The 109,113-nt window shown below is 69.7% G+C and carries 109 protein-coding genes and 1 pseudogene (2 of these 110 running past the window's edge); 61 read left to right on the top strand and 49 right to left on the bottom strand.

Going from position 1 to position 109,113, the window contains the following annotated elements; translation table 11 throughout:
* Positions 1–3 carry the 3' portion of an L-malyl-CoA/beta-methylmalyl-CoA lyase gene (locus tag LV780_RS11350; protein ID WP_101340178.1) on the top strand. 954 nt of this gene lie to the left of the window's left edge, so 3 of the gene's 957 nt are visible here — the last part of the coding sequence; the start codon falls outside the window, past its left edge; its stop codon occupies positions 1–3.
* A gap of 90 nt (positions 4–93) precedes the next feature.
* Here LV780_RS11350 and LV780_RS11345 read toward each other — a convergent pair whose 3' ends face one another.
* Positions 94–558 (bottom strand): AraC family transcriptional regulator, encoded by a 465-nt coding sequence (locus LV780_RS11345; protein WP_101340177.1) that lies wholly within the window; start codon positions 556–558, stop codon positions 94–96.
* A gap of 220 nt (positions 559–778) precedes the next feature.
* Between LV780_RS11345 and LV780_RS11340 the strand changes: the two genes are divergently transcribed.
* The 4 genes from LV780_RS11340 (at position 779) to LV780_RS11325 (ending at position 4,012) form a co-directional block, all read left to right on the top strand.
* Positions 779–1,738 carry an acetyl-CoA carboxylase carboxyltransferase subunit alpha gene (locus LV780_RS11340; protein ID WP_011909437.1) on the top strand — a complete coding sequence of 320 codons (960 nt, stop codon included), beginning with the start codon at positions 779–781 and terminating at the stop codon, positions 1,736–1,738.
* The gene (locus LV780_RS11335) at positions 1,735–2,049 is read left to right on the top strand and encodes a DMT family transporter (RefSeq protein ID WP_117345023.1); all 315 of its coding nucleotides are present in this window, start codon (positions 1,735–1,737) and stop codon (positions 2,047–2,049) included. Before LV780_RS11340 ends, LV780_RS11335 begins: the two co-directional genes overlap by 4 nt.
* 102 nt (positions 2,050–2,151) lie before the next feature.
* Positions 2,152–2,724, top strand: a complete 573-nt coding sequence (locus LV780_RS11330) for a Hint domain-containing protein (protein WP_108220970.1) — start codon at positions 2,152–2,154, stop codon at positions 2,722–2,724.
* Positions 2,725–2,827: 103 nt separating this feature from the next.
* Positions 2,828–4,012 carry a PQQ-dependent sugar dehydrogenase gene (locus tag LV780_RS11325; protein ID WP_108220971.1) on the top strand — a complete coding sequence of 395 codons (1,185 nt, stop codon included), beginning with the start codon at positions 2,828–2,830 and terminating at the stop codon, positions 4,010–4,012.
* Positions 4,013–4,016: 4 nt separating this feature from the next.
* Here the strand turns inward: LV780_RS11325 and LV780_RS11320 are convergent, their stop codons facing one another.
* Entirely contained in the window at positions 4,017–4,967 is a 951-nt protein-coding gene (locus tag LV780_RS11320; protein WP_108220972.1) for a hypothetical protein, read from the bottom strand.
* Between the two features lie 10 nt (positions 4,968–4,977).
* A complete protein-coding gene (gene greA, locus LV780_RS11315; RefSeq protein WP_011909432.1) occupies positions 4,978–5,448 on the bottom strand; it encodes a transcription elongation factor GreA in 471 nt (156 codons plus the stop codon).
* 288 nt (positions 5,449–5,736) lie between these two features.
* Here greA and LV780_RS11310 point away from each other — a divergent pair, with 288 nt between their 5' ends.
* The 3 genes from LV780_RS11310 (at position 5,737) to LV780_RS11300 (ending at position 10,021) form a co-directional block, all read left to right on the top strand.
* Entirely contained in the window at positions 5,737–7,392 is a 1,656-nt protein-coding gene (locus tag LV780_RS11310) for an electron transfer flavoprotein-ubiquinone oxidoreductase (protein ID WP_108220973.1), read from the top strand.
* 99 nt (positions 7,393–7,491) lie between these two features.
* On the top strand, positions 7,492–9,192 hold the full coding sequence (locus tag LV780_RS11305; RefSeq protein WP_108220974.1) for a tetratricopeptide repeat protein: 1,701 nt from the start codon (positions 7,492–7,494) through the stop codon (positions 9,190–9,192).
* Positions 9,185–10,021, top strand: coding sequence for a 4-(cytidine 5'-diphospho)-2-C-methyl-D-erythritol kinase (locus tag LV780_RS11300; protein WP_011909429.1), 837 nt, complete (start codon positions 9,185–9,187; stop codon positions 10,019–10,021). The genes LV780_RS11305 and LV780_RS11300 overlap by 8 nt, the downstream gene beginning before the upstream one ends.
* Before the next feature lie 50 nt (positions 10,022–10,071).
* On the opposite strand, the gene LV780_RS11295 is transcribed toward LV780_RS11300, so the two are convergent.
* The gene (locus LV780_RS11295) at positions 10,072–11,073 is read right to left on the bottom strand and encodes a polyprenyl synthetase family protein (RefSeq protein ID WP_011909428.1); all 1,002 of its coding nucleotides are present in this window, start codon (positions 11,071–11,073) and stop codon (positions 10,072–10,074) included.
* A 54-nt stretch (positions 11,074–11,127) separates the two neighbouring features.
* On the opposite strand from LV780_RS11295, the gene LV780_RS11290 reads away from it, so the two are divergent.
* The 3 genes from LV780_RS11290 to LV780_RS11280 all read left to right on the top strand — a co-directional run bounded on the left by LV780_RS11290 (position 11,128) and on the right by LV780_RS11280 (position 12,373).
* Complete coding sequence (locus LV780_RS11290; protein WP_044248270.1) at positions 11,128–11,343, top strand: putative signal transducing protein; 216 nt, start codon at positions 11,128–11,130, stop codon at positions 11,341–11,343.
* The gene (locus LV780_RS11285; protein ID WP_108220975.1) at positions 11,343–12,104 is read left to right on the top strand and encodes a tRNA1(Val) (adenine(37)-N6)-methyltransferase; all 762 of its coding nucleotides are present in this window, start codon (positions 11,343–11,345) and stop codon (positions 12,102–12,104) included. Before LV780_RS11290 ends, LV780_RS11285 begins: the two co-directional genes overlap by 1 nt.
* A 98-nt stretch (positions 12,105–12,202) precedes the next feature.
* Positions 12,203–12,373 carry a YdcH family protein gene (locus tag LV780_RS11280; protein WP_080517441.1) on the top strand — a complete coding sequence of 57 codons (171 nt, stop codon included), beginning with the start codon at positions 12,203–12,205 and terminating at the stop codon, positions 12,371–12,373.
* A gap of 138 nt (positions 12,374–12,511) precedes the next feature.
* Here the strand turns inward: LV780_RS11280 and phbB are convergent, their stop codons facing one another.
* From phbB to LV780_RS11265, 3 genes are all read right to left on the bottom strand, one after another.
* Complete coding sequence (gene phbB / locus LV780_RS11275) at positions 12,512–13,237, bottom strand: beta-ketoacyl-ACP reductase (RefSeq protein ID WP_011909425.1); 726 nt, start codon at positions 13,235–13,237, stop codon at positions 12,512–12,514.
* Between the two features lie 98 nt (positions 13,238–13,335).
* On the bottom strand, positions 13,336–14,511 hold the full coding sequence (locus tag LV780_RS11270; protein WP_011909424.1) for an acetyl-CoA C-acetyltransferase: 1,176 nt from the start codon (positions 14,509–14,511) through the stop codon (positions 13,336–13,338).
* A gap of 136 nt (positions 14,512–14,647) precedes the next feature.
* Positions 14,648–15,475 (bottom strand): EAL domain-containing protein, encoded by an 828-nt coding sequence (locus LV780_RS11265; RefSeq protein WP_108220976.1) that lies wholly within the window; start codon positions 15,473–15,475, stop codon positions 14,648–14,650.
* Positions 15,476–15,565: 90 nt separating this feature from the next.
* On the opposite strand from LV780_RS11265, the gene LV780_RS11260 reads away from it, so the two are divergent.
* The gene (locus LV780_RS11260) at positions 15,566–16,144 is read left to right on the top strand and encodes a DNA-3-methyladenine glycosylase I (RefSeq protein WP_108220977.1); all 579 of its coding nucleotides are present in this window, start codon (positions 15,566–15,568) and stop codon (positions 16,142–16,144) included.
* A 6-nt stretch (positions 16,145–16,150) separates the two neighbouring features.
* On the opposite strand, the gene LV780_RS11255 is transcribed toward LV780_RS11260, so the two are convergent.
* Entirely contained in the window at positions 16,151–17,089 is a 939-nt protein-coding gene (locus LV780_RS11255; RefSeq protein ID WP_108220978.1) for an L-threonylcarbamoyladenylate synthase, read from the bottom strand.
* A gap of 108 nt (positions 17,090–17,197) precedes the next feature.
* Between LV780_RS11255 and LV780_RS11250 the strand changes: the two genes are divergently transcribed.
* The 4 genes from LV780_RS11250 to LV780_RS11235 are packed head-to-tail and all read left to right on the top strand — an operon-like array spanning position 17,198 to position 20,808.
* Complete coding sequence (locus LV780_RS11250; protein ID WP_108220979.1) at positions 17,198–18,886, top strand: acyl-CoA dehydrogenase; 1,689 nt, start codon at positions 17,198–17,200, stop codon at positions 18,884–18,886.
* Complete coding sequence (locus tag LV780_RS11245; protein WP_108220980.1) at positions 18,883–19,917, top strand: MBL fold metallo-hydrolase; 1,035 nt, start codon at positions 18,883–18,885, stop codon at positions 19,915–19,917. Before LV780_RS11250 ends, LV780_RS11245 begins: the two co-directional genes overlap by 4 nt.
* Before the next feature lie 60 nt (positions 19,918–19,977).
* Positions 19,978–20,163 carry an aa3-type cytochrome c oxidase subunit IV gene (locus LV780_RS11240; protein ID WP_011909418.1) on the top strand — a complete coding sequence of 62 codons (186 nt, stop codon included), beginning with the start codon at positions 19,978–19,980 and terminating at the stop codon, positions 20,161–20,163.
* Between the two features lie 33 nt (positions 20,164–20,196).
* Positions 20,197–20,808, top strand: a complete 612-nt coding sequence (locus LV780_RS11235) for a hypothetical protein (protein WP_011909417.1) — start codon at positions 20,197–20,199, stop codon at positions 20,806–20,808.
* Positions 20,809–20,817: 9 nt separating this feature from the next.
* Here the strand turns inward: LV780_RS11235 and LV780_RS11230 are convergent, their stop codons facing one another.
* Together LV780_RS11230 and LV780_RS11225 are read right to left on the bottom strand one after the other, a co-directional pair.
* Positions 20,818–21,150, bottom strand: coding sequence for an AzlD domain-containing protein (locus LV780_RS11230; protein WP_108220981.1), 333 nt, complete (start codon positions 21,148–21,150; stop codon positions 20,818–20,820).
* A complete protein-coding gene (locus LV780_RS11225; protein ID WP_101340165.1) occupies positions 21,147–21,854 on the bottom strand; it encodes an AzlC family ABC transporter permease in 708 nt (235 codons plus the stop codon). Before LV780_RS11225 ends, LV780_RS11230 begins: the two co-directional genes overlap by 4 nt.
* Positions 21,855–21,930: 76 nt before the next feature.
* Between LV780_RS11225 and mobA the strand changes: the two genes are divergently transcribed.
* From mobA to LV780_RS11210, 3 genes are read left to right on the top strand one after another with little or no spacing between them, the layout of a single operon-like run.
* Positions 21,931–22,512: a molybdenum cofactor guanylyltransferase MobA gene (gene mobA / locus LV780_RS11220; protein WP_108220982.1), complete on the top strand. Its 582-nt coding sequence runs from the start codon at positions 21,931–21,933 to the stop codon at positions 22,510–22,512.
* Entirely contained in the window at positions 22,509–23,867 is a 1,359-nt protein-coding gene (gene mobB / locus LV780_RS11215) for a molybdopterin-guanine dinucleotide biosynthesis protein B (RefSeq protein ID WP_108220983.1), read from the top strand. The genes mobA and mobB overlap by 4 nt, the downstream gene beginning before the upstream one ends.
* Complete coding sequence (locus LV780_RS11210) at positions 23,864–24,454, top strand: GNAT family N-acetyltransferase (RefSeq protein ID WP_011909412.1); 591 nt, start codon at positions 23,864–23,866, stop codon at positions 24,452–24,454. The genes mobB and LV780_RS11210 overlap by 4 nt, the downstream gene beginning before the upstream one ends.
* A 14-nt stretch (positions 24,455–24,468) precedes the next feature.
* Here LV780_RS11210 and LV780_RS11205 read toward each other — a convergent pair whose 3' ends face one another.
* Genes LV780_RS11205 through LV780_RS11195 form a run of 3 tightly spaced genes read right to left on the bottom strand, consistent with a single transcriptional unit; the run spans position 24,469 to position 26,764 of the window.
* Positions 24,469–25,194 (bottom strand): lysophospholipid acyltransferase family protein, encoded by a 726-nt coding sequence (locus tag LV780_RS11205; RefSeq protein ID WP_108220984.1) that lies wholly within the window; start codon positions 25,192–25,194, stop codon positions 24,469–24,471.
* Positions 25,194–26,096, bottom strand: coding sequence for a cell division protein FtsX (locus LV780_RS11200; protein ID WP_011909410.1), 903 nt, complete (start codon positions 26,094–26,096; stop codon positions 25,194–25,196). The genes LV780_RS11205 and LV780_RS11200 overlap by 1 nt, the downstream gene beginning before the upstream one ends.
* Positions 26,093–26,764 carry a cell division ATP-binding protein FtsE gene (locus tag LV780_RS11195; protein ID WP_011909409.1) on the bottom strand — a complete coding sequence of 224 codons (672 nt, stop codon included), beginning with the start codon at positions 26,762–26,764 and terminating at the stop codon, positions 26,093–26,095. The genes LV780_RS11200 and LV780_RS11195 overlap by 4 nt, the downstream gene beginning before the upstream one ends.
* A 162-nt stretch (positions 26,765–26,926) precedes the next feature.
* Here LV780_RS11195 and LV780_RS11190 point away from each other — a divergent pair, with 162 nt between their 5' ends.
* Positions 26,927–27,697 (top strand): zinc-ribbon domain-containing protein, encoded by a 771-nt coding sequence (locus tag LV780_RS11190; protein ID WP_108220985.1) that lies wholly within the window; start codon positions 26,927–26,929, stop codon positions 27,695–27,697.
* A 68-nt stretch (positions 27,698–27,765) separates the two neighbouring features.
* Here LV780_RS11190 and LV780_RS11185 read toward each other — a convergent pair whose 3' ends face one another.
* The 6 genes from LV780_RS11185 to argH are packed head-to-tail and all read right to left on the bottom strand — an operon-like array spanning position 27,766 to position 33,693.
* Complete coding sequence (locus LV780_RS11185; protein ID WP_108220986.1) at positions 27,766–30,258, bottom strand: TIGR02302 family protein; 2,493 nt, start codon at positions 30,256–30,258, stop codon at positions 27,766–27,768.
* Between the two features lie 28 nt (positions 30,259–30,286).
* Positions 30,287–31,552 (bottom strand): diaminopimelate decarboxylase, encoded by a 1,266-nt coding sequence (gene lysA, locus LV780_RS11180; RefSeq protein ID WP_108220987.1) that lies wholly within the window; start codon positions 31,550–31,552, stop codon positions 30,287–30,289.
* Between the two features lie 36 nt (positions 31,553–31,588).
* Positions 31,589–31,906, bottom strand: coding sequence for a DUF2834 domain-containing protein (locus LV780_RS11175; protein ID WP_108220988.1), 318 nt, complete (start codon positions 31,904–31,906; stop codon positions 31,589–31,591).
* A 1-nt stretch (position 31,907) separates the two neighbouring features.
* Positions 31,908–32,126 (bottom strand): hypothetical protein, encoded by a 219-nt coding sequence (locus tag LV780_RS11170; RefSeq protein ID WP_011909404.1) that lies wholly within the window; start codon positions 32,124–32,126, stop codon positions 31,908–31,910.
* A 5-nt stretch (positions 32,127–32,131) separates the two neighbouring features.
* Positions 32,132–32,281 (bottom strand): hypothetical protein, encoded by a 150-nt coding sequence (locus LV780_RS11165; protein ID WP_044248263.1) that lies wholly within the window; start codon positions 32,279–32,281, stop codon positions 32,132–32,134.
* Positions 32,278–33,693 (bottom strand): argininosuccinate lyase, encoded by a 1,416-nt coding sequence (argH, locus tag LV780_RS11160; RefSeq protein ID WP_101340157.1) that lies wholly within the window; start codon positions 33,691–33,693, stop codon positions 32,278–32,280. The genes LV780_RS11165 and argH overlap by 4 nt, the downstream gene beginning before the upstream one ends.
* A gap of 21 nt (positions 33,694–33,714) precedes the next feature.
* Between argH and LV780_RS11155 the strand changes: the two genes are divergently transcribed.
* Both LV780_RS11155 and mscL read left to right on the top strand, forming a co-directional pair.
* Positions 33,715–34,266: a TlpA family protein disulfide reductase gene (locus tag LV780_RS11155; protein WP_011909402.1), complete on the top strand. Its 552-nt coding sequence runs from the start codon at positions 33,715–33,717 to the stop codon at positions 34,264–34,266.
* A gap of 101 nt (positions 34,267–34,367) precedes the next feature.
* Positions 34,368–34,808 (top strand): large conductance mechanosensitive channel protein MscL, encoded by a 441-nt coding sequence (gene mscL / locus LV780_RS11150; protein WP_108220989.1) that lies wholly within the window; start codon positions 34,368–34,370, stop codon positions 34,806–34,808.
* A gap of 33 nt (positions 34,809–34,841) precedes the next feature.
* On the opposite strand, the gene ald is transcribed toward mscL, so the two are convergent.
* On the bottom strand, positions 34,842–35,960 hold the full coding sequence (ald, locus tag LV780_RS11145) for an alanine dehydrogenase (RefSeq protein ID WP_011909400.1): 1,119 nt from the start codon (positions 35,958–35,960) through the stop codon (positions 34,842–34,844).
* A gap of 139 nt (positions 35,961–36,099) precedes the next feature.
* Here ald and LV780_RS11140 point away from each other — a divergent pair, with 139 nt between their 5' ends.
* Positions 36,100–36,558, top strand: a complete 459-nt coding sequence (locus tag LV780_RS11140; protein ID WP_011909399.1) for an Lrp/AsnC family transcriptional regulator — start codon at positions 36,100–36,102, stop codon at positions 36,556–36,558.
* Between the two features lie 54 nt (positions 36,559–36,612).
* Here LV780_RS11140 and LV780_RS11135 read toward each other — a convergent pair whose 3' ends face one another.
* From LV780_RS11135 to rpsU, 4 genes are all read right to left on the bottom strand, one after another.
* Positions 36,613–37,227 carry a class I SAM-dependent methyltransferase gene (locus LV780_RS11135; RefSeq protein ID WP_011909398.1) on the bottom strand — a complete coding sequence of 205 codons (615 nt, stop codon included), beginning with the start codon at positions 37,225–37,227 and terminating at the stop codon, positions 36,613–36,615.
* A 24-nt stretch (positions 37,228–37,251) separates the two neighbouring features.
* Positions 37,252–37,992 (bottom strand): CDP-diacylglycerol--serine O-phosphatidyltransferase, encoded by a 741-nt coding sequence (gene pssA / locus LV780_RS11130; RefSeq protein ID WP_011909397.1) that lies wholly within the window; start codon positions 37,990–37,992, stop codon positions 37,252–37,254.
* A 3-nt stretch (positions 37,993–37,995) separates the two neighbouring features.
* Positions 37,996–38,694, bottom strand: coding sequence for a phosphatidylserine decarboxylase (locus LV780_RS11125; RefSeq protein ID WP_011909396.1), 699 nt, complete (start codon positions 38,692–38,694; stop codon positions 37,996–37,998).
* Positions 38,695–38,929: 235 nt separating this feature from the next.
* Positions 38,930–39,136, bottom strand: a complete 207-nt coding sequence (gene rpsU, locus LV780_RS11120) for a 30S ribosomal protein S21 (protein ID WP_002720900.1) — start codon at positions 39,134–39,136, stop codon at positions 38,930–38,932.
* Between the two features lie 196 nt (positions 39,137–39,332).
* Here rpsU and LV780_RS11115 point away from each other — a divergent pair, with 196 nt between their 5' ends.
* Both LV780_RS11115 and LV780_RS11110 read left to right on the top strand, forming a co-directional pair.
* Entirely contained in the window at positions 39,333–40,025 is a 693-nt protein-coding gene (locus LV780_RS11115; protein ID WP_108220990.1) for a COQ9 family protein, read from the top strand.
* 67 nt (positions 40,026–40,092) lie between these two features.
* The gene (locus tag LV780_RS11110) at positions 40,093–41,079 is read left to right on the top strand and encodes an NAD(P)H-quinone oxidoreductase (RefSeq protein WP_108221028.1); all 987 of its coding nucleotides are present in this window, start codon (positions 40,093–40,095) and stop codon (positions 41,077–41,079) included.
* 286 nt (positions 41,080–41,365) lie between these two features.
* On the opposite strand, the gene ku is transcribed toward LV780_RS11110, so the two are convergent.
* The 3 genes from ku to LV780_RS11095 are packed head-to-tail and all read right to left on the bottom strand — an operon-like array spanning position 41,366 to position 44,181.
* The gene (gene ku, locus LV780_RS11105; protein ID WP_108220991.1) at positions 41,366–42,160 is read right to left on the bottom strand and encodes a non-homologous end joining protein Ku; all 795 of its coding nucleotides are present in this window, start codon (positions 42,158–42,160) and stop codon (positions 41,366–41,368) included.
* A 6-nt stretch (positions 42,161–42,166) separates the two neighbouring features.
* The gene (locus tag LV780_RS11100) at positions 42,167–43,192 is read right to left on the bottom strand and encodes a Gfo/Idh/MocA family protein (protein ID WP_108220992.1); all 1,026 of its coding nucleotides are present in this window, start codon (positions 43,190–43,192) and stop codon (positions 42,167–42,169) included.
* Positions 43,183–44,181 (bottom strand): MDR/zinc-dependent alcohol dehydrogenase-like family protein, encoded by a 999-nt coding sequence (locus tag LV780_RS11095; protein WP_101341779.1) that lies wholly within the window; start codon positions 44,179–44,181, stop codon positions 43,183–43,185. The genes LV780_RS11100 and LV780_RS11095 overlap by 10 nt, the downstream gene beginning before the upstream one ends.
* Positions 44,182–44,407: 226 nt before the next feature.
* On the opposite strand from LV780_RS11095, the gene LV780_RS11090 reads away from it, so the two are divergent.
* The 8 genes from LV780_RS11090 (at position 44,408) to LV780_RS11055 (ending at position 54,574) form a co-directional block, all read left to right on the top strand.
* Positions 44,408–45,514: an NAD-dependent epimerase/dehydratase family protein gene (locus LV780_RS11090; RefSeq protein WP_108220993.1), complete on the top strand. Its 1,107-nt coding sequence runs from the start codon at positions 44,408–44,410 to the stop codon at positions 45,512–45,514.
* Positions 45,511–47,520 carry an NAD-dependent epimerase/dehydratase family protein gene (locus tag LV780_RS11085; protein WP_101341727.1) on the top strand — a complete coding sequence of 670 codons (2,010 nt, stop codon included), beginning with the start codon at positions 45,511–45,513 and terminating at the stop codon, positions 47,518–47,520. Before LV780_RS11090 ends, LV780_RS11085 begins: the two co-directional genes overlap by 4 nt.
* On the top strand, positions 47,517–48,617 hold the full coding sequence (locus LV780_RS11080) for a glycosyltransferase family 4 protein (RefSeq protein WP_101341728.1): 1,101 nt from the start codon (positions 47,517–47,519) through the stop codon (positions 48,615–48,617). Before LV780_RS11085 ends, LV780_RS11080 begins: the two co-directional genes overlap by 4 nt.
* 1 nt (position 48,618) lies before the next feature.
* Positions 48,619–49,728, top strand: a complete 1,110-nt coding sequence (locus LV780_RS11075) for a CgeB family protein (RefSeq protein WP_108220994.1) — start codon at positions 48,619–48,621, stop codon at positions 49,726–49,728.
* Positions 49,728–50,819 (top strand): CgeB family protein, encoded by a 1,092-nt coding sequence (locus LV780_RS11070; protein WP_108220995.1) that lies wholly within the window; start codon positions 49,728–49,730, stop codon positions 50,817–50,819. The genes LV780_RS11075 and LV780_RS11070 overlap by 1 nt, the downstream gene beginning before the upstream one ends.
* Positions 50,816–51,892, top strand: coding sequence for a CgeB family protein (locus LV780_RS11065; protein ID WP_108220996.1), 1,077 nt, complete (start codon positions 50,816–50,818; stop codon positions 51,890–51,892). Before LV780_RS11070 ends, LV780_RS11065 begins: the two co-directional genes overlap by 4 nt.
* 65 nt (positions 51,893–51,957) lie before the next feature.
* On the top strand, positions 51,958–52,971 hold the full coding sequence (locus LV780_RS11060) for a UDP-glucuronic acid decarboxylase family protein (RefSeq protein ID WP_011909384.1): 1,014 nt from the start codon (positions 51,958–51,960) through the stop codon (positions 52,969–52,971).
* A gap of 172 nt (positions 52,972–53,143) precedes the next feature.
* On the top strand, positions 53,144–54,574 hold the full coding sequence (locus LV780_RS11055) for a family 16 glycosylhydrolase (protein WP_108220997.1): 1,431 nt from the start codon (positions 53,144–53,146) through the stop codon (positions 54,572–54,574).
* On the opposite strand, the gene LV780_RS11050 is transcribed toward LV780_RS11055, so the two are convergent.
* From LV780_RS11050 to LV780_RS11020, 7 genes are all read right to left on the bottom strand, one after another.
* Entirely contained in the window at positions 54,571–56,583 is a 2,013-nt protein-coding gene (locus tag LV780_RS11050; RefSeq protein ID WP_108220998.1) for a PAS domain-containing hybrid sensor histidine kinase/response regulator, read from the bottom strand. The two genes, LV780_RS11055 and LV780_RS11050, sit on opposite strands and share 4 nt — an antisense overlap.
* 226 nt (positions 56,584–56,809) lie before the next feature.
* A complete protein-coding gene (locus LV780_RS11045; protein ID WP_108220999.1) occupies positions 56,810–57,400 on the bottom strand; it encodes a response regulator transcription factor in 591 nt (196 codons plus the stop codon).
* Between the two features lie 26 nt (positions 57,401–57,426).
* A complete protein-coding gene (locus LV780_RS11040) occupies positions 57,427–57,825 on the bottom strand; it encodes a rhodanese-like domain-containing protein (RefSeq protein ID WP_011909380.1) in 399 nt (132 codons plus the stop codon).
* Positions 57,826–57,935: 110 nt separating this feature from the next.
* Complete coding sequence (locus LV780_RS11035) at positions 57,936–60,338, bottom strand: DNA/RNA non-specific endonuclease (protein ID WP_108221000.1); 2,403 nt, start codon at positions 60,336–60,338, stop codon at positions 57,936–57,938.
* Positions 60,335–61,630, bottom strand: coding sequence for a hypothetical protein (locus LV780_RS11030; RefSeq protein WP_108221001.1), 1,296 nt, complete (start codon positions 61,628–61,630; stop codon positions 60,335–60,337). The genes LV780_RS11035 and LV780_RS11030 overlap by 4 nt, the downstream gene beginning before the upstream one ends.
* A 3-nt stretch (positions 61,631–61,633) precedes the next feature.
* On the bottom strand, positions 61,634–62,725 hold the full coding sequence (locus tag LV780_RS11025; protein ID WP_108221002.1) for a trypsin-like serine peptidase: 1,092 nt from the start codon (positions 62,723–62,725) through the stop codon (positions 61,634–61,636).
* Complete coding sequence (locus LV780_RS11020; RefSeq protein ID WP_181318490.1) at positions 62,725–63,939, bottom strand: trypsin-like serine peptidase; 1,215 nt, start codon at positions 63,937–63,939, stop codon at positions 62,725–62,727. Before LV780_RS11020 ends, LV780_RS11025 begins: the two co-directional genes overlap by 1 nt.
* Before the next feature lie 375 nt (positions 63,940–64,314).
* Between LV780_RS11020 and LV780_RS11015 the strand changes: the two genes are divergently transcribed.
* The gene (locus tag LV780_RS11015) at positions 64,315–66,213 is read left to right on the top strand and encodes a lysozyme family protein (RefSeq protein ID WP_146172297.1); all 1,899 of its coding nucleotides are present in this window, start codon (positions 64,315–64,317) and stop codon (positions 66,211–66,213) included.
* The gene (locus LV780_RS11010; RefSeq protein WP_011909374.1) at positions 66,213–67,637 is read left to right on the top strand and encodes a hypothetical protein; all 1,425 of its coding nucleotides are present in this window, start codon (positions 66,213–66,215) and stop codon (positions 67,635–67,637) included. Before LV780_RS11015 ends, LV780_RS11010 begins: the two co-directional genes overlap by 1 nt.
* Before the next feature lie 12 nt (positions 67,638–67,649).
* On the opposite strand, the gene LV780_RS11005 is transcribed toward LV780_RS11010, so the two are convergent.
* Both LV780_RS11005 and LV780_RS11000 read right to left on the bottom strand, forming a co-directional pair.
* Entirely contained in the window at positions 67,650–68,558 is a 909-nt protein-coding gene (locus LV780_RS11005) for a sugar kinase (protein ID WP_180325210.1), read from the bottom strand.
* Positions 68,540–69,256 (bottom strand): GntR family transcriptional regulator, encoded by a 717-nt coding sequence (locus tag LV780_RS11000; protein WP_108221005.1) that lies wholly within the window; start codon positions 69,254–69,256, stop codon positions 68,540–68,542. The genes LV780_RS11005 and LV780_RS11000 overlap by 19 nt, the downstream gene beginning before the upstream one ends.
* A gap of 103 nt (positions 69,257–69,359) precedes the next feature.
* On the opposite strand from LV780_RS11000, the gene uxaC reads away from it, so the two are divergent.
* Genes uxaC through LV780_RS10960 form a run of 8 tightly spaced genes read left to right on the top strand, consistent with a single transcriptional unit; the run spans position 69,360 to position 76,894 of the window.
* On the top strand, positions 69,360–70,766 hold the full coding sequence (gene uxaC / locus LV780_RS10995) for a glucuronate isomerase (protein WP_108221006.1): 1,407 nt from the start codon (positions 69,360–69,362) through the stop codon (positions 70,764–70,766).
* 25 nt (positions 70,767–70,791) lie between these two features.
* Positions 70,792–71,769, top strand: a complete 978-nt coding sequence (locus LV780_RS10990; RefSeq protein ID WP_108221007.1) for a TRAP transporter substrate-binding protein — start codon at positions 70,792–70,794, stop codon at positions 71,767–71,769.
* Between the two features lie 58 nt (positions 71,770–71,827).
* A complete protein-coding gene (locus LV780_RS10985; RefSeq protein ID WP_108221008.1) occupies positions 71,828–72,373 on the top strand; it encodes a TRAP transporter small permease in 546 nt (181 codons plus the stop codon).
* Between the two features lie 2 nt (positions 72,374–72,375).
* Entirely contained in the window at positions 72,376–73,656 is a 1,281-nt protein-coding gene (locus LV780_RS10980) for a TRAP transporter large permease (RefSeq protein ID WP_108221009.1), read from the top strand.
* An 8-nt stretch (positions 73,657–73,664) separates the two neighbouring features.
* Entirely contained in the window at positions 73,665–73,967 is a 303-nt protein-coding gene (locus LV780_RS10975) for a cupin domain-containing protein (RefSeq protein ID WP_011909367.1), read from the top strand.
* Positions 73,968–73,978: 11 nt separating this feature from the next.
* On the top strand, positions 73,979–74,803 hold the full coding sequence (gene kduI, locus LV780_RS10970; protein WP_108221010.1) for a 5-dehydro-4-deoxy-D-glucuronate isomerase: 825 nt from the start codon (positions 73,979–73,981) through the stop codon (positions 74,801–74,803).
* The gene (gene kduD / locus LV780_RS10965; protein ID WP_108221011.1) at positions 74,800–75,525 is read left to right on the top strand and encodes a 2-dehydro-3-deoxy-D-gluconate 5-dehydrogenase KduD; all 726 of its coding nucleotides are present in this window, start codon (positions 74,800–74,802) and stop codon (positions 75,523–75,525) included. The genes kduI and kduD overlap by 4 nt, the downstream gene beginning before the upstream one ends.
* The gene (locus LV780_RS10960) at positions 75,503–76,894 is read left to right on the top strand and encodes a mannitol dehydrogenase family protein (RefSeq protein WP_108221012.1); all 1,392 of its coding nucleotides are present in this window, start codon (positions 75,503–75,505) and stop codon (positions 76,892–76,894) included. The genes kduD and LV780_RS10960 overlap by 23 nt, the downstream gene beginning before the upstream one ends.
* A gap of 70 nt (positions 76,895–76,964) precedes the next feature.
* On the opposite strand, the gene efp is transcribed toward LV780_RS10960, so the two are convergent.
* Complete coding sequence (gene efp / locus LV780_RS10955; RefSeq protein ID WP_011909363.1) at positions 76,965–77,531, bottom strand: elongation factor P; 567 nt, start codon at positions 77,529–77,531, stop codon at positions 76,965–76,967.
* Positions 77,532–77,632: 101 nt separating this feature from the next.
* On the opposite strand from efp, the gene epmA reads away from it, so the two are divergent.
* Complete coding sequence (gene epmA / locus LV780_RS10950) at positions 77,633–78,685, top strand: EF-P lysine aminoacylase EpmA (RefSeq protein WP_101341754.1); 1,053 nt, start codon at positions 77,633–77,635, stop codon at positions 78,683–78,685.
* A 29-nt stretch (positions 78,686–78,714) separates the two neighbouring features.
* Positions 78,715–78,927 (top strand): annotated as a pseudogene (tnpB, locus tag LV780_RS10945) (IS66 family insertion sequence element accessory protein TnpB); the annotation flags it as partial.
* 720 nt (positions 78,928–79,647) lie between these two features.
* Here tnpB and LV780_RS10935 read toward each other — a convergent pair.
* Entirely contained in the window at positions 79,648–81,144 is a 1,497-nt protein-coding gene (locus LV780_RS10935) for an alpha/beta hydrolase (RefSeq protein ID WP_108221015.1), read from the bottom strand.
* A 56-nt stretch (positions 81,145–81,200) separates the two neighbouring features.
* Positions 81,201–81,875 carry an iron-sulfur cluster repair protein YtfE gene (ytfE, locus tag LV780_RS10930; RefSeq protein ID WP_011909359.1) on the bottom strand — a complete coding sequence of 225 codons (675 nt, stop codon included), beginning with the start codon at positions 81,873–81,875 and terminating at the stop codon, positions 81,201–81,203.
* A 156-nt stretch (positions 81,876–82,031) separates the two neighbouring features.
* Between ytfE and LV780_RS10925 the strand changes: the two genes are divergently transcribed.
* Positions 82,032–82,676: a class II aldolase/adducin family protein gene (locus LV780_RS10925; protein ID WP_108221016.1), complete on the top strand. Its 645-nt coding sequence runs from the start codon at positions 82,032–82,034 to the stop codon at positions 82,674–82,676.
* A 58-nt stretch (positions 82,677–82,734) separates the two neighbouring features.
* On the opposite strand, the gene LV780_RS10920 is transcribed toward LV780_RS10925, so the two are convergent.
* The 5 genes from LV780_RS10920 to LV780_RS10900 form a co-directional block, all read right to left on the bottom strand.
* Entirely contained in the window at positions 82,735–83,331 is a 597-nt protein-coding gene (locus tag LV780_RS10920) for a cytochrome b/b6 domain-containing protein (RefSeq protein ID WP_011909357.1), read from the bottom strand.
* A gap of 3 nt (positions 83,332–83,334) precedes the next feature.
* Positions 83,335–83,784, bottom strand: coding sequence for a c-type cytochrome (locus LV780_RS10915; protein ID WP_108221017.1), 450 nt, complete (start codon positions 83,782–83,784; stop codon positions 83,335–83,337).
* A gap of 220 nt (positions 83,785–84,004) precedes the next feature.
* Complete coding sequence (locus LV780_RS10910; RefSeq protein ID WP_011909355.1) at positions 84,005–85,555, bottom strand: phospholipase D-like domain-containing protein; 1,551 nt, start codon at positions 85,553–85,555, stop codon at positions 84,005–84,007.
* Entirely contained in the window at positions 85,552–86,274 is a 723-nt protein-coding gene (locus LV780_RS10905) for an endonuclease/exonuclease/phosphatase family protein (protein ID WP_011909354.1), read from the bottom strand. The genes LV780_RS10910 and LV780_RS10905 overlap by 4 nt, the downstream gene beginning before the upstream one ends.
* Positions 86,275–86,395: 121 nt before the next feature.
* Entirely contained in the window at positions 86,396–86,728 is a 333-nt protein-coding gene (locus LV780_RS10900) for a phasin family protein (protein ID WP_011909353.1), read from the bottom strand.
* Positions 86,729–86,875: 147 nt separating this feature from the next.
* Here LV780_RS10900 and LV780_RS10895 point away from each other — a divergent pair, with 147 nt between their 5' ends.
* The 3 genes from LV780_RS10895 (at position 86,876) to lhgO (ending at position 90,759) form a co-directional block, all read left to right on the top strand.
* Positions 86,876–88,393 (top strand): bifunctional aminoglycoside phosphotransferase/ATP-binding protein, encoded by a 1,518-nt coding sequence (locus LV780_RS10895; protein WP_108221018.1) that lies wholly within the window; start codon positions 86,876–86,878, stop codon positions 88,391–88,393.
* A gap of 129 nt (positions 88,394–88,522) precedes the next feature.
* Positions 88,523–89,497 (top strand): SLAC1 anion channel family protein, encoded by a 975-nt coding sequence (locus LV780_RS10890; protein WP_108221019.1) that lies wholly within the window; start codon positions 88,523–88,525, stop codon positions 89,495–89,497.
* A gap of 71 nt (positions 89,498–89,568) precedes the next feature.
* Positions 89,569–90,759, top strand: a complete 1,191-nt coding sequence (gene lhgO, locus LV780_RS10885; RefSeq protein ID WP_011909350.1) for an L-2-hydroxyglutarate oxidase — start codon at positions 89,569–89,571, stop codon at positions 90,757–90,759.
* A gap of 18 nt (positions 90,760–90,777) precedes the next feature.
* Here lhgO and LV780_RS10880 read toward each other — a convergent pair whose 3' ends face one another.
* Together LV780_RS10880 and LV780_RS10875 are read right to left on the bottom strand one after the other, a co-directional pair.
* Positions 90,778–91,332 carry a UbiX family flavin prenyltransferase gene (locus LV780_RS10880; RefSeq protein WP_101341765.1) on the bottom strand — a complete coding sequence of 185 codons (555 nt, stop codon included), beginning with the start codon at positions 91,330–91,332 and terminating at the stop codon, positions 90,778–90,780.
* Positions 91,329–92,822: a UbiD family decarboxylase gene (locus tag LV780_RS10875; protein WP_108221020.1), complete on the bottom strand. Its 1,494-nt coding sequence runs from the start codon at positions 92,820–92,822 to the stop codon at positions 91,329–91,331. Before LV780_RS10875 ends, LV780_RS10880 begins: the two co-directional genes overlap by 4 nt.
* Before the next feature lie 124 nt (positions 92,823–92,946).
* Between LV780_RS10875 and ubiT the strand changes: the two genes are divergently transcribed.
* From ubiT to LV780_RS10840, 7 genes are all read left to right on the top strand, one after another.
* Positions 92,947–93,471, top strand: coding sequence for a ubiquinone anaerobic biosynthesis accessory factor UbiT (gene ubiT / locus LV780_RS10870; RefSeq protein ID WP_011909347.1), 525 nt, complete (start codon positions 92,947–92,949; stop codon positions 93,469–93,471).
* Complete coding sequence (ubiU, locus tag LV780_RS10865) at positions 93,471–94,451, top strand: ubiquinone anaerobic biosynthesis protein UbiU (protein WP_011909346.1); 981 nt, start codon at positions 93,471–93,473, stop codon at positions 94,449–94,451. The genes ubiT and ubiU overlap by 1 nt, the downstream gene beginning before the upstream one ends.
* Before the next feature lie 4 nt (positions 94,452–94,455).
* Positions 94,456–95,352, top strand: a complete 897-nt coding sequence (gene ubiV, locus LV780_RS10860; protein ID WP_101341768.1) for a ubiquinone anaerobic biosynthesis protein UbiV — start codon at positions 94,456–94,458, stop codon at positions 95,350–95,352.
* A 129-nt stretch (positions 95,353–95,481) separates the two neighbouring features.
* A complete protein-coding gene (locus LV780_RS10855) occupies positions 95,482–96,369 on the top strand; it encodes a cation diffusion facilitator family transporter (protein ID WP_108221021.1) in 888 nt (295 codons plus the stop codon).
* Between the two features lie 124 nt (positions 96,370–96,493).
* Positions 96,494–97,459 carry an efflux RND transporter periplasmic adaptor subunit gene (locus LV780_RS10850; RefSeq protein WP_108221029.1) on the top strand — a complete coding sequence of 322 codons (966 nt, stop codon included), beginning with the start codon at positions 96,494–96,496 and terminating at the stop codon, positions 97,457–97,459.
* Positions 97,452–100,637 (top strand): efflux RND transporter permease subunit, encoded by a 3,186-nt coding sequence (locus LV780_RS10845; protein WP_108221022.1) that lies wholly within the window; start codon positions 97,452–97,454, stop codon positions 100,635–100,637. Before LV780_RS10850 ends, LV780_RS10845 begins: the two co-directional genes overlap by 8 nt.
* Before the next feature lie 122 nt (positions 100,638–100,759).
* The gene (locus tag LV780_RS10840) at positions 100,760–100,921 is read left to right on the top strand and encodes a hypothetical protein (RefSeq protein WP_085996619.1); all 162 of its coding nucleotides are present in this window, start codon (positions 100,760–100,762) and stop codon (positions 100,919–100,921) included.
* A gap of 57 nt (positions 100,922–100,978) precedes the next feature.
* Here LV780_RS10840 and LV780_RS10835 read toward each other — a convergent pair whose 3' ends face one another.
* A complete protein-coding gene (locus LV780_RS10835; RefSeq protein ID WP_101341770.1) occupies positions 100,979–102,064 on the bottom strand; it encodes a DUF475 domain-containing protein in 1,086 nt (361 codons plus the stop codon).
* A 297-nt stretch (positions 102,065–102,361) separates the two neighbouring features.
* On the opposite strand from LV780_RS10835, the gene LV780_RS10830 reads away from it, so the two are divergent.
* Positions 102,362–102,778, top strand: a complete 417-nt coding sequence (locus LV780_RS10830; protein ID WP_101341771.1) for an antitoxin Xre/MbcA/ParS toxin-binding domain-containing protein — start codon at positions 102,362–102,364, stop codon at positions 102,776–102,778.
* Between the two features lies 1 nt (position 102,779).
* Positions 102,780–103,463: an RES family NAD+ phosphorylase gene (locus LV780_RS10825; protein WP_108221023.1), complete on the top strand. Its 684-nt coding sequence runs from the start codon at positions 102,780–102,782 to the stop codon at positions 103,461–103,463.
* Between the two features lie 9 nt (positions 103,464–103,472).
* Here LV780_RS10825 and LV780_RS10820 read toward each other — a convergent pair whose 3' ends face one another.
* Positions 103,473–104,234, bottom strand: coding sequence for a DeoR/GlpR family DNA-binding transcription regulator (locus tag LV780_RS10820; protein ID WP_108221030.1), 762 nt, complete (start codon positions 104,232–104,234; stop codon positions 103,473–103,475).
* An 89-nt stretch (positions 104,235–104,323) separates the two neighbouring features.
* Between LV780_RS10820 and LV780_RS10815 the strand changes: the two genes are divergently transcribed.
* Together LV780_RS10815 and LV780_RS10810 are read left to right on the top strand one after the other, a co-directional pair.
* Positions 104,324–105,487, top strand: a complete 1,164-nt coding sequence (locus LV780_RS10815) for an RsmB/NOP family class I SAM-dependent RNA methyltransferase (RefSeq protein ID WP_101341773.1) — start codon at positions 104,324–104,326, stop codon at positions 105,485–105,487.
* Positions 105,488–105,554: 67 nt separating this feature from the next.
* The gene (locus LV780_RS10810) at positions 105,555–107,891 is read left to right on the top strand and encodes a hybrid sensor histidine kinase/response regulator (protein ID WP_407647896.1); all 2,337 of its coding nucleotides are present in this window, start codon (positions 105,555–105,557) and stop codon (positions 107,889–107,891) included.
* 3 nt (positions 107,892–107,894) lie between these two features.
* Here the strand turns inward: LV780_RS10810 and LV780_RS10805 are convergent, their stop codons facing one another.
* Entirely contained in the window at positions 107,895–108,485 is a 591-nt protein-coding gene (locus LV780_RS10805; RefSeq protein ID WP_011909334.1) for a hypothetical protein, read from the bottom strand.
* Between the two features lie 197 nt (positions 108,486–108,682).
* On the opposite strand from LV780_RS10805, the gene recA reads away from it, so the two are divergent.
* Positions 108,683–109,113, top strand: partial view of a recombinase RecA gene (gene recA, locus LV780_RS10800; RefSeq protein ID WP_011909333.1) — the start only. Its footprint extends 643 nt past the window's final position; 431 of the gene's 1,074 nt are visible here — the first part of the coding sequence; the start codon lies at positions 108,683–108,685; its stop codon lies beyond the right edge, outside the window.

Here is a 109,113-nt window from a genome sequence, read left to right as displayed (position 1 = left end):
TGAGCCATACCGGAGCTGCGGTGAGTTGGGAGGCAAGCCGCAGCAAATCGGGAGGACGCACGCCCCGGACCCCGGTCCGGGGCGTCGCTGTCTTCAGAGCAGCGGCACGCAGATTTCGGTCACCAGCTCGTTCGACGGCGTCTCCATCGCCGCGTTGCGGTAGATCTCGATCACCGGCCCCTCGGCCTGCACCTCGCCGGCGGCGGGCAGCCAGTCGTTGAAGATGTAACGGTAGGCATCGGCAAGACCCGAGTAGGGCCCGGTGTAGCGCAGGACGGCATGGCGCCCGCCGGCCAGACGCAGCTCCTCGAGCGGGGCGGCGATGGGCATCGTCTCGGGCGCCTGGATCGCCGCATGGCTGTGCAGCGCGCCCGGAGGGGTGAGGACGGGATTGTCCCAGTAGATGCCGATCATGCAGCCGGCCTGCGACAGCAGGCCCCGCTCCTCGAGGATCTGGCAGGTCTGGCCGAAGGTGCAGCCGATCTCCTCGAACGCGCCGGCATGGCGCAGGGCAGCGAGGCGGCGAGGGGTCTCTTCGCGGATATGCACGGGGTACATGGCCTTGGCTCCTCAACTCGACACGGACACCGGACCATGTTGGCCCATTTCGTGCCCCTGTCTCGTGTGGCATCTTGACCGGGGGCGGGCGCGGACGGCGTTCCTGCGGCGCTTTTGCATCGGCCGGTGCGGCCGCCTGCGTCGCAGCGTCCCGGTCCTCATGTTGCATTTGCCCCCGCCCGGCTGCATATACCGGGCCGGTCCGCACGGAGTGTCCGCGATGAACTATCTCGAATTCGAAAAGCCTCTCTCCGAGATCGAGGGCAAGGCCGAGGAGCTGCGCGCGCTCGCGCGGGGCAACAAGGAGATGGACGTCGAGAAGGAGGCGGCGGCGCTCGACCGCAAGGCCGAGGCGCTGCTGAAGGACCTCTACAAGGATCTGACGCCCTGGCGGAAGTGCCAGGTCGCGCGCCACCCCGACCGTCCGCACTGCAAGGACTATATCGAGGGGCTCTTCACCGAATACATGCCGCTCGCCGGGGATCGGAACTTTGCCGACGATCATGCGATCATGGGCGGGCTCGCACGGTTCAACGACAACCCGGTGGTGGTGATCGGGCAGGAGAAGGGCCACGACACCAAGACCCGGATCGAGCGCAACTTCGGCATGGCGCGGCCCGAGGGCTACCGCAAGGCGATCCGCCTGATGGATCTCGCGCACCGCTTCCGGCTGCCGGTCGTCACGCTGGTCGACACGCCCGGCGCCTATCCCGGCAAGGGCGCGGAAGAGCGCGGCCAGGCCGAGGCCATCGCGCGCGCCACGCAGAAATGCCTGGAGCTGGGCGTGCCGCTGGTGACGGTGGTGATCGGCGAGGGCGGCTCGGGCGGGGCGGTGGCGCTGGCCACGGCGAACCGGATCGCGATGCTGGAACATTCCGTCTATTCCGTGATCTCGCCCGAGGGCTGCGCCTCGATCCTGTGGAAGGACGCCGAGAAGATGCGCGAGGCGGCCGAGGCGCTGCGCCTGACCGCGCAGGACCTGCACAAGCTGGGCGTCATCGACCGCATCATCAAGGAGCCGCTGGGCGGCGCGCAGCGCGGCCGGCGCGAGACGGTCGAGGCCGTGGGCAAGGCCATCGAGATGATGCTGAAGGAGCTGGTGGGCCGCAAGCCTGACTGGCTGATCAAGGACCGTCGCAACAAGTTCCTCGACATGGGGTCAAAGGGCCTCGCGGCGTGAGTGCCTGGCTTCTGGTGCTGGTCGCGGGCCTGCTCGAGACCGGCTGGGCGCTGGGTCTGAAATATTCGGATGGCTTCACCCGCCCGGTGCCGAGCGTGCTGACGGTCGTCGGGGCGCTGGCGAGCTTCTGGGTCCTGAGCCTGGCCATGAAGAGCCTGCCGGTCGGCACGGCCTACGCGGTCTGGGTGGGCATCGGCGTCGTGGGAACGGCGCTTCTCGCCATGGCGCTGTTCGGTGAGCCCGCCTCTCCGCTCCGGCTCGGGGGGATCGCGCTCATCGTGGCGGGGGTCGTGGCGCTCAAGTTCGCCTGAGGCGGCGGCCGGTTTCCGACAATTCGACGCACTGAGGGCCGGGGCGGCAACCTTCCCGAAACGTCCCCCTGCGAGCTTTCGCTGCTGAAGCGGAGGCTGGAAATGTTCACGAAGGTCTGGAACGGGCGCAGATTCACCGTCCGGTGGCTCCCGGAAGAGGATGAGGCCGCCGCGCAGGCCGAGGGGCTCTTTCCCGATGAGGCGCGCGTTCTGACCGACCGGGGTCTTCGCGCTGTCGGCGCGCTTTGTCCGGGGGATCTGCTGTGGTGCCGTGGGGGGCATTACCTGCCGCTCAAGGCGGTGGAGCGTCGGGCCCTGCAACCCGAACTTCTCGGCGACCCGCGCCTCTGGCCGGTTCGGATCGCGGCCGGCGCGCTGGGCCCGGATGGGCCGTCGGCCGCCCTGCTGGTTCTGCCGGATCAACGTCTTGTCCTCCCCGATCGGCGGCAACAGGACGCGCTCGTTCCCGCGGTGGCGCTGGTCAACGGCCGCGGCGTCACGCAACGCCAGCCCGAGAGGCCCGTGGCGGCCACGCGCCTCGTGCTCGATGACGGGGCGGCGCTGCTGGTCGAGAATCTGCTCTGCGCCTCGGCGCGCCGTCGCATCCTCTTCGGCTGCGAGCCGCTGTTCCGCGGCAGGCCTTCGGTGGAACGTCAGGGAGTGCCCGGTGGGTGATCGACCTGCGGCAGGCGTCGATTCCTGTCACGAGCGGGTGAGTCGCTGGAACCGGGCCGGATGCGGCCCGTTGCCGGGGCGGAACCGACAGGGAGACGTCACGATGAAGCGCCTGATGCCACTTGCCCTTCTGCTCGCCCCCGCGACCGCTCTCGCGCAGCCGGTGGAGCAGGGGCCCGCCAACACCGACTTCGAACCGGCGTTCGAGAACCAGACCCGCGCCCCGGCCCTGCCCGACACCGAGGTGGAGGCCCGGAGCTTCGTCGGCGGGCTGGAGCATCCCTGGGGCATTGCCACGCTGCCCGAGGGCGGTTGGTTGGTGACCGAGCGACCGGGGCGGCTCAGGGTGGTCTCGGAAGACGGCGACCTGTCCGATCCGATCGCTGGCCTGCCCGAGGTCGATGCGCGGCGGCAGGGCGGGCTGCTGGACGTGGCCGTGGGGCCCGACTTCGCCAATGATCGGAGGATCTACTGGACCTACGCCAAGTCGGTCGAGGGCGGCACCGTGACGGCCGCCGCCCGCGGCATCCTCTCGGACGATCTGACCGAAGTGACCGAGGTCGAGGACATCTTCGTGCAGGAGCCCCCTTCGGCGGCCGCCATGCATTACGGCTCGCGCATCGTCTTTGACGGCCAGGGTCATGCCTTCATCACCACGGGCGAACATTCGATCGAAGCCGAGCGGGATCGCGCGCAGGATCTGGGCACAAGCTACGGCAAGGTGATCCGCGTTGCGCTGGACGGCTCGGTGCCCGAGGGCAATCCGTTCGCCGAGGGCGAGGGGCTCGAAACGATCTGGACCTACGGGCACCGCAACATCCAGAGCGCCGATTTCGCTCCCGACGGGCGGCTCTGGATCATCGAGCACGGCCCCAAGGGCGGGGACGAACTCAACCTGATCGAGGCGGGCGCCAACTACGGCTGGCCGGAGGTGAGCTATGGCGTGAACTATGACGGCACCCCCATCGGCACGGGCGAGCCGCGGGGCGAGGGCTTCACCGAGCCCGCCTATTACTGGGATCCCGTGATCGCGCCTGCGGGCATGGTCTTCTACCAGGGCGCGGCGTTCGAGGGGTGGCAGGGCAACCTGCTGGTCAGCTCGCTCAGCCCCGGCGGGCTCGTGCGGCTCGAGATCGACGGAGACCGGGTGGCCGGAGAGGAGCACCTTCTGCGTGAGGTGGGCCGTGTGCGCGACGTGGAGGAGACCGCCGAGGGCGAGCTTCTGCTGCTGATCGATGCTCCGGACGGCGAAATCCTCCGCGTGACGCCCGCCACGCCGGAGGGCTGAGGCCTCAGTCGAAGGTGCCCGAGGCGCGGCTGATCAGCATGAAGGCGCGGGTGGTGCGGGTCTCGGCCATCTCGGCGATCTCGCCGTCATTGGCCGTGGCGGCGAACTGCGACACCGTCCGGTCAAAGGCGCGCAGGAAATGGTGGGCCGCGTCGCGGAAGACGGGATCCTCGCGCATCTTCGCCGTGACCGAGGCCAGCGCATCCTTGTCATGGATCCCGCCCAGATCCGAGATGGCCCGCCCCCGCTCTCCTTCGGCAAAGCGGCGCCAGATCTCGGGGCGGGCCCGATCGGGCTGGAGATCCTCCATGAAGAGGCCGATCTGGCTCAGGAGTGTCAGGACATCCTGCGCCGCGCGGATGAGCTTGGACGAGGCCGGATCCTCGAGGGCACGGCGGAGGGCGCGGAATCCCGCCCGGTCCTCGGCGCTCTCGGGGAAGTTCATCGCCCGCACCAGATCGGCCATGGTCAGCGGCGCGCGCTTGCGCGGCCCACCCAACTCCAGCGCGGGCTGATGCTCGGCCGGCGCCGGGGTCGGCTCCTCGGGTGGAAAGAGCGCGGCCAGTTGCAGGTCGAGGTGGTGCTGCGCCACGGCCAGTTCCTCGACCCGCTTCTCGAGGGCCACGCGGGCGGCTCCGCCCTGCTGGCTCACGAGATGGGCCTTGCGCATTGCATCGACCGCACTTGCCATCCGCTCGTTCTCGGCGCGCAACTGGCGGATGATGCGCAGGAACTGCACCATCGCCACGGTCAGCACCAGTGGCAGCACCACGGCGAGGATGGCGAGAACATGGGCGAAGACGCTCTCCCCGCCCCGGAAGATCAGGTGAAGCGCGACCGAGAAGGTCCAGAGCAGGCCCGCGCCCGCCACGCCCGCCTCGAGCGGCGAGAGCGCGGCCAGCCGCTCGCGGGCGTAGAACCCCAGATCGACGGGCTTGTCCTGCGGCTCGGCCATGGCACCCTCGTCAGACGAACCGGACCGAGACCACCTCGTACCCGCGTTCCCCGCCGGGCGTCTTGACCTCGATCGAGTCGCCCTCGTCCTTGCCGATCAGCGCGCGGGCAAGCGGCGACTTGATGTTGAGCAGACCGTTCTCGATGTCGGCCTCGGCCTCGCCGACGATCTGGTAGGTCTTCTCCTCCTCGGTCTCCTCGTCGAGGATCGTCACCGTCGCGCCGAACTTGATCGAGCCCGACAGCCTGGCCGGATCAATCACCTCGGCCAGCGACAGGAGCGCTTCCAGCTCCTTGATGCGGCCTTCGATGAAGCTCTGCTTTTCACGGGCGGCGTGATATTCGGCATTCTCCGAAAGGTCGCCATGTTCGCGCGCCTCGGCGATCGCGCGGATGACGGCGGGGCGCTCCACGGTCTTCAGCAGCTTGAGTTCGTCGTCGAGCGCGGCGAAGCCTGCGCGGGTCATCGGGATCTTTTCCATCTGCCTTCACCAGAAAAACAGAAAGCCACGGCCCGGGCGGGGCCATGACCTTGCGCTTGCGTTCCCCTCACCTGATCCGATGGGGGCGGCGATTGCAAGGGGGTCAATGCCCCGAGGGCGGGGCACCGCGCGTTCGCAGCTTTTGTCGCGGTGCGGCGGCGGGCGGATCGCCGCGTCACGATTGACCTTGCGCCATCCATGTTGCAGGAACGACGGACGTCTTGACAGCCGCTGCCATCCCAACAGCCTTTTCCAGCCGGACCGCAAGGCCCGCCAGAGGATCGCCTGATGACCGAACAGACCCCCCGCGAGCAGATGGAATATGATGTCGTCATCGTGGGGGGCGGTCCTGCCGGTCTGTCGGCGGCCATCCGTCTGAAACAGCTCGACCCGGATCTGTCGGTCGTCCTGCTCGAGAAAGGGTCCGAGGTGGGCGCGCACATCCTCTCGGGCGCGGTGCTCGATCCGGTGGGGCTGAACGCGCTCATTCCCGACTGGAAGGAGAAGGGCGCGCCGCTGAACACGCCGGTGACCGAGGATCATTTCTTCGTCCTCACCCCTGCGGGCCAGACCATGCTGCCCTCCTGGCCGGTGCCCAAGCTGATGGACAACCACGGCAACTACGTCGTGTCGATGGGCAACGTCTGCCGCTGGCTGGCCACGCAGGCCGAGGAGATGGGGGTGGAGATCTTCCCCGGCATGGCCTGCTCGGAACTGGTCTATGGCGAGACCGGCGAGGTTCGCGGCGTCGTGGCGGGCGAGTTCGGCAGGAACGCCGACGGCACGCCCGGCCCGAACTACGAGCCGGGGATGGAGCTTCTGGGCAAGTATGTGCTGCTGGCCGAAGGCGTGCGCGGCTCGCTCTCGAAGCAGGTGATGGCGAAGTTCGACCTGCGCAATGGCTATGGGCCGCAGAAATACGGCCTCGGCATGAAGGAGATCTGGGAGATCGACCCGGCCAAGCACAAGCCGGGCCGGATCTGGCACACGATGGGCTGGCCGCTGGGCAAGAATGCGGGCGGCGGTTCGTTCATCTATCACGCCGAGAACAATCAGGTCTTCATCGGCCTCGTCGTTCACCTGAACTACGAGAACCCCCACCTCTACCCCTATCAGGAGTTCCAGCGGTTCAAGCACCATCCGATGGTGGCCGAGCTGCTGAAGGGCGGCAAGCGGGTGGCCTACGGCGCGCGCGCGATCTCGGAGGGCGGCTTCCAGTCGCTGCCGAAGATGGTCTTCCCGGGCGGCGCGCTCCTGGGATGCTCGGCAGGCATGGTCAACGTGCCGCGCATCAAGGGCAACCACAATGCGATGCTGTCGGGCAAGGCCGCGGCCGAGGCCGCCCATGCCGCGATCAAGGCCGGCCGGCAGGGCGACGAACTGTCGGACTACGAGCAGGAGGTCCGCACCGGCCCGATCGGCAAGGATCTCTGGAAGGTCCGCAACGTCAAGCCGATCTGGTCGCATCTCGGGCTCTATGCCTCGATGGCGCTGGGCGGGCTCGACATGTGGACGAACAGCCTGTTCAACTTCTCGTTCTTCGGCACGATGAAGCACCACAAGAGCGATGCGGCCGACACCGGGCTGGCCAAGGACTTCGCGCCGATCGACTATCCCAAGCCCGACGGCGTCCTGTCCTTCGACCGGCTGACGAACGTGGCCTTCTCCTTCACCAACCATGAGGAAAGCCAGCCCGCGCATCTCAGGCTCCGCGATCCGTCGGTGCCGATCGTGGTCAACCTGCCGAAGTTCGCGGAGCCCGCGCAACGCTATTGCCCCGCGGGCGTCTATGAGGTGGTGAGCGAGGCCGGACGCGATCCGCGCTTCGTGATCAACTTCCAGAACTGCGTGCACTGCAAGACCTGCGACATCAAGGATCCCAGCCAGAACATCGACTGGGCGACGCCGCAGGGCGGGGATGGCCCGAACTATCCCAACATGTGAGCGTCTGACATTTGCGAGAGCAGCGCGGTTCCGCCCCTGCCTGCATTGCCTTGCCCCCGCGGCAAGACTAGCGTTGCCGGAAAGCGGAGGCGAGTGACGATGGCGAACATCCTGATGCGGCCGGTTCTGGCTCTGGCGCTGGCGGCGCTTCTGCCGGTGACGGCGCAGGGACAGCAACAGGATGCGGGGGCCTATCTCGCCGCCCGCGTCGCCGCGGCCAGCAGCGACTACCGCGCCGCCTCCAACTGGTTCACGCGCGCCCTTGTGGCCGATCCCAACAACCAGAGCCTGATCGAAGGTGCGCTGATCTCGGACTTTTCGCTGGGCGAGCTGGGCAAGGCCGTGCCGCTTGCCACGCGCCTCACCGAGGCGGGGGCAGGGTCGCAGGCGGCGGCCCTCGTGCTGCTTGCGGACCGCGCGGGCCGCGGGGACTATCAGGCGATCCTCACGGCGGATGCGACGGGGCTCGGTCCGCTCGTGGATCGGCTGGCTCTTGCCTGGGCGGCCTTCGGCGCGGGACGCATGTCCGAGGCGCTCGAAGCCTTCGACCAGCTTGCGACGGCGCAGGGGCTTCAGGCCTTCGGCCTCTATCACAAGGCGCTTGCGCTGGCCGCGGCGGGCGACTTCGAGGGCGCGGACGAGATCCTCTCGGGGCGCGACGGCAATGCGCTGCGGGTCATGCGCCGGGGCTCGATCGCCCACGCGCAGATCCTGAGCCAGCTCGACCGCAACGACGACGCGGTGGCCATGCTGAAACAGAGCTTCGGGACCGACGCCGACGCCGGCATCGACGCGCTCGAGGCGCGCCTCCTGGCCGGTGAGACCCTGCCTTACGACGTGGCGCGCAACGCCACCGAAGGGATGGCCGAGATCTTCTTCACCCTTGCGGGCGCCCTCAGCGGCGAGGTGGATGACGGCTCGACCCTGCTCTATGCCCGCACGGCGACCTTCCTGCGGCCCGACCATACCGAGGCCCTGCTGCTCTCGGCGCAGATCCTCGACAATCAGGGCCAGCACCAGCTCGCTTCCGAGACCTACGCGCGCATCCCCACCTCGGACCCGATGTTCTTCGTGGCCGAGATCGGCCGTGCCGAGGCGCTTCGGGCCGATGGCAAGACCGAGGCCTCGCTCGAGGTGCTGCAGGCGGTCGCGCGCAGCCGGTCGGATCTGATGCAGGTCCATCTCGCGCTTGGCGATGCGCTGCGCCGCGAGGAACGCTACGCCGATGCGGTGGCGGCCTATGACGCCGCCATCGCCCGCGTCGCCGCGCCCGAGCGGCAGCACTGGCCGCTCTTTTACAGCCGCGGCATCTGCCACGAGCGGCTCTCGCACTGGACCGAGGCCGAGGCCGACTTCCGCAAGGCCCTCGCGCTCAACCCGGACGAGCCGCAGGTGCTGAACTACCTCGGCTATTCCTTCGTGGATCGGGGCGAGAACCTCGAGGAGGCGCTCTCGATGATCGAGCGCGCCGTCGCCGCGCGCCCCGAGAGCGGCTACATCATCGACAGCCTCGCCTGGGCCTATTTCCGTCTTGGCCGCTATCAGGATGCGGTCGAGCCGATGGAGAAGGCCTCGGTCCTGGAGCCGGTCGATCCGATCGTGACCGACCACCTCGGCGATGTCTATTGGGCCGTCGGGCGCAAGCTCGAGGCCCGTTTCCAGTGGCGCCGCGCGCTCTCCTTCGACCCGGAGGAACAGGAGGCGCAACGCATCCGCCGCAAGCTCGAGGTCGGCCTCGATGCGCTGCTGGCGGAGGAAGGCGCAAAACCCTTGTCCGTAGCCGTAAGAGCGAATGACTGAAGCCTTTGCCCGCGCCAAGATCAACCTGACCCTGCATGTCACCGGCCAGCGGCCGGACGGCTACCATCTCCTTGATTCGCTTGTGGTCTTCGCCGACGTGGGCGACCGGGTGCGGACCGAGCCGGCCGAGGCGCTCAGCCTGGCCATCACGGGTCCACAGGCCGTGAACCTGCCGGTCTCGGACGACAATCTCGTGCTGCGTGCCGCGCGCGCGATGGGCGGGCAGGGCGCGCGGATCACGCTCGAAAAGCACCTGCCGGTGGCCTCGGGGATTGGCGGAGGGTCGGCCGATGCCGCCGCGACGCTGAAGGCGCTGGCCGAGCTTTGGCAACGGCCGCTGCCCGAGGCCGCTGCGGTGCTCCGGCTCGGGGCGGATGTGCCCGTCTGCCTCGAGGGGCGGGCCGTGCGCATGGCCGGCGTGGGCGAGATCCTTGAGCCGCTCGCGGGGCCGCTTCCGCCGGCCTGGCTGGTGCTCGCCAATCCCGGCGTTTCGGTGCCGACGCCGCCCGTCTTCAAGGCCCTGGCCCGCCGTGACAACCCACCGATGCCCGAGCGACTTCCCGACTGGGGCTCGGCCGACGAGCTTGCGGCCTTCCTCGCCGCCATGCGCAACGACCTTGAGGCGCCCGCCATCGCGCTGGCGCCCGAGGTCGCCGAGACCCGTGCCGCGCTGGCGGCCGAGCCCGGCTGCCTCATCGCGCGCATGTCCGGGTCCGGCGCCACCTGCTTTGGCCTCTTTGCCGAGGAGCGCCCGGCCCGCGCGGCGGCCGAGGCGCTGCGGGCCGCGCATCCGGGCTGGTGGATCGAGCCCGCGCGCATGGCGGGCTGAAAAAAGGCGCCCCGAGGGGCGCCTTTCCGGTCTGCGGCCCACGCCTTCGGTCAGGCGATGCGCTCGACCACGAAATCCGCAAGGTCATGCAGCATGTCGCGCAGCGGATGCTCGGGCAGCTGCGTGAGCGACTCGCGCGCCACGGCGACCCAATGCAGCGCGTCCTGCCGCGCGGCCTCCATCGCGCCGTGCCGCGCCATGATCGCATGGGCCTGCGCAAGATCGCCCTCGCGCTGGTCGCCCTTCTCGATCACGCGCTGCCAGAAGGCGCGCTCTTCGGCATCGGCCTTGGCCACCGCCTTGATGACGGGCAGGGTCAGCTTGCGCTCGCGGAAGTCGTCGCCGGTGTTCTTGCCGATCTGGGCATCCGCGCCGCCGTAGTCGAGCAGGTCATCGACGATCTGGAAGGCGATCCCCAGCGCGTCGCCATAGGCGTGAAGCGCCGCAACCTGCGCCTCGGGCACGCCCGCGACCACGCCGCCGACCTCGGTCGCCGCGGCGAACAGCGCCGCCGTCTTGCCACGCACCACCTGCAGGTAGATGTCCTCGGTCGTGCGCAGGTCCTGCGCCGCAGTCAGCTGCAGCACCTCGCCTTCCGAGATCGTGGCCGAGGCGTTGGCGAGGATGTCCATCACGCGCAGCGAGCCGGTCTCGACCATCAGCTGGAAGCTGCGGGCGAAGAGATAGTCGCCGACCAGCACCGAGGACTTGTTGTCCCACAGAAGGTTGGCCGTGGGCTTGCCCCGGCGGCGGTGGCTTTCGTCCACCACATCGTCATGCAGCAGGGTCGCGGTGTGGATGAATTCGACCGTGGCGGCGAGGTGGATGTGATAGGGCCCCTCGTAGCCGCAGAGCCGCGCGGCGGCCAGCGTCAGCAGCGGCCGCAGCCGCTTGCCGCCGGCCTCCACCAGATGCGCCGTCACCTCGGGGATGCGGGGCGCGTGCTTCGAGGCCATCCGCTCGCGGATCAGCCCGTTGACGGCGGCCATGTCCCCGGCCAGCCACGCTGCGAGCCGTTCATGCGGCTTTTGCGAAACCTCGTCCAATCCCATCCCGATCCTGCAACCTGCTCGACAAAGTGAAGCAATGCCGACAATGTCCCCGACATGAAGGAACTGTTGCGCACGACCGACCCGACGATCATCGCCTTCGCCACCGCGCTCCTTCAGGGCGAGGATATAGACGCCTTTCCGGTGGACGTCCACATGAGCGTCCTCGAAGGCTCGATCGGCATATTGCCGCGGCGGCTGTTTGTCCCGGAGGAGGATTGGGCCCGGGCCTGCCGCGTGATGGCCGACAACGGCATTCCCACGACCCCCTGATGTTCGCGCCGGACGAATTGACCGACGACGGATTCCTCGGCGGGCGGCTGAGGGTGCTGCAGCCCGGGCGCGGCTATCGGGCGGCGACCGATCCGGTGTTCCTGGCCGCCGCGGTGCCGGCCCGGCCGGGTCAGAGCGTGCTGGAGCTTGGCTGCGGGGCAGGGGTGGCAAGCCTCTGTCTTGCCGCCCGTGTTCCCGGCCTGCGCCTTGCGGGGCTGGAGGTGCAGCCCGCCTATGCCGAGCTGGCGCGCGTGAACGCCGCGCGCAATGGCGTGAGCCTCGAGGTGGTCGAGGGCGATCTGGCGGCGATGCCGCCCGTCCTGCGCCGGAGCTTCGACCATGTGATCGCGAACCCGCCCTACTACCCCGCGGGCGGCGGCACCGGGGCCACCGACCCCGGCCGCGAGCGGGCGATGCGGGAAGACACGCCCCTCGGGCTCTGGATCGAGGCCGCGGTGCGCCGGCTCGCGCCCCGCGGCATTCTGTCGCTCATCTTCGGGGCTGATCGCCTGCCGGATGCGCTCTCTGCCCTCGATGCGCGCATGGGCTCGATTGCCGTGCTGCCGTTGCAGGCACGCGAGGGACGCGCGGCGAAACGAGTGATCCTTCAATCGCGCAAGGGCGGCCGGGCCCCGTTTCGCCTGTTGCCCCCCTTCCTGCTGCACGAAGGTGCCTGCCATGAGGGCGATGGCGAGAGCTTTACCCCCCCGGCCGCCCACATCCTGCGCAACGGAGGCGATTTCCCGTTCAGGTTGATCTGAGCGGTTGCAAGGATCCGCCAAGAGGCCCGACTTCGCGTGACACGACTCGTCCTTTGTGATGAACTCATGACACTCGGATCATGCACAGGAGGACGAGAATGACTGTCGCTTCGCATCTGCAGGAACTGCGCCGCAGGCACGAGACTCTGTCGGAAAGCGTGGAGAAAGCCCAGCGAAACCCCGCCATCGACGCCCTGAAGATCTCCGAGATGAAGAAACGGAAGCTGAAGCTGAAAGAGGAAATCTCCCGTCTGTCGCAGGCGTGCTGAGTGCGTGGCGCCGGTCTTCGGGTCCGGTGCCCCTTTCCCGTCCGGCGCGGGATGCTTCATCCGCCGGTTGATCCCGACCTGAGGAAATGAAAAGCCGCGCAGGAGGACCTGCGCGGCTTGCTCCGTTCTGCGGCAGGCTCAGGTGAAATACTGGCCGCCGTTGGCCGTGATGGTCGAGCCGGTGATGAAGCCCGCATCGTCCGAGGCGAGGAAGACCACGCAGCGGGCGATCTCCTCGGGCTCGCCCAGGCGGCCGACCGGGATCTGCGGGATGATGCGCTCGTTCAGCACCTTCTCGTCGATGGCGCGAACCATCTCGGTCCCGATGTAGCCCGGGCAGATCGCGTTGACGGTGATCCCGGCCCGCGCGCCTTCCTGCGCCAGCGCCTTTGTGAAGCCGAGGTCGCCGGCCTTGGCGGCCGAATAGTTGGCCTGACCGGCCTGACCCTTCTGCCCGTTGATCGACGAGATGTTGATGATCCGGCCGAACTTGCGGTCGCGCATGCCGGACCAGACCGGATGGGTCATGTTGAAGAGGCCCGAGAGGTTGGTGTCGATCACCTCTTTCCACTGCTCGCGCGTCATCTTGTGGAACATCGAGTCGCGCGTGATCCCGGCGTTGTTCACCAGAACCGCAACGGGTCCGAGCTCGGCCTCGACCCGGGCGATGCCCTCGGCGCAGGCGTCATAATCGGCCACCGACCACTTGTAGGTCTTGATGCCGGTTTCGGCGGTGAACTTCTGCGCGGCCTCGTCATTGCCCGCGTAGTTCGCGGCGACGGTGTAGCCCGCGTTCTTCAGAGCGAGCGAGATGGCGGCGCCAATCCCCCGCGAACCTCCGGTAACCAGAGCGACTTTCGACATGATTCCTCCTCAGCAGATCTGCCTGTGAAAGACTGTTATCGTTCGAAGCTCGGGGGCGCAATTAAATTGCGCCCCCGTTTTCTGCATCTGCGAAAGGATCAGGGGCGTTCGAGGCACATGGCGACGCCCATGCCGCCACCGATGCAGAGCGTGGCGAGGCCGCGCTTCGCGTCGCGCCGCTTCATCTCGAACAGGAGCGTGTTGAGCACGCGCGCGCCCGAGGCGCCGATCGGGTGACCGATGGCGATGGCGCCGCCGTTCACGTTCACGATGGACGGATCCCAGCCCATGTCCTTGTTCACAGCGCAGGCCTGCGCGGCAAAGGCCTCGTTGGCCTCGACCAGATCGAGGTCTCCGACCTTCCAGCCGGCCTTCTCCAGCGCCTTGCGGCTGGCGTGGATCGGACCCACGCCCATGATCGACGGATCAAGCCCCGCGGTGGCGTAGGAGGCGATGCGGGCCAGCGGCGTCAGGCCCCGCTTCTCGGCCTCGTCGGCGCTCATCACCAGCACGGCGGCCGCGCCGTCGTTGATGCCCGAGGCATTGGCCGCGGTCACGGTGCCGTCCTTGATGAAGGCGGGGCGCAGCTTGGTCATCCCGTCGATCGTCGCGCCGTGGCGGATGTATTCGTCGGCGTCCACCGTCACGTCGCCCTTGCGGGTCTTGATGGTGAAGGCCACGATCTCGTCGGCGAACTTGCCCGCCTTCTGGGCGGCCTCGGCCTTGTTCTGGCTGGCCAGCGCGAACTCGTCCTGCATGTCGCGGCTGATCTGCCATTTCGCGGCGACGTTCTCGGCGGTCTGGCCCATATGATAGCCGTTGAAGGCGTCCCACAGCCCGTCCTTGATCATCGAGTCGATGAAGTTCAGGTCACCCATCTTCTGCCCGGCCCGCAGATGCGCGACATGGGGCGAGAGGCTCATGTTCTCCTGCCCGCCCGCCACGACGATCGAGGCGTCGCCAAGCTGCACATGCTGGGCGGCCAGCGCCACCGCGCGCAGACCCGAACCGCAGACCTGGTTGATGCTCCAGGCGGCGCTCTCTTGCGGCAGGCCGGCCTTGATGTGGGCCTGACGCGCCGGGTTCTGCCCCTGGCCCGCCGTCAGCACCTGCCCGAGGATCGTCTCGCTCACGTCGGACTTGTCGATACCGGCGCGGGCGACCACGGCCTCGATCACGGCGGCGCCGAGATCATGGGCCGGCGTGTTGGCGAAGGCTCCGTTGAAGCTGCCGACGGCCGTGCGCGCCGCCGACACGATTACCACGTTGGTCATGTCCTATCCTCTCCCTTGAGCCGGTGCCGGCAGAGGGCATTCTCCGCCGCTGTGCAGAAAACGGGTAAGCACCGGAGGGCCATTGCGCAAGATGTTTGCGCTGCCAGGCGCCGACCGGCGCGGGGGAGGGCAGGGGTCAGGCGATCAGGCGCGTGCCCGTGGCCTGCCAGGCCGGCTGGGTGCAGGGTCTGCCAAAGAGGTAGCCCTGCAGGCAATCCACCCCGGCCGCACAAAGCCACTCGGCCTCCTCGGCGGTCTCGACGGTTTCGGCCACCGTGAGCATGTCGAAGTGCCGGCCAACCGACAGCATGGCCTGCGTCAGCACCTGGTTGTCGGGGTCGCGGTGGATGTTGCGGATGAACTGGCCGTCGATCTTGATGATGTCGAAGAAGAAGTCCTTGAGATAGCGGAAGGCGGTGAAGCCTGCGCCGAAATCGTCGAGGGCGAAGGAGATGCCTGCGCGCTGCAACGCGTCCATGAAGGGCAGGACAAGCTCTGGCACCTCCATGGCCGAGCTTTCCGTGATCTCCAGGATCAGCCGTGGCCCGAGATCCGGATCGGCGCGCAGGGCGCCCTGCAGGATCTGCATCCAGCGGCTGTGGCCGATCGAGCGCGCCGACATGTTGATCGAGAGCCTGAGCCCCGGATGGCGCGCAAGAGTGGCCAGACCCTTCTCGAGCGAGACGCAGTCGATGAGCCGACCGAGGTCCTGCGTCTCGACGGCCGACATGAAGTCGCGGGCGGGAATGATGCGGCCCGTCTCGTCCAGAACCCGGATCAGCCCTTCGTGGAAGACGGTCCGCGCCGCCTCGGACGCCACCACGACGGGCTGCCAGGCCAGCATCAGCCGGTCGGCCCGGAGGGCCTGTTCCACCATCCGCAGGGTTTGCCTCTCGATCCCGTCCGCTGCGAAATCGTGAGGGTCTCCCGGCGAAGCCGCATCCAGTTTGCGTTTCTGTGTCATACCGGCACCCAACCCCATGCAAAATCCGATGACAGATTGCCGCCACAACCGTAAAGGAAACGTTCAGACATCCATTTCTATCATTCGGATATGAACCCCATACGCTGCCCCTGGTGCGGACAGGATCCGCTCTACACCGACTACCATGACACGGAATGGGGCGTTCCCGAGTGGAACTCCCGTGCCCTCTGGGAGAAACTCATCCTCGACGGCTTTCAGGCGGGCCTGGCGTGGATTACCATCCTGAGAAAACGTGAGGCGTTCCGCGCGGCCTTCGAAGGGTTCGAACCGCTCGTGATCGCCTCCTGGGGTGAGGCCGAGGTGGCGCGGTTGCTGGCCGATGCGGGCATCGTGCGCCATCGCGGCAAGATCGAGGCCACCATCGGCAATGCCCGGGCCTTCCTTGCGGTCGAGGAAAAGACGGCGTTCTCGGACTTCCTCTGGAAGCATGTGGACGGGCGGCCGGTGCAGAACCGTTTCGCCAGCATGGCCGAGGTTCCGACCGAGACGGCCGCCGCGCGGGCCCTGTCGAAGGAGCTGAGGGCGAACGGCTTCCGGTTCTGCGGGCCGACCATCACCTATGCCTTCATGCAGGCCACCGGCATGGTGAACGACCATCTGGTGAGCTGTGCGGCGCATGACCGCTGCGCCCGGCTGGCCGAGACCTGAAGGGCGTCAGGGACGCGGCGAGGCCGCCCGGCGCAGCCGGTCGTTGATCGCGCGGCCGAGCCCCCTCTCGGGCACCGGGGCGACGGCGATCGGCCGGCCCAGCCGGTCGGCCTGCCGCAGCAGATGGAAGAGGTTGGCCGCCGCCTCGACGAGGTCGCCGCCGGGCGACAGGTTCAGCGGACCGCCGGTGCGCCCGAAGCCGATCCAGGTTTCGTCCGGCGCGGCCTCGGTGGCGCCCAGCCGAACGGGCGCGTCGGGCGCGTAGTGCGAGGAGAGCTGGCCCGGCGCCGATGGCCGCTCGGAGCTGCCGCCGGTGATCAGCGGCTGGCCGATGCAGTCCTCCAGCGCCTCGACGGGCAGCCCGCCGGGCCGGAGCAGGAGCGGCGGATCCCCCGGCGCGACGATGGTCGATTCCACCCCCACCTCGCAGGCGCCGCCGTCGAGCACCGCCTCGATCCGCCCGGCCAGCCCCTCCAGCACATGTTCGGGACGGGTCGGGCTGACGCGGCCCGAGGGATTGGCCGACGGCGCGGCCAGCGGGCCCCCGAAGGCGCGCATCAGCCGCTGGGCAAGCGGGTGGGCGGGCACCCGGATCGCCACCGTCGGAAGGCCGGCCGACACGAGGGGCGAGACCGGCTCGCCCTCGAGCGGCAGGACGAGGGTCAGGGGGCCGGGCCAGAAGGTCTCGGCCAGCCGCAGCGCCTCGGCGTCGAACCGGGCGTAACGGCAGGCGGCCTCCAGATCCGGCACATGGACGATCAGCGGGTTGAACTGCGGCCGGCCCTTCGCCTCGAAGATCCGCGCCACGGCCCGGTCGTTACGCGCGTCGCCCGCGAGGCCATAGACCGTCTCGGTCGGCAGAGCCACGAGCCCGCCCCCGGCCAGGATCCGGGCGGCTTCGGCCACACCTTCGGGCGTGGCGGGCAGAAGGCGGGTGTCAATCATCGCGTGACGCAGCGTTCGAGCTTGAGGATGGAGGCGCGTGAGGTAGGCTTCGGGCTGACTTAGACCCGTCCGGCGCCTTTGCCAAGGCAGCCCCTCCCGGAGGACCCAATGCCCTATCGCGCCCCCCTGGCAGACTACCGCTTCCTTCTGGGCCATGTGGTCGGCCTCGATCAGGTGGCCGCGACGGACCGCTTCGCGGAAGCGACGCCCGAAACGGTCGAGGCGATCCTGACCGAGGCGGGCAAGCTCTGCGAGGAGGTGCTGGCGCCTCTGCAGCGGCCGGGCGACATGCATCCCGCGCGGCTCGAGAACGGGGTCGTGCGCACCCCGCCGGGCTACGCCGAGGGATACCGCGCCATCGCCGAGGGCGGCTGGGTCGGGATTGCGGCCGATCCCGCGCACGGCGGGATGGGCCTGCCCATGGCGGTGACGACGGCGGTGAACGAGATGATGTCGGCGGCCTGCCTGTCGCTGCAACTGAACCCGCTGCTGACGCAGGGCCAGATCGAGGCGCTCGAGCATCACGCTTCGGACGAGCTGAAGGCGCTCTATCTGCCGAAACTCATCTCGGGCGAGTGGAGCGGCACCATGAACCTGACCGAGCCGCAGGCGGGCTCGGACGTGGGGGCCGTTCGGACAAGGGCCGAGCCGCTTCCCGACGGGACCCATGCGATCACCGGCCAGAAGATCTACATCACCTGGGGCGACACCGACTTCAACGCGAACGTCTGCCATCTGGTGCTGGCGCGCCTGCCGGACGCCGAGCCGGGCACACGCGGGATCAGCCTCTTCCTCGTGCCGAAATTCCTGCCCGACGCGGACGGCAACCCGGGGCCCCGCAACGCGGTCTCGGTGGTGAGCCTCGAGGAGAAGCTGGGCCTGCATGGCTCGCCCACGGCGGTGATGGATTACGCCGAAGCGAAGGGTTGGCTGGTGGGGGCGCCGCACAAGGGGATGGCCGCCATGTTCACCATGATGAACAACGCCCGCCTCGGCGTGGGGGCGCAGGGCGTGGGTGTGGCCGAGGCCGCGACGCAGGCCGCCGTGGCCTATGCGATGGAGCGGCGGCAGGGCGGGCAGGGCACCATCATCGGCCATGCCGACGTGCGGCGGATGCTGGCGGTGATGCGCGCCGAGACCTTCTCGGCGCGCGCCATCGCGCTGGCCTGCGCGGTGGCGATCGACATGGGCCGCGCGACGGGTCAGGCCGAGTGGCAGGCGCGGGCGGCGCTGCTGACGCCGATCGCCAAGGCCTACGGCACCGATGTGGGGATCGAGGTCGCCTCGATGGGGGTGCAGGTCCACGGCGGCACGGGCTTCATCGAGGGCACCGGCGCGGCGCAGTTCCTGCGCGACGTGCGGGTGACGGCGATCTACGAGGGCACGAACGGCATCCAGGCGATGGACCTCGTGGGGCGCAAGATGATGGACGGCGGCGAGGCCGCCTTCCGCCTGCTGCAGGAGATCGAGGACGCGGCCGAGACCGCGCGCCACACGCGGCCCGAGCTGGCCAACGATGTCTGGGCCGCGACCGAGGCGCTGCGCGAGGCGACCGAGCTTCTGGTGGGGCAGGAGATGCAGGACCGTTTCGCCGGCGCGGTTCCCTACTTGCGCGCCTTCGCCCGCGTGCTGGGCGCGCATTACCACCTGACGGCCGCCGTGGCCGATCCCGCGCGCGAGCCGCTGGCGCGGGTCGCGATCCGCAGGCTCCTGCCCGAACATGCGGCGCTTCTCGCGCAGGTGCGCGAGGGGGCAGCGGGTCTCTATGCGCTCTCGCCCGAGGATCTTGCGGCGTGACCTGCCAGATCCGCACGCCCTTCGGGATGCCTCCCGAAGAGGGCGCCGCCATTCCGCTGGCCGAAGGGGTGCTCTGGCTGCGCCTGCCGCTGCCGATGCAGCTCGACCATGTGAATGTCTTTGCGCTGGATGACGGCGACGGCTGGACGCTGGTCGATACCGGCTTCGACAGCCGCCGTGGCCGCGCGATCTGGGAGCGTCTGATGGCGGGGCCGCTGGGCGGGCGGCCGGTCCGGCGGGTGATCGTGACCCATTACCATCCCGATCATGTGGGCCTCGCCGGCTGGTTCCAGTCGATGGGGGCCGAGCTTGTGACGACCCGCACCTCGTGGCTTTACGCGCGGATGCTGGTGCTGGATGTGCAGGAGGTGCCCGCGGCCGAGACGCTGGACTTCTGGCGCGGCGCGGGGATGCCTCCGGCCATGCTGGCCGAGCGCGCGGCCGAGCGTCCCTTCAACTTCTCCGACATGGTGGCGCCGCTGCCGCTGGGCTTCACCCGGATCGTCGAGGGCTCGGAACTCGTGGCGGGCGGGCGGCGCTGGCGGGTGCGGATCGGGCACGGCCACGCGCCCGAACATGCCACGCTCTGGAGTCTCGACGACGATCTCGTGCTGGGCGGCGACCAGCTTCTGCCGGGGATCTCGGCCAACATCGGCGTCTATGCCTCCGAGCCCGAGGCCGACCCGCTGGCCGACTGGCTCGAGTCCTGCCGGGCCTTTCAGGCGCATGCGGAGGCGCGGCATCTGGTCCTGCCCGGTCACAAGCTGCCCTTCACCGGCCTGCCGCTCCGCCTGCGCCAGATGATCGAGAACCACGAGGGCGCGCTCGACCGCCTGCGCGCGCATCTCGTGGAACCTCGGACGGCCGTCCAGTGTTTTGTGCCGTTGTTCGGGCGCGAACTCACCGGCACCGCCTATGGAATGGGGCTGGTCGAGGCGGTGGCGCATCTGAACCACCTCTGGCACCGCGGAGAGGCGGTTCGGCGGCGCGGGTCGGAGGGCGCGTGGATCTGGCAGCGGGCGGGGGACTGACCGCCGTCCGATCCGGTGCCCGGGGCCGAACCGCGTGACAGAAGCGAGGAAGTCGGATAGATGGCGAAAGACAACAAGGGAACCGGACCGATGGCAGATCACACGCACCCCGCGCACGGGCATGTGCCCGGCACGATGGACATCCGCGAGCAGCAGAAGACCTTTGCGGCCTTCATCCGCATGGTCTCGTGGGGCGCGGTCATCATCGTCGCCGTCCTGATCTTCCTCGCCCTCGCCAACGTCTGACGCCTCCTGCGGGCGACGCACACTGGACAGATCATGCGCCACTTCCTCTTCTGCGTCGCCTTCCTGGCGCTGGCCGCCTGTGGCGGTGCCGAGCCGGTCTGGGCGCCGGACGAACAGGTGACCCGCGCCCAGTTTGTCTCGGACGAACCGACCTCGATCACCCTTTTCACCGTGACGCGGGTGATGGACGGGGCGGGGGCTCATTCGGGGCTGCTGATCAACGGCTCGCAGGTGATCATGTTCGATCCCGCGGGCAGCTGGCACCATCCCGCGCTGCCCGAGCGGAACGACGTCCATTTCGGTGTCACGCCGAAGGTCGTGTCCTACTACATCGACTATCACGCGCGCGAGACCTTCGACGTGCATGAGCAGACGGTGCTGGTCTCGCCCGACATCGCCGAGACGGTGATGCGGCGGGCGATGGCCTATGGCGCGGTGCCCAAGGCCAACTGCGCGCGCGCGATCTCGACCATCCTGCACGGCACGCCGGGGATGGAGCAGATCGGCGTGACATGGTTCCCGAACCGGCTCAGGGCCGAGTTCGACAAGCTGCCGGGCGTCACCACCCGCACCATCCGCGACGACGATGCCGACGACAATCACGGCGTGCTGATCGTCCAGCAGGGCGATCCGCGGCTGGGCTGAGGGGGCCTCTCAGAGCCCCATCAGCCAGGGCGTGAGGTAAAGCACGGCCGCCCCGCCGAAGATCGCGGCGAACACGTTGCGCGTCACCAGGCCGACCCCGACCGTCGCGATGGCGGCGGCCAGGCGCGCGGGATCGGTGACTCCCCCGGTGGCCGGCGGCCAGAGGACGAGCGGCGCGACCAGCCCCGGCAGGACCGCCACGGGCGTGTAGCGCAGCAGCCTCAGCGCCCAGACCGGCAGCGACCGGCTGCCGATCAGCCCGAGGAAGGAAAAGCGCAACAGGAACGTGCCGAGCCCCAGCACGATCATCACGGTCCAGACCTGGCTGGTGTTCTCGATCATGCGACGCGCCTCCGTTCCGTCCAGGCCTCGACCTGCGCCCCCGTCACCATCGCGACCAGCGCGGCCACCAGAAGCCCGCCGTTGTAGGGAATGAAGGCCAGCGCCAGCGACAGGGCCACCGACACGCCGGCCGCGGCGATATGGGCCGGCGTGCGCAACAGCGGCGCGATCATGGCCAGGAAGGTGATCGGCACCGCGAAATCAAGTGCGAACTCAGGCGGGATCCGGGTGCCGAGCCTGGCGCCGGCATAGGTTGCCGCATACCACAGCGGGCAGATCGGCAGCACGGTGCCGAAGAAGAAGGCGACCTTCTCTCCGAGGCTCTGCTGCGGGTTCCGCTCGTATTCGATCATCGAGGCGGCGTAGGTCTGGTCCACGAGGCAATAGGCGATCAGCGCCCGCATCCCGGTGGGGGCCTTGCCCAGATGGGGCGTGAGCGAGGCCGAATACATCGCCATCCGCAGGTTCACCGCCAGCGAGGTGGCGAGAATGATCAGCGTCGGCGCATGGTCGGCCATCATCTGCACGGCCGCGAACTGGGCCGCGCCCGCGATGACGATGATGGAAAAGCCCATGACCTCGACGATGTCGAGGCCGGCCTCGGTGCCGACCACGCCGAACAGCAGCCCGAAGGGCGCGATCACCAGCGAGAAGGGCAGGGCAGCCCAGAGGCCGCGCAGGAAGGCGGAACGTCGGATGGACATGGCAGGAACCTTCGGGTTGTCGGCCGCGACTCTTGCGCTTAGGGCTTCTCGCCGGGCGATGCAATCGGAGGCTGAGATGAGGCTTTACGGTCTGATCCTTGCGGGCGGGCAGGGGCGGCGCATGGGCGGCACGGACAAGGCGTTCGTGACGCTGGCGGGGCGGCCCCTGGTGCGGCATGTGGCCGAGCGGCTGGCCCCGCAGGTCGAGGAACTGGCCATCAGCGCCAACGGCGATCCCGCGCGCTTTGCGCAGCTCGGACTGCCGGTGCTGCCGGACGCCCATCCGCAGGGGCCGCTATCGGGCGTGCTTGCGGGGCTGCGCTGGGCCGCGGCCGCGGAGGCGGATGCGCTGGTCACGGCGCCGGTGGACACGCCCTTCCTGCCCGGCGATCTGGCGCCGAGGCTCTGGCTGGCGGGCGATGGCGGCTGCGCGGTGGCCGAGGCGGGCGGACGCACCCATCCGGCCTGCGGCCTCTGGCCGGTGGCGCTGGCCGAGGATCTCGACCGCTGGCTCGCCTCGGGCGAGGCGCGGGTGATGGGCTTTGCGGCGCGGCATGGGGCCGCACGGGCTGGATTTCCCGATGAAAACGCCTTCCTGAACCTCAACGCGCCCGAGGATCTCGCGCGCGCCGAATCACTTTGGCGGACGGGTGCATGAGGATCTACGGGATCATCGGCTGGAAGGGCGCGGGCAAGACCTGCCTTGTGGAGCGGCTGGTCGCCGCCATCGGCGCGCGCGGCTTCAGCGTCTCGACGGTCAAGCACAGCCATCACGACGTGGATCCCGACCGCCCCGGCAGCGACAGCCACCGCCATCGGGTCGCGGGCGCGTCCGAGGTGGTGCTGGCCGGGCCCGGCCGCTTCGTTCTCACGCACGAACACCGGGGCGAGGCGCCCCGCCTCGCGGCGATCCTCGACCGGATGGCGCCGGTCGATCTGGTGCTGGTCGAAGGGTTCAAGTCCGAACCCCATCCCAGGATCGAGGTCTTCCGCGAGGGCGCGGGCCATGCGCCGATCCAGCCCGAGGACCCCTGGGTGCGCGCCGTGGCCAGCGACGCCGCGCTTGCGCTTCCGGTGCCGGTGCTGGACCTCGACGACACCGAGGCGGTGGCGGATTTCATCCTGAAGGATTCGGGGCTCGTGCGGTCGGGCTTCGACACGGTGATCGCGGTGGACTGGTCGGGCGCCTCGGTGCCCTCGCCGCGCAAGCCCTCGTCGGACGCGATCTGGATCGGCGTGGCCTCGCCCCTTGGTGAGACGGTCAGCTACCACCGCACGCGCGCCGATGCCGAGGCGCATCTGAACGACCTCTTCGCCTTCGAACTGGTCGCGGGGCGGCGGGTTCTGGCGGGCTTCGACTTCCCCTTCGGCTATCCCGAGGGCTTTGCCTCCCGTCTGACGGGCGCGGCCTTCGCGCCCGCGCTCTGGGAGTGGCTCGAGGCCCGGATCGAGGACGGGCCCGACAATGCCAACAACCGCTTCCAGCTGGCCGACCGGATCAACGCCGACCTTCCCGGCGAGGGGCCTTTCTGGGGCCGGCCGGGCGGGCTCGATCTGGCCCATCTGCCCGACCGCAAGCTCTGCGACCATGCCGCCCTCGGCTTGGCCGAGCGGCGCCGGGTGGAACTGGCCGTGCCCAAGGCCCATCCGGTCTGGAAGCTCTACACGACCGGATCGGTCGGCTCGCAGGCGCTGCTCGGACTGCCGGTGATTGCCCGGCTGCGCCGCCGCTTCCACGCGCAGGCCTGGCCGTTCGAGCCGGCCTCAGGGCCGCTCGTGGTGGCCGAGATCTACCCGTCGCTCCTCGGGCCCGCCATCGCCAAGGCCACCCGAGACGGCGAGATCAAGGATTCCGCGCAGGTGCGGCTGATGGCGCGCGCGCTCTGGCGCATGGCGCGGGACGGCTCGCTGTCCGAGCTGCTCGAGGATGTGCCCGACTGGCCCGGACGCCGGGAAGAGGGCTGGATCCTCGGTGCGGGCCACGCCGAGCAGCTTCGGCTGGCCCTGATATGAGGATCGAACTCAGGCGCGGCTTGCCGTCGGGGCAGAGGCGGCTGGCGGCCGAACTCTACTGGCAGGCCTTCGGCGGCAAGCTCGACCGGGTGATGGGCCCCGAGCCCCGGGCGCTGGACTTCCTCGAGCGGGTGATGCGGGCCGATCATGCGATCGCCGCCCTCGACGGTGAGGGGCGGTTGCAGGGGCTCGCGGGCTTCAAGACGCCCGCGGGCGGGTTCGCCGGTGGCACCTTCGCCGACATGCGGGCGGTCTATGGCGTCTGGGGCGGAACCTGGCGCGCGCTGATCCTGCGCGCGCTTCAGAGCGAGGTGGACAATGACCGCTTCCTGCTCGACGGGATCTGCGTCGCGCGCGACATGCGCAGCCAGGGGATCGGCAGCGCGCTTCTGGCCGAGATCTGCGACGAGGCGCGGCGGCGCGGCTACGCGTCCGTCCGGCTCGACGTGATCGACAGCAACTGGCGCGCCCGCGCCCTTTACGAGCGGCAGGGGTTCGTTGCGATCCGCAGCCACGGGATCGGGGCTCTGCGCCATGTCTTCGGCTTCAAGGCCGCCATCACCATGGTGAGGCCCGCCGGCCGCTGACCGCCAAGGCGGCCTCAGTCCGCCCGCGCCTCGGCGATCAGCCGGTTCGAGGCGGTCTCGATCGCGCCTTCAAGCTCGACCATGAAGGTCGCGGCCGTGTGGCCCGGCGGGATCGGCGGCAGGAACTCGATCACCGCGGTGCCCGGACGCCGGTAGATCCCGTGCCGGGGCCAGAACACCCCCACGTTCGCCGCCACCGGATAGCAGTCCTGCTCGAGCTGCGCATAGAGCGCGGCGGTGCCCATCTTGTAGGGCAGATGCCGGCCCGGCGCCACGCGGGTGCCCTGCGGATAGATGATCAGTTGCCCCGGCGTGGCGCGGCCCTTCTCGACATCGGCCATCATCCTCTTGATCGCCACACCGCGCTTGCCGCGATCGACGGGAATGAAGCCCGCCTTGATCGCCATCCAGCCCATCAGCGGGATCCAGGCCAGCTGCTTCTTCATGATGAAGCGCGGCGCCGGCAGCACCGAGAAGAGCAGGATGGAATCGAGGAAGCTCTGGTGCTTCGAGGCGATGAGCGCGGCGCCCGTCGGCACCTCTCCGCGGACCTCGGTCTTCAGGCCCGCGATCCAGCGCAGGATGAACCGCGTCCAGCGCGCAAAGAGCCGCATCCAGACCGGCGCCCATTTCGGATCCACCAGCACCAGCGGCGTGAAGGCCAGCGCGAGGGCGATCATCGAGACATACATCACGATGTTGAAGAGGATCGACCGGATCCATTGCAGCGCGGTGCGCATCAGGTGAGTTCCTTGAGCTTGCGGAAGGCGGCGGCGCGGGTGGCCAGAAAGGCGGTGACGGCGGCCACGGGCGGCAGCAGCAACGGCAGGAGCCAGCCCGCTCCCTGAAAGCCCAGCCCGGTGAGGAAGCCGCCCGCCGCATCGGCCGAGGGCAGCAGCGCCACGGCAAGCAGCCCCGCGCCCGTTCCCACCGCCGCGCCGGTCAGCGCGCGCAGCGTGAAGCGGCGCACGAAGGCCCGCGCGATGTAGATGTCGCGCGCCCCCACGAGGCGCAGCACCCCGATCACCTTGGCGTTGGCGGCCAGCGACGCATGTGCGGCCAGCGTGATCATCGCCGCCGTGCTCGCGAGGATCAGAAGGATCGACACCCCCCCCAGCAGCCTGAGCCGCGACGCCGCGATCGCCAGCGGCTGACGCCAGCGCAGGTGATCGTCGAGCACCGCGCCCGGCGCCTCGGCCGCCAGCCTCTGGCGCAGGCCCTGCGCGTCGTAGCCCTCGCCCTCCTCCTGCAACTCGATCAGCCGCGGGATCGGCAGCGTGTCGAGCGGCAGGTCCGAGCCGAACCAGGGCTCGAGCAGCGCATGTTCCTCGGCGTCCGTCAGCGCCCGCGCCGAGGCGACGCCCGGCGTCGTGGCCAGCAGGTCGAGAACGGCGCGGGTCTGCAGCTCCATCTGCTCTTCCGGGGCCGAGATGCGGATCGTGGCCGTCCGCTCCAGCGCCTCGCCCCAGCGATCCGCAAGCCGCCCCGCCGCGAGCGACAGCGCCAGGGCGAAGACGGCGAGGAAGGCCATGGTTCCGGCCGTGAACCCCGTGAGCCAGGCCGTGTGGCCCGACGGTGGCACCACCCGGTCCGCCTGCCGGTCCGGGGTGGCGATCTCGCTCAGAAGCTCGCGCAGGGTCACAGGTCGGCCCCCGCAAGCTGGATGCGCCGGTTCGAGATCCGCAGCACCCGCGCCGCCACCTGCTGCTTGGCGTTGCGGATCAGGTTGAGATCGTGGGTCGCGACCAGGATCGTGGTCCCCATCCGGTTCAGCTCGACCAGCAGTTTCAAGAGCCGCAGCGACATCTCCCAGTCGAGGTTCCCCGTGGGCTCGTCCGCCAGAAGCACGTCGGGCGAGGTGATGATGGCCCGGGCCACGGCGGCCCGCTGCCGCTCGCCCCCCGACAAGGCGGGCGGCAGCGCATCCGCCAGCTGCCCGAGGCCGACCCAGGCCATCAGGTCGGCCAGATCCTGCGCGTTCGTCTCGCGCCCCGTGACCGCCAGCGGCAGGGTGACGTTTGCCGCCAGCGGCAGGTGGTCGAGGAACTGGCAATCCTGATGGACCACGCCCACGCGCCGACGCATCCTGGCCACCTCGTCCCGGCCGAGGCTGCGCACCTCGCGGTCGAATATGGTGACGCTGCCGGCCGTTGGCAGCAGTTCGGCGTAGCAGAGCTTGAGGAAGGTGGACTTGCCCGAGCCGGAAGGTCCGGTCAGGAAATGGAACGACCCCGGCGTGAGACGCAGCGAGATCTCCGACAGGAGTTCCCCCCCGCCGTAACTGTAGGCGACATTGTCGAAGGCGATCACGCCTGCACTCTCCTCGGGTCCCCGCGATGCGGCCGCAGTCTTAACCGACCTGTGCGCGGTTTCAATGCGGCTCGGTGCGGCGCGGCCGCAAAGGCTTGGATGGGCCGGCCAACGGCGCTACAAGATGAGGCAAGAACCAGAACATGGGGCAGGAAGAGGGACATGCGGCTGATTTGCCCGAATTGCGATGCGCAATACGAGGTGTCCGATGATGCCATCCCGCCAGAGGGGCGGGATGTCCAGTGCTCCAACTGCGGCCACGGATGGTTCCAGCGCCCGGTCTCCCTGGCCCCCGCGCCGGAGCCCGAGCGCCCGGTCGCCCTGAGCCCCACGCCAGAGGCGCCGCCGCCGTCCCCTGCATCCGCGCCGGTTCCCGCGGCGCCCCTGCCGCCGCTCCCCGATGAGGAGGAGGACGACGAGGCCTCTCCCGAACCCGCGCCCGTCGCACCGCCCAGCCGCAGCCTCGACAAGGGCCTCCTGGCCGTCCTGCGCGAAGAGGCCGAACTGGCCGCCCGCCAGCGCGAGGCCGAGGGCGCCGATCCGGCGCCCGCTGCCTCCGCGGCCCCGGCCGCGCCCCCGCCACCCGAAGCGGCCCTCGCGGAATCCATGCCGCGCCCGCGCCGCGATCTGCTCCCCGACATCGAGGAGATCAATTCCAGCCTCCGCTCGAACACCGCCCGCCCCGCCGACGACCTTCTGCCCGCGGCAGCGCCGGTTCGCCCGTCGCGTGCGGCCCATCGCGCCGGGTTCTTCCTGATGATCTTCGCGGCGCTGGTGCTCGCGCTGGCCTATGTCATGGCGCCCCGGATCGCGGCCGAGATCCCCGGCGCGGAGCCCGCCCTGCGCCGCTACGTGGCGGGGGTGGACGAGGCGCGGCTCCTCCTCGACCGGCTGCTGCGCGCGGCGGCCGAGCGGCTCCGCAGCGGCGGCTGACAGGGCGTCCCTTCACTCTGTGAAAATATCCTCGGGGGGTGCGGGGGGCAGACAGCCCCCCGCTTCCGTCAGTACATGTCGAGCAACCGGCGCAGATACTCCCGCTCGATCTCGGGTCGCGAGAGATCGCCCGAACGGCGCCGGATCTCGTCCAGCAGATCCTGCGCCCGGCGATAGACATCCTCTCCCTGCAGCATGTTGCGGTCCGAGCCGATCCGGCCGGTCTCGCCCGGCTCGCGGCCCAGCGGATCGCGCTGGCTGTTGGGATCCGCCCGTCCGAAGGCCTCGCCCTGGCCCTCGCCGTTCTGCTGGCGCTGCTCCTCGGCCATGGCCTCGCCCAACTCGCGCATCCCCTCGCGCAGCCGCTCCATCGCCTCGGCCTGCCGGTCGAGCGCGCCGGGCATATCGCCCTCGCGCAGGGCCCGCTCGGCCTCGCGCATCGCCCGACCCGCCTCGTCGAGCGAGCGGCGGCCGCTCTCGCCGCGCTCGCTGCCCTGTCCGGGCAGGTCGCCCCGCTGCGTCCCGTTCAGCCGGTCGCCCAGTTCGCGCTGGCGGTCGGCGAGGCTGCGGCCGTCCTGGCCCTCACCCTCGCCCTCCTCGCCGCCGCGGGGCTGGCCGTTCGGCCCGCGCTGCAACTGGCGGAAGGATTCGTCCGACAGGCCCTGCTGGTCGCGCAGCGTCTCCGACAGGTCCCGCATCGCCTGGCTGCCCGGCCCCTGGCCCTGGCCTTCGCCCATCGTGACCTGCATGTTCTCCATCAGCTGACGCATCATCTCCATCAGCTCGGCCGCTTCGGCCATCCGGCCCTGCTCCATCAGCTCCTGCAGCTTGTCGAGCATCTCCTGCAGCTGGTCCCCGGACATCTCCATCGTCTGCCGGTTCTCGGATTGCTGCTGGTCGGGGTTGCGCATCGCCTCTTCGGCCAGCTCGCGCATGTAATTCTCGAGCGCCTGCCGCATCTCGTCCATGAGGCGCTGGATCTCGTCGGGGGAGGCGCCGTTTCGGATCGCCTCGTCCAGCCGGTCCTGTGCGCGCCGCAACGCCTCGAGCGCCGAGGCGAGATCGCCTTCCTCGACCATCAGGGCGATCTCCCAGAGCTGTTCGGCGATTTCGTCGCGCAGCGCCGGCGTCAGGGTGGCGGCCTCGGCGTCGAGGCTCCGCATCAGCACCCGTGTGCGCAGGAAGGCGCGCTCGTTGCGGAAGAGCTCGTCGGGCGCATGGGTGACGGCGTGGAGGATCTGCGCCGTCCGCGGGCCGTTCGCCCGATTCCAGAGCAGGTCGCGCCGCAGCTCGATCAGCGCCGCGGCCAGCGGGTCGAAGAAGCGCCGGCCCGGCAGCACCACCTTCAGCGGCTCGGCCCGGCCCTCCTGCATCGCCGCATCGGTCACCGTCAGGTTCAGCACGACGGGCAGGTTGGCGAACGGATGCTTGGCCAGATCCTCGACCAGCGTTTCGGTGAAGTCGGCCCGGCTGCCCGAGATCGGCAGAGGCAGGTCCAGCGTCACCGGCTCGCGCGGTTCCGGGTCGATCTCCAGGCCGAAGCGGCGATCCACGGCGGGCAGGTCGAGCAGGATCGTCGCCTGCCCGCCGGTCACGCCGTAATCGTCCTGCGCCGCGAACGAGAGCTTCATCTGCCCGTCCGCCTCGCGCTCCATGTGTCCGTCGGCGGTGACGAGCGGCGGGCGATCGGCCAGCGCCATCACCTTCCAGGCGCGGCCGGCGGGACCGTCGATCGTGACGGCGCCGCTCTGGCGCACCTCGACATCCTGCGCGGGGCCGGCCGGGGCCTCGCCCGCCGGACGGCCCGAGACGCTCTCGCTGACGGTCAGCGATCCCACCTCGCCATAGAGGCGGATCTGCAGCCGGCTGCCCACGGGCAGCGTGATCTCGGGCACGTCGATGTCATTGAGATAAAGCGAGGGTTTGCCGGTGTAGGAGGGGGGCTGCGCCCAGGCCTCCCAGCTCGGCCCGACCATCGCCTCGGCCCCGCTTCCGGCAAGCCCCGTCACCGAAGCCACACGCCAGACCGAGCCGAACATCAGCGCCACCACCAGCGCCGTCAGCGCCAGGTAGCGCAGCGCGAACGGATCGCGGCGCGCAAGCCGCAGGTCCGGCGGAACCGGTCGGGCGAGGGCCGCACGTTCCGCCATCCGGCGGCGATGGGTCTCCCAGATCGCGCGCGACCAGGGATCGGCGCTGCCGATGGCCTGCGCGTCGGTCATGGAGGAGATCGGCCGGCCCGGCAGCGACGCGTCGAGACGCGCCAGCGCCTCCGCCCGGCCAGGCCTGCGGAAGGTCCGCAGGCCGACACCCGCGGCAACCAGCGCCGCGAGGCCCGTCGCCGCCAGCCCGCCCTGCACCCACTCGAGCGGCAGGGCATCCTGCACCCCGAGGACCAGCGCCGCCAGCGTGGCGATCAGGATCGTCCAGACCGGCCAGAAGCCGCGCGCAAGCCGCTCGGCCCAGAGCCCCGCCCAGGTCAGGCGGAGCGGCCAGATCAGACGGGCAAGGGCCGTCTCGGTCGCGGGGTCCGGGGCGGTGTCGCGGTTCTTCTGGGCCATGCGCCTCGCCTGACTGAGGCTGCGCGCGTCACAGCCATTCAGGGATGCTATCGCGCCTCAGCATTTCGTCAAACGTCGGTCTCGCCCGTATGACGGCGAAGTGATCCCCGCGCACCAGCACCTCGGGCACCAGCGGACGCGAGTTGTATTCCGAGGCCATCACCGCGCCGTAGGCGCCGGCCGAGCGGAAGGCCACGAGATCGCCCTCGGACATGGGCGGCAGCGAACGCGCCTTGGCGAAAGTGTCCCCCGTCTCGCAGATCGGTCCCACGACGTCGTAGGGCTGGCCCTCGGTGCCCGGTGCGGCCTCGGCCACCGGCACGATGTCGTGGTGCGCGCCATACATCGAAGGCCGCACGAGATCGTTCATCGCCGCGTCGAGGATCAGGAAGTCGCGCCCCTCGCCGTTCTTGACATAGATGACCCGGCTGACCAGCACGCCCGAATTGCCCGAGATCAGCCGCCCCGGCTCGATCTCGATCTCGCAGCCGAGATGCCCGACCGTGCGCTTGATGAGCGCGCCGTAATCGGTCGGCAGGGGAGGGGCCTCGTTCGAGCGGGTGTAGGGGATGCCGAGGCCCCCGCCAAGATCGAGCCGGCGGATCTCATGGCCCTCGGCGCGCAGGCGTCCGGTCAGGTCGGCGACCTTGAGGTAGGCCTGCTCGAACGGTTCGAGGTCGGTCAGTTGCGAGCCGATGTGAACGTCGATGCCCACGACCTCCAGCCCCGGCAGGGCCGCGGCCTCGGCATAGACCTCGGAGGCGCGCGCGATCGGGATGCCGAACTTGTTTTCCTTCTTGCCGGTGGCGATCTTCTCGTGCGTGCGGGCATCCACATCCGGGTTCACCCGCACGGCGATGGGCGCGCGCAGGCCCATCGAGGCCGCCACCTCGGACAGCGCCCGCATCTCGGGCTCGGATTCCACGTTGAACTGGCGGATCCCGCCTTCGAGCGCGATCCGCATCTCCTCGCGCGTCTTGCCCACGCCCGAGAAGACGATCCGCTCGCCCGGCACGCCCGCGGCGCGCGCGCGCAGATATTCCCCGCCCGAGACCACATCCATCCCCGCGCCGAGATCGCCCAGGAGCTTCAGCACCGCGAGGTTCGACAGCGACTTGATCGCGAAGCAGACCATGTGCGGCAGCGGGGTCAGCGCCTCGGTGAAGAGCCGGTAGTGCCGCTCGAGCGTGGCCGAGGAATAGCAGTAGAAGGGGGTGCCCACGGTGGCGGCGATATCGGCCAGCGGCACCTCCTCGGCGTGGAGCGACCCGTTGCGGTAGAGGAAATGGTCCATGATGTCTCGGTCTTGGGGGTCGGAAGGGCCGCAACCTCAGGTGACGGGGCGCGAACGGAGGAACAGATAAAGCGGCAGCCCGCAGGAGACGCCGATCAGGAAGGTGGCCGGGATGGCCACCAGGGCGATCCAGGTCCTGCGGGAGACGCACTCGGCGAGGATCCAGACCGTGAGCGTGATGGCCGCGATGGTCAGGTCCCAAACGAGGCCCGTGGTCGAGGCGTTCACATACCAGGCGTCGATCAGGCCGCCGAACCCTTCGCCCGTCGTCACCATGTAGGAGACGAAGTGATACATCGGGTGGATGGCGCCCCAGATCGCGAGGGCCAGAAAGATCATGCGCAGCGGGGACATGTCAGAATCCTCCTCCAACGGCGACGCCCACATTGCCGATGCCCGTGCCCACCGAGGCGCCATACGGGGACACGCCGACGCTCGTCGCGCCCACGCGGGTGGACATGCGGGGATGGACGCTCACCCCTCCCGGTCCGACGCCGACGCCCAGCCCGAGATGCGGTGCATTCGGGTCGGCGCAGGCGGCGAGCGCCAGAAGCAGGAGAAGCGCCCGACCCATCGTGCTCAGTTGCTCCTGATGCCGAACTCGGCGGTGCCGCCGATCGTGAGGCCGGGCTGAACCTCGACCGGCTGGTCGGTGCCGGGCCGCAGCGGCGGGCCGTCGATGCCGCAGCCGGCCAGTGCGAGGACGAGAAGGATCAGCGGGACTTTCATGCGGTGCCTCCCAGCAGCTCTTTCCAGCGCGCGGCCTGCGCGCGGACATTGTCGGGCGCGGTGCCGCCGTAGGAGGTGCGGCTGCGCACGGAATTCGCGACGCCGAGGACGGCGAACACATCCTCGCGGATGCCCGGATGAACCTCCTGCATCTCGGCCAGCGTCAGGTCGGGCAGGTCGCAGCCGCGGGCCTCGGCGCGGGCGACGAGCGTGCCCGTCACATGGTGCGCGTCGCGGAAGGGCAGATCCAGCTCGCGCACCAGCCAGTCGGCGAGATCGGTCGCGGTCGAGAAGCCCGAGGCGGCGGCGGCGGCGAGGCTTTCGCGGTTGGCCTGCATGTCGGCCACCATGCCGGTCATGGCGGCGAGCCCCAGCATCAGCGTGTCGGCCGCGTCGAAGACCTGTTCCTTGTCTTCCTGCATGTCCTTGGAATAGGTCAGCGGCAGGCCCTTCATCACCGTGAAGAGCGCCACCGCCGCACCGAGCACCCGGCCGAGCTTGGCCCGCAGCAGTTCCGCCGCGTCCGGGTTCTTCTTCTGCGGCATGATCGACGAGCCGGTGGTCCAGCGGTCCGAGAGCCGCACGAACCGGAACTGCGCCGAGGACCAGATCACCAGCTCTTCGGCGAAGCGCGACAGGTGCAGGGCGCAGATCGCCGAGGCCGACAGGAACTCCAGCGCGAAGTCGCGATCAGAGACGGAATCGAGGCTGTTCGCCGTCGGCCGGTCGAAGCCGAGCGCCGCCGCCGTCATGTGCCGGTCGATGGGGAAGCCGGTCCCCGCCAGCGCCGCGGCGCCGAGCGGGCACTCGTTCATCCGGGCGCGGGCATCGGCGAAGCGCGAGCGGTCGCGGGCCAGCATCTCGACATAGGCCAGCATGTGATGGCCCCAGGTCACCGGCTGCGCCGTCTGCAGGTGGGTGAAGCCCGGCATCACCCAGTCGGCCCCCGCCTCGGCCTGCGCGACGAAGGCCTGCATCAGCGCCTCGATCCCGGTGATGGCGGCGTCGCACTGGTCGCGGACCCACAGGCGGAAATCCACCGCCACCTGATCGTTGCGCGAGCGCGCGGTGTGCAGCCGGCCGGCGGGCTCGCCGATCAGCTCCTTCAACCGCGCCTCCACGTTCATGTGGATGTCCTCGAGCTCGACCCGGAACGGGAAGCCGCCGGCCTCGATCTCTGACAAGACGGTGAGAAGCCCTTCCCCGATCGCCTCGGCATCCCTAGAACTCAGGATGCCCTGCGCCGCAAGCATCGCGGCATGGGCGCGCGAGCCGCGGATGTCCTGCGCGTAGAGCCGCTTGTCAAACCCGATCGAGGCGTTGATCGCCTGCATGATCGCGTCGGGGCCGGCGGCGAAGCGGCCGCCCCACATGGCGTTGGCGGCGGAGGAGGAAACGGGCGCGTCGGACATGGAAAGCCTTCGGGAGGTGGAATGCTGCGTCTGCTGTTTGCCGTGATCTACACGGCCTTGACCTTCGGTGCAAACGGCGCGGCGGCGGGGCCGGCCGAGGCGCGCACTCTCCTGGCCGGAGACATGAAGAAGCTTGTCATCCATGCCGAGGCCAGGCCGCTGCCCGAGGTGATGCTTGCCGATCTCGACGAGGCGCCGCGGTCGCTCTCGGACTGGCGCGGCCGCTGGGTGGTGGCGAACTTCTGGGCCACCTGGTGCGCCCCCTGCCGCGAGGAGATGCCGACGCTCGACCGGCTCGAGGCCGAGATGGGCGGCGAGGGGTTCTCGGTGGTCACGGTGGCCACCGGCCGCAACGCCGTGCCCGGCATCCGCAAGTTCTTCGAGGAGGCCGAGGTCACGCACCTGCCCGTGCTGCGCGATCCGAAGTCGGCCCTGGCCCGGCAGATCGGGGTGATGGGGCTGCCGGTGACGCTGGTCCTCGATCCCGAGGGGCGCGAGGTGGCGCGGCTCATCGGGGACGCCGACTGGGATTCGCCCGAGGCGATGGCCGTGCTTGGCGCGCTGATGCAGTGAGGCGGCCCGTCTGAGTGCAGGCGTTTCCGTTCCGCCCCAGGGGCCGCTATGGTCGCGCGGGAGGCCGGAGCATCCTCCGGCTGCGACAGCAGGAGACGGGCATGAGCATTCTCGACGAGTTCCGGTCCTTCATCGCCAAGGGCAATGTGATGGACATGGCGGTGGGCATCATCATAGGTGCGGCCTTCACCGGCATCGTCTCGAGCCTGGTGGCCGATCTGATCAACCCGGTCATCGGGCTCATCACCGGCGGGATCGACTTCTCGAACCTGTTCGTGAACCTCGGCGACGGCGACTACACGAGCCTCGCCGCCGCCCGCGAGGCAGGCGCGCCGGTCTTTGCCTACGGCGCCTTCATCACCGCCGTCATCAACTTCCTCATCATCGCCTGGGTCGTGTTCCTGCTGGTGAAGATGGTGAACCGGGTGAAGGAGACCGCCCTGCACAAGAGCCCGCCCGCGGCCGAGGCCGAGCCGGCCGGACCCACGCAGGAGCAGTTGCTGGCCGAGATCCGGGATCTTCTGAAAAAGGCCTCGGCCTGACGGTGGCCGGGCCGGGCGGCCCGGCCGCCGGTCTTACATCTTCAGCGCAAGCTGGGGCGACAGCACGTCGATTTCGAGCGCGCGTCCCACGGCGTAATAGGTCAGATGCCCGGCGTGGGTGTTGAGGCCCGCGAGCAGATGCGGGTCCTCTTCGCAGGCGCGCTTCCACCCCTTGTCCGCGAGCGCGAGCAGGAAGGGCATGGTCGCGTTGCCGAGGGCCAGCGTCGAGGTGCGGGCCACCGCCCCCGGCATGTTGGCCACGCAATAGTGCATTACCCCGTCCACCTCGTAGATCGGGTCCTGATGCGTGGTCGGGCGGGAGGTCTCGAAGCAGCCGCCCTGGTCGATCGCCACATCGACGATCGCAGCTCCCGGCTTCATCTCGGACAGTTGCGCCCGGCTCACCAGCCGGGGCGCGGCGGCGCCCGGGATCAGCACCGCCCCGATCACCAGATCGGCGCCGGCCACCTGCTCGGCCGTGTTGCCGCTCGAGGCGTAGGAGGTGCGAAAGAGCGTGCCGAACGCCTCGTCGAGCGCGCGGAGCCTCGGCAGCGAGCGGTCGAGCACGGTCACGTCGGCGCCCATGCCGGCGGCGATCCGCGCCGCATGGGTGCCAACCACGCCGCCGCCGATCACCACCACCTTCGCCGGGCCCACCCCCGGAACACCGCCGAGAAGGACTCCCCGCCCGCCGTTGGCCTTCTGCAAGGTCCAGGCGCCCACCTGCGGCGCGAGCCGGCCCGCCACCTCGGACATGGGCGCCAGCAGCGGCAGGCCGCCCCGCGCGTCCGTCACCGTCTCGTAGGCGATGGCCGTGACGCCCGAGGCCAGCAGGTCGCGCGTCTGCTCGGGATCGGGGGCCAGATGGAGATAGGTGAACAGCACCTGCCCCTCGCGCAGCCGCTTGCGCTCGACCGGCTGCGGCTCCTTCACCTTCACGATCAGGTCGGCTTCGGCGAAAAGCTCTTCGGCGGTGGAGACCAGCCGGGCGCCGGCCGTCCGGTAATCCTCGTCGGGAAAGCCCGCCTCCGCGCCGGCCCCGGTTTCCACCAGCACCTCATGCCCGTGGGCCACGGCTTCGCGTGCGGCATGAGGCGTGAGACCCACGCGATATTCCTGCGGCTTGATCTCCCGCGGGCAGCCAATCCTCATGATCCTTCCTCCCTGATCATTTTCTTCGACCATGCACCCTGCGGCGCGGCGGTGCTTTGAAATCTCGCGTGACGGCGCCGGGGCGGGGGGGTAGGATCTTTCGCAGATGCCATCCTCAGTCGAAGAACCTTGCACCTGAATGGAACTTGACGCGACAGACCGCCGGATCCTCACCGTCCTGCAGAAGCAGGGCCGCATCACCAACGCCGAGCTGTCCGAGCGGGTGAACCTGTCGCCCTCGGCTTGCCACCGGCGCGTGCAGCGGCTGGAGGAAGAGGGCTACATCGCGGGCTATGTCGCGTTGCTGGACGCGCGCAAGCTGGCGCGGCCGACGACCGTGTTCGTCGAGATCACCTTGCAGGGGCAGGCCGACGACCTTCTCGACCGGTTCGAGCGCGAGGTGGCACGCGTGCCCGACATCCTCGAATGTCACCTGATGGCGGGGACGGCCGACTATCTGCTGAAGATCGTGGCGCAGGACACCGAGGATTTCGCCCGCATCCACCGGCAGTATCTCTCGCGCCTGCCGGGCGTGGCGCAGATGCATTCGAGCTTTGCGCTGCGGACCGTGTTCAAGACCACGGCGATCCAGGTGTGACAGCCCCGCCGGGGCCGGCATCCCGCGCCCCGCGGGGCGCAGGATCGGGGCGGCTCAACGGCGCCGGAAGCGCAGGAATGTGAAGAGGCCACCCGGCCCCATCGGGGCCTGTTCGACCACCTCGAGGCGCGGATCGCCCGTGACCCGCTCGATGGAAAAGTCCGAATGCCAGCCTAGCGTGTTCTCGAACCGCGCGAGCGCCTTTTCGACGGCGGCAAGCGGGCCCTTTTCGCGGGCGAAATGGTTCACGATGACGACCTCGCCGCCGGACTTGCAGACGCGGGCCATCTCGGAGACGACACGTTCGGGCTCGGGCACCACCGAGACGAGGAACATCGCCACCACCGTGTCGAAGGTCTCATCGGGGAAGTCGATCTCGCGCGCGTCCATCTGGCGAAGCTGCTTCACCGGCGTCAGGCCGAGTTCCTCGACCTTCTCGCGCGCCTTGGCCAGCATCTCGTGCGAGAAGTCGATGCCGGTCACCTCGACGCGGCGGCTGTAGAGCGGCAGCGACAGGCCCGTGCCCACGCCCACCTCGAGCACGCGGCCGCCACGGGCGTTCACATGCGTCGCCGTGCGGCGGCGCGGACTCTCGCTGACCTTGCCGAAGCTGAAGTCGTAGATCGGCGCCCACCGCTTGTAGCTCCGGCTCACCGCGTCAAGTTCCATGCGTCCATCCCTCTTCCGTTACACTCAGTTGCGCCAGCGGCGCAGGTAGTTCACGATCGACAGGCCGGTCACGCCGAGGTAGGCGAGCCCCACCAGAACCATCAGAAGCCAGAACCGCGTCACCAGCAGCCCGATCACGATCACGGTGCCGATCAGCACGAAGATCGCCTTGTCGCGCGGGATTCGCATTGACTTGGGCGAGATGGTCGGGATCCGGCTCGTCATGAGCAACCCGACCAGCGCCAGATAGATCCCGTAGGCGACGGGGAAGTCGCGGGCATCGATCAGCCCCTGTAGCGACATGAAGACCGGCAGCAGCGCGAGCAGCGCGCCCCCCGGCGCCGGCACGCCGGTGAAATGCGGCTTGATGCCGGGTGGCAAAGGCGTGTCGCGGTTGATGTTGAACCGCGCAAGCCGCAGGCAGCCGCAGATCGTGTAGACCAGCACGAAGACCCAGCTCGTGGAATAGGTGCCCGCCAGCGCATACTGGAAGACCAGAAGGCCCGGCGTGACGCCGAAGTTCAGGAAGTCCGAGAGCGAGTCGAGTTCGGCCCCGAAGCTCGACTGGGCGTTGAGGCGCCGCGCGATCAGCCCGTCGAGCCCGTCGATGGCCGCCGCGAAGACGATCAGCATGGCGGCGAGGTCGAACCGGCCCACCATGATGAAGCGGATCGCCGTCAGCCCCGCGCAGAGCCCGGTGATCGTCACCAGATTCGGCAGGAGCATCAGGATCGGCAGGCTCCGGTCGTCGCCGCGCCGCAACATCGGTCAGCGGGCCGCGCCGGAGCGGCGCGCCTCCGTGCTGGTGAGGTCGGCCAGCACCGTCTCCCCCGACGTCATGACCTGACCGATGCTGACGAGCGGCTCCACCCCTTCGGGGAGATAGACATCCAGCCGCGAGCCGAAGCGGATCATCCCGAACCGCTCGCCGGTCAGAAGCGGCGTGCCCTCCTTGACGTCGCACAGGATGCGGCGCGCGACGAGGCCCGCGATCTGGACCACCGCGATCTGCCGCCCGTCGGCGAGCCGGATGGCCAGCGCATTGCGCTCGTTGTCCACGCTCGCCTTGTCGAGCGAGGCGTTCAGGAACTTGCCGGGCCGGTAGGCGACCGCCGTCACCGTGCCGCCGATGGGCGCGCGGTTCACATGGCAGTCGAAGACGCTCATGAAGACCGAGACGCGGGTCATCGGTTCGGGCCCCATCCCCAGTTCGGCCGGCGGGACCGCGGGTTCGATCAGCGAGACGACGCCATCGGCGGGGCTGACGATCAGCCCTTCGCGGGTGGGGGTGATGCGCACCGGATCGCGGAAGAAATAGTAGCACCAGACGGTCAGAAGCACCCCGATCCAGCCCAGGGGTTCCCAGATCAGGAACAGCAGCAGCGTCACGCCCGCGAAGATGGCAACGAACTTCTTGCCCTCCCGGTGCATCGGCTTGATGAAGGTCGAGAGCATGTCGATCGCCATGGCGGAAGTGCCTTCTGAACTGGGTCTGGTTTCTTGGCCCGGGCCGGAACTCCGGCCGCGTGGATCTGGCAGGGTCAATGAAGGGATAAAACCACGCGGGCAGGCCATTGCAACCCTTGGTGGCGATCCTTCGCCATGCGCTGCTGCCGCACCGGAAAGGAAAACCCCCGACACTTGCGCGACGGGGGTCCGATGGTGGCGAACCCGAAGGCTCGCCCAGCTTCGCGCTGACGTCTCAGAGAGCGCCTTCGCGTTGCGCCTTCTTGCGCGCGAGCTTGCGCGCACGGCGGACCGCTTCGGCTTGCTCACGGGCGCGCTTGACGGAGGGTTTCTCGAAATGCTGCTTGAGCTTCATTTCGCGGAACACGCCTTCGCGCTGGAGCTTTTTCTTGAGGGCCCGAAGGGCCTGTTCGACGTTGTTGTCGCGGACGCTGACCTGCATGTGGTTGTCACCACCTTCCTAGGTTAGAGTTGCAAGATAAGCAGGTCGGGCGCCTATATCAAAGACGGAAAGGCTTGTCCACCGCCCGCGGGCGGGGAAGGGGCGCTGGATCCTCTGGACAAGCCGGTTGTTCTTCCGCCAGCACTGACAACGACAAGGGTGGCAAGTCACCTCAGGGAACCGGAAAGGAATGGCCATGGACAAACGGGATGGAAACGAGAAGGCCCGCGACGCGATCCTCGATGCCGCGGTGATGCATGTGCCCTTCGACGGCTGGTCCGACGCGACGCTCCGCGCGTCGGTGCACGATTCGGGTGTGGCGCCGGGGCTGGCCCGCGCGCTCTTTCCGCGCGGCGGGGTGGATCTCGCGCTGGCCTACCACCGCCGCGGCAACGAACGGATGCTCGAGAAGGCGGCGACCGTCGATCTTGGCTCGATGCGCTACTCGGAGCGGGTGGCGGCGCTGATCCGCTTCCGCCTCGAGGCGGTCGAGGACAAGGAGCTGGTGCGCCGGGGCTCGACGCTCTTCAGCCTGCCGCAGCACGCCGCCGACGGGGCGCGCGCCCTGTGGGGGACGGCCGACCGGATCTGGATGGCGCTCGGCGACACGTCGCGCGACGTGAACTGGTACACCAAGCGCGCCACGCTCTCGGCGGTCTATGGCGCGACGGTGCTCTACTGGCTGGGCGACGAGACGCCGGGCCATTACGCCACCTGGGAGTTCCTCGACCGGCGCATCGACGACGTGCTGCGGATCGAGAAGCTTAAGGCCGAGGCGCAGCGCAATCCGCTGGTGCGGGCGATGACGGCCGGGCCGCGGATGGTCATGCGGCGGGTCCATGCACCCGCTGCCCATGCCGACGTGCCGGGCCGGACGGGCCACCACTGATCGGCCTGCCACCCCTCCCGGCCGCGACGCGCGCGGGGCCGGGCCCCACCCGATGAAGGAGAACCGCGTGAGCCTGCCTGAGACGATGCGCGCCGTGGAGATTTCCCGCCCCGGCGCGCCCGATGTGCTGCGGCCCTGCACCGTTCCGGTCCCGGTGCCGGGGCATGGCCAGATCCTGATCCGCATCGCCTACGCCGGCGTCAACCGGCCCGATGCGCTGCAGCGGGCCGGCGCCTATGCGCCCCCGCCCGGCGCCTCGCCCCTGCCGGGGCTCGAGGCCGCGGGCACGGTCGCGGCCGTCGGCCCCGGCGTCGAGCGCTGGACGGTGGGCGACGAGGTCTGCGCGCTCCTGCCGGGCGGAGGTTATGCGGAATATGCCGTGACACCGGCCGGCCATGCGCTGCCCATTCCCGAAGGCCTCGGCCTGCGCGAGGCCGCCTGCCTGCCCGAGACCTGCTTCACGGTCTGGTCGAACGTGGTGCTGCGCGGGGGTCTCCTGGCGGGCGAGCGGTTCCTCGTGCACGGCGGTTCCTCGGGCATCGGCACGACGGCGATCCAGATGGCGACGGCGCTGGGCGCGCGCGTCTTCGCCACCGCCGGATCGGAGGAGAAATGCGCCGCCTGCCGCGGCCTCGGCGCCGAGCGGGCGATCAACTACCGCGAGGAGGATTTCGTGGCGGTCCTGAAGACCGAGGGCGGCGCGGACCTCATCCTCGACATGGTGGGGGGCAGCTACCTGCCGCGCAACGTGAAGGCGCTGGCGACCGAAGGACGGCTGGTGCAGATCGCCTTCCTCGAGGGCACCCGGATCGAACTGAACTTTGCCGAGGTGATGATGCGCCGCCTGACGATCACCGGCTCGACCCTGCGCCCGCAGAGCGACCTGGCCAAGGACCGCTACGCCCGCGATCTCGAGACGCATGTCTGGCCGATGGTGGTGAGGGGGGCGTTGCGGCCGGTGATGGACAGCGAGTTTCCCCTCGAGGAGGCCGCACAGGCCCACGCAAGGATGGAAGGCTCGTCGCACGTCGGCAAGATCGTCCTGAAGGTGTGACCTGCCCGGGGGTGCCGGAGGCGGGGGCATCGAACCCCCGCCTTCGGCGCTGCCGCGGACAGGGCATGTGGAGGCCCTCGGACATCGGCCTTCGGCGGCGGACCCGCGGCGCTCGGCTGAGCCTGTGCGCCAGGATGTGCGGCTGCCTCCTCGCGGCGCCTGAACGCCGCGCTTGCAGAGGTCAAGGACCGCTCGCCGGACAGTTACGCGGCCGACCGAGCCGTCTTCCGTGGCAACGCCGTCCGCAGGGGCCTCGATGGCCCCAAGGACGGCTCCGCTGCCCGTGTCAACGCTTGCCCTTGCCGTCGATGCTCTTCCTGAGCGCATCCATGATGTTCACGACATTGTCGCCGCCCCGGGCCGTCTTCGGGCCGCTCTTCCGCGTGCCCTTCTTCGGCTTCTTCGACCGGATCAGCTCCAGCAGGTTCTCCTGCACCGGGTCCTCGACCATGTCGGGCTCCCACTTGCGCGTCCGCTCGTCGATCAGCCGCTTGACGAGGGCCAGCGCCTTGGCGTCGGGCTTCCCGCCACCGATGCCGGCGAAATACTCCTCCTCCGGCCGGACCTCGTCGCCGAAGCGGAGCGTCCAGAGGATGATCCCCGTGCCGCGCGGCATGAGCAGGACCGCGCGCTCGCGCCCGCCCAGCACGAGCCGCGCGATGCCCGAACGGTCCGTCGCGCGCATTGCCTCGCGGATCACGGCGAACGCCTCCTCGCCGATCGGGTCCGCAGGCATCAGGTAGTGCGGCCGGTCATACCAGATCCAGGCGATCTCGTCGGAGGGCACGAAACAGTCGATGTCGATGGTCCGGGCACTGTCGAGCGCAACCGCCTCGAGTTCCTCCTCCTCGAGGATCACATGCTCGTCCTCTCCACGGGGATAGCCCTTCACCCGGTCCTCGTCTCCCACCACGGCCCCCGTTCCGGCATCGAGGTATCGGCTGACGACCGGATGACCCGTCTTGCCGTTGAGCGTGCGGAACCGCACCCGCTCGGCGTCCGAGGTGGCCGGCATCAGCGTCACCAGGCAGGTGACGAGCGACAGCTTCAGATAGCCTTTCCAGTAGCTGCGGGGTGCCATGCCGGCTCAACCGCCGCCGTCGCCGCGGGTTCCGGCCGCGTGGATCCGGTCGAGCACCTCGTGCAGCGTCACCAGATGCCGTGCCTCCGGGTCGAACCTCTCGCCGGCCGCCAGCCGTTCGGCCCAGGCGGCGAGGGCACGGCCGCCCCACGGATCGGGCGGCTCGGCAAGGGGCCGGGTGCCGGTGCCATGATGGCGGTGGGCGGCGAAGTCGTAGAAGGAGCCGCCGACATTGGCGAGACTGGCCCCGCCCTGGGTTCCGTGGAAATGCGCCTCGATCACCGCCTCGCGCCCGGCCTGCAGCTTCCAGGAACAGGCGAGGCGGATCACGCAGCCCTCGGCGGTCTGCAGGGTGGCGACGGCGTAATCCTCCACCTCATGCGCCCGCGCGGGCCGGCCGGCGGCCAGCATCTGCGCCTCGACATGGCGCACCTCGGGCCAGTCCAGGGACCAGAGCGCGAGATCCACGAGATGAACGCCCAGATCCATCACGCAGCCGCCCCCCGACAGGGCGCGATCGTAGAACCACGCCTTGTCGGGCCCGTAGGCGTTGTGGAAGGTCAGATCGATCGCGAACACGCGCCCCAGATCGCCCGAGGCGACCAGGGGGCGGATCGCCGCCATCGCCGCCGTCAGCCGATAGGAGAGATCGACGCCGAGCAGCCGGTCGGCCCGCGCGGCGGCCTCGACGACGGCCCGCACCTCCTGCGCCGTGCGTCCGAGCGGCTTCTGGCAGAAGACCGCGCAGCCCGCCTCGAGCGCCGCGAGGCTTTCGGTGGCATGACGGGCGCTCGGCGTGGCGATCACCACCCCGTCAGGCCGATGCGCCAGCGCCTCTTCGAGCGAGCCCACGGCCGCCGCCTCCGGCGCCAGTTCGAGCGCGCGCTCGACCGCTGCCCGGTCGGGATCGCCCAGGGCCACGATCTCGGCCACCCCGGTCCCGGCCAGTGCCTCCATCCGGGCGCGGCCGATCCAGCCAAGGCCCACGAAGGCCAGCCGGGGGCGGGTGCGTGCACCCAGGCTCAACTGCATGTCACCACCGCCTTCACGAACCCCTCGGGCTTGTCGCGGGTCGCATCGAGCGCCGCATCGAGCCGATCGAGCGGAAAGCTGTGGGTGAGCAGCCCCGCCAGATCGAGCCGGCCCTTCTGCACCGCCTCGACCGCCTCGCGCATCCCGCGCAGGTAGGTCTCGGGCCGCCGTTCGTGCGCGTTCACGACGTCGATGCCGCGCCAGTTCCACTGCTGCATGTTCACCTGGCGCGGCCCGTCCTGATGATAGCCCGCGATCACCAGCCGGCCGCCCTCGGCCACCAGCTCTCCGGCAAGGTCCAGCGGCCATTGCTTGCCAACGGCCTCGATCACCACGTCGCAGAAATAGCCGTTGGTGAGGTCGCGCACCTCGTCGATGATCTCCTGATGGTCGAGCATCGCGATCGTCCGGGCGGCGCCCATGCGCCGCGCCATGGCCAGCGACTCGTCGCGGCGCGAGATGGCGATCACTTCGGCGCCCGCATCCGCCGCAAGCCGCGTGAGAAGGGCGCCCAGAAATCCCACGCCGATGATCGCCACCTTGTCCCCGCGCCCGATGCCCGAGCGGCGGAAGATGTTCAGCGCACAGGCCACCGGCTCGGCGGGAAAGGCGATGCCTTCGGGCAGCGGCACGACATGGGCCGCCGGCACGATCTCGTGGCTGGCGTAGCTGCGCTGGCCGAGGAAGGCCACGCGCTGTCCCTCGGCCAGCCCGGTCACGCCCGCGCCGAGCGCCTCGACCGTGCCCCAGCCCTCGTGGCCCATGCCGCCGGCCTCGGTCGGATAGCTCATCCATTCGGGTCCGGCCCAGGGTCCGAGGTTCGAGGCACAGACGCCGCAGGCCTCGATGGCGATCCGCACCTCGCCCTGGGACGGTTCGGGCAGGGGCAGCGACACGATCTCGATCCGGCCGGGGCCGATCAGGCGCGCCGCGCGCATCTGCCGGGCGCCGGCGGGCCGCTCGCGTGCGGGCGTGAGAGAGACGTTCATGGGTCCTCCGGTGTCGGTCATTCTCTGCATGATCATCTTCAGGATCGGCTTCGGAACGATGCCGGCCGCCATCTGTTCCGGGTGCGTCGGAAGAAGGCGCGCGAAAGGCGCGCAGCGGCGGAAGGGCGCCATCCCGCCGACAATCTGCGGTGGCGCCGGAACATTCCCGTGATCCTCTTGTTGGCCGGTTCATCTACAGCATCAATGACAACTTCAGGATCTTCTCATGGCGAGGATACTCATCACGGGCGGCTGCGGGTTCATCGGCCGCCACGTCGCCGAGGAACTGCTGGCGCACGGCTATGAGGTGCGCCTCTACGATGCGCTGATCGACCAGGTTCACGACGGCGTTTCCGTCAGCCTGCCCGAGGGGGCCGAGCTGGTCCGCGGCGACATGCGCGACGCCGACCGGCTGGGCCCGGCGCTGCAGGGCTGCGATGCGGTGCTCCATCTGGCCGCCGAGGTGGGGGTCGGGCAGTCCATGTACGAGATCGCGCGCTATGTGGGCGCGAACGACCTCGGGACGGCGGTCCTGCTCGAACGGCTGATCGACCGGCCGGTGTCGCGGATCGTGGTCGCCTCGTCGATGAGCGTCTATGGCGAGGGCCACTACGCGCGCGAGGACGGCTCGCTGGTCGAGCGCGTGCGGCGCAAGGCGGCCGACATCCGCGCGGCGCGCTGGAACCCGCGGGACGCCGACGGGCGCCCGCTGACCGCCGTGCCGACCGACGAGGGCAAGCGGGTCGATCTCGCCTCGATCTACGCGCTGACGAAATACATGCAGGAACAGGCCGTCCTGATCCACGGCGAGGCCTACGGCGTCGATGCGGTGGCGCTGAGGCTGTACAATGTCTTTGGTGCGGGGCAGGCGCTCTCGAACCCCTACACGGGGGTGCTCGCCAACTTCGCCTCGCGGCTGGCCAATGGCGAACGGCCCACGATCTTCGAGGACGGCGAGCAGAAGCGCGACTTCGTGCATGTGCGCGACGTGGCGCGGGCCTTCCGTCTGGCGCTCGAGACGCCGGACGCGGCGGGCGAGGTGATCAACGTGGGCTCGGGCACGGCCTACACGATCTCGGGGGTGGCCCGGCTTCTGGCCGGCGCCATGGGCCGGCCCGAGATCACGCCGGAGATCCTGAACCGCGCCCGCACCGGCGATATCCGCAACTGCTTTGCCGACATCGGCAAGGCGCGCGCGATCCTGGGCTTCGAGCCGCGCCACCGGCTCGAGGATTCGCTCGATGAGTTCGTGGCCTGGGTCGCGGGATCGGTTGCCGTGGATCGGGGCGCCGACATGCGGCGGCAGCTCGAGGAACGGGGGCTCGTCACATGAGCCGCGACTTCGGCTTTGTCGAATGGTTCCGCCCCGGCGATCATGAGCGGGTCGAGGAGGCGCTGGAGGGTCTGTCGGCCTCGGGCGCGCGCTACCTGCGCACCCATCTGAGCTGGGCGGAATATCTGGCGCCGGGGGGGGCGGAGTGGTTCGACTGGCTGATCCCGCGTCTGGGGCGCGAGATCGACCTGTTGCCCTGCATCCATTACACGCCGCCCTCCCTGTCGCGCACCGGCCGCAGCTCGGGCCCGCCGCAGGAGCTGAAGTCCTACGCGGACTTCATCGACCATGCGCTGACCCGCTACGGGCGGCATTTCTCGCATGTGGAGCTGTGGAACGAGCCGAACAACCTGCTCGACTGGGACTGGCGGCTGGACAGCGACTTCCTTCTCTTCTGCGAGATGGTGGGCGGCGCCGCCTCGTGGGTGCGCGAGCGCGGCTGGAAGGCGGTTCTCGGCGGCCCCTGTCCGTTCGATCCGCTCTGGCTCGACCTGATGGGCGAGCGGGGGGTGCTGGCGCAGTGCGCGGCCGCGGGCTTCCACGGCTTCCCCGGCACCTGGGACAGCGAAGAGGGCGCCTGGGCGGGATGGGACCTGCATCTGGGCGAGATGCGCGCGATCCTCGACCGGCACAATCCCGACTGCGAGATCTGGATCACGGAGACGGGCTATTCCACCTGGCGCAACGACGAGCTTGAGCAGGCCCGGCGCTTTGCCGGGGCGCTGAAGGCGCCGGCGGCCCGCATGTACTGGTACGGCTGGCGCGACCTGCCGCGCGACGTGCCGGTGCAGGAGGGGCTCTGGTTCGATCCGCGCCACTACCACATGGGCGCGATGGACGAGGCGGGCAAGCCAAAGCTCCTCGCGCGGCTCCTGAGTGCCGAGGGGGTCGCGGGCGTGCGCTCGCTGGCCGGGCTCTGTGCGCCGTCGCTGGCGCGGGCGGTGCGGCCGGCGGTCATCACGGGCGGCGCGGGCTTCATCGGCTCGAACCTCGCCGATGCGCTGCTGTCGGACGGGGAAGAGGTGATCCTGCTCGACAACCTGGGCCGGGCCGGGGTCGAGGACAATCTGCGCTGGCTCAAGGCGCGGCACGGCGACCGGCTGCATCCGGTGATCGCCGACCTGCGCGACGAGCGCGCCATGGCCGAGGCCGCCCGCGACGCAGCCTCGGTCTATCACCTTGCGGGCCAGACGGCGGTCACCACCAGCCTCGACAGCCCGGTGGCGGATTTCGAGATCAACGCCCGCGGCACGCTGAACCTGCTCGAGGCGATCCGGGCCACCGGCCGCCCGGTGCCGCTGCTGTTCGCGAGCACGAACAAGGTCTATGGCGCGCTCGAGGATCTCGAGATGCAGCCTGGCGAGCGTCATGTCCCGGCCGATGCCGGCATCGGGACGCATGGCATCCCCGAGACCCGGCCGCTCGAGTTCTGCACGCCCTATGGCTGCTCGAAGGGCGTGGCCGACCAGTATGTGATCGACTATGCCAAGAGTTTCGGCATCCCGACCGCTGTCCTGCGCATGTCCTGCATCTACGGCCCGCGCCAGTTCGGAACCGAGGATCAGGGCTGGGTCGCGCATTTCCTGATCCAGGCCCTGAAGGGCGAGAGGATCTCGGTCTTCGGCGACGGGCGGCAGGTGCGCGACGTGCTGCATGTGAGCGATGCCGTCGCGGCCTACCGGCGCCTGATGGAGGAGGTGGGCGCGGGGCGCATCGGGGGGCGGGCCTTCAACCTCGGGGGCGGGCCTGAGAATGCGGTGAGCCTGCGGCAGGTGCTGGCCGAGATCGGCCGGATCACCGGCCGCGCGGTGCAGGTCACGCACGAGGACTGGCGGCCGGGCGACCAGCTCTGGTTCGTGGCCGACACGCGCGCGTTGGGGCAGGCGGTGGGCTGGCAGCCGACCGTCGGCTGGCAGAGCGGGATCGCCGCGCTGGCCGACTGGCTGGCCGAGCATCGGATCGGTCCGCAGGAGCCTCTGCCCCAGCCCGAGAGGATGCGGGCGTGAGCAGGCAACGTCTCACCATCCTGATGACCGTCGATGCGGTGGGCGGGGTCTGGCGCTATGCGATGGATCTGGCCTCCGGCCTGCGGGGGCAGGTGGATGTCGTCTTTGCCGGCTTCGGCCCTGCTCCATCAGACGCACAGCGGCGGGAGGCCGAGGCGCTTGGCCCCCTCGAATGGTGCGAGGCCCCGCTCGACTGGCTGGTCAGCGGCGAATCCGAGCTGGCCGTGGTGCCGAAGATGATCGCGGGCGTGGCGCGCCGGCATCGGGTGGACCTGATCCATCTGAACCTGCCCTCGCAGGCGGCGGGGCTGTCGGTGCCGGTGCCGGTGCTTGCGGTCTCGCATTCCTGCGTCGTGACCTGGTTTGCGGCGGTGCGTCAGGGCGTGCTGCCCGCGGGCTGGCTCTGGCAGCGGCGGCTGAACCGGCAGGGACTTGCGGCCGCCGATGCGGTGGTGACGCCGACGCAGGCGCAGGCCGATCTGATGGCTTCGGCCTACGGGCCGCTGCCCGAGGTGCGGGTGGTGCCCAACACCAGCCGCTTCGCCCCGCCGGCCCGCCGCATCGCGCGCGCCATGGTGCTGTCGGCCGGCCGCTGGTGGGACGAGGGCAAGAACGCCGCCGTTCTCGATGCGGCGGCGCCCCTGATCGACTGGCCGGTGGTGATGGCGGGGGCCGCGGCATCGCCCAACGGTCAGGCGGTCGAGATCCGCTACGCCGAGGCGCGGGGCGAGCTGTCGCACGCCGACCTCCTCGACCTGATGTGCGAGGCCTCGATCTTCGTCTCGCCCTCGCGCTACGAGCCCTTCGGCCTTGCGGTGCTCGAGGCGGCGCGGGGCGGGCTGCCGCTCGTCCTGTCCGACATCCCGACCTTCCGCGAACTCTGGGAGGGGGCGGCGGACTTCTTCACGCCAGACGATCCCATGGCGCTGGCCGAGGCCGTCAACCGGCTGGTCCGCGACCCGGCCCGGCGCCGCACGCTCGGTCAGGCGGCCCAGAGGCGCGCGGCCGACTACACGCCCGAGCGGCAGGCCCGCTCGATGGCCGCGATCTATGCCGAGCTTTGCCCGATCCCCGAAACCCTCCGTGCCGCGAGGTGACATGAAGGTCCTGTTCTACACCCACTCGCTCGTGTCCGACTGGAACCACGGCAACGCCCATTTCCTCCGCGGGGTCATGCGCGACCTCATCCAGCGCGGCCACGAGGCGCGGGCGCTCGAGCCCGAGGGCGGCTGGAGCCGGACGAACCTCGAGGCCGATCAGGGGGCGGCGCCTGTGGCGGCCTTCGCCCGGACCTTTCCCGAACTGGTCTCGACACGCTACGGCGCCGCCTTCGACCATGAGGCGGCGCTTGCGGATGCCGATGTGGTGGTCGTCCATGAATGGACCGAGCCCGCGCTGGTGGCGCGCATCGGGCGGGCGCGCGCGGCGGGCGGGCGCTTCCTGCTGCTGTTCCACGACACGCACCACCGCGCCGTCAGCGCCGACGGCGAGATCGGCGGGCTCGACCTCTCGGGCTACGATGGGGTGCTGGCCTTCGGCGAGACGCTGCGCGAGACCTACCTCGCGGCGGGCTGGGGGCGGCAGGTCTTCACCTGGCACGAGGCGGCCGATGACGCGCTCTTCCGCCCGGTCCCGTCGGAGATCGAGGGCGAGCTGATCTGGATCGGCAACTGGGGCGATGGCGAGCGCAGCGCGGAGCTGTCCGAGTTCCTGATCGACCCGGTGGCCCGCCTTGGCCTTGCCGCCACCGTGCGGGGCGTCCGCTATCCGGCCGAGGCGCTGGAACGGCTGGCCGCGGCGGGCATTGCCTATGGCGGCTGGATCCCCAACGCCGAGGTGCCCGCGGCCTTCGGGCGGCACCGTGTCACCGTCCATGTGCCGCGGCGGCCCTATGTCGAGGCGCTGCCCGGCATCCCGACCATCCGCGTCTTCGAGGCGCTGGCCTGCGGCATCCCGCTGGTCTCGGCGCCCTGGTCGGACTGCGAGGGCCTGTTCCGCACCGGCACCGACTATCTCGTGGCCCGCACCGGCGCCGAGATGGAGCGTCACCTGCGCGCGATCCTGCATGACCGCGATCTTGCCGAGGCGCTGGCCGAGCATGGGCTGGCCACCATCCGCTCGCGCCACACCTGCCGGCACCGCGTGGACGAGCTTCTGGCGATCGTGAACCGGCTCGGCCTTCCGGCCGCAACGGCGGAGGTGGCCTGATGCGCAGCATTGCCTTCTACGGATCGAGCCTCGTCTCGGCCTACTGGAACGGGGCGGCCACCTATTACCGCGGCATGATCCGCGCGCTGGCCGAACGCGGCTACCGCGTGACCTTCTACGAGCCCGACGTGTACGACCGGCAGAAGAACCGCGACATCGACCCGCCCGACTGGTGCCGCGTCGTGGTCTATGACGGCACGCCCGAGGCGTTGAAACGCGCGGCCGCCGAGGCGGGACAGGCCGACATCGTGGTGAAATGCTCGGGCGTGGGCTACGAGGACGATCGGCTGCTGTCCGAGGTGCTGCGCGCGGCCCGTCCCGATGCGCTGCGCGTCTTCTGGGACGTGGACGCCCCCGCGACGCTGGCCGAGATGCAGGCCACGTCCGACCATCCGCTGCGCCGCGCGCTGGACAGCCTCGATCTCGTGCTGACCTATGGCGGCGGCGAGCCGGTGGTGGCGGCCTACCGTGCCCTCGGCGCCCGCGACTGCGTGCCGATCTACAACGCGCTCGACTCCGAGACGCACCATCCCGTGGCCCCCCAGGACCGCTTCACGGGCGATCTGGCCTTTGTCGGCAACCGCCTGCCCGACCGCGACGCGCGCGTGGCCGAGTTCTTCACCCGCCCCGCCCGCGAGGTCCCCGGCGCGAGCTTCCTTCTGGGCGGATCGGGCTGGCACGACGAGGACTTTCCGCCGAACGTCCACCGCCTTGGCCATGTCGGCACCGCCGACCACAACGCGCTGAACGGCTCGCCCCGGATGGTGCTGAACGTCGCCCGCGACAGCATGGCGGCTAACGGCTTCTCGCCCGCGACCCGCGTCTTCGAGGCGGCGGGCGCCGGGGCCTGCCTCGTGACCGACGACTGGGAGGGGATCGAGTTGTTCCTCACGCCCGACCGCGAGGTGCTGGTCGCCCGCGACGGGCAGGATGTGGCGGAGTATGTCCGCACCGTCGGCAACGAGCGCGCGCGGCTGATCGGCGAGGCGGCGCTGCGCCGTGTCCTGTCGGAACACACCTACGCCCACCGCGCCACCCAGGCCGACGCGCTGTTCCAGCGCCATCTCGGGCGGATGGAGGCGGCGGAATGAGCCTCGACATCGTCATCATCGGCCTCGCGCTCTCCTCCTCCTGGGGCAACGGCCATGCCACGACCTACAGGGCGCTTCTGCGGGGGCTGGCGGCCGAGGGCCACCGCACCCTGTTTCTCGAACGCGACGTGCCCTGGTATGCCGAGAACCGCGACCTGCCCGCGCCCGACTTCTGCCGGCTGGAGCTTTACGGCGCCATCTCGGATCTCACCGGGCGCTGGGCCGAGCGCATCCGCCGCGCCGATGCGGTGATCGTCGGCTCTTATGTGCCCGAAGGGCGCGAGGTGATCGACGCGGTCGCCGCCCTCCGCCCGCGGCTTCTGGCCTTCTACGACATCGACACGCCGGTCACGATGGGCCTGCTGGACGAGGGCCGGGACGAGTTCCTCGCCGCGCGTCAGGTGCCGCTCTTCGATCTCTATTTCTCCTTCTCGGGTGGCGAGGTGCTCGACCATCTCGAGCAGGCGCGCGGCGCGCGTGCGGCCCGCGCGCTCTACTGTTCGGTTGATCCCGAGCACTACCAGCCCCTGCCCGGAGAGCCGCGTTGGGATCTGGGCTATCTCGGCACCTACAGCCCCGACCGGCAGCCGACGCTCGAGGCGCTTCTGCTCGAGCCGGCCCGGCGCCTGCCCGACCGGCGCTTCGTGGTGGCCGGGCCCTCCTATCCCGCCGACATCGACTGGCCCGCGAATGTCGAGCGGATCGAGCATCTGGCGCCGGCCGACCATGCGGCCTTCTACAGCCGGCAACGCTTCACGCTGAACGTGACGCGCGCGGCCATGATCCGCATGGGCTGGTCGCCCTCGGTGCGCCTGTTCGAGGCGGCGGCCTGCGCCACGCCGGTGATCTCGGACCACTGGCGGGGGCTGGACGAGCTTCTGCCCGACGGTGAGGCGATCCTGATCGCCCGCGGCCCCGAGGATGTGGTGCGGGCGCTGACGGATCTGGGCGACGAGGCGCGGCTGGCGCTGGGCCGGGCCGCGCAGCGCCGTGTGCTCGCGCGGCACACCGGCCGGGCGCGGGCGCGGGATCTGGCCGAGGCCCTGCACCGGCAGGCCAGGGCCGCGGCCTGAACTCCGGGCGCGGACAGTAGCTGGTGACGCGGGCGCAGGTTGCGCCGGGACAACGGAGGACTCCCATGCTCAAGAGAACCGCTCAGAACACCATCCTCGTGGCCGGGGGCGCGGGATTCGTCGGATCGCACCTGTGCGAGACGCTGCTGCGGCAGGGGCACCGCGTCATCTGCCTCGACAGCTTCCTCACCGGCTCGATGGAGAATGTGCAGGCCCTGTGCAACTTTCGCGAGTTCCGGCTGATCCGCCAGGACGTGGTCGAGCCGCTCCGCCTCAGCGAGCAGGTCCAGCAGATCTACAACCTCGCCAGCCCCGCCTCGCCGCCGCAGTATCAGGCCGATCCGGTCCATACGATGATGACGAATGTCGTGGGCACGCAGAACCTGCTGGCTCTGGCCGAGGCTCATGGCGCGCGCTTCCTGCAGGCCTCGACCTCCGAAGTCTATGGCGATCCCGAGATCCATCCCCAGCCCGAGGACTACCGCGGCAACGTGAGCTGCACCGGCTCGCGCGCCTGCTACGACGAGGGCAAGCGCGCGGCCGAGACGCTCTGCTTCGACTACCGCCGCCGGGACCGGGCGGATGTGCGGGTCGCGCGCATCTTCAACACCTACGGCCCGCACATGAGGCCCGATGACGGGCGCATTGTGTCGAACCTGCTGGTGCAGGCGCTTCAGGGCGTGCCGCTGACCATTTACGGCACGGGCGCGCAGACGCGCTCCTTCTGCTATGTGACGGACCTCGTGGCGGGCCTCATGGCGCTGATGGCGGTCGATGAGGCGCCGGAAGGGGCGATCAACCTCGGCAATCCGGGCGAGTTCACCATTGCCGAGCTTGCCGATCTCGTGCAGCGGCTGGTTCCCTCGGCTGCGGGCGTGGTGCATCGGCCTCTGCCCGAGGACGACCCGCGCCGCCGCCGGCCCGACATCAGCCGGGCCAAGCGCCTGCTGGGCTGGGAGCCACGGGTGCCGCTGTCCGAGGGGCTGCCGCAGACCGCGGCCTGGTTTGCCCGCCACCTGGGCCGGACCTTGCCTGCGCCCCTGCGCGCGACCAGGGCCATCCAGTCGGTCCGGGCCTGAAGATCCGACCACCGTCGGCCGGTCGCACCCGTTCGGGCGGGATCGCCACTGCCATAGGTATGGCGCCCCGCCTTAATCCTGTCGTTCCCCGGCCTTCGTCCCACGCTAGGCAGCGTCTCGCGCCCAGGTTGTTCCGCAACCGCCTTGGCGCGAGGAACGGCAGGGCGATGGGATGCACATCCGGCACGGCGACAAGAGCTTTCTGGTATCCACCTGGGACGCCGGTCAATCCTACCTCACCACCTGGTCGGCCGGAAACGTGCGGATCCTCGAGGACGAGCGCGTCGCCCTTACGCTGAGCAAGTCCACCGACGGGCACTCCCGCCCCTGGATCGGGGGCGAGATCCAGTCGGACGCCGCCTTCACCACCGGATCCTGGAGCTGGATGGCCCAGGCGCCGCGGATGGTGGATGGCACCGTCTTCGGCCTGTTCCTCTACAAGCAGGACTACCGCACCCAGCCCTGGCGCGAATATGACATCGAGTTCGTGGGCGGCGACACGACGAAGATCCACCTCGCCGTCCATTTCGAGGATGCCGGCGGCCGCCATGTCACGCTGCGCAAGCCCCTGATCATCGACCTCGGCTTCGACGCGGCCGCGGCGCCGCATGTGTACGAGATCCAGGTCACCAGCAAGAACGCGTTCTTCCGCGTTGATGGCGAGACGGTGGCGGTGATCGATGCCTCCTACGTCGAGGGCGGGGTCTGGGATCCGGGCCCGCTCAAGAGCCTCGTCGATCTCTGGGCCACCCCGCCCGAGCTGGCCCCCTGGGCGGGCCTGATGAGCACAAGCCACACCGCGCCGCTGACGGCCCATGTCGAGAACATCCGCCTGCCCTCGGACAGCACGATCTTCGGCAACCGCAGCGCCAATCTCGTGCAGGGCACGGGCGCGGCCGATCTTCTCTACGGCTTTGGCGGCAACGACACGCTGGCGGGCGGCGGCGGGGCCGACAGGATGTATGGCGGGGCGGGCCACGACATCTACCTCGTGGACAATGCGGCCGACCGGGTGATCGAGCGTGCGGGCGAGGGCACGGACACGGTGCGGTCCTCGGTCAGCTACCAGCTCGAGGCCCATGTCGAGCGCCTGGTCCTGACCGGCAGCGCCGCCATCAACGGCATCGGGAACGGGCAGGCCAACCTGATGATCGGCAACGGCGCCGCGAACCGCCTCGTCGGGGGCGGCGGCAATGACCGGCTCGAGGGGCGGAACGGACATGATCGGCTCGAGGCGGGTGCGGGCCATGACACGCTGATCGGCGGCGCCGGCAACGACCGGCTGCTCGGCGGGGCGGGCCGCGACCTGTTGCTCGGCGGAACGGGCGCCGACCGCCTCGACGGTGGCGCGGGCAACGACACCCTCACCGGCGGGGCCGGCCACGACACTTTCGTCTTCGCGCGGGGGCATGGACGCGACGTGATCACCGATTTCGTGCCCCGCGGCGGCGAGGACCGGCTGGAGATCCACGGCTATGATCGCGCGGCCGAGGTCCGGCAGGTCGGGGCCGACACGCTCATCGTGCTGTCGGACAGCGACTCCATCCTGCTGCAGAATGTCCGTGTCGCGCAGCTCGGGCCGGTCGATTTTCTCTTCGTCTAGCCGACGGCGTCCGCGGCCTCGGCCGAGCGCATGGCCGCTTCGGCCGCGGTGAGGAAATCGCTGCGCGCCAGCGGCTTGCCGAGGACGGAGGCAAAGCGCGGCGTGGCCCGCGTCATCCGGCTGCGCCAGTCCGGCAGCGCGGTGATCAGCACCACCGGCAGATCCGGCGCAAGCTCGTTCGCGGCTTGCCCGAGGTCCGCTCCGGTCACATGGGGCATGTCGAAGTCGGTCACGAGCAGGTCCCAGAGGGTTGGATCGTCGCGCAGCGCCGCAAGCGCATCCCGAGGGTCGGCGCAGGGCACGACCTCGGCTCCGGCCTGCTCGAGAAAGGCCGAGAGCACCCGAAGGACGTCGGCATGGTCGTCCACGACAAGGACGGTGCGGCCCGTGAGGCATCCGGTCAGGGCACCGGCCGTCGCGGATGTCGGAGCGGCCGGCGCCTCGGCCAGGTCGCGCGCCTCGATCGGCCAGAGGACGGTGAAGCGCGTGCCCGCTCCGGGCGCGCTCGCAAGCGCGATGGCGCCGTGATTGGCCGCCAGGACGCCGGTCACGATCGCGAGGCCGAGGCCGGTTCCGGCGGCTCCCTTTGTCGAGAAATAGGGCTGGAACACCCTGGCCTGCGTCTCCGGCGCGATCCCGGGGCCGTTGTCGGACACGGTCAGGGCAACGTAGCCCTGCCCGGCGCTCGGGGAGCCGGCCGCGAAGGGACCGGCCAGTTGCGCCGGATCGGGCGCGCCGAGGGCGAGCGTGATCTCGTATCCCGTCTCGCGCGGGGGCGCGGTGGCGATGGCATCGCGGGCGTTGATCACGAGGTTCAGCACCACCTGCAGGATGTCTGTCGGGTCCGCCTCGACCCAGACCGGCTCCGGCGGCAGGGCGAGCGTGAGCCGCGTGCGGTTGCGCAGCCCGGCCCGGACGAGATCGGCCGCCTCATGCAGCAAGGCGCGCAGGTCGATGCGCGAGCGGTTGCTCTGCCGTTGGCCGAGGCTGAGGAACCGTCGCACCAGCGCCCCCGCCTGCTCGGTGGCCGAGAGGATCCGCTGTGCATGGGCTTCGGCCGCGCCGGGCCCGAGGTCGCGGATCAGCGTGGCCGATCCGCCGATCGCCGCCAGCAGATTGTTGAGATCATGCGCGAGCCCCGAGGCGAGCTGTCCGATGATCTCGCGCCGCTGCGCCATCTGGAGTTCTTCGCGCAGGCGGGCCTGTTCCTGCTGCTCCCGCAGGCGTTTGGCGATGTTGCGCGACATGCAGATGATCCCGCCGCCGGCCTTCCGCGTCAGCGAGACCTCCTGCGGCAGGTCGCTGCCATCCAGCCGGCGTCCGACCACCTCGCCGCGCCAGCCGCCCTCCGCCTCGAGCGCCGGCAGGGCCACCGCGGCGAGATGGTCGGCCACCTCCGGCGCATAGAGATCGCGCCAGGAGCGGCCGATGATCTCTTCGGGGCTGGTGAAGCCGAACATCTCGCGATGGGCCCGGTTCATGTAGAGGTAGCGTCCATCTGGATCGGTGATGGCGATGCCGTCGTGCGAGGCATCCATGGCGGCTGCCAGATCCGTCCGCGCGCGCTGCTCGGCCTGCTGGCGCTGGACATGCGCCTCCGTCGTGTCGCTGATGACGACCAGGTAGCCCGCGGATCCGCCCGTCACGCACGGCAGGCGCGAGGCCGAGACCGAGTGCCATCGCCGGCCCTCCGCAAGCGGAACCTCATACTCATGGCCGGCGGAGCGGCCCTTCTCGTCCACCTCGTCGAGCACCTGCCGGGCCAGCCGGGCCAGCGGGGCGGGCAGGGCATCCTCGAACCGCTCGCCGCGGACGGGCTCGGGCAGCGGCGACCGGGGCCCGAGCCATCCGGCGCGGCAGCGCACGAGCCGCCGATCGCCATCAAGCTCGACCAGCATGTGCGGCATGGCGTCCAGCATCGCCTGCAGCCGGTCGCGCTCTTCGCGCAGGGCCGCCTCGGTGTCGGATGGCTGGGGCGGCTTTGACCGGAGAGCCCAGGGTGTCATCATGGGCAGACGCCCGGCCACCGGCGGGGCACGGAAAGAAGGGTGATCACCAGCACAGTCTCCTCTGCGTCGGCATGTCCGCGCCGTTCGGGCGGGCCCCGAGTCGCGCGCGCATCCTGACGGGAACTTCTTCCCGAAATCCTAATCCCGCCCGGTCTTGGGAGAACGCGGCCGTTCGTATTCGCGCGCCCTCTTTCGCATGGGAGACAGGCAACGGTATGACGCTGCGTCAGACGAGCCCCTTGCGCTTGGCGGCCAGCACCGCCTGCGCCCGGCTTGAAACGCCCAGCTTGGAGAAAAGCGTCTGGAGCGCGGCCGCGCCCATCCGGTCGGCCAGAAGCTCGCCGGAGCGCCCGTCGGCCAGTTCGCGCAGGAGGTGCACCTCGGCCGCGGACAGGTCGCCGGGTGTGACTGGTGGGGCAGGCTCGACGTCGCCGGCTGCGGCCTTGCGCACCGCTGCGGCGAGGGTGGCATACTGCGTCTTCTGAACGAATCCCGCGACACCCATGGCCCTTGCGGCCGTCACCGTCTCTTCGGGCAGGTTGCCCGACATCAGCAGGACCGGCCGACCGCCGTTCGCGGCCAGCGTCCGGGCGATCCCCTCGAGCCCCTCCATCCCCGGCATGAAGAAATCCAGCAGAAGCACGTCAAAGGGGCCGTGCGCCGCCATCTGTTCCAGCGCGTCCGGCAGATCCTCGGCCGCATGAACCTCCATGTCGGGTTCGCGCCCGAGAAGCCCCAGGATCAGTTCGCGCACCAGGGGCTGATCGTCGGCCACGAGGACCGAGAGCGGCTTGCCTTGGGTTTCCGGCTGGTCCATCGGTCCTGTTCCTTCCCAAGGGCCGATCAGCAGACGGGGCAGGGGGCGGGTCGGTAGCCCTCGTGCATGAGCCGAACCATTCCGCCCGCCACATTCACCACCGGATGTTCGCTGCGGCCGGCGATCGCCGCGGCGGCGGCCGCCGACCGCCGCCCCGAGCGGCAGATCAGCGCGATCGGCTGACCCGGTTTCAGCCTCGGGCCCACCTGTGCGAGAAAGCTGTCGGCGTCGCGGAACGGGACCAGCACCGCGTTCGGCAGAACGCCGGTCTCGCGCCACTCGGACGGCTCGCGGATGTCCACCACCAGCGCCTCACCCCTCTCCAGATCCTGTGCGGCGGGCGCAAGCGTGACCACATCGCCGGCGCGGGCGGCAGGGGCCACCACCTGCACGGCAGCGGCAAGAGCCAGGAGCAGACGCTTCATCGGGACCTCCACACATGCATCAATCGCGATGTGGCAGGCTGCGCGGCCCGGGTCAAGCGTCCGATCGCGGGAAGGGGCCGCGCTGCAGGCGGCCCCGTGCGGGGCCCGGTTCAGCGGGTGGGGCCGCCGATCCAGACCTCGAGAACCTGCGGACGGATCACGGACAGGGGCACCGCTCGGACCCCTGGCCGGCCGGCCGCCGCCAGATCGGCGGCCAGGAGGCGGGCCGCGGCCGCGTCTTCGGCGCTGTCCGGGTTGAAACGCACCTCGTTGAGGCCGCTCGCATCGGCCACGCGCTCCTCCGGCGGCACGGTCCAGCCGAGCGCCGCGATCCGCTCGGCCAGGCTTCGGACGCTTTCGCGGGTCATGTCGGCGAACTGGATGAAGACCCTCTGAGGCGGCGGCTCGTCCAGCCCGAGCGCACCGGCCAGACGATCCACAAGGCCCTGTGCCTCGGGTTCGGGAGCGGGCTCCCGCACCACCGCGCGGCGGACTTCGGCCTTGAGCACGATCCAGTCCGGGCGGTTCCAGCTTTCGGCGGGCACCCCGGCCAGCAGCGTCAGGACATTGACCCGTCCCGCCGAGGTCAGGTCCGGCGGACCGGCGAGCAGGCCGGCGAGTTCGCGGATGATCTTGGCCTGCTCCGAGGCCGGAAGCCGCCCGCCCTGCAGCGCCAGCGCCAGCTCGGCCATCAGCGCCGTCTGATCCTCCGAGGGCGGGTTGTTCAGCGCGCCCGCCCGGTCGGCGAGGCGGTCGCCCTCGGTGGCGTTCACGATGGTCCTCCCCCGATCCGCACGGACGATCTCGTCAAGAAAGCGCAGCCCCGTCGCGCGGCCGATCCCCTCGATGGTCATGGCGAGTTTCCAGGGCTCTTCCATCAGCGTGTCGGGCCGGTTCGGGATCAGGAAGGCTTCGGCCACGAAGGGCTGCTCCTGTCCCGCGGGCACCCATACGGGATCCCGCAGCGAGACGGCGATCAGCCAGAGCGAGGCCGGCACAGCGCTTTCGCCGGGCTGGAAGATCGGGCCGGTGAAGAAGGTGACGCGGGTGGCCGAGCGGTTGTGCTGCTCGCGGATCCAGTGGGTGAGGCCGGTCCAGACCGCGGCGGCGGCGGGATGCACGGGGGCCTTGTTGAGATGCAGCTGGACCGACTGGTCCAGCATCCGCGCCGTGCGGAAGGGATCGGCGGCCAGCGGCTCTCCCCACGAGATCATGGTTCGGTCCACATAGTCCGCCGCGACGAGCCCCCCTTCGAACCGGGAGGGATCGGGCCGCAGCTCGGGCGGCAGGCGCGGGTCGGGCTCGATGGGCGTGCCGGTGGCGGGCAGCACCTGCCGCGCGGCACGGTCGAAGTTGACAGCCGCAACCAGCGGCGCCCGCCGCGCCTGGTTGTAGAGGAAGCTGAAATGCACATAGGGCACGGCTTCGCCGCCCCGGAAGGCCGCAGCCTGCGCCGCGCGATCAAGCGCGGGCAGCGGCAGGGACCGGCCCAGAAAGAGCGGATCATAGCCCTTCAGATCGAGCGCGAAGACCGAGCCCTCCATATCGGCGGCAACCGGCGCCAAAGCCGCGGCCACATCCGGCGCAAGGACCGAAGGATCGAGCCGCCCCTCGGCCTGACGGAGGGCAAGGATGCGCAGCACATCCTCGGCCACCCCGTCGGGGAGGCCCGCCAGCGGCAACCTTTCCGCCGTCACGAGATCGGCCAGCGCGCCCTGCGCCGCGTCGAGCCGGCTCTGGCGTTCCGAGAGCGCATCCATGTGTTCCTGTGCGATCCGGCGCTCGACATTGGCGTTTTCCAGCGCCACCTGCCGCTCCTGGGCGCGGAGCCGCTCCTCGTCGCCCAGAAAGACCACGTCGCGCGCCAGCGCGCCCTTCTCGCCGGCCGCCTCGGCGGCCTCATGCGTCGCTGTTTCGACCTTGAGGAAGAAGATCCCCGCCATCGCGACCGCCGCCACGAGAGCCAGCGTGAGGCCCGCCGCGATCCGCTTGCGGCGACGCGCGCGGCGGGCCTCGCGCTGCTCCTCGGCGAGGCTGGCGGCGATGAGATCGGCGATCTCGGGATCGCGGCTGAACCGTTCGGCCGAACGCAGTGCCTTGCCCGACAGGAGATAGCCGTGCGAGCGGGTGTCGCGCCACTGGCGCGCCTGCGCCGCAAGCCGGATATACTCGCGTGAGCCGTGCCCCTCGGCCAGCCCGGCGGGCCGTGCGTCGCTGTCCTCCGCCTCGCAGGCAAGCAGGGTTTCGGTGGCCACCGGGCCGGAATAGCCGCGCGCCGTGTCGAGCAGGTCCGCGGTCCAGTAGTCCAGCACCCGCTGCGCGATCCTCCGATCCGCCGGGGTGGACAGGACGGCGCCGGTCCGTGCCACGCGCGCGAGGAAGTCGGTGATCTCCTCTTGCGGCAGTAGCCCGCCGCCGGCCGAGCGACGGTCCTGCTGGCGCTGCATCAGCGCCAGATGCGCGGTCTGCAGGTCGAGAACATTCTCGAACCGATCGGCGGCGCCGTTCCTCATGGCCGAAGCTCCGCCAGAAGCCGATGGAGCGGCAGGCTGATCCGCACCAGCGCCGAACAATCGCCCTTCAGCCGCGAGTCGACGGTGAGGAACCGGATCTGCGCCTCGCCGCGAAAGGCGGAATAGGTGGCCTCGAAGCTCGCGTCGGCCTGCTCGCGGGCGAGCGCGTCATCGACATCCTCGAGATAGGCCAGGATGCGCCGCGCCCATGCCGCGTCGGGGTCCCGCGCCACCAGCTCCTGTACCATGGCCTTCAGCTCGATCCAGATTGCCGCGAATTCCTCGATCAGGTCCGACCCGCTGCCGCCCCGCTCGAAGAGCTGGTCCAGTTCGGTGATGCGGATGTCGGCCTCCTGCCACTCGCGATGCTCGACCACTTCCGAGCGGATGGTCGGGATGATGAGGCGCAGCGAGCGCAGCGCGGCCCGGATCGGCTCGCCGCCGTCCGCGCCCGCCACATCCTCGAGCGCGTGGGCCAGATCGTCGAGGGGCAGGGCGCTCGCCGTGGCGAAGATCAGGCTGTTCAGCCGCGGCGGGGTGTTCTGGATGATCCAGCGGATCTGGCGCAGGGCCGAGCGCGCGCCGGCCGGGTCGGCGCCGTCGATGGCATCCTGCACCTGCGCCGCCGCCGCCTCGAGCGCGTCGATCCAGAGCGTCTCGGTCGCGCGCGGGATCGGCGCGGGGGGAAGCTGATCGACCGCGCTGCGGGCCATGACGCAGGCGCTGCGGAGCTGGTTGCAATAGACGCGCAGTTCGGCCGCCTGCCGAAGATCGGTGGGCAGGGCGCGGGCGGCGTCGTTCAGGGCGCGGAACTGCTTGATCTGGATCTGGTGCAGGCATTCGTGAAGCGACTTGTAGGCGTCGAGGCTGTCCACCGTGTCCACGATCATCGAGAGCCGGTCGCGCGACTGCGACAGCCGCTCGCGTACGGGCGCCTCGTCGAGGCGGGCGCGGATTTCGGTCAGGCCCGAGATCACCTCCTCGACCTGCCGGACCGTGCCGGGCAGCGCGGCGCGCGCCTCGGGGCAGGCCCGCCCGACGAGATCGGCGAACTCGGCCGCATGCGGGCGCCGGGCGAGCATCTCGGCCAGAACCAGCGGTTCGGCATCCTGCCGGCTCACCGCCTCGAGGAGCGCGAAGGCCTTCTGGCGGCCGACGAGATTGTCCGGCACCCATTCCTCGTGCAGGCCGAGGCCGGTGGCCTTGAGCATGATCCGCTTGAGGTCGTCGGTGGTGAAGAGCCGCGCCACCTCCTCGCTCAGCGGTTCGATCAGAAGGGGGGGGAGGGCCATCGCTCACGCCTCCAGCAGCGCCGCGTCGCCCGCGGCGAGGATCGCGGCCCGGATCCGGTCCAGCGGGATCCCCTGGTTGAAGCGTGCGGCGCCCCACGCCGGATCGCCGTAGTGGTGGAGGAGGACGGGATCCCAGTCCATCGTGAAGACCGGCGAGCCGGACGAGCCGTTCTCGGTGTTCGTCCGGTAGCGGACCCGAGTGCCGTTCGCGTTGGGCCCGATCACCGACTGCGTGTCCAGGGCGAGCTTCATCGGCGCCCCGTCGGGATGCTGCACGATCAGCAACGGCGCCTCGGGCGGCAGGTCGGGAGGCTGGTCGGGCAGGCGGAGCCAGCCGCGCCCCTCGAGCGGCGCGGCGAGGCGCAGGAGCGCGAAGTCAAGCTCGCCCGCGCAGGGCAGGGGATCGTCCGGCCGGTCGGTGAGTTCGGCCGGAGCGAAAGGCGCATGGCAGGCCAGCCCGACGGCGGCCAGCCGGACAGTCGTCCCCGGCTCGCGCGAGCCGTCGGCGCGCATCACATAGTCGAAGCGGCACTCGGCCTCCGCAAGGTCGGCTTTGGCCACCACATGCCAGTTCGTCAGCACCGCGGCGGGCCCGACCAGAAATCCCGTCCCCGCCGCGCGGCGCGCGATCTCGATCCGGCAGACCTGCCGGCGGATCGCCGCCAGCCGGTCGATCCAGATCGCAAGGTCGAGCCGGGCCAGATGCGGGCGCACGTTCTTTTGCAGGCCGGGCGCGAAGGCGTCGTCGGGCAGGCCGGCCAGCGGCACGCCCGCCACCTGCGGCGAGAGGCCGATGCCGCCGTGCGGCTGCGCGTCGAGCGCCTCGGGGCAGGCGGTGGCCAGGGCTGCGCGCAGTTCGGCGCTGCGCGGGCGGCGCTCGCGCATCTCGGCCAGGACCCGCGCGGCGAGACCCTGCCGTTCCAGCTCCTGCAGAAGGTCGAACAGGGTCCGCCGCACCGTCAGACCCGCCGGCACCCAGGCCTCGTAGAGCCCGTCGCCGGTGGCCGTCAGCATCAGCCGTTCGAGGTCGGCATGGGTGAAGAGCCGGCTCAGCACCGCGCTCAGGCTCTCGATCTGGCGCGCGTCGAGGGGCATCAGAAGGCCCTGCGCGCGATGCCCTCGGCGGCGCAGAGGCCGGCGAGGGTGGTGTGGGGCAGGCCGGGCAGACCCGGCTCGTCGAGGACGGCGCCCAGCACATGGGCCCAGTTCGTCCGGTCGCCTCCCCAGCTTCCGCCGTAGTGAAGGCCCGTCACGAAGGGCAGGCTGTCGAGCCCCATGACGAGCGACCCCGAGTTGCCGCCGAGCGTCGAGGCGTCGTGGTTGAGCGTCCGGCCGCCGAGGGTCGAGGGGGTGATCTCGCCCGGAGCCAGCCGCTTGAAGCCCCAGAGCTTGTCGAAGAGCAGCCGCAGCACGCGGTCGGTTTCGGACACCGTGCCGAGCGAGGCCGGATCGGGGCGCGCGGGATAGCCCGCCACGAAGACCTGCGTCTGGGGCAGGGCCACGCGCCGCCCCTCGGCCAGCGCGAGGGGGCGGCGCGTCTCGGGCACCGGCGCGGCCAGGCGGAAGACGGCGAGATCAAGGCAGCCGTGGTCGATCCCGACCGGCGGGATCGCCCGCGCGCCGCAGAAGAGAAGCTCGCGCAGCGGTCGCGCATCCGCGCTGTCGCGGCCCGCGAACTCGTGGCCGAAGTCGAAGCGCGGATCAAGCTCGGTCCGCAGCCGCGGCGCCTCGCCCTCGGGGAAGGCGACGAACAGCTGCGCGACATGGCGGTTCGTCACGATCACGTCGGGGGCCACCAGCCATCCGGTTCCGGCGTAGGGCATCAGCGGGTGCGTGATGTCGATCCGGCCGACCGCGGCGAGGGCGGTGCGCACTTCGGCCTCGCGCAGCGGATCGCCGAAAAGGTCGGCCCAGCCGCCGGCCGGGCTGGTCGCGAAATCGGGCGCATCCTCGCGCACGAGGAAGGAGGGCCGCGAGCCGTCGGTCCGCACGATGACCTCGAGCGCGGCCGCCACGGCGGCCATCGGCGCCTGCGTCCTGTCGCGCTGCCCCGCGATCAGTTCCAGCCCCTCGCGGCCGTTGACGAGAACCTGCCGGGTCAGCGCCGGATCTGCCGCGGTCAGATCCATCTCGACGGCGCGGCGCAGCGTCTCTTCGGACCGCTCGATCCGGGCCGAAATGGCCGAGGGCGAGAGATCCGGCCCGTCGCGGCCGATCTCGGCCGTCTCGAACGCGCCGCCGTCCGGAGACAGGCGCGGCATGATCTCGGCCGCCAGTGACTCGATCGAGGATCTGTCGTGCCTTTCCATCGGCTCCTCCTGCCGGGAAGGGGCGGAAACGGATGCCGGGGGCGTCGCGCCCGCCGGCCGCTGGATCAATGGCCCGTCCGGGCGGTTGCGTCGAAAGACGCCGGGCGGGCGAGGCCTGGAAATGTCCTTGTCTTGTCGAGGGAGGATACAGGCGAAGGACGGCCAAGGGTAGTCGCCCGATGGTTGAAGCTGACCCATTCGGAATGTTGACGCGGGGTCATGATTCGCCCACCATGACGGGTGCGGCGGTTGCCGTCATTGTGCCCTCCACTTGCCGGATCTGTTTTTTTCGGGCGCTTGTGGCGCCTCAAGGGCCATTCTGCTATGGATGTCGGTTCCCATCCCGCGGCGCCGTCCGCGGAAGATCTCTTCGAAATGCTGGGCTATCGCGAGGCCGAAACCTCGGTCGCCGGGACGGTCGAGGCCACGGTGCTCGACATCCCCTGGAGCGACGCGATCTCGGAGCGGGCGCGCAGCTTCATCGTGGGATGGGAGACCGGCGGGCGCGCCTTCTACGAGCGCGTGATCAAGGCGCGCCCGGTCTGGCCCGAGTTCGCCTCGGGCATCACCATCGGTTGCGGCTACGACCTCGGCTACCATCGGCCCGACGAATTCCGCGCCGACTGGCAGGGCCGCCTGCCCGGAGCCGCCATCGAGAGGCTCTCGCGCACGATCGGCTTTCGCACCGACGAGCCGGGACGCCCGGCCAAGGTGGCGCAGGCGCGCGCGCTTGTCCGCTCGCTCGCCGACATCGTGATCCCGTGGGAGGTGGCGATCGGCCAGTTCGACGAGGGCAAGATGCCCAAGCTGGTGTCCCAGCTTTACCGCTCGCTCGATCATCTCGACCGGCTTCATCCGCACGGGCGCGGCGCGTTGCTCAGCCTCGTGTTCAACCGCGGCTCGGGCGGCTTCGTCTCGTCGAAGGACCGCTTCCGCGAGATGCGCGCGATCGCGCGGGCGATGGCCACGGGCGAGCGGTCCGAGATGGCCCGCATCCCCGATCTTCTGCGCGCCATGAGCCGGGTCTGGGGCGATGGCTCGAGCCTCGCGCGGCGGCGGCGCGAGGAGGCCGACCTGTTCGAGGCGGGCCTCTCCGAAGAGCGACTGACCGAGGCGGTGGTGGCGCTGCGCCAGCACGGCGAGGCGGAAGCACCCGCCGCGCCGCTGGCCGAGCAGCACGAGGATGTGGCGGAAGCCAGCGATGACGAGGAGACGGTCGAGGAGCCGGCGCTGACCGAGGCGCCGGGCCCGACGGTTGCGGATGTGCGCTGGAATCCCAACGACGACGACCATCCCGACTACCGCCACCTTCCGCGCGCCGGGCAGGGCGCCACCTTTGACCTGACGGCGGCGGATCTCGAGAGGCTCGTCCGGCTCAACGACTTTCTCGTGCGGCCCGGGCCGCTTGTCTTCGCGCTGCGCGGCTGCCGGATCGCCGGGGCCGACCGGCGCGAGGATGTGGAGGTGCTGACGCTGGTGGACCAGCGGCCCGACCATCGCGACTACCGCTGCGTCATGGGCGTGCTCGACCGCGAGGCCGGCCGGATGCACGCCTACCGCGCCTCGACGGTGCCCGAGGCCAGGGCGCTGGTGACCGGCGTCCAGAAGGCGCGGCAGGGGATCTTCGAGGGCAACCTGCTGCCGACGGGCTGCTACACCTACACGGTGGGCACGCACCGCGCGGGCACCTCGGGCGAGATCCGCGGTGTGCTGCGGCTGGCCTCGACCGCCACGGGGGCGGCCGAGGTGGTCGCGCTGCGCAGCCTTCAGGACGTGGTCTATGACCGGCGCGACTTCTGGCATCGCTGCGCGCCGGCCGACAACATCCATCCCGGCCGGCGCCGCGAGGGGTTCTCGTCGCTCGGCTGCCTGACGCTGCCGGGCGACTACGACCGGGGCAGCCGCAGCCATTCGGGCCTATGGGCCGACTTCCGGGTGGCGCTGGGTATGGGGCGGACCTTCGCCGCCTCCGACGACGGGCGGCAGTTCAGCGTCATGCTGCTGACCGGGGCCGATGCGGCGCTTGTCGCCGGCCTGCGCGGCGCGCCGGCGGAGGGTCTGCGGCGTCTGCGCTTCGGATCGACCGGGGCGGCGGTGGCGCGGCTTCAGGCGCAGATGGGCCTCGCACCCGACCGGCAGCGGCTGGTGGGGCCCGTGACCCGCGCGGCCTTCGTGGCCCTCCAGCAGCGCAGGCTCGGCTGGGCGGACGGCATCCTGTCGCCCGAGATGGAGGCCGATCTCGGCCTCGACGTGTTCCGAGAGGGAGAAGAGTGATGAACCGTATCGACCGAAGCCAGCTCGAAGCGATGCTGATGGACATTGACGTGCCGGACGAGGCGATCCGGCCCTATCTGCAACTCGATCCCCTTGAGAGCGCGCCCTACGAGCCGACGGTCGTCGCCAACCCCGCCCGCGTGGCCTATGCGGCGACCGAGGCCGCAATGGCGCTCAATTCGCTCAACGGCGTGGCGCGCTGGCGGCGCCAGCAGCGTTACGCCCGCAAGATCGGCCACTGGAACGGCCTGAAGGTGGTGGCCGAGGGCGACAGCTGGTTCCAGTATCCGTTCCTGCTCGACGATGTGATCGACCATCTCTTCGACCGCTGGGCGATCTACTGCGTGAGCGCGGCGGGCGACCTTCTGCGCGACATGGCCCGGCAGGAGGAGGTGACGGTGGCGGTGCTGGCCGAGAAGCCGGACGTGCTGCTTCTCAGCGGCGGCGGCAACGATGTGCTGGGGGGCGGGGCGTTGCAGAAATACCTGCTGCCCTTCGATCCCGCCGTGGATGCCGCGGGCCATGTCGGGCCCGCCTTCGACGGCATCCTGAGGGGCACGGTGGACATCTACGCCGACCTGATCGAGGCGACGATGCGGGCGGGGGCGAAGCGCGTCGTCTGCCACAGCTATGATCATGTCATTCCGAACGGGGGCCGCTGGCTCGGCCGGCCTATGGCCGCGCTGGGGATCACCGACCCGGCCTTCCAGCGCCAAATCATCCGTGTGCTCATCGACCGCTTCCACGAGGCGCTGGCCGGAATGGCGGAGCGGTTCGGCGGGCGGGTGACGGTGGCCGACTGCCGCGGGCGCGTGCCGGACACGGGCTGGTATGACGAGCTGCACCCGACCTCGCAGGGGTTCGTGGGGCCTGCGCGCGTCATCCTCGCCGCCGTGGAGGGCATGTCCGAGACCACCGTCTTCGCGATCCCCGAGATGCCGATGGCCGAGCGGGCCCTGCCGGCCGGAGAGCCGGACGCGGCGGCCACCCTGCTCGATGCGGAGGAGGAGGCGCTGGTGGCCGAGATCGGCCGGCGGCAGGCCCTGTTCGAGGTCGATCCTTCGGTCGGAGGAACCCTCGCGCTGGAACTGCCGGTCGCGCTGCCCGAGACGGTGCAGCTGCCCTTCCGCGACCTCGGGCGTGCGGTCGTCACCCGGCTCGAGCGCGAGCTGCACACGCTCATGTGCACCGAGGCGGGGCAGGGCGACCGCGAGGCCCTGCAGCAGGCGCTGGGTCTGCCGCAAGCGGGCCTCGTGGGGGCGCTGACGGCGGCGCTGATGGGGCTTGGCTGCCCCGCCTTCGTGGCGCCGCTGGCAGCGACCGTGATCGTCAAGCGCGGGGTGGCGCCGGCCTGGGACGAGACGTGCCGGATCTGGAGTTTGCGGCTCGGCGCGATGCCCGAGGTGGCGCCGGCCGACGGGTGAGGGCCGGCGCCGTCACGGCACCAGCGCCCCGCGGGCGCCGATGACGCGGGCGGCAAGACGGGCGCCGGCCCGGACCGCGTCCGCGAGCGGCGCTCCGGTCAGATGTGCCGCAAGGAAGCCCGCGTTGAAACTGTCGCCCGCGGCGGTGGTGTCGATCACCTCTTGCACCCGTTCGGGCGGGTGGCTCTGCTGGCCGTCTTCGGTCAGCGTCACCATCGGGCCCGCACCGTCCTTGACCACCACGAGCGTCGCGCCGGCGGCCGCGTAGCGCGCCGCGGTGGCGGCCGCGTCGGCGTCGCCGAAGAAGGTGGCCTCGTCCTCGTGCGAGGGCAGGACGATGTCGGCATGGCGCGCGGCCTCGGTGACGGCCGCGCACATGGCCGCCGGATCGGGCCAGAGGCGCGGGCGCAGGTTCGGGTCGAAGGCCACCGCGCTGCCCGCCGCCCGCGCGGCCGCGAGGGCCTCGAGGAGCCGCGCGCGGTCGGCCGGATCGAGGATCGCCAGAGTGATGCCCGAGAGGTAGATCAGCGCGGCCTCCGCGAACCCGGCCTCGAGCGCGGCGACATCACGGGCGAGCAGCCTGGCCGCGCTCTGCCCGCGCCAGTAGGCAAAGCTGCGCTCGCCGTTCGTCAGTTCGATGAGGTAGAGGCCCACCGTCCGGTCCGAAAGGCGCGCGACATGGGCGGTGCCAAGCCCCGCCTCCTCGAAGAAGGCCACCATCCGCGCCGAGATCGGGTCAGTGCCGACAGCGGTGAGATAGTCCACCGGCCGGTCGGCCGGCAGGGCGCGGCGCAGATACCAGGCCGTGTTCAGCGTGTCGCCGGCAAAGCCCATCGCATAGGTGCCCTCGCCCGTCGGCGCCATCTCGACCATGCATTCGCCGACCGAGACGATGCGTTTCTTCAGAGATCGGGCAGACATGCGTCCTCCTGTGCGAAATAGCTCTGGTGATCGAGGCGGATCCGCTCGATCTGGATCTTGATGCGGTTGAGGTGCCGGTGCATCCGCCGCATCGCCTCGGGCGCGTCGCGCGCCTCGATGGCCTGCATCACCTCGAGATGGTCAGCGTAGGCATCCTTCGAGGCGAAGGCCAGCGACAGGTAGCGCACCCGGTCCATGTGGGACTTGTTCTCGCGGATGATCTCCCAGGCGAAGCCGCAGCCGGACCGCTCGCAGATCTCGCGGTGAAACCGGTCGTCGAGCGCGTGAAAGCGGAGCCGGTCGCCCGCCTCGGAGGCCTCGCGCTGAAGGTCGAGGATCTGCCAGAGCGCGGCATGGTCCGCTTCGGTCAGGCGCTCGCAGGCCACGCGGACCGTCTCGGCCTCGATGGCGGCCCGGATGAAACGGGCCTGCATGACGCTGCGGGTCGAGATCTGTGAGACCGTCGTGGCCCGCTGGGGCCGGATCGCGAGGAAGCCCAGCTTGGACAGCCGGTAGAAGGCATCGCGCACCGGCTGGCGCGAGACGCCGAACTGACGCGCGACCTCGATCTCGGAGAGCTTGGTGCCGGGAGGCAGGTCAAGCTCGATGATCCGGTCGTGCAACTGATCGAAGACCTGATCCGTGACCGAGGGCCGGATGGGTGCCTCGAGGGTCGGCAGCGTGATCGCGTCGGTCATGTCCTCTCCGTTGACAGGTGAAGCATACTAGCATATTAGTCAGACACGGCGGCCAAATGCCACCGTTATCTGATGGCTTGACGCAGGGAGGAGGCGGAAGGCAATGGGGCTGCTGCACGCAGATCGGCTGTTTCCGATCGAGGAGGGCGCCCGCGCGCTGGCCCGCGCGCTTCACGGATCGGTCAAGGACCTGCCGATCGTCTCGCCGCACGGCCACACCGATCCCCGCTGGTTTGCCGAGAACGAGGCTTTCCCCGATCCCGCCCGGCTTTTCGTGACGCCGGACCATTATGTGTTTCGGATGCTGCATTCGCAGGGCATCCCGCTGGAAGCGATGGGCGTGCCGCGCGCCGATGGCGGGCCGACCGAGACCGACGGCCGCACGATCTGGCGGCTGTTCGCGGCGAACTACCACCTCTTTCGCGGCACGCCCTCGCGGCTGTGGCTGGACCATGCTTTTTCCGAGGTCTTCGGGCTGGAGCGCCGGCTCTCGGCCGGGACGGCGGATGCAAGCTATGACCATATCGCCGACTGCCTGAGCCGGCCCGAGTTCCGGCCGCGCGCGCTGTTCGAGCGGTTCGGGATCGAGGTCATCGCCACCACGGAAAGCGCGCGCGACGACCTGCGCTGGCACCGGATGATCCGCGAGAGCGGCTGGCAGGGCCGCGTCATCACGGCCTATCGTCCCGATGCGGTGGTGGATCCCGAGTTCGCGGGCTTTGCCGACAATGTGGCGGCATTGGGCGAGCTGACGGGCGAGGATACCGCGACCTGGCAGGGCTATCTGGCGGCCCACCGCAAGCGGAGGGCGTATTTCAAGGAGTTCGGCGCGACCTCGACCGACCACGGCCATGCCACGGCCCGGACCGAGGATCTGCCGCAGGCCGAGGCGGCGGCGCTTCTTGCCAAGGCGCTCAAGGGCACCTGCACCCCCGACGAGGCCGACGCCTTCCGTGGGCACATGCTGACCGAGATGGCGCGCATGAGCCTCGACGACGGGCTGGTGCTGCAGATCCATCCGGGCAGTTTCCGCAACCATTCTCAGCCGGTCATGGATCGGTTCGGGCGCGACAAGGGCTTTGATATCCCGACACGCACCGATTACGTCCGCGCGCTGCGGCCGCTTCTGTCGGCGGTGGGGGGCGATCCGCGGCTGACGGTGATCGTCTTCACGCTGGACGAAACCGCCTATGCCCGCGAACTGGCACCGCTGGCCGGAGTCTATCCGGCGCTGAAGCTTGGCCCCGCCTGGTGGTTCCACGACAGCCCCGAGGGGATGCGCCGCTTCCGCGAGATGACCACCGAGACGGCCGGCTTCATGAATACCGTGGGCTTCAACGACGACACGCGCGCCTTCTGCTCGATCCCCGCCCGGCATGACGTGGCGCGGCGGGTGGACAGCGCGTTCCTGGCGACGCTGGTCGCCACCGGGCGCCTCGATGAGGACGAGGCGTTCGAGGTGGCGCAGGACCTGGCCTACCGGCTGGCGAAACAGGCCTACCGGCTCTGAGACAATGACCAAGGGAGGAGAAACCATGACCAGAACCCTGACCGCAGCCCTGCTGGCAAGCGTCGCGCTTGCCGCACCGGCCTTCGCCGAATGCGAGGTGACGCTGCGTTCCTCGGACACCCATCCCGACGGCTATCCGACCGTCGAGGGCGTCAAGCACATGGCCGAGCGCGCGAAAGAACTGTCGGACGGCCGGATCTGCATCGAGGTCTTCCCCTCGTCGCAGCTGGGCGAGGAAAAGGACACGATCGAGCAGACCCAGTTCGGCGTGATCGACATGGTGCGCGCCTCGTTCGGCTCGTTCAACGACATCGTGCCCGAGGCGCAGCTGCTGTCGCTGCCCTACCTGTTCCGCTCCGAGGATCACCTCCATAACGTGATGGACGGCCCGATCGGCGACGATCTCGCCAGGGCTTTCGAGGCCAGGGACCTGATCGCGGTGGCCTATTACGACGGCGGCGCGCGCAGCTTCTACAACAGCCAGAAGCCGATCGCCTCGATCGACGACCTGAAGGGCATGAAGTTCCGCGTCATGCAGTCGGATGTCTTCGTGGACATGATGTCGGCGCTGGGCGCCAACGCCACGCCGATGCCCTATGGCGAGGTCTATTCCTCGATCCAGACCGGCGTGATCGACGGGGCCGAGAACAACTGGCCGTCCTACGACAGCTCGGGCCATTTCGAGGTGGCGAAATATTACACGCTCGACCAGCACCTGATGGTGCCGGAACTGGTGGCGATCTCGAAGACCAGATGGGACGCGCTGTCGCCCGAGGATCAGCAGATCCTGCGTCAGGCCGCCGAAGAGTCCGAGCCGGTGCAGCGCAAGCTCTGGGCTGAGCAGGAGAAGGCGTCGGAAGAGAAGGTGCTGGCCGCCGGGTCCGAGGTGATCCGCGACATCGACAAGACCCCCTTCATCGAGGCGATGGCGCCGGTCTATGAAAAGTATGTCACGAAGCCGGAATACCGGGATCTCGTGAAGCGCATTCAGGAAACCGAGTGACCTGACCCGTCGGCCCGCGGACGCTGTTCCGCGGGCCGCTTCCTTCGCGAGGTGCAATGTGCAGGACGGATTGAGAAGGCTTGCCCTCGTCATGGGCGGGCTGGCGCGGGTCGCGCTTTGGATAGCGCGCGCCGGGCTCGTGCTGATGACGGTCTTCGTCTTCGCGCAGGTCTTCGTGCGCTATGTGATGAACGACAGCCTGCACTGGGCGGAACCGGCGGCCGTGACCATCATGGCCTGGTTCATCTTCCTTGGCGCCGCCGTGGGCGTGCGCGAGGGCTATCACCTCTCGTTCGACGTGCTGCTTTATTTCCTGCCGCGCCGCGTCGCGCCCTGGCTGCACACGATCTCGGATCTCTTCGTGGTGGGCTTCGGCTTCGGGATGTTCTGGTATGGCTGGTCGCTGGCCGCCCGCGCGGCCAACGACTACATGCCCGGCCTCGGCATCAGCCGCGGCTTCGAGTTCGCACCGCTGATCTCGGGCGGCGTCCTTCTCGTCCTCTTCTCGATCGAGCGCATCCTGCGCCGGGCCGCGGGCCTGCACACCGCCCGCTTCGGCGAGGACGCGCCGGAAGAGCCTGAAACCACCACCACAGGGGCCTGACGTTGGAGCTGTTCATCCTGTTCGGAAGCTTTGTCTTCCTGCTGCTCATCGGCACGCCGGTCGCCTTCTGCCTCGGCGTCTCGAGCTTCCTGACGGTGCTCTATCTGGGGCTGCCGCCGGTGGTGGTGTTCCAGCGGCTGAACTCGGGCGTGTCGGTCTATGCGCTGATGGCCATTCCCTTCTTCATATACGCCGGCGACCTGATGGTGAGGGGCGACATCGCGCGCCGGCTGGTGGCGCTGGCGGGCGCCATGGTCGGCCACCTGCGCGGGGGGCTCGGGCAGGTGAACGTGGTGGCCTCGGTCATGTTCGGCGGCGTCTCGGGCTCGGCCGCGGCCGATGCCTCGGCGGTCGGCGGTCTGATGGTGCCGCAGATGAAGGCCCGCGGCTATGGCGCCGATTACGCGGTGAACCTGACCGTGGTGGGCTCGATCATCGCGCTGATGATCCCGCCGTCGCACAACATGATCATCTATTCGATCGCGGCCGGCGGGCGGATCTCGATCGCCGACCTGTTTACGGCCGGCATCATTCCGGGCTTCCTTCTGGCCGTGGCGCTGATGATCGCGGCCTATTTCGTGGCCCGCCACCGCGGCTATCCGACCGAGACCTTCCCCGGCCTGCGGGCGCTGGGGGCGATCTTCGTGGCCGCCGTGCCGGGTCTGATCCTTGTGGCGCTGATCTTCGGCGGCGTGCGCTCGGGGATCTTCACCGCCTCGGAAAGCGCCAACATCGCCGTGGTCTATGCGCTGCTGGTGACCATCCTGATCTACCGCACGCTGACCTGGTCCGAGTTCGTCCACGCCACTCTGGGCGCGGTGCGCACCACGGCGATGGTTCTGCTGGTGATCGGCTGCGCGGCGGCCTTCGGCTGGCTGCTGGCCTATCTCAGGGTGCCGACGGCCATCGTGGCCTTCATGCAGGGGCTGTCGGACAATCCGCTGGTGATCCTCTTGCTGATCAACGTGGCGCTGCTGGTGCTCGGCACCTTCATGGACATGTCGCCGCTGATCGTCATCACCACGCCGATCTTCCTGCCGGTGGCGCAGGCCTTCGGCGTGGATCCGGTGCATTTCGGGGTGATCCTCGTGCTGAACCTCGGCATCGGGCTTTGCACGCCACCCGTGGGGGCGGTGCTGTTCGTCGGCTGCGCGGTGGGCAGGATCTCGATCTGGCACGCGATGCGGACGATCTGGCCCTTCTACGGCGCGGCCGTCATCGTCCTGCTGCTCGTCACCTACATTCCCACGCTGTCGCTCTGGCTGCCGGCGCAGTTCCGCTGAGGTTTCCCATGTTTCCCATTGTCTCTCCCGATCCCGGCGTGACGCGGCAGGTGCTGGCCGATGATCCCGCGCTGATGCTGGTGGCCTTCCGCTTCGACGAAGGCGCCGAGGGTCGGCTGCACAGCCATCCGCATGTGCAATCCACCTTCGTCCAGTCCGGCCGCTTCCTGTTCTTCCTCGGCGACGCGACGCACGAGATCGGGCCGGGTGACAGCCTGATGATCCCCTCGGGCGTGACCCACGGCTGCCGCTGCCTCGAACCCGGCACGCTGATCGACAGCTTCGCCCCCCGCCGCGACGATTTCCTCTGAAGGAGCTTCCCATGACCCATATCGAGATCCGTCACGCGATGGACCCCGTGTCCGCGCGCCAGCTCGACACCGCCGGCCTGCGCGAGGCCTTCCACATGGCAGACCTGTTCCACGAGGGCGAGATCCGGCTGGTCTATACCCATTACGACCGGATGATCGTGGGCGGTGCCGTGCCTGCGGGTGCGCCTCTGGTGATCGACGAGGTGAAGCCCACCGGCACCGCCTCGATCCTCGACCGGCGCGAGATGGGGGTGGTGAACATCGGTGGCCCCGGCACCGTCTCGGCCGCGGGCGAGACGTGGGAGATGGGGCGCGGCGACGTGCTCTACCTGCCGATGGGCGCGGGGCCGGTGACCTTTGCGGGGCAGGGGCGGTTCTACATCCTGTCGGCGCCCGCGCATACGGCGCATCCCGCCCGGCTGGTGACGCTGGCGGATGCGAAGAAGGTCAAGATGGGCGCGCCCGAGACCGCGAACGAGCGCACGATCAACCAGTTCATCCACCCCGAGGTGATGCCGTCCTGCCAGCTTGTCGTGGGCTACACCCAGTTCCACGGCGGCTCGGTCTGGAACACGATGCCCGCCCATGTCCACGACCGACGGATGGAGGTCTATCTCTATTTCGACCTCGCGCAGGACGCCCGCGTGTTCCATTTCATGGGCGAGCCTTCCGAGACGCGCCATCTGGTGATGAAGAACGAGGAAGCCGTGGTCTCGCCGCCCTGGTCGATCCACTGCGGCTGCGGCACCGGCGCCTATACCTTCATCTGGGCGATGGCAGGCGACAACGTGGATTATCGCGACGTCGAACCCGTCGCGATGGAGGATCTGCGGTGATCTCCTTCTCGCTGGCGGGCCAGCGGGCGCTGGTCACGGGGGCCAACACCGGGATCGGTCAGGCAATCGCGGTGGCACTGGCCGAGGCCGGGGCCGAGGTGATCGCCGCCGGCCGCTCCTCCTGTGCGGAGACGGTCGCGATGACCGGCGGGCGCGAGCTGCGGCTCGATTTCGCCGACCCGATGGCCGCGCGCGATGCCTTCGCGGCCGAACCCATCGACATCCTCGTGAACAATGCCGGCATCATCCGCCGCGCCGATGCGGTGGACTTCACCGAAGAGGACTGGGACGCGGTGATGGACGTGAACCTCAAGGCCGTGTTCTTCACCGCGCAGGCCTTCGCCCGCTCGGCGCTGGCGCGCGGGACGGGGGGGCGGATCATCAACATCGCCTCGCTTCTCAGCTTCCAGGGCGGCATCCGCGTGCCCTCCTACACCGCCGCCAAGCATGGTGTGGCGGGCATCACCAGGCTTCTGGCGAACGAATGGGCGTCGAAGGGCATCAACGTGAACGCCATCGCGCCGGGCTACATCGAGACCAACAACACCGAGGCCCTGCGGGCCGATGAGGCGCGCAACCGCGCCATCCTTGACCGCATCCCCGCCGGCCGCTGGGGCCGGCCCGAGGACATCGCCGGAGCGGCCGTGTTCCTCGCCTCACCCGCTGCGGCCTATGTCCATGGCGCAATCCTGAATGTCGATGGAGGCTGGCTTGCCCGCTGAGATTGGAATCGTCCACCTGGGACTGGGCGCCTTCTTCCGCGCCCACGGCGCGATCTATGTCGAGGAGGCGATGAAGGCCTCGGGCGGCGACTGGTCCATCCTTGGCGTCAGCCTCCAGTCGCCCACGATGCGCGACGCGCTCGCGCCGCAGGGCTTTGCCTATCACGCCGTCGAGCAGGGGCCTGCGGGCGAGACCGTCCGCCGGGTCGAGGTCGTGCGGCAGGTGCTGGTGGCGAAGGAGGACCCCGAGGCGGTTCTGGCCGCCATGGCGGAACCCGGCGTGAGGATCGTGAGCCTGACGGTCACCGAAAAGGGCTACTGCCACAATCCGGCCACGGGCGCGCTGAACCCGGACCATCCCGACATCCTCCATGACCTCGCCGATGCGCGGCCGCGCTCGGCCCCCGGCTATCTGGTGCACGCGCTGCAACGGCGGCGCGAGGCGGGCGTTCGCCCCTTCACCGTGCTTTGCTGCGACAACCTTCCCGAGAACGGCCGCGTGGTGCGGGGCGTGGTGCTGGACCTCGCCCGCCGGATCGATCCGGGCCTCGCCGACTGGATCGCCGCCGAGGGGCGCTTCCCCTCGACGATGGTGGACCGGATCGTGCCCGCGACCAAGCCCGAGGACATCGAACGGCTGCGCGCGCGGGGCATCGAGGACAATCTGCCGGTGATGCACGAGCCCTTCAGCCAGTGGGTCGTCGAGGACGATTTCGTGGACGGCGCCCGCCCGGATCTCGGGGCGGTGGGGGTGCAGCTTGTGCAGGACGTGACACCCTTCGAGCACATGAAGCTGCGGATGCTGAACGGCACCCATTCCTCGCTCGCCTATCTCGGCTATCTTGCGGGGCACGAGACGATCGCCGAGACGGTGGCCGATCCGGTCTTTGCCGCCTTCGTGCGGCATCTGTGGCGGGACGAGATCATCCCGGCCCTGACGCCCCCGCCGGGGGTGGATCTGGCCGCTTACGCCGACCAGCTGTTCCAGCGCTACTCGAACCCGGCGATCCGGCACCGCACATGGCAGATCGCGATGGACGGCAGCCAGAAGCTGCCGCAACGCATCCTCGGGACGCTCACCGAGAACCTCGCCGCGGGCCGCCCCTCGCCGGGCCTGATGCTCGCCGTGGCGGGCTGGATGCGCTATGTTTCGGGAACCGACGAAAAGGGCCAGCCGATCGAGGTCAAGGATCCGCTCGCCGACGAGCTGCGCAAACGGGCGGCCGAGGGCGTGCCCGCGCTGCTCGGGCTTCGCGCCGTGTTCCCCGAGGAGCTGGCCGAAGCGCTCGCGTCCGGTGTCACGGCCGCCCATGCGCGCCTGACGGACGTGGGCGCGCGGCGCGCGGTCGAGGAGATTTCCGGGTCGTGATGTCAGCCTCACCCGGAAAGGACGAAGGGGCGCCCTCGGGCGCCCCTTCCGATTCCGGGCCTCGCGGCGATCAGTCCTTGGCGCGCTCGACGTAGCTCAGGTCTTCGGTGTTGATCACGATGCGCGTGCCGGCCGAGATATGCGGCGGCACCATCACGCGCAGCCCGTTGGTGCACATCGCCGGCTTGTAGGACGAGGAGGCCGTCTGGCCCTTCACCACCGGCTCGGTCTCGGTGATCTCGACCACCACCTTCTGCGGGAACTCGATCGAGATCGCCACGTCGTTGTGGGTCTGCAGATAGACGCGCATCCCTTCCGTCAGGAACACCTTGCCGTCGCCCACCACGTCGGGCGAGACCACGACCTGATCGTAGCTCTCGGGCTCCATGAAGTGATAGCCCTCGCCGTCCTCGTAGAGGAAGTCATACTCGCGCTCGTCCACGGTGGCGCGCTCGACCTGCTCGGTCGTCTTCCAGCGTTCCGAGACCTTGGTGCCGTCCGAGATCCGCCGCATGTCCACCTGCGTCACCGGCGTGCCCTTGCCGGGGTGGAAGTTCTGGGCAGTGAGGACGACATAGAGCCGGCCGTCGATATCGACGACATTGCCCTTGCGGAGGCTCGAGGCGATGACTTTCACGGGTCTCTTCCTTGCGATGGGAGGGGGCGCATCGTAGAACGCGCAGGATTGGCCGTGCGCCTATCCCATCCGCGCCAGAAATTCCAGACGAAAGCCGCCGAATGTCCGCTTCCTCCTGGTGGCAGCCCCACCGTCACGCCGACCGCCGCCCGCTGCTTCTGGCGCGCAACCGCATCCAGTCGGCGATCCGCGACTGGCTGGGGGCCGAAGGCTTCACCGAGGTCGATCCGGCGGCCCTTCAGGTCTCGCCCGGCAACGAGGCGCATCTGCACGGCTTCGAGACCTCGGCCATCGGCAATGACGGGCAGGGGCGGCGGATGTATCTGCACACCTCGCCCGAGTTCGCGATGAAGAAGCTCCTGGCCGCGGGCGAGACGCGGATCGCGGCCTTCGCCCATGTCTGGCGCAACCGCGAGCGCGGTGTGCTGCACTCACCCGAGTTCACCATGCTCGAATGGTACCGGGTGGGCGAGGACTACGAGGTGCTGATGGAGGATTGCGCGGCCTTCCTGCGGCTGGCGGCCGAGGCGGCGGGCGGGCGCGAGCTGCGCTTCCGCGACCGGAGCTGCGATCCCTTCGCCGAGCCGGAACGGCTGTCGGTGGCCGAGGCGTTCCTGCGCCATGCCGGGATCGACCTGCTGGCCACGGTGGACGGGCAGGGCGTGCCCGACGCCGCGGCGCTGCGGTCGGCGATGGCGGCGGCGGGCCTCTCGGCCGGGGAGGACGACGGCTGGTCGGACCTGCTGAGCCGGGTGCTGGTGGAGAAGGTCGAGCCGCATCTGGGGCATGGGCGGCCCACGATCCTCGACCGCTATCCCGCGGTCGAGGCGGCGCTGGCGCGGCGCGCGGCGGATGATCCGCGCGTCGCCGAGCGGTTCGAGCTTTATGCCTGCGGGGTGGAACTCGCCAACGGCTTTGGCGAACTGACCGATCCGGCCGAACAGCGCCGCCGCTTCGAGGCCGAGATGGCCGAGAAGGAGCGGGTCTATGGCGAGACCTATCCGCTCGATGAGGAGTTCCTCGCGGCGCTGGCCCTGATGCCGCCCGCAAGCGGGATCGCCCTTGGCTTCGACCGGCTGGTGATGCTGGCCACCGGCGCCCCCCGCATCGATGAGGTGATCTGGGCGCCCGTCGCCGCAAGCGCCCGCCCATAGCCCTCCTTGCCTGATCGGCGCTGTCCGAGATGACGCCTAGGGAGGCGTCGATGGATACGGACGTACAGACATACGCCATGTCTCACAGTCACCAGCACGGATATGCCGGGCGTATCCTGTTCCGCTCGAAACGCGGCGACCAGTTGAAATGCCTGGTTTGGGATCAGACCGGACTTGTCCTGATCTACAAGAAGCTCGAGGGCACTGGCTTCCACCGGCTGAAGCCCGCCGACGGGGTGATCCGGCTGTCGCCGGCGCCGTTCTCGGCCCTCGTCGAGGGGCTGGATTGGCGAGCGGTCCGGGCCGAGGTCGAGGAGGCCCGCGCCCGGCTGGAGCGGCTGCTCGGGCGGATGCGGCGCGACACCTTCGGCTCGAAGTCCGAGAAGCTCGACCCCGTCCAGCGGAACCTGCCGTTCGAGGAATGAGCCCTTTTGCGCCATTGATGGAGTGGATGGCTCCCGCTCCCGGCATCGCGATGTGCCACATTGGGTGCTGTCACACGGACCCATGAAGGGAGCCATCCATGAAGGAGATTACCACGGTCGGTCCACCCGGCGCAGCGCGGCTTCCCGGTGCTTCTCGAGCTTGCGCGCCCGCCCGTCGACCCGCTTCTCGCCTTTGCCGTAGACATTAGCTCCGGCGTAGAAAGGCGTTCTTCAGGAGGCCGATGACGTTGCGATAGCGGATCTGCCGCCAGTCGAAGGATGTGAGGCGGCGCCCCGACGGACGCGGAAAGAACACGCCCTCCGCCGTCCGCGACAGGTGCGCCTGCCGCGCGCTGCCCAGCTGGGGGAACCCGGCGTGAACCCCGAGGCGTTTAGCGCCGCAACCCTCCGCAAGATCCTTGACCAGCACATGCAGAGCGACATCGCCGAACTGATGCCCTGGAACTTCCGCGAATGGTCAAGCCGCAAGACCAAGGGTGGTCAGCCTCCGCTTACCCGTCGGCTGAGACCCTACGCTCAGAACACCATGCGCGAGGCCGCTCCGAAGAGCGGGGTCGAAGCGGCGATCGACCAGGCCAGCATGAGGCCGAGGCCGAGGCCGACCGTGGCGGGCCCGGTGACGCGGGCGATCCACCGGCCCATCGTGCCGAAGACCAGCAGGAACAGCAGGAACACCGGCAGCACCGTGAAGGACAGGCCCAGCCGCTCGGGTTCGGCCGCGATCGCTCCGCCAAGGGCCAGAAGCGGGGCCAGCGCCAGCAGGAGCCTCCGCCACAGCCGCGCGCGATGGGCGAGATGGGCGTGGGCCAGCATGAAGGGCAGGGTGCCGAGCGCGAGCAGCCCCATCAGCGGCAGGCGAGGCCCGGTGGGCAGGAAGGCCGCGGCGTAGCGATCCATCGCCAGCGCGAAGACCAGACTTCCGGCCAGCAGCACCGCCAGCGCGGGCAGGTTCACCCGCCGGTCGAGGCCGCGGTAATGCGCGAGCAGGCCAAGCTGGATCACGCCCCAGACCCCGAAGAAGAGGGCGATCCGCCCGATCCCCGCCAGCCCCAGCACGGACGCGCCGAGGTTCAGCGACAGGAGCGCGGCGGGCAGCGCCGGGGCGGCGAGGAGCACAAGGAAGAGCCGCCAGCCCGGCTCTGGCCCGTGCTTGCCGCGGTCCGGCAGCAGCGCCGCGGCCGGCCAGACGAGGGCCACGAGCCCGGCCAGCAGCAGCAGGATCCAGGGCCCGGTGGCCGCCACGGGAGCGGCGTGGTCCGGCGCCATCCAGTCGCGGATCTCGCGCAGGGTCGTCGGGCTCCAGAGCACGCCGGCATGTCCGACGAGGGGCGCGACCGCCGCCCGCCGCTCGACGGGCCCGGCCTCCACCGTCTCGCCCTCCGCGGCGTCGGGCGCCACCTGCCGCACCATCTCGAGCGCCACTTCGCGCAGGCCGCCCTCGCGCTGGCCCGAGAGGATCAGGAGCCGGGCGGGCGTCTCGGGCGTGACCTCGCGCGAATAGGCCGAGATCAGGGCGACCGGCCCCACAGCGGGCAGACGGTCCGCGGTGCGCACCAGAATGTCGGTCGCCATCGAGTGACCGATCAGGGCCGGCGGCCACGCCACCCCCGGCAGGGCCCGCGCCGCCTCCACGACCTCGAGCGTCTGGCGCACGAGCTGGACCGTGGTCCCGCTCGATCCCTGCTCGTTGGGAAAGGCATCGGGCGACATCGGCGTGACGCTGCGCCCCTGGCCGTGGAAGTCGAACGAGACCACCGCCATGCCCGCGCGCGCCAGCGTGAGCGAGATCGCCTCCATCATCTGGCGCGAGCCGCCAAAGCCGTGCGCCACCACGGCGAGCGGCGCCTCCGGCCCGCCGGCGGCGCGGTAGAGCGTGGCGGGCGTCGTGCCGATCATCATCGGCGTGCGCTCGATCCCCGCGCGCGCGCGTTCGAGCATGAGGATCGCCAGCCCCACCGCGACGATGGCCAGGACGGCAACGAGAATCCTCGGTCGGGATGGGGGCGGGGACAAGCGAGAACCTCCGGCAGGGACGATGCCGAAGGTTCTCCCCGTCCCCCGCCCCGAGGTCAAGCGGTGGCTTGGCGCTCGAACCGCGGGAACAGCACTTCGTTCTCCAGATGCATGTGCGCGACCAGGTCGTCCGCGAACTTGCGCACGCCCGCATAAAGCGCGTGCCACGAGCGGCAGGCGCCTTCCGGCGGGGCGAAGCCGCGGGTGAGGTGCTCCAGCCGGCGCAGCTGCTCGCCGTGGCTGTCGTGTTCGGCCCGCATGACGGCGATGGGCTGGAAGATCATCGGCGCTCCGCCCATCCGCATCATCGGGAAGAGGATCTGCTCTTCCTTCTGCATGTGGTCTTCCATCTCGTCGCGCATGTCGTCGAGCAGGAGCATCAGCCCGTGCGGCGCCTCTTCATGGTCGCCGTGGACCGCCTCGACCTTCTCGGCCAGCGGGATGAGGTCGGCCAGCTCGCGCCGGTGGGTCTCGTGGTAGCGCGCGAGGATGTGTTCGATGAGGGCTGCGGTCTCGGCCGGCGCTTCGGCCTGGGCGGCCGTGGCCAGGGCCTGAAGCTCGGAGAGCAGCGCCTCGGGGGCGAGGTTCCGGTTCCCGGCCGCCTCGGCCAGGCTCTGCCCGCCGCCGCAGCAGAAGCTGATGCCGTGACGGCGGAAGAGGCCCGCTGCGCCGGGCAGGCGGGCGGCGACCTCGCCCACTTCGCTGTCGAGGGTGAGGGAAATGTCGGACATGGCGTCTCCTTCCGGTGTTCCTGCGGTGTTGCTAGCGGCAGGAACGGGCGCGAACGTTGCGCCAGCGCACGGAAAACGGCGGCACGCTGCGACGCGCGGCGCCTTTGACGCCGGGGGCCGGCTCGCCTAAGCCGGGCCGGGATGCAGGAGGGCACCATGGACGCGGACGAACGGACCAAGCGCGAGGCGATCATCGCGGCCTGTCTCGAGATGAACCGCTCGGGCCTCAATCAGGGGACGTCGGGCAACATCTCGGTGCGGCATGGCGAGGGGCTGCTCATCACTCCCACGGCCATCGCCTACGAGCGGCTTCAGCCCGAGGATATCGTCTTCCTCGCGATGGACGGCACGGCCACCGGGCGGCACCGGCCCTCGAGCGAGTGGCGCTTTCACCGCGACATCCTGGCCGCGCGGCCCGATGCCCATGCGGTCGTCCATGCCCATCCCACGGCCTGCACCACGCTGGCGATCCTGAACCGCGAGATCCCCGCCGTGCATTACATGATCGCGGCCGCGGGCGGGCCCACGGTCCGCGTGGCGCCCTATGCGATCTACGGTTCGGAAGAGCTGTCCCATCATGCGGTGACCGCGCTCGAGGGGCGGCTGGCCTGCCTGCTCGAGCATCACGGGATGATCGCCATCGGGCCGTCGCTCGCGCGGACGATGTGGACGGCGGTCGAGGTCGAGACGCTGGCCCGGCAGTATCTCGGCTGCCTGCAGGTCGGCGAGGTGCGGATCCTCTCGGATGAGCAGATCGCGGCGGTGGTCGAGAAGTTCGCGGGCTACGGGCTGCAGGTCTGAGCGCCCCGCCGGCGGGGAGGGGCGCCGACAAGGCGCCCTCTCCGGTGGCCATGCGTGGTCAGCGGCGGACCGTCTTGAGGCCGGTCAGCATCGGCCGGATCAGGTCCTCGCGCTTCCAGAGCTTGTAGAAGGCGATGGCCACGAGATGCAGGACCACCAGCGCGAAGGTCAGGTTGCCGAGGAACTCGTGCCAGCCCGGTGCGGCACCGGCGACCCACGAGGGCACCGACGAGGCGAGCGGCCCCACGTTCACGAAGTCGTCGGGGTCGGCCACCAGCCCGGTCAGCGCCTGCAACGCCAGCACCACCAGCAGCGCCACGATGAAGAGGCCGCCCAACGGGTTGTGGCCCCGCCAATAGGACGGCCTCGGCCGCCACGCCTCGGCCGCGTAGGCGAGGATCGCGCGCGGGCGATAGACGAAGCTCGTGAAACGCGCGGGGCGCGGCCCCACCAGCGCCCAGAGCAGACGGAAGGCAAGCAGCCCGATCACCGCATAACCTGCGTAGAAATGCAGCGTCATGATGTCCGGGCCGAACTTGCCAAGACCCCAGCAGAGGACGACGAACGCCGCCAGTGCCCAGTGGAAGATCCGCAGCAGCGGGTCCCAGATGCGGACGGTTTCGACGGCGGAGGATGAGATGTCCGGGCTGCTCATGGCTCAGTTCTTCGCGCGGAAGTCGTCGTGGCAGGATTTGCAGGTGGCGCCCACCTTGTTCACCGCGGCGCCAAGCTCCTTCTGGCCGTTGCCCGCGACGGGCTCGAGCGCGGCCACGGCTTCGAAGAAGGCCATGCCCTTCTTCTGGTAGGTGTCCATGTCCTGCCAGATCGCGGCCTTGGCGCCCGTGCCCTTCACATCGTCGGCCGAGGTGCCGGGGGCATAGAGGTCGGAGGGATCGTATTTGGTCAGCGCCACGAGGTCGGCGGCATGGGCCTTGGCGGCGTCGGCGTCATAGGGCATCTCGCCCTTCGCCATCGCGGCCAGCGGGCCGAACTCGAGCGCCACGAGCGAGAAGAAGCCCTTGCGGGCTTCGACGACACGCTCGGCATCGGCGGCCATCGCGACGGCGGGAAGGGCGGCCACCAGGGTGGACAGAAGAACTCGTCTCATCAGTCTTTCCTTGCTACAGGCCCATAACGGGCAGGCGATCGTCACACGGTGACACCCCCGAAATCCGTCGCGGAAAGGGTCGGATTCAACTGCGGCAGCTTGCCGCACCGCTCCTTGCGGACGCTAAAACGTCAATTCTTACAGTGAATTGCGCATGAATATTCGTGTATGAATATTTTCCCCGCTGGCGAGGCTCAGCCACCGGATGCGGGCGCGGGGATCAGAGGTAGCTCTGGATCGGCAGGTGCCCCACCACCCAGGAGACGGCGCGCAGGGCGGCCGGAGAGTCCGGCTCGAACCGGGCCAGGGCGGGCTGCCCGCGCTCGATCACCGACCAGCGCAGCCGCCCCTGTTCCACCGACAGCCGGTGTGCCTGATCCGGGGCGCTTTCGCGGTCGAACATCCCGGACAGCTCGGCGAAGAGGTCGGGCTCCTCGAAGAGAACGCCCAGCTCGGTGTTCATGAAGGCCGAGCGCAGGTCGAAATTGAGCGAGCCGACCACCGCCTGCCGCCCGTCGATCAGGAAGACCTTGGTGTGCAGGAGGTCGCGTCGGCCGGTCGCGCGGGGCAGGGGGCCGAACTCGTACAACTCGGCGCCCGCCTTCAGCAGCGGCAGCCGGTAGTGGCGATAGGCGCCATGCACCAGCACCATGTCCGTCACCGACAGCGCGTTGGTCATGATCGCGAGGCGCACCCCGCGCCGGGCGATCCCCGTCAGCAAGTCGCAGCCGTCGTTTCCCGGCACGAAGTAGGGTGTGATCAGCCGCACCTCGTGCTGCGCGCCGCGCAGGAGCGTGGTGATCGCCTCGCCCATCCAGGGCCCCGAGCGGTGCCCGAGCGCCTTGTCGGGCGGGTCGGCCAGCAGCGTCACCTTGTCGGTCCAGCGCAGCCGGCGGGTCAGAAGCTCGGGCGCGTCCCGCCCGGTCATCGTGCGGCGCAGGAACGAGAGCGCCGCCGGCGCCCGGTTGTGGCGCATCATCCGGCGCTGGAAGCTGCGGGCATTGACCTTGAACTCGGGCCAGAGCGCCAGGATCGGCAGCGTGATTCCGAGGTTCCAGTAGCTGTCGAAGAGCCCCTCGACCTCGGTCACCACCGGCCCGGCCAGCATCACGTCGGCGTCGCGCGACATGGCAAGGCCGCTCTCTTCCGCGTCGTAGTAGGTGTCGCCGATGTTGCGCCCGCCCACGATGGCCAGGCGCCCGTCGGCGATCCAGGCCTTGTTGTGCATCCGGCGATTGAAGCGCGACAGGCCCAGCAGCATCTCGAGCGTGCGCCGGATGACATGGCCGCGGTTGCGGATCGGATTGAAGAGCCGCACCTCGACGTTCGGGTGCTGGTTGAGCGCGAGGAAGGCGCGGTCGAAGCCCTGCACGTTCACATCGTCGAGCAGAAGCCGCACCCGCACGCCGCGATCGGCGGCCGCCAGCAGCTCCTCGATCAGCAGCCAGCCGGTCAGGTCGGTGCGCCAGATGTAATACATCAGGTCGAGCGAGCGCCCCGCCATCTGCGCCGAGAAGGCGCGCGCGGCATAGGCATCCGGGTTCTCGATCAGCGCAAGCAGCCCCGACGTGCCGGGGTTGGCGGCCTCGAGCGGGGCAAAGAGCGCGTCGAGCGGCGTCGCGGGGCCCGTCTTGGGCAGCGCGGTCGCCACGGCGCCGCGCGCCTTCAGCGCGAACTGGCGCCATCTGCGCCAGGTCAGCGCCGACAGGGCCGCCACCGCCGCGACCGCGAGCACCACCCACAGGAGTGCGCCCATCCACCCGTCGATCATGATGCGGCCGCGATCCGCTCGGGCAGGTGAAGCCGGGCCTTGATCGGCAGATGATCCGAGGCACGCCGGGCGAGCGGCGTGTCATGGGGCACCACGTCTTGAAGGCGTCCGTGCTTGCAGGTCATCAGTCGGTCCAGCGCCAGGATCGGGAACCGCGAAGGAAAGCTGCGCACCATTACGGCGCCGGTGAAGTGCCGCGCGAGATGGCTCATCGCCGCGCCCGAGCCGCGCCATTCGTTCAGGTCGCCCATCAGCAGGGTGGGGCGGGGGGCGCCGGCCTCGATGCGTTCGAGCAGGTGGCGCGTCTGCGCCGCCCGCGAGCCGGGCAGGAGACCCAGATGCGCCGCGATCACCCGCAGCGGCCGGCCATGCATCAGAAGGTCGATCATCAGCGCCCCGCGGGGCTCGAAGCCCGGCAACACGATCTTGTGCACCTCCTCGACTTCCGCCTCCCGCACCAGAAGCAGGTTGCCATGCCAGCCATGCGCCCGCCCGCTGCCCTCGACCTGCACCGGCACGAGCCCCGTCTCGGCGCGCAGATGTTCGAGGTCGAGCAGCCCCGCCCGGTCGCCGAACCGCCGGTCGGCCTCCTGCAGCGCCACGAGATCGGCGTCCAGTTCCGCAATGACGGCGGAGGTGCGTCTCAGGTCGCGCCGGCGGTCGGTGCCGATGCCCTTGTGGATATTGTAGGACGCGACGGTGATTTCGGGTGCAGGCATGGGGTTCTCGCGAGGCTCCGGTCTCGGGAGAAGATGGGGTCTCACCGGCCGATGACAAACCCCTTCTGGCCGCGCACGGGTCATCCCTCGCGTCGTCTTGTCCTGTGCGGGGCCGGGCGTGTCAGTCCGCCCGGATCCTGACCGTCTTCTCGACCGCCTCGCGCCAGATCTCGGCCAGGCGCCCGGACTCGGTCGCATATTGGTCCATCGCCTTCTGCAGCCATTGCGCCCGAAGGTGGGCGATCTCCGGGATGTTGCGGCAGTGCATCATCTGCTGCTGGGTCTTGACCGTCTCGCAGATCCGGTCCGCACCGAACTGCGAAAGCTCGTTGACGAGGCGCAGCCAGAGTTCGAAGGCGTTGCTGGTGCCGCCCTGAAGCAGGAAGCTTGCCTGACGGAGCCCGCCGTTTTCGGGAGTGGCGCTGGTGGCGTTCGGTCTTTTCGAGAAAGTCATCGTGAGACTCCTTCTCTGGAACGGGCCTCGGGGCAACCTTTCACGCCCCATGCCGCGCGTCATTGACCCCAGTCAAGTGGCGACGGTGCGACGCGTTGACTTCACGCCCGCCGCTGGCACGCTGGTCGGGAAACGGAGGGTCACGCCATGCAGGATCAGACCGAGGTGGTGCGCTTCCTGTCCGATCCCGAGAGCCACGGCGGAGCGCCGGTGGAGGTGGTCGAGACGCATGGCGCGCTCGTGTTCCTTGCGGGGGGCGAGGCCTACAAGATCAAGCGGGCGGTGCGCTACGACTACATGGATCTCTCGACGCCGGAGCTCCGTCACCGGATGCTTCGGCGCGAGCTGGAGTTGAACCGGGCCACCGCGCCCGGCATCTATCGCGACGTCCTGCCCCTGACGCGCGAGGCGGGCGGGCTCGCGCTCGGCGGCGGAGGGGAGCCCGTGGAGTGGGTGCTGCGCATGTGGCGCTTTCCGGCCGAGGACGAGCTGCTGGCGGTGGCGGAGAGCGGCGGTCTCGACGACGATCTGGCGGGCCGTCTCGGGCGGGCGGTGGCCGGCTATCACCGGGCGGCGCCCCGGCGCGAGGCCTGCGGGGCGCAGCTCATCGAGGACATCCTCGCCGAGCTGTCGCGGGTCTTTGCCGGAATGGAGGAGGCGCTCGGCCCCGAGCGGATCGCGCGTTTCGGCCGGCAGGCGCACGCCCTGCAGCACCGCCATGCGCCGCTTCTGCGGGCGCGCGCGGCCGAGGGCCGGGTGAGGCGCTGCCACGGCGATCTGCATCTGCGCAACCTCGTGCTGATCGACGGCGAGCCGGTGCCCTTCGACGCGCTGGAGTTCGACGAGACGCTCGGCACCTGCGACATCCTCTATGACTTCGCCTTCCTGCTGATGGATCTCGACCATCGCGGCCTGACGCGGGCGGCGGGCGTCGCGCTCGGGGCCTGGCTTCTGGAGGCTGCGGGCGAGGAGGATGCGGGTCTTGCGGCGTTGCCCCTCTTTCTGGCGGTGCGCGCGGCGATCCGGGCCATGGTTCTGATCCAGACCGACGAGGCCCGGAACATGGCGGGCCACTCGCGGGACGAGGCGCGGGGGCTGCTGGACGTGGCCTGCCGGTTGCTGGAGCCGCCGCCGCCCCGGCTTGTCGCCATAGGCGGGGTCTCGGGCAGCGGCAAGACGGCGGTTGCCGCGGCACTCGCGCCACGTATCGGCCTGCCGCCGGGGGCGGTCCACCTGCGCAGCGATCTCGAACGCAAGGCCGCGGCCGGCGCGCCGGTTGCGCAGCGGTTGCCCGATGCGGCCTACGCCGAGGCGGCGCGTCATGCGGTCTATGACCGGATGCTGGCGCGGGCCCGCACGATCCTTGCGGCGGGCTGGCCGGTGGTCCTCGACGCGACCTTCCTCGATCCGGCCGACCGGCAGGCGGTGGCGGCCGTGGCGCGGGATCTGGGCGTGCCGCTGCAGGCTCTGTGGCTCGAGGCCGCGCCCGACGTGCTGGTGGCGCGCGTCTCGGCCCGCCGCGGAGACGCCTCGGACGCGGACGCAAGCGTGGTGCGGGACCAGCTTGCCCGCAAGCCCGAGGCCGGAGGCTGGATCGCGGTCGATGCCACCGGCCCGCTCGATGAGGTGGTGACGGCCGCCGGCCGCGCCCTTGCCATCGGGTGACGGCCGGGGTGCCCGGCGAACAACCGCCCGATCCTGCGGCCGCTTCACCCGGCCGATGACCGCCGGCTTGCGTTGCGGCGCGGCGCCGCCTATCACATTCACCGTATCGAATATGTAGGAGCGAGTCGCATGAGTTCTGTCGAGGCACATCCCGTCGAAGGGCGGCTCGCCCATTTCCCCGTGACCTTCTTTGCGGTGGGGATGGGGATGCTGGGCCTGACCATCGCGCTTCATGCGGCCGAGCTTGCCCATGGGCGCGGGGCCGAGGTCTCGACCTTCGTTCTCGGCCTGTCGCTGGGGATGATCGGGCTTGTTTCCTTCTTCTATCTGCTCAAGCTTCTGCTCCATCCGGGGGCGGTCTCGGCCGAGTGGCACCATCCGGTCCGCATCGCCTTCTTCCCGGCCATCTCGATTTCGCTGCTGCTCGCGTCGGTCGCCCTGCTCGAGCGCGCGCCCGAGATCGCGCGCTGGGTCTGGATGGCCGGGGCGGTCCTGCAGGGCGGGCTCGCGCTGTCGGTCATCAGCGCCTGGATCGGACATCGGCCGTTCCAGCCCGGACAGTTGACCCCCGCCTGGTTCATCCCGGCCGTGGGCAATGTCATCGTTCCGATCGCGGGCGTGCCCCTCGGCCATGTCGAGATCGCCTGGCTGTTCTTTTCCGGCGGGCTGCTGTTCTGGATCGTGCTGCTGACGCTGGTGATGAACCGGCTGATGTTCCACGATCCGCTGCCCGGCAAGATGGTGCCCACGCTGATGATCCTCGTGGCGCCGCCCGCGGTCTCCTACCTCGCCTGGCTCCGGCTTGCGGGGGAGGGAGGAGCCTTTGGCCACATCCTGCTCTCGGTTGCCTATGTCTTTGCCGCCATCGTGGTGACGCAGGCCGCGAAATTCCTGAAGATGCCCTTCGCCATGAGCTGGTGGGCCCTCTCGTTCCCGCTGGCGGCGCTGACCATCGCAAGCTTCGCCCATGCCTTGGCCGTGGGATCCGAGGCGCATCTCTGGATCGGCACGGGGCTTCTCGGGCTTCTGGTGCTGGTCGTCTCGGCGCTTGTCCTGCGCACCGGGCTCGGCATCTGGCGAAACGAGATCTGCATCGCGGAATGATGCATCGCGGGCTTGTGCAGACGGGGTGACCTGCGCTGAAATGGCGGCAGTTCATCCCGGAGAAAGTCATTTTGACCAGCAGCGATTTTGTCATCACCGGCGGCGGCATCGTGGGCCTCGCCACCGCGCTCCGCCTTCAGTCCCTGCATCCCGGCGCGCGGATCACGGTGCTCGAGAAGGAGCCCGCCGTGGCCCGCCACCAGTCGGGCCGCAATTCGGGCGTGATCCATGCGGGGGTCTATTACGCGCCCGGCAGCCACAAGGCCCGCTTCTGCGCCCGTGGCGTGTCCGCGACCAAGGCCTTTTGCGACGAGCACGGCATCCCCTACCGGATCTGCGGCAAGCTGATCGTGGCCACCGACGCCGCCGAGCTTGAGCGGATGGGCGCGCTCGAGACGCGGGCACGGGCCAACGGCATCGTCATCGAGAGGCTCTCGGGCGAGGAGGCGCGGAGGCTCGAGCCGAACATCAAGGCGGTGGGGGCGCTTCTGTCGCCTTCGACCGGCATCGTCGATTACGGCCGCGTGGCCGAGCGGATGGCCGAGCTGTTCCGCGACCGTGGCGGCGAGATCCGGCTCGACACCGAGGTGCTGGGCGGCGCCGAATCCGAGGCGGGGGTGCGGCTCGAGACCAATGAGGGCGAGTTCTCGGCCGGCAAGGCGGTGTTCTGCGGCGGCCTTCATGCCGACCGGCTGGCGCGGGCCTTTGGCGCGAGCCTCGACTTCCGCATCGTGCCCTTCCGCGGCGAGTATTTCGCGATCCGCAACCAGCCCGAGGATCTGGTCCGGCATCTGATCTATCCCGTGCCCGATCCGGCGCGGCCCTTCCTGGGCGTCCATCTGACCCGCAAGATGAACGGGGGCTTCACCGTGGGGCCGAACGCCGTGCTCGCCATGGCGCGCGAGGGCTACACGAACGGCATCATCTCGGTGAAGGATCTGGCCGACAGCCTGAGCTACAAGGGCTTCTGGAAGCTCATGCGCCGCAACGCGGGGGCGGCGGCCGAGGAACTCTCGGCCTCGCTGGTCCGCCAGCTCTATCTGCGCAAGGTGCACAAATACTGCGACCGGATCCGGCTGCAGGATCTGGCACCCTACCGGGCCGGGGTGCGGGCGCAGGCGGTGGGAGCGGACGGGCGCATGATCGACGATTTCGTCTTCGTCCGCACGCGCCACGCGCTTCATGTCTGCAACGCGCCCTCACCGGCGGCCACTTCGGCGCTGCCCATCGCCGAACATATCGTGGACCAGCTGCTTGCCTGAGCGCCGGGCGGCGCGGACCTATTCCCAGGCCCGCGCCTGCGGCCGCCCGAGGCCCAGCAGATCCACCGCCCGCGCGGCGATCTGCTCGACCACCGCCGCAAGATCCTCGGGCCTGAGGTAGAAGGCCGGCACCGGCGGGGCCACGATTCCGCCCATCTCGGTCACGGCCGTCATGTTGCGCAGGTGGGCCAGCGTGAGCGGGCTCTCGCGGGCCAGCAGCACGAGCCGCCGCCGCTCCTTCAGCTGCACCGAGGCCGCGCGCGTGAGCAGGTTGTCATCGAGCCCGTGGGCGATGGCCGCAAGCGAGCGCATCGAGCAGGGCGCCACGATCATCCCCGCCACCGGGGCCGAGCCCGAGGCGATGGCCGCGCCCACGTTCATGATCCCGTGGACGCGGGTGCAGGCTGCGCGCAACGCGTCGGCGGCCTCGGGGCCGATCTCCTCGACCAGGGTCCGCTCGCCCGCCTTCGAGATCACGAGGTCGATCTCGGCGCCCAGGGCGGCCAGATGCCGCGCGCAGGCAGCGGCCAGTGCCGCGCCCGATGCGCCCGAAACGCCGAGGACGACCCTCATGCCCTGATCCTCAGCTTCGCGATCAGCTTGTCGGCGAAGGCCTCGGCCTCGGGCGACTGCGCCATCACCTCGCCCCATTCGCGATGGGTCTCGGGGCCGATCTTGTTGGTGGCGTCGATGCCGATCTTGCCCGCGAGTCCCGGCTCGGGCGAAGCGAAGTCGAGGTAATCCATCGGCGTCTTGTCGAGGATCACCACGTCGCGCGAGGGGTCCATCCGCGTCGCCATCGCCCAGGCCACATCGTCCCAGTCGCGCGGGTTGATGTCGCCATCCACCACGATCACCATCTTGGTGTAGGAGAATTGCGCCAGCATCCCCCAGAGCGCCAGCATCACCCGGCGCGCCTGGCCCGGATACCGCTTGTCGATCGCGACGATGGCGATGCGGTAGGAGCAGGCGGCCGGCGGCAGGTAGAGATCCTTCACCTCGGGGATCTGCTGGCGGAAGACCGGCATGGCGAGGTCGTTGAACACCTCGCCGATGACCGAGGGCTCGTCCGGCGGGCGGCCCGTGTGTGTGGTGAGGTAGAGCGGATCCTTGCGGTGGGTGATGGCCGAGACCCGCAGCACCGGGAAATCCTCGACCGAGTTGTAATAGCCGGTATGATCGCCGAAGGGGCCCTCTGGGGCCATGTCGCCGGGATGCACCCAGCCCTCGATCACGATCTCGGCCGTCGCGGGCACCAGAAGCGGCACGGTCCGCGCCGGCACGAGGGGCGTGCGCGCCCCGCGCAGGACGCCGGAGAAGGTCAGCTCCGAGACCTGCTCGGGCAGCGGCAGGGCCGCCGACAGAAGCAGCGCCGGATCGCAGCCGAGCGCCAGCGCCACGGGCATCGGCTCGCCCGCCCGCATCCATGTGCGGTAGTGCCCCGCGCCGCCGCGATGGGCGAGCCAGCGCATGATCAGCCGATCCCGCCCGATGACCTGCGCGCGATAGACGCCGGCGTTGTAGTGGAGCGTCTCGTCCATCGCCGTGCCGTGCGGCCGTGTCAGCACGACCGGCCATGTCACGAGGGGCCCCGCGTCGCCCGGCCAGCAGGTCGGGACGGGGATCATGCCGAGATCGGCGGCGGGCCCTTCGTGCACCACCTCCTGAGCCTCGGCCGAGCGCACGAGCTTGGCGCGGGTGTTGAGCGCGGCCTGAAGCTGCGGCCAGCGCGAGAGCGCGTCGCGCATCCCCGCAACCGGGGCCGGGGCGCGCAGCGCCGCAAGGAACGCTCCCAGTTCGGGAATCTGATCGAGCGCCAGCCCCAGCCCCGCGGCCACCCGCTCGCGCGTGCCGAAGAGGTTGGCCACGAGCGGCATGGTCGCCGACGTGTCGCGCAACGCCTCGAACCGCAGCACCGGGCCGCCGCCGCGCAGAACCTTCGAGGCCACGGCTGTGGTTTCATGCCGCAGCGAGACCGGCTCGGCGATCCGGGTCAGGTCGCCCTTTCGGGCGCACCAGTCGAGAAAGGCCCGGAGATCCGGGAAGATGGGCAGGCTGCGCATGAAACCTCACTTGTCTGGCCTTGCGGCCTAGCAGCGCAACCGGATCAATTGCTTGACCTACATCAATATGGACCTGCGGCATGGATGTTAGAGCAGGCACCGATCCGATCGGAACAGGTGTGCCATGACCAGTCTGCCCACGCTCGCCCCGCCGCTTTCGCGGCTGGTGGGGCTTTTGCCGAAGCCGCCGGCCTCCGTCGCGCTGACGCTGCTCGCCCGCCGCATCGCCGCGCGCCACCCTGAAATCATCAGCCGTCTGGGGGTTCATGCGAACGCAAGCTTTGCGCTCGACCCGACCGACCTGCCGGTGGTGATGATTCTCACCCTGCCTGCGGGCCAACCCCGCATCCGGCTGCAGAAGGACGCGAGCGGAGCCGACTGCCGCATCGCGGGCAAGCTCTCGGCGTTGCTTGCGCTCGTCCACGGGGCGGTGGACGGGGACGCGCTCTTCTTCTCGCGCGATCTGGTGATCGCGGGCGACACGGCGGCGGCGCTGGCGCTGAGAAACGCCATCGACAATGCCGAACTCGACCTGCTGGAAGAGATCCAGCATGTGGCGCCGCCGCTTGCGCGCGCGCTGGCCCCCGTCGCGGCCGCCCTTGAACGTCAAACCGGCGTGGCCCTGCGCCGCGCCTCCGGAGTGATCTGATGGAACTCGTCTGCCCTGCCGGCACCCCCGCCGCGCTGCGCGCCGCCGTGGAAGCCGGTGCCCATTCCGTCTATTGCGGCTTTGCCGATGAGACGAACGCCCGCAACTTTCCCGGCCTGAACTTCTCGCCGAAGGAACTGGCCGAGGGCGTGGCCTTCGCCCATCGCCACGGAGCCAAGGTGCTCGTCGCGATCAACACCTTCCCGCGGGCGGGCGACGAATCCCTGTGGCACCGCAACATCGCCGCCACCGAGGCGGCGGGCGCGGATGCTGTGATCCTCGCCGACATGGGCCTCCTGGCCTACGCCGCGAAGAACCATCCGAACCTGCGCCGGCACCTGTCGGTGCAGGCGGCCGCCGCCAACCCCGACATCATCAACTTCTACAACCGCGAGTTCGGCGTGAAGCGCGTGGTCCTGCCGCGCGTGCTGACCGTGGCCGAGATCGCCGCGATCAACCGCGAGACGCCCGAGGTCGAGACCGAGGTCTTCGTCTTCGGCGGCCTCTGCGTCATGGCCGAGGGGCGCTGCTCGCTCTCGTCCTACGCCACCGGAAAGTCGCCGAACATGAACGGCGTCTGCTCGCCCGCGACCGAAGTGGAATATGTCGAGGAGGGCGACCAGCTCGCCGCGCGCCTCGGCGACTTCACCATCCACCGCGTCGGCAAGGACCAGCCCGCGCCCTATCCGACGCTCTGCAAGGGCTGCTTCACCTCGGGCGATCAGGTGGGCCACATCTTCGAGGATGCGGTCAGCCTCAACGCGCAGGACATCCTGCCCCAGCTCGCCAAGGCGGGCGTCACCGCGCTGAAGATCGAGGGGCGGCAACGCTCGCGGTCCTACGTCGCGCAGGTGGTGCGCAGCTTCCGCGCCGCCGTCGATGCGCTGGCCGCGGGCCAGCCGATGCCGCAGGGGGCGCTGGCCGCGCTCTCGGAAGGGCAGGCGACCACGACGGGCGCCTATGCCAAGACCTGGAGGTAAGGCCATGGATCTCACACTCGGACCGAACCTCTTCTTCTGGGAAGCCGAGCGCGTGCGCGACTTCTACGCGAAGATCGCCGACGAGGCGCCCGTCGCCCGCGTCGTGCTGGGCGAAGTGGTCTGCTCGAAGCGGCTGCCCTTCTGGCAGGGCGAGATCCCCGTGGCGGTCGAGCGTCTGCGCGCGGCGGGCAAGGAGGTCTGGCTCTCGTCTCTGGCCCTCGTCACGCTCAAGCGCGAGCGGACGTTGACCGAGGAACTGATCGACGCGGGCGTGGGCATCGAGATCGCCGACCTGACGGCGCTGGCCTACGTTCCCGAAGGCGCGCCCTTCTCGGTGAGCCCGCTGATCAACTGCTACAACGTGGGCACGCTCGACTGGCTGGCCGCCCGCGGGGCCAGGCGCATCTGCCTGCCGAACGAGCTGCCGATGGAATCGGTGGCGACCCTTGCGCAGGCCGGCAAGGAGCGGGGTGTCGCGGTCGAGGTCTGGGGCTTCGGGCGCCAGCCGCTCGCCATCTCGGGCCGCTGCTACCATGCGCGGCTGCATGACCGGATCAAGGACAGCTGCCAGTTCATCTGCAACGCCGATCCCGACGGACGCGAGGTGGATACGCTCGACGGCGAGCGGTTCCTCGCGGTGAACGGGGTGCAGACGCTGTCCTGCGCGACCTCGTTCGTCGGGCGCGAGATCCCCGGCCTCCTTGCGGCGGGTGTCTCGGCCCTTCGCCTCTCGCCGCACACCGGCGACATGGTGGGGCTGGCGCGCGCCTTCGATGAGGCCGTGAAGGCCGGGGCCAACACCGATGCGCTCGAGGCCGCGGCGCGGGCCGTGGCGCCGGGCGGGCAGCTGGCCAACGGATACCTTCACGCCCGTGCGGGCGCCGAATGGGTCGACGCCTGAGATTGCGACACATTCTCAAGCCGGATCAGGCACTTGCCTGATCCGGGCGAATCCTGCTAGAGCGGCCGCCTGCAACGGGCGGCCGCATCGTTTCCGCGTCGTGCCCTCCAGCGCCTCCCGGAGCCGGCCATGTCCCAGACCCTCAAGCTTGCGTTGGGCAGCCTGCTCGTCGGGACCGTGGTCCTCGGCCTGAAGACGCTCGCCTGGTGGATGACCGGTTCGATCGCGCTTCTGTCGGACGCGATGGAGAGCATCGTGAACGTGGCCGCCGCCGGGGTGGCGCTGGTGGCGATCCGCGTGGCGGCGATCCCGGCCGACGCCAACCACCCCTACGGCCACCACAAGGCCGAGTTCCTGAGCGCCGTGCTGGAAGGCGCCATGATCATCGTGGCGGCGCTTCTGATCCTGCGCGAGGCGACGCTGGGCTTCCTCGATCCCCGGCCGCTGGTGGCGCCGGTCGAGGGGCTGATGGTGAACGGCGCCGCCACCGTGCTCAACGCGCTCTGGAGTTGGGTGCTGATCTCGCGCGGGAGGCGGCTGCACTCGCCGGCGCTGGTGGCGGATGGCCGGCATCTTCTGGCCGATGTCGTGTCTTCGGTGGGCGTTACGGTCGGCGTTCTGGCGGCGATCCTCTCGGGCTGGTCGTGGCTCGATCCGGCGCTGGCCGCGCTGGTGGCGGTCAACGTGCTCTGGTCGGGCTGGGTCGTGGTCTCGGCCTCGGTCAGCGGCCTCATGGACGAGTCGGTTTCGGACGAGCTGCTGGCGCGCGTGCGCGAGGTGATCTCGCGGGAGGCGGTAGGCGCGGTCGAGGCGCATGACCTGCGGACGCGCCATGCCGGGCAGGCGACCTTCATCGACTTTCACCTTGTCGTGACGGGCGAGACGACCGTCGCCGCGGCGCACGAGATCTGCGACCGGATCGAGGATGCCCTGCATCTGTTGATCCCGAACAGCCGTGTCAGCATCCACGTCGAGCCCGAGCACAAGGCCAAGCACAACGGCGTCGTTGTGATCTGATCGCTGCCGGGGCGGTCCTCTCATCCGGCATTTCATCCCGCGCGCCTTGAATGGCCACGGCGATTGTTATATTCCACAACAGGAATATGAAATGCCGCCCGCGGCCCTGCATCGGACATCCGCCATGACACGCCTGATCCTCGCGGCGCTCCTGTCGCTTCTTCCCCTCCAGACGCTGGCTGAGCCGCTCCGGCCCGTTCCCGTGACCGACTGGAAGGCGGTGTATGGGCGGATCGAGGCGCGCGACCGGATCGCCGCGCGCGCGCGGCTGGGCGGAACGCTGGTGTCCCTCTCGGTCGCCGAGGGCGACAGGGTGGAGGCGGGGCAGGTGCTGGCCGAGGTGGTGGACGAGAAGATCGGCTTCCAGCTCGCCGCCGTCGATGCGCAGCGCGCCGCGCTCGAGGCCGAGCTGGCCAACGCGCGCACCGAACTGGGGCGGGTCGAGGACCTGCTGGCCCGCGGGGTTTCGACGTCGCAGCAGTCGGACGCGCTTCGGACGCAGGTTCAGGTGATGTCGGGCCGGATCGCGGCGAACGAGGCCGAGCGCAAGGTGCTGGAACAGCAGGCCGCCGAGGGCCGGGTGCTGGCGCCCCTGTCGGGCCTCGTGCTGAACGTGCCGGCGGCCGCGGGTGCGGTGGTGCTGGCCGGAGAGGAGATCGCCTCGATCGGCGGTGGCGGCTTCTTCCTGCGGCTTGCGGTGCCCGAACGCCATGCGGGGGCGCTGCAGGAGGGCGACGCCATCGTGATCGAAGGGGCGGAAGGTCCGCAGGAGGGGCGGCTGGCCCGGCTCTATCCGCTGATCGAGAACGGCCGGGTGATCGCCGACGTCGAGGTGCCGGGCCTGTCCGAGCGGTTCGTCGAGGCCCGCGTGCTGGTGCGGCTGCCGGTGGGCACGCGCGAGGCGCTTCTGGTGCCCGAAGCTGCCGTTTCACGGCGGGCGGGGCTCGATTTCGTCACGGTGGCGGGCGAGGGCGGGTCGGTCGAGCGGACGGTGGTGATCGGCCAGCGCCACGAGGCGGAGGGGGGGGCGATGGTCGAGGTCCTCTCGGGCCTCCGGCCCGGCGACGAGGTGGTGTCGTCCGATGAGTGACCGCCGCCCGCCGCTCGGCCTTGCCGGCCATCTCACCCGCTCCTTCATCGGCTCGTCCCTGACCCCGCTCTTCATCCTCGCGGCGCTGGCCGTGGGGCTCGTGGCGCTCGTCTCGCTCCCGCGCGAGGAAGAGCCGCAGATCTCGGTGCCGATGGTCGATATCCATGTGCAGGCGCCGGGGCTTCGGGCCGAGGATGCGGTCAAGCTGGTGACCGAGCCGCTCGAGACCATCGTCAAGGCCATTGACGGGGTCGAGCATGTCTATTCCCAGACATCCGACGATCAGGCGATGGTCACGGCGCGCTTCGTGGTGGGCACCTCATCGGATGCGGCCGTGCTGCGCGTGCATGACAAGGTGCGCGCCAACATGGATCGCATCCCCCGAGGCATCGCCGAGCCGCTGATCGTGGGCCGGGGCATCGACGATGTGGCGATCCTGTCGCTGACGCTGGTGCCCTCTGCCCCCGAGGTGACGGCGAACGATCTCACCCGCGTCGCGCGCGAGCTTCGGACCGAGGTGGCCAAGGTCGAGAATGTCGGTCTCACCTACCTCGTGGGCGAGACGCCCGAGGCGATCCGCGTGGCGCCCGATCCCGAGAAGCTCGCGCTCTTCGGAGTGACGCTCCAGAGCCTTGCGGCGAAGGTGGGCGGAGCCAATGCGGCGCAGGATGCGGGTCTTCTGCGGCAGGAGGGCCAGCAGGTCGCGCTGATCGCGGGCCGGACGCTGACCTCGCCGGCCGAGATCGCGAACCTTCTGCTGACCACGCGCGACGGCCGCCCGGTCTATGTGGGCGACGTGGCGGTGGTCGAGATGGTGTCGGACATGACCGAGGCGCTGGTCTCGCATGTCACCCGCGGCGAGGTTGGCGGGATCGTCCGCACCCCGGCCGTCACGCTCGCCATCGCCAAGCGGGCGGGCGCCAACGCCGTGGTGGTGGGCGAGGCGGTGCTGCATCGGATCGAGGCGCTGGAGGGCCGTCTCATCCCGGACAGCATGCAGGTCATCGTCACCCGCGACTATGGCGAGACGGCGAACGAGAAGGCGAACGAGCTTCTCTTCCACCTCGGGCTGGCCACGATCTCGATCATCGCGCTGGTCTGGATCGCGATCGGCTGGCGCGAGGCGATGGTGGTGGCCATCGTGATCCCCGTCACGATCCTGCTCACGCTCGCGGCGGCCTGGCTCATGGGCTACACGCTGAACCGGGTGTCGCTGTTCGCGCTGATCTTCTCGATCGGCATCCTGGTGGATGATGCCATCGTGGTGATCGAGAACATCGCCCGGCACTGGGGGCTTGACCGCGCGAAGCCCCGCGCCGAGGCGGCGATCGAGGCGGTGGCCGAGGTGGGCAACCCGACCATCGTCGCGACCCTCACCGTGGTCGCGGCGCTGTTGCCGATGCTCTTCGTCTCGGGGCTGATGGGGCCCTACATGAGCCCGATCCCGGCCAACGCTTCGGCGGCGATGATCTTTTCCTTCTTCGTGGCGGTCATCATAACGCCCTGGCTGATGCTGAAGATCGCGGGCCGGGCGCCGGTCCATGATCATGCGACGCCCGGGGGCCGGCTGGGGCGTCTCTACACCGCCGTGGCGCGTCCGGTGCTGAAGACCAAGGGGCGAGCGCTGCTGTTCCTGCTGGTGACGGTGGTCGTGTCCTTCGGCTCGATGGGCCTGCTTTACACGCAGCATGTGACGGTCAAGCTTCTGCCCTTCGACAACAAGTCGGAACTCGCCGTGGTGATCGACCTGCCCGAGGGCGCCTCGGTCGAGGCCACCGACCGCGTCGCGCAGGATGTGGCGCGGGCGGTGCTGGACCTGCCCGAGGTGATCTCGGTCCAGACCCATGCCGGAACGGCGGCGCCCTTCAACTTCAACGGGCTGGTGCGGCACTACTACCTGCGCGGGCGCCCGCATGAGGGCGATCTGCAGGTGAACCTCGCCCCCAAGGACGCCCGCGACCGTGAGAGCCATGAGATCGCGCTCGAGATCCGCGAGCGGCTGAGGGCGGTGCCGGTGCCCGAGGGGACGGTGCTGAAGACGGTCGAGCCGCCGCCGGGCCCGCCCGTCATCGCGACGCTGCTGGCCGAGGTCTATGGCCCCACGCCCGAGGCGCGGCGCGAGGCGGCGGCCCGCATCCGCGAAGCCTTCGAGGACGTCCCCTTCATCGTCGATGTGGACGACAGCTTTGGTGCCCCGCCCTTGCGGCTCAGGGCCGCCATCGAGCCCGACGATCTGGAGTTCTTCTCGGTGCAGGAATCCGATGTCTTCGACACGATCCGCCTGCTGAACGGCGAAAGCGTGGTGGGCTATTCCCACCGTGGCGAGGGGCGGCATCCGGTGCCGATCCTGCTCGCGCGCCCCAAGGGCGACCGGGTGCTGGACGAACGCTTCCTGTCCACGCCGATCCCGGCCGACCTGCTGCCCGGTGCGCGCGGCGTGGTCGAACTGGGCGACGTGGTGCGGGTGACCGAGGAACGGGCGTCCTGGCCGATCTTCCGCCACAACGGCCGCGCCGCCGAGATGGTGACGGCCGAGCTGGCCGGCGATTTCGAGGCGCCCCTCTACGGGATGCTGGCCGTGGCCGACCGGCTCGAGGCGATGGACTGGCCCGAGGGCACCAAGCCCGTGATCGCGCTGCACGGCCAGCCCGAGGACGAGTCGCGGCCCGTCCTGCTCTGGGATGGCGAGTGGGAGGTGACCTGGGTCACCTTCCGCGACATGGGCGGCGCCTTCGGGATCGCGCTCCTGGGGATCTACATCCTCGTCGTGGCGCAGTTCGGCAGCTTCCGCCTGCCGCTGGTGGTGCTGACGCCGGTGCCGCTGACCTTCCTCGGCATCATGGCGGGGCACTGGATGTTCGGCGCGCCCTTCTCGGCGACCTCGATGATCGGCTTCATCGCGCTGGCGGGGATCATCGTGCGCAACTCGATCCTGCTGGTCGATTTCATCCGTCACGCCGATCCCGCGCAGGACCGGCTCGAGGTGCTGATCGAGGCCGGGGCCATCCGGTTCAAGCCGATCCTGCTCACGGCGCTGGCCGCCATGATCGGAGCGGCGGTGATCCTCGCCGACCCGATCTTCCAGGGGCTCGCCATCTCGCTCCTGTTCGGGTTGATGAGTTCCACGCTGCTGACGGTGCTGGTGATCCCGGCGATCTACCGCGTCTTCCGAACCTGATGGACGGGGCCGTTGCCCTGAGACGGGGCGTCGCATCCCGCCCGCTCATTGACGCGCGTCAAGGAGCGGCGTTCGCAAACCGACCAGATTTTGAGCAGGTGAAACAGCAGAACGAGCAAGAGATGACTGCCCTGACCACCGCCGCTGTCCAGAGCCTGATCGGGCTGATGGGGGGAATGCGCACCGAGGATCGCCCGCAGGCCCCCTGGATGCGCTACCGCACGAGCGAGGAAGAGCTGGAACGGCTTCGGATCGCCGAGAGCCACGTGACCTACCGCTTCTGACGGATCTTTCGGACAGGTCGATGGCGGGGGCCGGCACCGGCCCCCGACAGGATCGGCTCAGAGGTTCTGGCTCACCGCGCCCTCCGGCGGTTCGCCCGAATGGCGACGGTTCCAGCGGATCGAGGACCAGAGAGAGATCCCGATCAGGCCGGCGCCGCCGAGCCCCGTGATGACCTCGGGGATGTGGGTCAGGGTCTGGACATACATGATCAGCGACAGGATCAGGATCGCGTAGAAGGCGCCGTGCTCGAGATAGCGGTATTGCGCCAGCGTTCCGCGCTCGACCAGCATGATGGTCATCGAGCGGACATACATCGCGCCGATCCCGAGGCCGATGGCGATCACGAACAGGTTCTGGCTGAGCGCAAAGGCCCCGATCACCCCGTCGAACGAAAAGGAGGCGTCCAGCACCTCGAGATAGAGGAAGGCGCCCACGCCGCCCTTGGCCGCCGCATCCAGCGCCTGCTGCCGATGGTCGAGAAAGCCGCCCAGGACCTCGACCAGAAGGAAGGTCAGGAGGCCGTAGATCGCCGAGTTGAGGAAGACCTGCTGCTCCGCCCCCTCGAGAAGGCGCGAGAAGCCCAGCACCGCGCAGAGCACCACCGCGACCTCGACCCCGCGGATCGAGGAATAGCGGCTCGCCTGCTCCTCGATCCAGCGGACCCAGTGGATGTCCTTCTCCTGGTCGAAGAAGTAGGTCAGGCCCACCATCATCAGGAAGGTGCCGCCAAAGGCCGCGATCGGCGTATGCGCCTCGTGCATGATGCGGGAATATTCGGCCGGCTGCGTTGCGGCGAGCTTCACCGCCTCCCACGGGCCGAGGCTGGCCGCGATCACCACGATCAGCAGCGGGAAGACGATCCGCATCCCGAAGACCGCGATGAGGATCCCCCAGGTGAGGAAGCGGCGCTGCCACTTCGGGGTCATCGTCTTCAGCTTGTTCGCGTTCACGATCGCATTGTCGAACGAGAGCGAGATCTCGAGCACCGCCAGCACGCAGCAGATGAAGAAGATCGTGGCCGTGCCTTCGATCGTGCCGGTCGTGGCCCAGCCGAGATAGCCCCCGAGCGCGAGGCCGAGGGCGGTGAAGAGGAAGGCCCAGGTGAAGTAGGTCACCGTGCTCTTCGGACCTGCGGACGTCATGCGGCCGACTCCGTGAGGGTCCGTGACGACGCGGGGCCGCCCGGACAGGGGATGAGATTGATCTGGCACATGATGGAGAGATGCGTCCCGGCGGCAGCTGACGCTTTGGGTGCCGACATCGCGAGAGCGCCGCATTCTCTCGCCAGAGGGGCCCGGTCACCGGATTCGGCCCGTCCTGCGGGCTGGCGCGAATATGATCCTTCGGCCGCTTGTTGCAAGGGGATCTGCAACAGCGGCGGCGCGGGTTCTTGCCATATGGCGGATTTCATCATATCTCTTGCCAAAAGGAGATTTTGGATGCTCGCCCTTCGCCCCCTGGGCAAGACGCCCGCCGACCCCGGCAGCCCCCGGATCACCGATGACGAGGCGGCGGCGATGGCGCGCGCTGTCGTCAACCTCTTTCGCCTGTGGGATGTTTCCGACCGCGAAGCCTCGATCCTGCTGGGCGAGTTGTCGCCGCGCACCTGGGCGCGCTGGAAGGCGGGCACGCCCGGCCGGATCTCGCGCGACCAGAAGACGCGGCTGTCGCTGCTGATGGGGATCCACAAGGCGCTGCGGCTGATCTTCCGCGAGCCGGAACAGGCCTATGGCTGGGTGCGCCGGCCGAACACGGCGTTCGGCGGCGTGACCGCGCTTCAGGTCATGCTGGGGGGCGAGATCACCGACCTCCTCCGGGTGCGCAGCTATCTCGACGCCGAGCGCGGGGGCTGGTGAGGTGCCCCGCCGCCGCGTGGTCTGGGACCGGACGCACCGGATCATCCGCTCGCGCTTTCCGCCGATCGACCTGTTCGAGGACATCGCCGATCCCGCCGACTGGGAGGCGATCGCCTCGGCCGAGGCCAAGACCAACCCGCGCCTGCGCGACAGTCTCGGCCGGCTCGATCTCGTGCCGCCCGCGCGGCGCGTGTCGGGGCCGGGCGCCTCCTGGGCGATGGCGCCCTTCACCCATGTCTCGACCGACCGGCCGAGCCGCTTTTCGGATGGCAGCTTCGGGGTCTATTACGCGGCTGAAACGCTCGAGACGGCGCTGATCGAGGTGGCCCATCACCACGGGCGCTTCATGGCCGCGACGGCCGAGGCGCCGGGCTGGACCTCGGACTTCCGCCAGCTTGTCGGGCGTCTCGACGCCGAGCTTGAGCTGGTCGGACCCGAGAGGGGTGACCTGCTCGATCCGCAGGACTATCGGACGAGCCAGGCGTTCGGCGCGCGGCTGCGCGAGGAGGGAGCGGCCGGCATCCTCTACCCCAGCACCCGCGCGCCTGCGGGCCTATGCGTGGCGCTCTTCTGGCCCGACGTGGCCGGCGCGCCCGCCCAGGGCGATCATTTCGCCTTCGAATGGGACGGGGCGAGGGTCTCGCGGATCCACAACCTCGCGAAAGGCACGCTGCACGCCCTGTAGGCGCCGGACTCACGCGGCCACGGTCACCCGCGTCTCCCAGCTTTCGCAGCGGCGGCCGAGGTCCTCGGGCAGCGGCCGGTCGGTGAAAACGGCGTCCAGCTCTTCCAGGGAGGCCAGCCGGACCGGCGCCTTGCGGTCGAGCTTGCTGTGGTCGGTCACGAGGAACCGCTGACGCGACTGGCGCAGGATCGCCTTCGACACCCGCACCTCGGCCAGATCGAAGTCGAGCATGTCGCCGTCACGGTCCAGCGCCGAGGTGCCGATGATGGCGTAATCCACCTTGAACTGCTCGATGAACTGGATCGTGAGATCGCCCACAAGCCCGCCGTCCGAGCGGCGCAACTGGCCGCCCGCCACCATGACCTCGCACGAGGGGTTGGCCACCAGGATGTTCGCCACGTTCATGTTGTTGGTGACCACCGTGATGTTGCGGTGGTTCAGCAGTTCGCGCGCGACGGCCTCGGTCGTGGTGCCGATGTTGATGATCATCGAGGAATTGTCCGGGATGGCGCGGGCGCAGGCGCGCCCGATGGCGGCCTTGACCGTCTCGTTCATCCGGCGCCGCTCTTCGTAGCCGATGTTCGACACGCCCGTGCGCAGCACCGCCCCGCCATGCACGCGGTCGAGCAGGCCCGCGTCGGACAGCTCGGTCAGGTCGCGCCGGATCGTCTGGAGCGTGACCGCGAAATGCTCGGCGAGCTGCTCGACCACCACCCGCCCCTCGCTGCGGGCGATCTCCAGGATCTCGGTCTGCCGAAAGTTGAGCGCCATTCCATCCTCGCTGCCGTTCCAGATGCTGTTTGCCATGCCCGGCGGCCCGTGTCATGCCTCCGCTGCCCCGCCCGAACCAGAGCCGTGACATGACCCCCGCTGCCCGCCTGTCCGCCGCCATCGGCATCCTCGACCGCATCCTGACCGGCGCGCCGGCCGAGCAGGCCCTGACCAACTGGGCAAGGGCAAGCCGGTTTGCCGGCTCCGGCGACCGGGCGGCGGTGCGGGATCTGGTGTTCGACGCGCTGCGCTGCCGGCGATCCTTCGCGCGGCTGGGGGGCGCCGGGACGGGGCGTGGCCTGATCCTCGGGGGCTTGCGCGCCTCGGGTCAGGAGATCGCGGCGCTCTTCACCGGCGAGGCCCATGCGCCCGCCCCGCCCGAAGGGCCGGAGCTTGCGCCACAGGCCGCCTCCGAGCTTGAGGCGCTCGACTGCCCCGACTGGCTCGCGCCCGATCTGCAAGCGAGCCTCGGGGCCGACTTTGCCCCGGTGATGGAGGCGCTGCGCCATCGGGCGCCGGTGTTCCTGCGGGTCAATCTCGCGCGGGGCGACCGGCCGGCGGTGGCGGCGGGACTGGCCGCCGAGGGCATCGCGACGCGTCCCCATCCGCTTGCGGACACGGCGCTGGAAGTCACCGGGAACGCCCGCAGGATCCAGACGTCGGCCGCCTACCGCGACGGGCTGGTGGAGCTTCAGGATGCGGCCTCGCAGGCGGTGGTGGAGGCCTTGCCGCTGGAGGAGGGCGCACGGGTGCTGGACTTCTGTGCCGGAGGGGGCGGCAAGAGCCTCGCCATGGCCGGTCGCGCGCGGCTGCGTCTGTGGGCCCATGATGCCGATCCGCGCCGGATGCGCGACCTGCCGGCCCGCGCGGCCCGCGCCGGGGTGGATGTCCGGCTGCTTGCGCCAGGCGAGCCCGCCCGTCACGGCCCCTTCGATCTCGTGCTGGCGGATGTGCCCTGTTCGGGCTCGGGCAGCTGGCGCCGCGCGCCCGAGGGCAAATGGAGCCTCACACCCGAGCGTCTGCAGGCCCTGCTCGGGATCCAGTCAGGGATCCTCGACGAGACGGCGGGCCTCGTGCGTCCGGGTGGGCATCTGGCCTATGCCACCTGCTCGCTTCTCGGCCGCGAGAACGGCCTGCAGACCGACGCGTTCCTCGCGCGAAGCGCCGGCTGGCGGCGGGTGCGGCAGCTGCGTCTGACGCCGCTGGACGGCGGAGACGGCTTCTTTCTCGACCTGTTGGAGCGAATTGGCTGAAACTCGCGGCGAATCCGGGGTCCTTTCCCGGGAGCGGTTAAGCTGCGGTTAACGATTCCTGTGCCGAATGAACCTCAGGCGAATCCGGCCGCAGGGGGTGCCAGTGAACAGACAGGCTGCAGATCTCGTCGGGGCAGCGGAAGGCTTCGGATCGCGGCTCTGGCTCTTGCTGGCCGTGGTCGGTGGCGCCGTGGTCACCGCCCTGTTCGCCTCCGACCTGAACATGCAGCTGGGCGCGGCGATGGTGGCGATGACCTTCCTTGGCGTCGTGCTGATCGCCCACGGACTGACGCTCTGGGACGGGCTGCGCGACCGCGGGCTTGACCTGCGTCTCGCCCGCCTCCTCGGCGAGGATGCGGCGCCCTGCTTCACGACGGATGCCCTGGGCCAGATCGGCTATCAGAACCATGCAGCCACCGCCCGGTTCGGCGATCGCAGCGGCGGGACGCTGGTGGCCTCGCTGGGCGACCATTTCGCAAGTCCGGCATCCGTCCTGTTCCGCTTGCAGTCGCGCGCCTCCAACATGGGCTCCGCGCGCGAGGATGTGGTGACACGGCGCGGGCATGTGCGTCTTTCGGTCCATCGCATCGGTCCGGGGCGCTTCCTCTGGCGGCTTGAAGAGTTCCAGGATCGGGCCGCGGTGGCCGGTCGCGGGGCAGAAGGACTGAGCCTGCCGATGCTGGTGGCCAACAAGACGGGGGTTGTCCTTTTTGCCAATGAGGCGATGCGCCGTCTCCTGGGGCAGCGTCCCAAGCGGCTCGACCGCGTGTTCACGGATCTTGCGCCCCGCTCGGGAGAGGAGGTCGAGGTGGCCTCGCCCGACGGCCCCGTGCGAGCGATCCTGGCCGAGGTCGAGGGCGTCGGCGAGCGGCGCGAGATCTATCTCCTGCCGGTTCCCGAGACGCCGGCGAATGACACGGGCCTTGCCGATTTCGAGCATCTTCCGGTGGGTCTGATGAAGTTCGGCGGCGATGGGGGCCTGCGTATCGCGAACCGGGCGGCGCGGGATCTGCTGGGCATCGGCCACGACGCGCGGCCGATCTTCTCCGACCTGTTCGAGGGGCTCGGGCGCTCCGTGAACGACTGGCTGGCCGATGTGGCGGCAGAGCGGATGCCTGGCGGCGCCGAAGTGCTGCGCCTCCGCCGCTCGGAGGAGGAGATGTTCCTCCAGATCGCGCTGCGTCGCATTGTCGAGCAGGGGCGGCCTGTGGTTCTGGCTGTCCTGAACGATGCCACCGCCCTCAAGACGCTCGAGGCCCAGTTCGTTCAGAGTCAGAAGATGCAGGCGATCGGTCAGTTGGCGGGCGGGATCGCCCATGACTTCAACAACCTGCTTACGGCGATCTCCGGCCACTGCGATCTCCTCCTCCTGCGTCACGATCGTGAGGATCCGGAATTTGCCGATCTCGTGCAGATCCATCAGAACGCCAACCGGGCGGCGAGCCTCGTGGGTCAGTTGCTTGCCTTCTCCCGCAAGCAGACCCTGAAGCCCGAGCGGATCGAACTGCAGGAAGTGCTGGCGGATCTCACCCATCTTCTCAACCGACTGGTGGGTGAGCGGGTGACACTTCGTCTTGCGCATGCTCCCGAACTGGGGCCCATCCGGGCCGACAAGCGTCAGCTCGAGCAGGTGTTGATGAATCTTGTCGTCAATGCGCGGGACGCCATGCCGGAGGGCGGCGTCATCCGGATCGAGACCGAGGCCCTGACCCTTGCCGATGAACTTCGCCGTGACCGCGCCGTGGTCCCGCCGGGCCGGTATGCCGCGATCCATGTGCAGGATGAGGGCGTCGGGATCCCGCCTGACAGGCTGCAGAAGATCTTCGAGCCGTTCTTCACGACCAAGCGGACCGGCGAGGGAACGGGCCTCGGCCTTTCCACCGTCTATGGGATCGTGAAGCAGTCGGGCGGCTTCATCTTCGTCGATAGCGAGCCAGGTCGGGGGAGTGTTTTTCACCTCTATTTCCCCATCAACGAGGAACTCCTCCCGGCAGAGGCCGCGCCGCCTGTTCCCGTCGACTCCGCGAGCCTCCGGCGGGGCGAAGGGGTGGTTCTGCTGGTCGAGGACGAGGCACCCGTTCGCGCCTTCGCATCACGTGCATTGCGGATGCGTGGCTACACCGTGATCGAGGCCGAGAATGCCGAAGATGCCCTTCGCGCGCTCGAAGATCCCGGCCTCGAGGTTGATGTCTTCGTGACCGACGTGGTGATGCCGGGGATGGATGGCCCCACCTGGGTCCGCAAGGCGCTGATCGAGCGGCCGAACGTCCGCGTCATCTTCGTGTCCGGCTATGCCGAGGACTGCCTGGCGGAATCTCAGGCGCGCATCCCGAACTCGGTGTTCCTGCCAAAGCCGTTTTCGCTCAACGACCTGACGGCGACCGTGCAGGGGCAGGTGCACTGAGTTTCAGTCGAGCGATGCATAAAGGGCGAGATCCCGCGCCATCGTCCGTCGCACGAGGTCTTCCGTCTCGGGCGACAGGTCGAGCGGGGCTGCGGGCGAGACATTCAGCCGAGGCAGGATGATCTCGCATCCAAGCCGCTCCTCCAGGAAATCGATGAAGCGCCCGATCTCCTCGTAACGGAACAGCCGGTCCAGGCCTTGGCCCCCCGTTGCATCAAGGAAGCGGGCCTGCGAGCCAACAGCCGCAAATTCCGGTTGCGGATCCGACACATAGGCGCGCACGAACTCGTCAAACGTGACGTGAGCGGTGCTCTTGGCCGCCTCCACGACATCGTCCCGCTGGCGGTGGCGATACCAGCTTCCCAACCACGCCCGCGGCTCTCGCATGAGGGCCACTACGGTGAACGGCTCGCCCGAGGCCGCCTCCAGATACGGGCCGATGAAGCGCCGATAACTTTCGACCGACGTATGCTTCAGCAGCGGTGGCCGCTGGATCGATGCGGCCGCCAGTGATTCGAGGGCCGTCTCGATCGCTGTCGTTCCTGTCTTCGGTGTGGCGAGAAACACCAGCCGCTGTTCCCAGAATATGAGCATCCTGTCCCCTCGTTGCTCCTGAACCTCTGCGGGTTCCGGTGTCGTGAACCAGTGCTTAACCCCTTTCGTCGAAAGCTGCATCTACCGGAGAATCCGGTTGTAATGTTCGACTTTCGGTCTCATAGTCCGACCGGAACATTAGGCGAACACGCGAAGCGATTGCTGCCCCTGCGCGGCTGTGAAATAAGGAACGGGACATGGCGACGGCGAACCTGCTCGACTTGAACGGAAGGCGCGAGATGGACAAGGCGAAGGCGCTCGAGAGCGCGCTGGCACAGATTGAACGGCAGTTCGGCAAGGGCTCCATCATGAAGCTGGGCGCAAACAGCCCGGTGATGGAGATCGAGGCGACCTCGACGGGATCGCTGGGTCTCGACATTGCCCTCGGCATCGGGGGCCTGCCGAAGGGGCGGATCATCGAGATCTATGGTCCGGAAAGTTCGGGCAAGACAACGCTGACGCTGCATGTGGTGGCGGAGGAGCAGAAGAAGGGCGGCGTCTGCGCCTTTGTGGATGCCGAGCACGCCCTCGATCCTGCTTACGCCAAGAAGCTGGGAGTCAATCTTGACGAGCTTCTGATATCCCAGCCGGACACGGGTGAGCAGGCTCTGGAGATCGTGGACACGCT

Origin of the sequence: Cereibacter azotoformans (assembly GCF_021391315.1) — a bacterium.
Lineage (GTDB): Bacteria > Pseudomonadota > Alphaproteobacteria > Rhodobacterales > Rhodobacteraceae > Cereibacter_A > Cereibacter_A azotoformans.
Note: the sequence above shows the minus strand (reverse complement) of the source record. Positions and strands in the feature narration are given on the sequence as shown.

What these genes read in the sequence shown, in the direction of transcription:
- LV780_RS11345 (WP_101340177.1), bottom strand. Translation starts at nt 558, where the DNA reads ATGTACCCCGTGCATATCCGCGAAGAGACCCCTCGCCGCCTCGCTGCC.
- LV780_RS11340 (WP_011909437.1), top strand. Translation starts at nt 779, where the DNA reads ATGAACTATCTCGAATTCGAAAAGCCTCTCTCCGAGATCGAGGGCAAG.
- LV780_RS11330 (WP_108220970.1), top strand. Translation starts at nt 2,152, where the DNA reads ATGTTCACGAAGGTCTGGAACGGGCGCAGATTCACCGTCCGGTGGCTC.
- LV780_RS11325 (WP_108220971.1), top strand. Translation starts at nt 2,828, where the DNA reads ATGAAGCGCCTGATGCCACTTGCCCTTCTGCTCGCCCCCGCGACCGCT.
- LV780_RS11320 (WP_108220972.1), bottom strand. Translation starts at nt 4,967, where the DNA reads ATGGCCGAGCCGCAGGACAAGCCCGTCGATCTGGGGTTCTACGCCCGC.
- greA (WP_011909432.1), bottom strand. Translation starts at nt 5,448, where the DNA reads ATGGAAAAGATCCCGATGACCCGCGCAGGCTTCGCCGCGCTCGACGAC.
- LV780_RS11310 (WP_108220973.1), top strand. Translation starts at nt 5,737, where the DNA reads ATGACCGAACAGACCCCCCGCGAGCAGATGGAATATGATGTCGTCATC.
- LV780_RS11305 (WP_108220974.1), top strand. Translation starts at nt 7,492, where the DNA reads ATGGCGAACATCCTGATGCGGCCGGTTCTGGCTCTGGCGCTGGCGGCG.
- LV780_RS11300 (WP_011909429.1), top strand. Translation starts at nt 9,185, where the DNA reads ATGACTGAAGCCTTTGCCCGCGCCAAGATCAACCTGACCCTGCATGTC.
- LV780_RS11295 (WP_011909428.1), bottom strand. Translation starts at nt 11,073, where the DNA reads ATGGGATTGGACGAGGTTTCGCAAAAGCCGCATGAACGGCTCGCAGCG.
- LV780_RS11290 (WP_044248270.1), top strand. Translation starts at nt 11,128, where the DNA reads ATGAAGGAACTGTTGCGCACGACCGACCCGACGATCATCGCCTTCGCC.
- LV780_RS11285 (WP_108220975.1), top strand. Translation starts at nt 11,343, where the DNA reads ATGTTCGCGCCGGACGAATTGACCGACGACGGATTCCTCGGCGGGCGG.
- LV780_RS11280 (WP_080517441.1), top strand. Translation starts at nt 12,203, where the DNA reads ATGACTGTCGCTTCGCATCTGCAGGAACTGCGCCGCAGGCACGAGACT.
- phbB (WP_011909425.1), bottom strand. Translation starts at nt 13,237, where the DNA reads ATGTCGAAAGTCGCTCTGGTTACCGGAGGTTCGCGGGGGATTGGCGCC.
- LV780_RS11270 (WP_011909424.1), bottom strand. Translation starts at nt 14,511, where the DNA reads ATGACCAACGTGGTAATCGTGTCGGCGGCGCGCACGGCCGTCGGCAGC.
- LV780_RS11265 (WP_108220976.1), bottom strand. Translation starts at nt 15,475, where the DNA reads ATGACACAGAAACGCAAACTGGATGCGGCTTCGCCGGGAGACCCTCAC.
- LV780_RS11260 (WP_108220977.1), top strand. Translation starts at nt 15,566, where the DNA reads ATGAACCCCATACGCTGCCCCTGGTGCGGACAGGATCCGCTCTACACC.
- LV780_RS11255 (WP_108220978.1), bottom strand. Translation starts at nt 17,089, where the DNA reads ATGATTGACACCCGCCTTCTGCCCGCCACGCCCGAAGGTGTGGCCGAA.
- LV780_RS11250 (WP_108220979.1), top strand. Translation starts at nt 17,198, where the DNA reads ATGCCCTATCGCGCCCCCCTGGCAGACTACCGCTTCCTTCTGGGCCAT.
- LV780_RS11240 (WP_011909418.1), top strand. Translation starts at nt 19,978, where the DNA reads ATGGCGAAAGACAACAAGGGAACCGGACCGATGGCAGATCACACGCAC.
- LV780_RS11235 (WP_011909417.1), top strand. Translation starts at nt 20,197, where the DNA reads ATGCGCCACTTCCTCTTCTGCGTCGCCTTCCTGGCGCTGGCCGCCTGT.
- LV780_RS11230 (WP_108220981.1), bottom strand. Translation starts at nt 21,150, where the DNA reads ATGATCGAGAACACCAGCCAGGTCTGGACCGTGATGATCGTGCTGGGG.
- LV780_RS11225 (WP_101340165.1), bottom strand. Translation starts at nt 21,854, where the DNA reads ATGTCCATCCGACGTTCCGCCTTCCTGCGCGGCCTCTGGGCTGCCCTG.
- mobA (WP_108220982.1), top strand. Translation starts at nt 21,931, where the DNA reads ATGAGGCTTTACGGTCTGATCCTTGCGGGCGGGCAGGGGCGGCGCATG.
- mobB (WP_108220983.1), top strand. Translation starts at nt 22,509, where the DNA reads ATGAGGATCTACGGGATCATCGGCTGGAAGGGCGCGGGCAAGACCTGC.
- LV780_RS11210 (WP_011909412.1), top strand. Translation starts at nt 23,864, where the DNA reads ATGAGGATCGAACTCAGGCGCGGCTTGCCGTCGGGGCAGAGGCGGCTG.
- LV780_RS11205 (WP_108220984.1), bottom strand. Translation starts at nt 25,194, where the DNA reads ATGCGCACCGCGCTGCAATGGATCCGGTCGATCCTCTTCAACATCGTG.
- LV780_RS11190 (WP_108220985.1), top strand. Translation starts at nt 26,927, where the DNA reads ATGCGGCTGATTTGCCCGAATTGCGATGCGCAATACGAGGTGTCCGAT.
- LV780_RS11185 (WP_108220986.1), bottom strand. Translation starts at nt 30,258, where the DNA reads ATGGCCCAGAAGAACCGCGACACCGCCCCGGACCCCGCGACCGAGACG.
- lysA (WP_108220987.1), bottom strand. Translation starts at nt 31,552, where the DNA reads ATGGACCATTTCCTCTACCGCAACGGGTCGCTCCACGCCGAGGAGGTG.
- LV780_RS11175 (WP_108220988.1), bottom strand. Translation starts at nt 31,906, where the DNA reads ATGTCCCCGCTGCGCATGATCTTTCTGGCCCTCGCGATCTGGGGCGCC.
- LV780_RS11170 (WP_011909404.1), bottom strand. Translation starts at nt 32,126, where the DNA reads ATGGGTCGGGCGCTTCTCCTGCTTCTGGCGCTCGCCGCCTGCGCCGAC.
- LV780_RS11165 (WP_044248263.1), bottom strand. Translation starts at nt 32,281, where the DNA reads ATGAAAGTCCCGCTGATCCTTCTCGTCCTCGCACTGGCCGGCTGCGGC.
- argH (WP_101340157.1), bottom strand. Translation starts at nt 33,693, where the DNA reads ATGTCCGACGCGCCCGTTTCCTCCTCCGCCGCCAACGCCATGTGGGGC.
- LV780_RS11155 (WP_011909402.1), top strand. Translation starts at nt 33,715, where the DNA reads ATGCTGCGTCTGCTGTTTGCCGTGATCTACACGGCCTTGACCTTCGGT.
- mscL (WP_108220989.1), top strand. Translation starts at nt 34,368, where the DNA reads ATGAGCATTCTCGACGAGTTCCGGTCCTTCATCGCCAAGGGCAATGTG.
- ald (WP_011909400.1), bottom strand. Translation starts at nt 35,960, where the DNA reads ATGAGGATTGGCTGCCCGCGGGAGATCAAGCCGCAGGAATATCGCGTG.
- LV780_RS11140 (WP_011909399.1), top strand. Translation starts at nt 36,100, where the DNA reads ATGGAACTTGACGCGACAGACCGCCGGATCCTCACCGTCCTGCAGAAG.
- LV780_RS11135 (WP_011909398.1), bottom strand. Translation starts at nt 37,227, where the DNA reads ATGGAACTTGACGCGGTGAGCCGGAGCTACAAGCGGTGGGCGCCGATC.
- pssA (WP_011909397.1), bottom strand. Translation starts at nt 37,992, where the DNA reads ATGTTGCGGCGCGGCGACGACCGGAGCCTGCCGATCCTGATGCTCCTG.
- LV780_RS11125 (WP_011909396.1), bottom strand. Translation starts at nt 38,694, where the DNA reads ATGGCGATCGACATGCTCTCGACCTTCATCAAGCCGATGCACCGGGAG.
- rpsU (WP_002720900.1), bottom strand. Translation starts at nt 39,136, where the DNA reads ATGCAGGTCAGCGTCCGCGACAACAACGTCGAACAGGCCCTTCGGGCC.
- LV780_RS11115 (WP_108220990.1), top strand. Translation starts at nt 39,333, where the DNA reads ATGGACAAACGGGATGGAAACGAGAAGGCCCGCGACGCGATCCTCGAT.
- ku (WP_108220991.1), bottom strand. Translation starts at nt 42,160, where the DNA reads ATGGCACCCCGCAGCTACTGGAAAGGCTATCTGAAGCTGTCGCTCGTC.
- LV780_RS11100 (WP_108220992.1), bottom strand. Translation starts at nt 43,192, where the DNA reads ATGCAGTTGAGCCTGGGTGCACGCACCCGCCCCCGGCTGGCCTTCGTG.
- LV780_RS11095 (WP_101341779.1), bottom strand. Translation starts at nt 44,181, where the DNA reads ATGAACGTCTCTCTCACGCCCGCACGCGAGCGGCCCGCCGGCGCCCGG.
- LV780_RS11090 (WP_108220993.1), top strand. Translation starts at nt 44,408, where the DNA reads ATGGCGAGGATACTCATCACGGGCGGCTGCGGGTTCATCGGCCGCCAC.
- LV780_RS11085 (WP_101341727.1), top strand. Translation starts at nt 45,511, where the DNA reads ATGAGCCGCGACTTCGGCTTTGTCGAATGGTTCCGCCCCGGCGATCAT.
- LV780_RS11075 (WP_108220994.1), top strand. Translation starts at nt 48,619, where the DNA reads ATGAAGGTCCTGTTCTACACCCACTCGCTCGTGTCCGACTGGAACCAC.
- LV780_RS11070 (WP_108220995.1), top strand. Translation starts at nt 49,728, where the DNA reads ATGCGCAGCATTGCCTTCTACGGATCGAGCCTCGTCTCGGCCTACTGG.
- LV780_RS11065 (WP_108220996.1), top strand. Translation starts at nt 50,816, where the DNA reads ATGAGCCTCGACATCGTCATCATCGGCCTCGCGCTCTCCTCCTCCTGG.
- LV780_RS11060 (WP_011909384.1), top strand. Translation starts at nt 51,958, where the DNA reads ATGCTCAAGAGAACCGCTCAGAACACCATCCTCGTGGCCGGGGGCGCG.
- LV780_RS11055 (WP_108220997.1), top strand. Translation starts at nt 53,144, where the DNA reads ATGCACATCCGGCACGGCGACAAGAGCTTTCTGGTATCCACCTGGGAC.
- LV780_RS11050 (WP_108220998.1), bottom strand. Translation starts at nt 56,583, where the DNA reads ATGATGACACCCTGGGCTCTCCGGTCAAAGCCGCCCCAGCCATCCGAC.
- LV780_RS11045 (WP_108220999.1), bottom strand. Translation starts at nt 57,400, where the DNA reads ATGGACCAGCCGGAAACCCAAGGCAAGCCGCTCTCGGTCCTCGTGGCC.
- LV780_RS11040 (WP_011909380.1), bottom strand. Translation starts at nt 57,825, where the DNA reads ATGAAGCGTCTGCTCCTGGCTCTTGCCGCTGCCGTGCAGGTGGTGGCC.
- LV780_RS11035 (WP_108221000.1), bottom strand. Translation starts at nt 60,338, where the DNA reads ATGAGGAACGGCGCCGCCGATCGGTTCGAGAATGTTCTCGACCTGCAG.
- LV780_RS11030 (WP_108221001.1), bottom strand. Translation starts at nt 61,630, where the DNA reads ATGGCCCTCCCCCCCCTTCTGATCGAACCGCTGAGCGAGGAGGTGGCG.
- LV780_RS11025 (WP_108221002.1), bottom strand. Translation starts at nt 62,725, where the DNA reads ATGCCCCTCGACGCGCGCCAGATCGAGAGCCTGAGCGCGGTGCTGAGC.
- LV780_RS11020 (WP_181318490.1), bottom strand. Translation starts at nt 63,939, where the DNA reads ATGGAAAGGCACGACAGATCCTCGATCGAGTCACTGGCGGCCGAGATC.
- LV780_RS11015 (WP_146172297.1), top strand. Translation starts at nt 64,315, where the DNA reads ATGCTGGGCTATCGCGAGGCCGAAACCTCGGTCGCCGGGACGGTCGAG.
- LV780_RS11010 (WP_011909374.1), top strand. Translation starts at nt 66,213, where the DNA reads ATGAACCGTATCGACCGAAGCCAGCTCGAAGCGATGCTGATGGACATT.
- LV780_RS11005 (WP_180325210.1), bottom strand. Translation starts at nt 68,558, where the DNA reads ATGTCTGCCCGATCTCTGAAGAAACGCATCGTCTCGGTCGGCGAATGC.
- LV780_RS11000 (WP_108221005.1), bottom strand. Translation starts at nt 69,256, where the DNA reads ATGACCGACGCGATCACGCTGCCGACCCTCGAGGCACCCATCCGGCCC.
- uxaC (WP_108221006.1), top strand. Translation starts at nt 69,360, where the DNA reads ATGGGGCTGCTGCACGCAGATCGGCTGTTTCCGATCGAGGAGGGCGCC.
- LV780_RS10990 (WP_108221007.1), top strand. Translation starts at nt 70,792, where the DNA reads ATGACCAGAACCCTGACCGCAGCCCTGCTGGCAAGCGTCGCGCTTGCC.
- LV780_RS10975 (WP_011909367.1), top strand. Translation starts at nt 73,665, where the DNA reads ATGTTTCCCATTGTCTCTCCCGATCCCGGCGTGACGCGGCAGGTGCTG.
- kduI (WP_108221010.1), top strand. Translation starts at nt 73,979, where the DNA reads ATGACCCATATCGAGATCCGTCACGCGATGGACCCCGTGTCCGCGCGC.
- LV780_RS10960 (WP_108221012.1), top strand. Translation starts at nt 75,503, where the DNA reads ATGGAGGCTGGCTTGCCCGCTGAGATTGGAATCGTCCACCTGGGACTG.
- epmA (WP_101341754.1), top strand. Translation starts at nt 77,633, where the DNA reads ATGTCCGCTTCCTCCTGGTGGCAGCCCCACCGTCACGCCGACCGCCGC.
- ytfE (WP_011909359.1), bottom strand. Translation starts at nt 81,875, where the DNA reads ATGTCCGACATTTCCCTCACCCTCGACAGCGAAGTGGGCGAGGTCGCC.
- LV780_RS10925 (WP_108221016.1), top strand. Translation starts at nt 82,032, where the DNA reads ATGGACGCGGACGAACGGACCAAGCGCGAGGCGATCATCGCGGCCTGT.
- LV780_RS10920 (WP_011909357.1), bottom strand. Translation starts at nt 83,331, where the DNA reads ATGAGCAGCCCGGACATCTCATCCTCCGCCGTCGAAACCGTCCGCATC.
- LV780_RS10915 (WP_108221017.1), bottom strand. Translation starts at nt 83,784, where the DNA reads ATGAGACGAGTTCTTCTGTCCACCCTGGTGGCCGCCCTTCCCGCCGTC.
- LV780_RS10910 (WP_011909355.1), bottom strand. Translation starts at nt 85,555, where the DNA reads ATGATCGACGGGTGGATGGGCGCACTCCTGTGGGTGGTGCTCGCGGTC.
- LV780_RS10905 (WP_011909354.1), bottom strand. Translation starts at nt 86,274, where the DNA reads ATGCCTGCACCCGAAATCACCGTCGCGTCCTACAATATCCACAAGGGC.
- LV780_RS10900 (WP_011909353.1), bottom strand. Translation starts at nt 86,728, where the DNA reads ATGACTTTCTCGAAAAGACCGAACGCCACCAGCGCCACTCCCGAAAAC.
- LV780_RS10895 (WP_108221018.1), top strand. Translation starts at nt 86,876, where the DNA reads ATGCAGGATCAGACCGAGGTGGTGCGCTTCCTGTCCGATCCCGAGAGC.
- LV780_RS10890 (WP_108221019.1), top strand. Translation starts at nt 88,523, where the DNA reads ATGAGTTCTGTCGAGGCACATCCCGTCGAAGGGCGGCTCGCCCATTTC.
- LV780_RS10880 (WP_101341765.1), bottom strand. Translation starts at nt 91,332, where the DNA reads ATGAGGGTCGTCCTCGGCGTTTCGGGCGCATCGGGCGCGGCACTGGCC.
- LV780_RS10875 (WP_108221020.1), bottom strand. Translation starts at nt 92,822, where the DNA reads ATGCGCAGCCTGCCCATCTTCCCGGATCTCCGGGCCTTTCTCGACTGG.
- ubiT (WP_011909347.1), top strand. Translation starts at nt 92,947, where the DNA reads ATGACCAGTCTGCCCACGCTCGCCCCGCCGCTTTCGCGGCTGGTGGGG.
- ubiU (WP_011909346.1), top strand. Translation starts at nt 93,471, where the DNA reads ATGGAACTCGTCTGCCCTGCCGGCACCCCCGCCGCGCTGCGCGCCGCC.
- ubiV (WP_101341768.1), top strand. Translation starts at nt 94,456, where the DNA reads ATGGATCTCACACTCGGACCGAACCTCTTCTTCTGGGAAGCCGAGCGC.
- LV780_RS10855 (WP_108221021.1), top strand. Translation starts at nt 95,482, where the DNA reads ATGTCCCAGACCCTCAAGCTTGCGTTGGGCAGCCTGCTCGTCGGGACC.
- LV780_RS10850 (WP_108221029.1), top strand. Translation starts at nt 96,494, where the DNA reads ATGACACGCCTGATCCTCGCGGCGCTCCTGTCGCTTCTTCCCCTCCAG.
- LV780_RS10845 (WP_108221022.1), top strand. Translation starts at nt 97,452, where the DNA reads ATGAGTGACCGCCGCCCGCCGCTCGGCCTTGCCGGCCATCTCACCCGC.
- LV780_RS10840 (WP_085996619.1), top strand. Translation starts at nt 100,760, where the DNA reads ATGACTGCCCTGACCACCGCCGCTGTCCAGAGCCTGATCGGGCTGATG.
- LV780_RS10835 (WP_101341770.1), bottom strand. Translation starts at nt 102,064, where the DNA reads ATGACGTCCGCAGGTCCGAAGAGCACGGTGACCTACTTCACCTGGGCC.
- LV780_RS10830 (WP_101341771.1), top strand. Translation starts at nt 102,362, where the DNA reads ATGCTCGCCCTTCGCCCCCTGGGCAAGACGCCCGCCGACCCCGGCAGC.
- LV780_RS10820 (WP_108221030.1), bottom strand. Translation starts at nt 104,234, where the DNA reads ATGGCGCTCAACTTTCGGCAGACCGAGATCCTGGAGATCGCCCGCAGC.
- LV780_RS10815 (WP_101341773.1), top strand. Translation starts at nt 104,324, where the DNA reads ATGACCCCCGCTGCCCGCCTGTCCGCCGCCATCGGCATCCTCGACCGC.
- LV780_RS10810 (WP_407647896.1), top strand. Translation starts at nt 105,555, where the DNA reads ATGAACCTCAGGCGAATCCGGCCGCAGGGGGTGCCAGTGAACAGACAG.
- LV780_RS10805 (WP_011909334.1), bottom strand. Translation starts at nt 108,485, where the DNA reads ATGCTCATATTCTGGGAACAGCGGCTGGTGTTTCTCGCCACACCGAAG.